Origin of the sequence: Streptomyces sp. CB01635, assembly GCF_002803065.1 — a bacterium.
In the GTDB taxonomy this organism is placed as follows: domain Bacteria; phylum Actinomycetota; class Actinomycetes; order Streptomycetales; family Streptomycetaceae; genus Streptomyces.
The window spans coordinates 1-87,713 of sequence record NZ_NNBL01000030.1 but is presented as its reverse complement, the minus strand read 5'-3'; the positions used below and the strand labels follow the sequence as shown (position 1 = coordinate 87,713).

The following is an 87,713-nucleotide window of genomic DNA, read 5'->3' as shown; positions in this document are numbered from 1 at the left end:
TCGAACAGGACCTCATGGAACGGCTCCTGCCCATCAGACGCCTGCGCAGCCAGCCCCGCGTAGTGAAACGCAAGATGTCCAACTACCACCTCAAGCGACCTGAACACCGGACCTGGCCGCAGCCGACCCGCACCGGACCTCAAGCCGTCCTCATCACAAGACCCCAACCCGCAAGCCCGCAACGCAACGGCATTGCTCTTAGGCCGTGTATCGAAAATGGATCCGGGATACTCCGGACGCTCGTGTGAGCGGGGCCCGGTGACGGCGCCTGTCGCGCGGTTCCCGGTGCGATCGGGTAATCAGGAACGGTGAACAAGGACGGGACCGACCCCTTCGTGCATGTCCGGGGCGCGAGTGAGAACAACCTGCGGAACATCGATGTCGACGTTCCGCGGGACGCGATGGTCGCCTTCACCGGCGTCTCCGGTTCGGGCAAGTCCTCGCTCGCGTTCGGCACGCTCTACGCGGAGGCCCAACGGCGCTACTTCGAGTCCGTAGCGCCGTACGCCCGAAGGCTGTTGCAACAGGTCGGCGCACCGCACGTGCAGGAAATCACCGGACTGCCACCCGCCGTGGCCCTGCAGCAGCGACGCGGGTCGCCCAGCTCGCGCTCGACGGTCGGCACCATCACCACGCTGTCCAATCTGCTGCGCATGCTGTACTCCCGCGCCGGCACCTATCCGCCCCGGGCCGCGCGGCTGGAGGCCGAGTCGTTCTCACCCAACACCGCGGCCGGCGCCTGCCCGGAGTGCCACGGACTGGGCGTCGTGCACGACGTCGCCGAGGACCTGCTCGTCCCGGACCCCTCGCTGAGCATCCGCGAGGGGGCGATCGCCGCCTGGCCGGGCGCCTGGCAGGGCGCCAACCTGCGCAGTGTCGTGAGCGGCCTGGGGATCGACATCGACCGACCGTGGCGCAGGCTCAGGAAGAAGGACCGGGACTGGCTGCTGTACACGGACGAGCAGCCCTCCGTGTACATCGAGCCGGAGGAGGACCGCGTCGACTACGGCTACCAGGGCAAGTTCTGGAGCGCCCGCAAGCACGTCATGCACGTCCTCGCCGACTCCAAGAGCGAGAAGATGCGCGAACGGGCGCTCCGGTTCGTCAGGAGTGTGCCCTGCCCCGAGTGTCACGGCAGCGGATTGCGGCCCGAGGCGCTCGCCGTGACCTTCGCCGGACGTTCCATCGCCGAGATCAACGCGATGCCGCTCACCGAGGTCGTGGCGCTGCTGCGGCCCGTCGCGGGGCGGTCCGAGGCCGACGCCACCACGTCGACCGCCCGATCCGGGGAGACGAGCGAGGCCGCGGTGCGGATCTGCGGCGATCTGGTCGCGCGGGTCGACGTACTGCTCGACCTGGGCCTCGGATATCTCAGCCTCGGGCGCCGCTCGACGACCCTGTCGCCCGGCGAGGCGCAGCGCCTGCGGATCGCCACCCAGCTGCGCTCGGGGCTGTTCGGCGTCGTCTACGTTCTCGACGAACCCTCCGCGGGCCTGCACCCGGCTGACGCGGAACCCCTGCTGGACGTGCTGGACCGCCTCAAGGCGGCGGGCAACTCGCTGTTCGTCGTGGAGCACGACATGGACGTCGTACGGCGGGCAGACTGGGTGGTCGACATCGGCCCCCGCGCTGGTGAGGGCGGCGGACGCGTGCTGTACAGCGGCCCGGTCGCCGGTCTTGAGCGGGTCGGGGAGTCGGCCACGAGCCAGTACCTGTTCGGGCGCGCCCAGCCGCTCGATCACCGCACGCGCACACCGCACGGCTGGCTGCACCTGAGCGGCGTCTCCCGCCACAATCTGCACGACGTGTCCGTCGACGTACCGCTCTGCGTACTGACGGCGGTGACGGGCGTGTCCGGTTCCGGAAAGTCGACGCTGGTGACGCAGGTGCTCGCCGAGGTCGTCCGCGGCCACCTCGGACTCGTACCCGAGGAGCCCGATGAGGCGCAGCTGGAGGTCGACGTCCAGGACGCGTCGGGGGTCGAGTCGTTCGACCGGCTGGTCCGGGTCGACCAACGGCCCATCGGCCGAACTCCCCGGTCCAACCTTGCCACGTACACGGGGATGTTCGACGCGGTGCGCAAGCTGTACGCGGCGACGGACGAGGCCAGGGCGCGCGGCTACTCGGCCGGGCGGTTCTCCTTCAACGTGCCCGAAGGGCGGTGCGAGACCTGCCAGGGCGAAGGATTCGTCGCGGTCGAACTGCTGTTCCTGCCCGGCACCTACGCGCCGTGCCCGACCTGCCAGGGCGCCCGGTACAACGCCGAAACGCTGGAAGTCACCTACCGCGGCAAGAACATCGCGGAAGTACTGGCGCTGTCCGTCGACGCCGCCGCCAAGTTCCTGTCCGCCGTCCCGGCCGCCTCCCGCAGTCTGGAGACGTTGCGCGAGGTGGGACTGGGGTACCTGCGGCTGGGCCAGCCCGCGACGGAACTCAGCGGTGGTGAGGCGCAACGCATCAAACTGGCCAGCGAACTGCAGCGAGCCCGCCGCGGGCACGCGCTCTACCTGCTCGACGAGCCGACGGCGGGGCTGCACCCTTCAGACATCGCGCTGCTGCTGCGACAGCTGCACCGGCTCGTCGACGCCGGCAACACGGTCGTCCTCGTCGAGCACGACCTGGACACGATCGCCACCGCCGACTGGGTCATCGACCTCGGGCCGGGCGGCGGCGACGCGGGTGGGCGGGTGGTCGCGGCGGGCCCGCCGGCCAAGGTGGCGAGGGCCCGCCGCAGCGTCACCGCGCCCTATCTCGCGGCCCGGCTAGCGCGCTCCTGACGACGGCGCGAGGGGCTGAGCACCGGTCAGCCGGGTTCGGGGCGCAGGGTTGCGCGCGTCGCCATGCTGCGTTCCAGCTTGTGGCGGAGATCGCTGGGGAGGTGTCCCGCCTGGGCCCACTACACGATGAGTTCGGCGATGTGGCGCATCTCGATGTCGGTGTGCTGGGAGATCTCCCGTAGGACGTCCCGGCCGTCCTCCGCGCGCAGGCCGGCCAGCGTGACGACGATGCCGATCGCCCTGATTGCGGGCCCCGGCCGCATGCTGGTGTGCGCGGCAGACCGTGGAGTCGACGCTCAGGTCCCACGTGATCGCACCCTTCGTCGGCCAGGGACTGGAGCCGGGTGGATCTGGTGCCAGGCGCCGTTCCGCTGCCATCGGCGGAGTGAAGTCGGCCGCCGACGAGGTGCCCGTGGCCCGGGTCCTTTTCCGACGGCCTCTTCCCGAACGGTGCGGGCCAGTTTCCCAGCACACCGCTCTCCAGCGATCTTTTCCGGGTGGATGAGGTCGCTCGTTCCGCGTGGATGTCCTCGTGGCAAGGCCGACAGACGGGCAGGGTCTTACGTCGTCTCATTGCCATCAACTTCACCCACACGGGGCGCTCGGCTCGGCCCTGTTGCTTGAGATCGGCGAATGTCCGGATGTGATGGACCGTAATCCGGCGCGTTGATCCGCATATCTCGCAGCAGTCCGCGAGGAGCCGCTTCACCAACTCGGTGGTGCTGATGTGGTTGGGTTTCAACGGCTCTCGGTCGGCGATTACCGCTGTGCGGAGGAGGGGCGAGCCGGCTGCGCCGAGAGCGCGGCGGGACCGGGTGCTCGATCGCGCAACGCGACGGCGACCGACACAACGGCGCCGCAGGAGAGGGCCGCCGCGAAGCCGATCATCGCGGTCTGCACGGCGAAATGCCGCAGGGCGATGCTGAACAGGACGGAGGGCAGGCCCATGCCCAGGTACGCGACGACGAAGAACACGGCAAGGACTCCCGCGCGTGAGGCGGGCTCGGCCACTGAAACGGCACGTTCGACGCCTCCCTTGAACAGCAGCCCGGAGCCGGCTCCCGACAGGGACACGGCGACCAGATAGAGCCAGAGCGCCGGGTGGTAGAGGGCGACGGCGCACAGGACCAGGCCGACCGGGAATACCACTGCCCCCACGGTCAGGACCCGGGGCAGTGGGAGGCGGCCCAGCACCAGCTGGGCGGCCGCCGCGGAACCGAACATGAGGAAGGCCGACAAGCCGACCACGAGGTGCGAGTCGGTGTGCAGGGTGCCATGGAGCACGCTCGCCCCGAGGGAGGAGATCAGGCCGAGGATCGCGAAGGCGAAGGCGCCCAGCGCGGCGGCCGCGCCGAACGTCCGCCCGCCGCCGGGGCGCAGGACGAACCTGCTGGGCGGTTCGGCCGCGGGCAGCTCCAGGTCCACGGTCTCCGGGGTGGACAGCACCAGCGCCAGGCACACTGCCATGGCGAGCGTGAAGATCGCCTGGGTGGTGATCAGGGGCGTGGGAAGCCATTCGGCGGCGGCACCGGCGACCAGGGGCCCTGAGGCCAGGCCGCCGAGGTTGGCGGCGGTGGCCACGATGCCGGGCAGCACCGAACCCGTCCGTTCCGGACGGGCCTCGTGGTGGAGGTCGTGCAGGTACGTCGTCGCGGTCGAGGCCATCAACCCCAGTCCGACACCGTTCAGGATCCTGCCCGCGATCAGCCCCGGCAGGTCCCGCCACGTGATCAGTACGACCGACGCGACGATGCCAACCAGCAGCGCCGGGACGATGACGCGCCGTCGGCCGAGCCGGTCCGACAGGTGTCCCAGTCCGAGGAAGGCGGCCGCAGCGCCCACGACCATCGAGGCGTACGCCACCGTGACCGTGGTCGCGCCGAAGTGGTCCCGGGCCTCGTACAGCGGCCACAGCGGGGTCGGCGCGGTACCGAAGGCCATAAGCACGGTGAAGGCCACCGCCACGAACCAAAAGCCGGTCGTGTGCGAGGCACGACGCCGGGCGGGGGCGCGGGGCGGCAGGTCGACGGCAGCGGGTGCTGGGATCGGATGGGTCGGGTCGTCGGGAGCGTCGGCTGTGGGACGGCTCAGCGGCGTCGGAACGGCAGGCAGGGGTACCCCTCCTCGGGCGGAAGTGGATGGCGCTTTCCATTCTCCTCACCAGCCAGGATCAGTGCCAACGAATGTTTTTGCTGGGCTCGAGCAATGCAAGTGATACTTCTCGTGTGGAGCTACGTCAGCTGGAGCACTTCATCGCGGTCGCCGAGGAGCTGAGTTTCACGCGTGCCGCCCGACGGCTGCACGTGGTGCAGTCCGGGGTGTCCGCCGCGATCCGCTCCCTGGAGCGCGAGCTCGGCTGCGCGCTGTTCGAGCGCACGTCGCAGCAGGTCCGACTCACCGGGGCGGGCGCGGCCCTGCTGCCGGAAGCTCGGGCCACCCTGCACGCCGCCCAGGCGGCCCAGGACGCCGCGCGCGCCGCACAGGACACGCTGCGCGGCACGGTGAATGTGGGCGCCATGGCCTCGGTCGAGGTGGTGGACCTACCTGCGCTCCTCGGGCAGCTGCACGCGCGGCATCCGGCGATCGACGTCCGGCTGCGGCTGGCGACGACCGGATCGGCGGGACTGGCGCACGCACTGCTCAGCGGGGACCTGGACGTGGCTTTCCTGTCGCTGCCCGAGCACAAACCCGCCGGGATCGACGCACGGGAGCTGGCCACCGTGCCGCTCGTCCTGGTGGTGAGCGCCGCCCATCCGCTCGCGCAGCGGGGGGAGGTGGCACTTGCGGACCTCGCGGGGGAGCCCTTCGTGGACTTCCCGCCGGGCTACGGCAACCGCGAGGTGGTCGACCAGGCGTTCGCGTTGGCGGGCGTCGTACGCCGGGTGGCACTGGAAGTGCCCGACATCGACATGGGGGCGGCACTGGTCCGGCACGGTCTGGGCGCCGCCTTCCTGCCCGCGTTCGCCGTTGCCCGCACCCCCGGCCTGCAAGTCCTGGACGTCCACGGCACCATGCTCCGCTGGAGCATGCATCTCGGCACGTCGTCGACCCGGCGGCCCAGCTCGGCCCTGCGGGCGCTGCTCGACCTGGTCGACCTCCACGTCATCGCCCTGTGACGCGCGGGCGCTTCCCGGCGGTGGTGTCCGGCCCTGTCCTTGCCGAAAATGTCATCCGTGCACGTCATGCGGCATGTTCGTACTCGTGGAGGATGCCGCCGAGAGGCTTGCGTCGTCGTATGTCGAGGCGGGTGATCTGCCCCGGATCGGTGATCGTTTGGGGGAGTGGGCGCATCGGGCGGGCATTGGCGATGCCCTGATGCGGCCTGTGCCCGTTGTGGAACTGTTCGAACTCCCGTAGGGCATAGGAGAGATGGCGTTGGTTCCAGATCAGCGTGCGGTCCAGGAGTTCGCGCCGGCAGGTCTGCACCCACCTCTCCACGATGGAGTTCATTCTCGGCATCTGAATGCCGCTGAGTACGACCTCGATGCCGGCGTCGTGGAGGATGGCGTCGAACAGGGCGGGGACTTCCCGTCACGGTCCCGGAGTAGGAACCGAGCCCGGCAGCCGGCGTCTTCGAGGTCCATGACGAGATTCTTCGCCGTCTGTGTCACCCAGGATGCCGTCGGGTGGGCGGCGGCTCCCAGGATCCGGGATACGCCGGTTGGCGTGCTCGATCATCGGGAACACGTACATCCGCGTCCCCGACAACGTGACGGTTTCCAAGAAGTCGCAGGCCAGCAGCGCGTCGGCCTGGGAGCGCAGGAAGTCCGGCCACGTGCTGGAGCCGCGCTCGGGTGCAGGGTCGATCCCGGCGTCCTTCAAGATCTCCTACACCGTGGACGCAGCTACTTTCACGGCCAGGACGAGCAGCTCGCCGTGAATCCTGCGATACCCCCAGCAGGGGTTCTCCCTCGCCAAGCGCACCACCAGCGCCCGAACGGAGTGGACCGTCCGTGGGCGCCCCGGGGGTTTCGGCCGGGAGGCGACAGCATGGCGGCGAGCGACCAGATCGCGGTGCCAGCGCAGCACCGTGTCCGGTCGTCCCAGCAGCCGCAGTCTGCGCAGCACGTCGAAGGGCAGACGGTGCAGCAGCGAAGCCAGGAACGCCCTGTCGCTCGCAGTGAACCGCGCTCTGTTGTTGCCGAGTTGACGTTCCAGCACAGTGATCTGATGGCGCAGGGCGAGGATCTCCGCGTCTTTGTCCCGAGCGCTCATCGGCAGCAGGCGCAGTACCGCGAACGCGTTCGTCACACCCAGGTAAGCCAGTCGAAGCAGCACGGTTGATCATCATGCCGCGGCGATCTCCAACTGCGCGAGAGTGCAGACTCGAGCAGCCGAGGTCGACATCGGCGAAACCGGGCACACTCGCTCTCACCAGGGCGGATGAGATATTCGGCAAGCGCAGGGCCGGGGATCTGCTGGTCCGAATCGGCGCGATCATGTTCCTAGCTGGCGCAGTGGCCACTCTCGCCACGGTGGCGCCGCTGTTCCTCGGGACCGAACCGCTGCCGTCCGTCTTCTACTGGGTGTGCACGCTGATGGGCCTCGGTTTTCTGATCGCCGCGGCCGGAGTGATCCGTTCCGCCACAGCTCAGCGCCGTCAGGTGGCGGCGCCGTCGCCCCCGTCCACCCCTTCCGCCACATAGCGCTCCAGCCAGGACGGAAACTCCGTCAGTTCCGCGAGCACCACCTCGGCACCGGCGTTGCGCAGCTCCGTGGCATCGCACGGGCCGGTGGCGACCGCGACGGACAGCGCGCCCGCGGTGTGCGCCCCGACGACGTCACCGATGTGGTCGCCGACGTAGACCTGCGCATGGTGCTTGCGCAGCGCCTCGGCCTTGCCCTCCGCCCACAGGGAGCCGAAGAGCGCGTCCACGTCGAGGCCGAGGTGTTCCAGGTGCAGCTTGGCGTTGGGCTCGTACTTCGCCGTCACCACGATCGCCCGGCCGCCCGCCGCGTGGATCGCGTCGATGGCCTCCCGGGCGCCGGGCAGGGCGGGCGTCGCCGCGACCGCGTATTGCGGATAGAGCTCGCGGAAGAGAGCGGCGGTGTCCGCCACCCGCTCCTCGGGGAACCAGTGGCGGATCTCCTCCTCCAGCGGGGGCCCCAGCCGGCTCGCCGCGAGGTCGGCGTCGATGAAGGTGCCGGTCCTGGCCGACAGCTCCTGATAGAGGGCCTTGATGCCCGGGCGCGAGTCGATCAGCGTCATGTCGAGGTCGAAGCCAACCGTCGGAGAGTGTGCAGCCATGCCTGCCATTGTGCCTGCGGCGGCATCCCCGGTCAGGGAGGCACGACCCCGGCCCCCTCAGCGGGGCACCCGCCGCATCCGCCACACCAGGAACAACGCCGAGGCGACCGCCGCGACCCGCACGATTCCCGGCAGCCCGTCGGCCATCTCCTGCCCCAGCCGTTCCTGGGCGCTGGGCTCGCCCCACCGCCCGTCGAGCCAGCCCCACAGCCACACCACCAGCCCGCCGACGACGATCCCCGGAACGGTCTCCCCCGGCCTGAACGGTGCCGGCTCCACCCGCCACCAGTCGGGCACGTCAGCGTCGTCGCCCAGTTCGTCCGCCCCGGGCAGATGCGGTGGCAGCCCGACGGACGGCGCGGAGTCCGCCGCCCCGTCGCGCGGGCCGGGCACCGTGCCGCGCCCTGAACCCCTGCCGTGCCCGGAGTTCTTGCCGTTCCCGGAGCCTTTCCCGTGCGGGGAGTCCTTGTCGTTCGCGGATGGTTTGCCCGCCCTCCGCCCCCTGACGGCAATCGGTGAGCGCCCCAACGTCAGTCGACCGTCGCATGCTGAGAGCATCCTGCCGATGCCATGCCGCGGCCGACTCGGCTGGGGTCAGCATGAGGGCCTCGGCACGACGTGGCCCGTTCTGGGGTCCCTGGCCGTCGAAGAGCAACTCGCCCGCTACGAGGTACACATCCTGGGCCGCTTCCCCAAGAATGAATGCGTCGACCCGGATGGGGCCCACCCCGCGGCTGACCTTCCACCAGGTTCCCGAGCTGAAGCGCAACATGTGGGTCAGGGGAGCTTTTGCGGGGCCTCCTGTCGTGTGCAGGTGTGGTCGAGTGCAAGCTGCTCCGGCAGGGTTCTCGCTGACCTGATGCCGACTTCCTGATGGCTCATCAGTTTGATCGCGTCGTCGTCGATGTGGCTGGCTGCTGGTGGTAGTCGGGTGGGGGAGGGGCGAGGGCTCCGGTGGTCGGAGCTGTGGCTATGGGGGCAGCGCCGAATGTTTCGAAGGCTCGCCTGGGAGGGCAACGGGAAGTCGCGTCGCTCGCCGCCGACACCCGCGCGGGGGTGAGCGGCGCAAGTCCCCTGCTCGCAGCCCAACAGGACCCGGGGGTAAGCCGCGCAATCCGGCGACGACCAGCGTGTCCGCCGTTTCTTCCCATGCACGGCGAAGGGGCCGGACGGTTTGTCCGGCCCCTTCGGTGCGTCTCGCCGCGGCGAGCAGGTCTACAGCTCCCCGGCCTGCGTCAGGGCGAGTTCGGCGTGTTCGCGATTGCTGGCGATGTACTCGCGGTGCCACTCGGCGCTGACCCGGTGTTCGTCGACGAGGGGCGGCTCGGCGCCGATCAGCTCGTCATAGACCTGTGCGGTGGCCGCCGCCGGTCAGCCGCCGGGACCATCACCCTGTCGAAAATGGGTCTCCGGCATCCGGTGGTCGTGATTCAACGGTTCCTTCGTTCCCAGGCGGGCCCAGACCAAGAACGTCCTCAGGCCTCCAGCCAGCAGACCGACCGGAACGAGTATCGCGAGAGTCCACTCGGACATGCCGCATCCCCCTTCCGCTGCCGGGCACGAGCCGAACGCGGGCTGCTACCTCTCCCTCGCTTGCTTCATCACGTCCGTGGGAACGCTGGGTGGCGCCCTCGGCGTCGGTCTGGAGGACTGACCGGGCGGTCCGCCAGGCCGCCTCCGGCGAGCGTCAGGACACCGACTGGCCCGGCACGGACCGAGGCTCGCTCACGCCGGACCCGCGGACGAGATTTCCTTCCTGAGCCCGGTGTTCATGGACGAGCCGAACGGCTATGGCGCCCTCCCCCGCGGCGGAGGCGACCCGCTTGACGGACCCGCTCCTGACGTCACCCGCGGCGAAGACACCCGGCATCGTGGTCTCCAGCATCAGTGGCCCGCGCCCGAGCGATTCCCAGATGTTCTCGTCGGCCGCTGCCCGGGCGTCGGCGCCGGTGAGCACGAACCCCCGTCGGTCCAGCGCGATCACGTTCTTCAGCCACTCGGTGTGCGGCCGGGCGCCGATGAACACGAACAGGGCGCGGGCCTGCAGTTCGCGACGGTCGCCGGAAGCGTTGTCCTCCACGGTCAACGACTGCAGGGTGCCCTCTCCGCTGACCTGGCGCACTTCGGTGTGGGTCAGCACCTCGACCTTCGGATGGCGTGTCACCTGGTCCACCAGATAGCGTGACATGTCTTTGCTGAGGTCGCCGTTGCGGACGATCAGATACACCTTGGGCGCGTATTCGGCGAGGAAGAGCACCGCCTGGCCTGCGGAGTTGCCCCCGCCGACCACCGCCACGGGGTCCGTCCGGCACAGGTTGGCTTCGTGGAGTGTGGCGGCGTAGTAGACGCTGGAGCCTCCCAGCCGGTCGATGCCGGGGACGTCGAGCCTGCGGTAGCGCACTCCCGAGGCCAGGACGATGGTGGCGGCCTGGATTTCGGAGCCGTCCGCGAAGGTGAGGGCGTACCGGCCGTCGCGCGGTTCGAGCGAGGTGACCTCGGCGGGGACGGTGAGCTGTGCGCCGAATTTGCGGGCCTGGAGCACCGAGCGTTCCATGAGTTCGCCACCCGAGATCCCGGACGGGAAGCCCAGATAGTTCTCGATGCGCGAGGAGGTGGCGGCCTGGCCTCCGGTGGCTATGGCGTCGACGGCTACGGTGACGAGGCCGTCGGATGAGCCGTAGACGGCGGCGGCGAGCCCGGCCGGGCCCGCGCCGATCACCACCAGGTCGTATTCACCGTCGCCGTGCGCAGAGGTGGGGAGTCCGATGAGGCGGGCGAGGTCCGCGATGCTGGGATTGCGCAGTACCTGCTCTCCCTTCCACAAGACGACCGGGGTCTCGTCCGGACGGATGCCGAACCGGCGCAGCAGCGCCTCGGCTTCCTTGTCCTTCTCCAGGTCGATCCATCGGTGTGGTAGCCGGTTGCGGGCGGCGAATTCACGCAGCCGCAGGGTGTTGGGGGAGTAGCACGAGCCCAGGATCCGGAAGCCGGCGCCTAGGCCGATGAGCAGGGACCGGCGGCCGAGGTAGGCGCGCAGAACCAGGTCCCCGAGGACCGGATCGCGTGCCACCAGGGCCCGCTGGCGCTCCACCGGGACCGCGAGGACCTGGCCGGGCTCGCGTACGACCGCGGTGTCGAACGCCGTCTGGCCTTCGAGCAGACCGAGTTCCCCCAGAAAGCGGCTGGGGCCGTGTACCGCCACGGTACGTTGGTCGGGACCGCCGTAGTCGTGAATGACCTCGACCATCCCGCTGACGATGGCAAGGAACTCCTCGCACGGTTCGCCCTCGCGGAACAGCACCTCGCCCCGCTGCGTGGGGCGGTACTCGCCGTACTGGGCCAGCGCATCGAGCTGTTCCAGCGTCAGCCGGGGGTAGGCGCCGTGCAGATCGGGGGTTTCGGTGGGTACCCCGTCCGGGCCCGCGGCAGTCATCAGACCACGGCCTCGTGGACGTAACACCAGCGCCAGTTCTCTCCCGGCTCGAGGGGCTGCACGATGGGGTGGCCGACGTTGGCGGCGTGCAGACGGGCGTGCTTGAGTGGCGAGGAATCACAGCATCCGACGTGTCCGCAGGTCAGGCACAGCCTGAGGTGCACCCAGGGAGAGCCGAGGCGCAGGCACTCCTCGCAGCCCTCGGGGGTGCGCGGCGTCACCGGGCGCACGAGCGACAGGTGCCAGTCGCTTTCGGTAGTCATGATGGTCGTCCTCCCTTGGCGGACGGGCTCAGCGGCGACCCGCGATGGTCTCCTCGACCCATTGGCGCAGCACGTTGGCGGGGGCGGCGCCAGCCTGTCGCGCGATCGCCTTTCCCTGGTCGAGAAGGAGCAGGGTCGGCACCGCCTGCACCTGGAATCGCTGGGACAGCCTGGGGGCCTGGTCGACATCGACCTTGACGAGCTTGATCTTTCCGGCGAGCTCGCGGGCGACCTGTTCCAGTGCGGGGCTGACCATGCGGCAGGGACCGCACCAGGTGGCCCAGAGGTCGACGAGGACGATGGGCGCCGCCTTTTCGGCGATCTCCGCGAAGTCGTCATCGCCAGCATCGACGATCCATGGCAACGGGGCACCGCAGTTTCCGCATTTGGGGCGCCCGGCCCCCGCTGCTGGCACCCGGTTCTTGCGGCCGCACGACTCACAGACGACCGTCTTGGTCCGGCTCGTTGCCACCGTGCTCACGCAGCCATTCCGTGGTTGGCCTGGGCCGGCCTGGCGTACGTCACGACCAGTTCACCGTTCTGGGCGTCCACCCGGATCGTCGAGCCGTCGTCGACGTCGCCGCGGATCAGGGCCCGCCCGACGAGCGTTTCGACCTCGTGCGAGATGAAGCGGCGCAGCGGCCGTGCCCCGTAGACGGGGTCGAAGCCCTGCTGGGCGATGAGCTCGCGGGCCTGATCGGTGAGCTCGACGCTGATCTGGCGTTCGGCCAGGCGCCGGCGCAGGTCGTTGAACTGCAGCTCGACGATGCGCTTGATCTGGTCCATGCCCAGCGGCTTGAACAGCACGACGTCGTCGACGCGGTTGAGGAACTCGGGGCGGAAGTGGCTTTGCAGTTCGCCCATGACCAGGGCCCGCGCATCGGGTTTGATCTCGCCCTCGGGGGTCACCCCGTCGAGCAGATGGGCGGATCCGATGTTGGAGGTCATGATGACGACGGTGTTGCGGAAGTCGACGGTGCGGCCCTGGGCGTCGGTGATTCGGCCGTCGTCGAGTACCTGCAGCAAGGTGTTGAAGACATCGGCGTGTGCCTTCTCGACCTCGTCGAACAGGACCACGGAGTAGGGTTTGCGGCGTACCGCCTCGGTGAGCTGACCGCCCTCCTCGTAGCCGATGTATCCGGGCGGCGCTCCGACCAGCCTACTGACGGTGTGCCGTTCCTGGTACTCGCTCATGTCGAGACGGACGATGCTCTCCTCAGTGTCGAACAGTGCCGCGGCGAGCGCCTTGGCCAGCTCGGTCTTTCCGACGCCGGTGGGGCCGAGGAAGATGAACGAGCCGATGGGCCGGCGCGGGTCGCGGATGCCGGAGCGGGCCCGGATGATGGCATCGGTCACCAGCTTGACGGCCTCGTCCTGGCCGATCACCCGCTCGGTGAGGATCTCGTCGAGCCGCAGCAGCTTCTCCCGTTCGCCTTCCTGCAGCCGGGTCACCGGGATACCGGTCCACGCGGCGACGATCTCGGAGATCTCGTCCTCCGTGACGACCTCGCGCAGGAGCCGGGTCTCCCCCTGCTTGGCGGCGAGTGCCTCCTCTTCGGCGGCCAGCCTGCGCTCCAGTTCGGTGAGCTTGCCGTAGCGCAGTTCGGCGGCGCGGTTGAGGTCGTAGTTCCGCTCGGCCTCCTCGGCTTCCTGACGGACCTGTTCCAGTTCCTGCCGCAGCTCCTGCACCCGCCGAATGGCCTGGCGTTCTGCCTCCCACTGGGCGTTCATGGCGTCGGCCTCGGCGCGCAGGTCGGACAGTTCGCGCCGGAGCTCTTCCAGCCGCTTTCGGCTGGCGGGGTCGGTCTCCTTCTCCAGGGCCGCTTCCTCGATCTCCAGGCGGGTCACCCGGCGGGTGATCTCGTCGAGTTCGGCCGGCATGGAGTCGATCTCGGTGCGCAGCCGGGCGCAGGCCTCGTCGACGAGGTCGATGGCCTTGTCCGGCAGGAACCGGTCGGAGATATAGCGGTGGCTGAGGGTGGCCGCGGCGACCAGCGCGGTGTCCTGGATCTTCACGCCGTGGAAGACCTCGAGACGTTCGCGCAGACCGCGGAGAATGGAGACGGTGTCCTCCACGCTCGGCTCGTCCACCATGACCTGCTGGAAGCGCCGTTCGAGGGCGGCGTCGGATTCGATGTGCTTGCGGTATTCATCCAGCGTGGTGGCGCCGATCATGTGCAGTTCGCCGCGGGCGAGCATCGGCTTGAGCATGTTCCCGGCGTCCATCGCGCCCTCGGCGCCGCCACCGGCTCCGACGACCGTGTGGAGTTCGTCGACGAAGAGCAGGATGCGCCCCTCGGCGGCCTTGACCTCGCTCAGCACGGCCTGCAGTCGTTCCTCGAACTCACCGCGGTACTTGGCGCCCGCCACCAGCGAGCTCATGTCGAGGGAGAAGATGGTCTTCTCGCGCAGCCCCTCGGGCACGTCACCGCGGACGATCCGCTGTGCCAGGCCTTCCACAATGGCGGTCTTGCCGACGCCCGGATCGCCGATCAGCACGGGGTTGTTCTTGGTCTTGCGGCTGAGGATCTGCATGACCCTGCGGATCTCTGCGTCCCGGCCGATCACCGGGTCCTTCTTGCCGCTTCGCGCCTCGGCGACCAGGTCTTGGCCGTACTTCTCCAGCGCCTCGTACGCGGCCTCGGGGGTCGCCGAGGTGACACGCTGGTTTCCGCGGATGCGGGTCAGCGCGGCGAGGAAGGCGTCCTTGGCGATGCCGTGTTCCTTGAGCAGGCGTCCCGCCGCTGTCCTGGATCCCTCGTCGGCCAGTGCCAGGACGAGGTGCTCCACGGACACATATTCGTCCTTGAGGCGCTTGGCCTCCTGCTCGGCGGTGTCCAGCAGCTTGGCCAGCCGCTGGGTGACATACACCTGGCCGGGGGTGGCGCCCGGTCCGGTCACCTTCGGTCTGCGCGACAGCTCGCTCATGAGCGAGGCGCGCAACGCCTTGGTGTCGGCCCCCGCTTGGTCGAAGAGCCGCGGCACCAGCCCGTCCGGCTGGTCGAGGAGAGCGAGCAGCAGATGCTCACCGTCGACCTCGGTCTGGTCCATCCGGCCGGCGATCGTCTGCGCTTCCTGAAGGGCTTCCTGGGACTTCTGGGTGAGCCGGTTCATATCCACGATTCATCACTCCTCGAGCCGGCGTTGCTGCGCCTCAACGCGGCCTCCAGCTCGCTGACCCGGTCGAGCAGGTCGAGCACCAGACCGAGGGAGGCGTAGTTGAGGGGGAGCCCGGCCCGTAGCCGTTGGATGCGGGCGAGAGTTGCGGGCGCGCCCGGGTCGAACCACAGCCGGCCGCTGTCGTCGCGGGTGGCGTCGACCAGGCCGAGGGTGACGAACCGCCGGACGAGATCGGGGTGGAGTCCGGAGCGCCGGGCCACGACGTCCAGGCTGAGTCTGTCGACGGGCACGATGGCGTAGTTGTGGACAACGACGTTCAGGGGCCGCTGCTTGTCCGGCGCCGTCGACCGGCGATGCCCGGCCTCCGGCGCGGCGGCAGCGCGCCGCGGATCATGGTTCATCCTGGCTTCCTCGGGTCGAAGGTGGACACGGCAGCCAGCTCCTCGAAGAGCTCACGCTCCCGGTCGCCGAGTTCGGGCGGCACCATGATCCGGACCTCCGCGTAGAGATCTCCGTTGGCGCCACGGGGGTTGGGCATGCCCTCGCCGCGCAGCCGCAGCCGGCGGCCGCTGGACGAGCCCTTGGGAACGGTGACTTTGGCGGTGCCGCCGGGCGTGGGTACCGGTACTCTCGCGCCGAGCGCCGCCTCCCAGGGCGTGACGGGAAGAGCGACGTGGATGTCCCGGCCCTCCAGGCGGAATTGCGTATCGGGCTTGATCCGTACGCGGAGGTACAGATCTCCCTGGGGACCGCCGTCGCTGCCCCTGCCGCCTTCCCCGGCCAGGCGGATGCGCTGTCCGTCGACCACACCACGCGGGATGTTGACGTCGTAGGTCCGCTGTCCGCCGGGCCCGGCGAGGGTGATGCTGCGATGGCCGCCGTGGTAGGCCTCCTGGACACTGAGCTGGATCTCGGCCTCTTGGTCGGCTCCGGGAACCGGGCCCCAGCGTCCGCCGCCTCCGCCGCGGCCGTACATCCCGCCGAACAAGTCCTCGAAGTTGATGCCGGAGCCGTCGAATCCCTCGCCGTAGTCGGTGAACCGGACCCGGCCGCCGCCGTCGCCGGTCGACCAGCCGCGGCCGCGGCTGCGGCCTTGGGCTCCCGCCCCGGCCCCCACGCCCGCGCCCACCCGTTCTTCCCAGTCCTCCGGGATCTGCCGGAAGTCCTCGCCGAAGCGGTCGTAGCGCTTGCGCGTCTTGGGGTCGGACAGCACGCTGTACGCCTCGTTGAGCTCCTTGAAGCGCTCCTCGGCCTGCGGGTCCTTGTTGATGTCGGGGTGGTGTTTGCGGGCCAGTTTGCGGAAGGCCTGCTGTATTTCGTCGGAGCTCGCGTTGCGCTGCACCCCGAGCACGTCGTAGTAGTCCCGTGCCATGGGGCGTCACTCCTGCCGCTTGCTGACCAGGACGGCCGCGGGGCGCAGCTGCCGGCTCCCCTCGCCGTAGCCGGGACGCACCACCTGCACGACGGTGTTCGGCTCGGCATCGGGGGCGTCGACGGTGCCGACGCCGTCGTGCCGGGTCGGGTCGAAGGGCACTCCGGTCTCCTCGTAGCGGGGATACCCGAGCCGGCGGAGCACGTCGACGGCTTGGTCGCGTACGGCCTTGACGCCTTCGACCACGGCGGACGGATCGGATCCGGCATGTGTGAGCGCCAGGTCCAGATTGTCGACCACCGGCAGCCAGGCCGCCGCGGTGCGGACGCGCTCCTCGTTCCGTACGGCGTCCAGTTCCTTGGCGTGGCGCTTGCGGAGGTTGTCGAGGTCCGCGAGGGCCCGGCGCCATCGGTCCTGGAGCTCGTCGAGGGCCGCGGCGTGGTCGTCCACCTCCGGCTGCTCCGGGGGCAGGGCCTGGCTCAGCTCGTCCTGGGGCGTCGTCGGCTCCTGTTCGGTGGACATCGCCGCACCTCAGCTCTTGTCGAATTCGGCGTCGACCACGTCGTCGTCGGATCCGGCGGAGCTGCCCGAAGCACCGTCTGCCCCGGCGTCCGCCGTGGCCCGCTCCTCCGAGGACGGGCCCGCGCCTGCCTGGTGGGAGGCCAGCGAGGCGTGGATCTGCTGGAGCTCGGAGGTCAGCGACCTGACCTTGTCGAGCGGCGCTTCTCCCTTGACGGCTTCCCTGGCGTCGGTGACGAGCATCTCGGCGCGGGCCTTCTCGTGCGCGGGTGCGGCGTCGCCCAGCTCGTTCAGCCGGCGTTCGACCTGGTAGGCCACGGCGTCCAGTTCGTTGCGGGCGTCCACCGCCGCGCGCAGCGCCTGGTCCTCGCCGCGGTGCGCTTCGGCCTCCTGGACCATCCGCTCGACCTCGCTCTGGTCGAGGTTGGAGCCCTCGCTGATGGTGATGCCCTGCTCGGCGCCGGTGTCCTTGTCGCGTGCGGTGACGTTCAGGATGCCGTTGGCGTCGATGTCGAAGGTGACCTCGACCTGCGGCTCGCCACGGGGCGCGGGGCGGATGTCCTTGAGCTGGAAGCGGCCCAGGACGCGGTTGTCGTTCGCGAGCTCGCGCTCTCCTTGCAGGACGACGATGTCGACGGCGCCTTGGTTGTCCTCGGCGGTGGAGAAGGTCTCCGTGCGCCGCACCGGGATGGTGGTGTTCCGCTCGATGATCTTGGTCATGACACCGCCGCGGGTCTCCACACCCAGCGACAGCGGGATGACGTCGAGCAGGAGCACGTCCTTGACGTCGCCCTTGAGTACTCCGGCCTGGATCGCGGCGCCCATGGCCACGACCTCGTCGGGGTTGACGCTCATATTCGGGTCCTTGCCGCCGGTCAGCCGACGGACCAGGTTCTGGACGGCGGGGATACGGGTGGAGCCGCCCACGAGGATGACCTCGTCGATATCGTTCTCGCTGATCTTGGCGTCGGCCATCGCCTGCTTGACCGGTTCCATGGTCCGCTCGACCAGGTCGGAGGTGATCTGGTCGAACGTGGACCGCATGACCGTCTCGGTCAGATGCTTCGGGCCCGCGGCGTCCGCGGTGATGAACGGCAGGCTGACCTGCGTCTGAGTGACCGAGCTGAGTTCGGTCTTGGCTTTCTCCGCGGCCTCGAAAAGCCTTTGCAGAGCCTGCGGGTCGCTGCGCAGATCGATGCCGTTGTCGCGTTGGAAGTTGTCCGCCAGGTAGTCCACGAGCCGTCGGTCGAAGTCGTCACCGCCCAGGTGGCTGTCGCCCGCGGTGGACCGAACCTCGACCACCCCGTCACCGACATCGAGGAGGCTGACGTCGAAGGTGCCGCCGCCCAGGTCGAAGACGAGCACGGTCTCGTGCCCCTTCTTGTCCAGCCCGTAGGCGAGCGCCGCCGCCGTGGGCTCGTTGATGATGCGCAGGACCTCCAGTCCCGCGATGCGCCCCGCGTCCTTTGTCGCGGTGCGCTGGGCGTCGTTGAAGTACGCGGGGACGGTGATGACGGCTTCCGTCACCTTCTCGCCCAGCTGCTTCGCGGCGTCGTCGGCAAGCTTGCGCAGGACCAGTGCGCTGATCTCCTCGGGCGCGTACAGCTTGCCGCGTACCTCGAAGCGCGCATTGCCATGGTCGTCGGCGACCACGTCGAAGCCGACGGCCTTCGCCTCGTCGGAGATCTCGTCGTAGCGGCGGCCGATGAATCGCTTGGCCGAGTAGATGGTTCCCTTGGGGTTGAGGATCGTCTGGCGGCGGGCCAACTGGCCGACGAGCCGCTCGCCCGTGTCGGTGAACGCGACGACCGACGGGGTCGTGCGGCTGCCCTCGGCGTTCGGGAGAACCGTCGCCTCACCGCCCTCCCATGCGGCGATCACCGAGTTGGTGGTTCCGAGGTCGATTCCGACTGCCTTAGCCATGGGGGTACTCCTTCATCGAAAGCCACGGAAGCGTTCGCGCGCCCTGTGCCGAGGGTTCTCACTTCTCGGTGGCGGCGGTGCCGGCCGCCGCGCTCCCGAGCCGGTTGAGGAGCTTGGCGGCCTGATCGGCCACCTCGGCGTCCGCCACGACCTCGTACCGGCTCGGCTGCATCGCTCTCACGGAAGCGAAGTCGCGGCGCCCGCGCTGCATGCTGTACAGAAGCAGCCCGAGCAGCGCGCCGATCACCGCGCCGAAGATCAGCCCGTAGAGGGCCAGCAACAGCGACGACAGCACCGGGTTGAGCCAATTGAGCAGGCCGAAAAGCCAGCCGATCAGAGCGCCAGGGAGAGCGCCGGACGCGGCCCCGCTCAGCGCCGCCCTCCCAAAGCCGACACGACCGACAACTTGTTCGACGAGTTGCAGGTCGTGGCCGATGATGGCGGTTCGTTCAACAGGGAACGCCTGGTCAGATAGGTAATTGACTGCGTGCTCCGCCTCCGCGTAGGTGGGGTAGGACGCGATGTTCCGACGATCCTGCTGGCTCATGTCCCCTCCTCCCGGCGACAGACCACTGCTACTGGTTCACGGCTGACCGCTTCAGTCTCGCCATCGCAGGCGCCCCGCGGCCTGCGCCTGCGAGGCCGAAATCCGTAGGCAATCTCGGTCTGCCAGGGTGAGCTGATCGAGATCGACATATCGGACGATATCTGCGTCATTGGGTAGTGTGGATCCCGGGCGAGTCCCTCAGAAAGGCCCGTGATCCACACCATGACCACGACCTCGGGCACGACGGGCCGGCCCCCCGGGAACAGATGGGGCCGCGAGCACCTGGCGAACTTGTACGGCCTTTTCGTGCTCTCGATGATCATGAATGACGCGCCGGACGAGAGCGACGTCCTGACGTGGGCCCTCACCGCCGTGGGCACCCTCGGCCCGTGCCGCGCCGAGGCCGCCTACCTCACGTTCGACAACGGCCCGACCCGCACACCCGCCGACTGGCCCCACGCCACCCCCCACCTTGATGCCCAGGTCCGGAGACTGGGCGGTCAGGGTGGGCCGGTCACGGTGCCGGACCGGGCATGGGGCTGGAGCTTCGCGCTGCAAGACAAGGCGGACAACATCGGCCACCTGCTGGTCAGCGCGCCTTCTCGGCCCACCGATGACGAGTTCTTCCTGTTGCGGGTTCTGGCCCAGCAGACCGCGGCGGGCCTTACACATGCCCTGGCCCGGCGCACGGAACGCGACCGTACGCAGCAGCTCCGGCGGGTCAACGACGACCACGCGGCCCTGAACGCCCGGCTCAGCACGTCCGTCTCCGAACTGGAGCGGCAGCGCTCCGTCCACGAGACGCTCAGCCAGGCCTCCGCGGACGACGGCGGGGTACAGGGCATCGCCGTGGTCCTCCACCAGCTCACCGGGTACCCGGTCGCCGTCGAGGACCGCTTCGGCAATCCGTGGGCCTGGGCGGGTCCGGGCCGTCCCGACCCGTACCCCAAGCCCGAGGCGGGCCGGCACGAAGAGCTGCTGCAGGAGGCGGCCCGCCGGCTGCGGCCGGTGCGGGTGGGGGAACGGGTGATCGCCCTGGCCCGGCACCGTGGCGAGATCCTCGGCACGGTGGCCCTGATCGACCCCGAGGCGAGCACCGGTGAGCAGGAGGAGTTCGCCCTCGACCACACCTGCACCGCGCTGACCCTGGAACTGGCCCATCTGCGCAACCTGGCCGAGGTGGAACTGCGGCTCCGCCGCGAGCTCGTGGACGACCTGATCACCGGCACCGATGACGAGAGCGCCTACGCACGGGCGGCCGCCGTCGGCCACGACCTGCATGGCCCGCATTACCTCGCCGCGGTGCAATGGGTCGGCCGGCCGGCCGACGACGCGTTCGTGCAGGCGGTCAGCAGGGCGGCGGCCGGCCTGCGGATGCGGTCGCTGCTGGCCAGACGCTCCGGGAAGGCTGTCCTCGTGCTGCAAGGGCGTCCGAAGGCGATGGCCCTGCACGAGGCCGTGGTCCGCGAACTGGGCTCGCCCACCGGTGCGATCGGCGTGGGCGGCCGCTGCGACACCCCGGGCGAGATCCCGCGCTCGTTCCAGGAGGCGCTGCGCGCACTGGAGGTCCGCCAGCGCTCACAGACCCCGCACGGCACCACGACCTTCGACGAGCTGGGCCTGTACCGCATCCTCGGGCCGGGCGGCAGCTACCGGGACGTCGAGCAGTTCGTCCGTGAGTGGCTCGGCCCGCTCCTGGACTACGACGCCGCACACCACGCGGACCTGGTCCGGACTCTCTCCCGGTACTTCGAGTGCGGCGGCAACTACGACGGCACGGCAGCCGCCCTCGGCATCCACCGCAGCACCCTGCGCTACCGGCTCCAGCGCATCCGCGAGGTCAGCGGCAGGGGCCTCGCAGACGTCGACAGTCGGCTGAATCTGCACGTCGCCACCCGGGTGTGGAAAGTCCTGGGCGGCTCATTCTGATCGGGAGAATAGCGTGGATCAACGGAGTGCCGACGCCCCCTTGGCTGCTGTCGCTCACCTGGGCGGAGTACCGCTGACTCCTGGCGACCACATCTGTGCCCTGTACCGGGGACGTGCCGAGCGGGACCGGCTCATGACCCCGTTCTTGGCGGACGGCCTGAGTGCAGGGCACAGCTGCCTCCTCATAGGCACCGAAGGCGAGGGCCGTACTTTCCGAGACATCCTGGCCTCTGCCGCCCCCGCGGTGGGCCGGGGCGGCAACAACTTCCAGATCAAGGGCCCGAACGAATATCTGCAGGACGGGACCTTCGACGGAGACCGCACCCTGGCCCGTATGTACGCATGGTCCGACGAAATATTCCCGTCCGACAAGCGCACCTGCGCCCGGCTTGCTGCCGATATGAGCTGGGCCCAGCCCTTGGTGCAGCCCGCCTTCGTCCAGGACCTGGTCCGGTACGAGATGCACGCGACCCGGTGGCTGCAGTCGCATCCCCAGGTGGGGATGTGCATGTACGACCTGGAGCTGTTCCACAGTGACCTGATCGTCCCACTGGTCAAGGCCCATCCGAAGGTCTGGCTGAACGGCATGATCATGGAAAATCCGTACTTCCTCGATCCCGATGAGGAGACCGGGCCACCGGCCTCCGGGGAGACCTGACACCGCTCACGGCTCCGGCCGTGCGCACATCCCGCCGTCCGGTTCCGGCACGAAACCCCGGCTTGCCGCACGGAACGCGGCGCTGCCTATCCGCCGTCCTTGGGTGGCGGAGTCGGGCCGTCACCGCGCCTCCGCCGGAGTTCCTGTTCCTCTTCCGCATCTGCCGCCTCGTCCTCCGGTGCCGTTCGCTCCTGCCGGTCCTCCCGCGCCTCCCGGACCGACTCGACATCCCGTTCCAGCGGTGTCGTGTCCAGCGCGGCCGTCAGCTCCTCCAGGGCCCCCAGCAAAAGTTCCGCGCCACGCCGCACCACCGGATCATCACCGCCGTCCGCGCCCTCCCAGGCGTCGAGCGCCGCCGCTACCCGCTCCCATCCCGGGGCCCGCCGCTCACGTACGTCCCGCGCCGCACGCGCGGTGTCCGCCCGCAGGGCCGCCGCGAACAGTGCGGCTTCCGGGACGGGCCGCACCCCTCGTCCCGGCAGATGGGCCTCCAGAAGCATCGCCGCCCGCCCTATCGACTTGAGCGCCTCATACGCGTCCTGGGCCGCACTGCGGGTCAGTCCACGATGCTTCACCGGCTCTTGCTTGGACCGCTCGAAAGCCTCGTCCCACGCGGCCTCCTTCTTACGGGCGGCAAGCAGTGCCTGCCGCACTTCCGCGCGATGCCCGCCGCCGGGATCCGCGTAGCTGCCGACCACCGCCGCCGCGTACCGCCCGTTCGCGGCGAGCCAGTCCGCGAGACGGTCCAGCAGCCGCGGGGTCTCCCAGGCCGGAAAGACCACATAGGCCAGCATCGCGAGCGCACCGCCGAGCAGGGTCAGAAGCACTCGGTCCCGCACCGTCTGGTGCCACTCCTCGCCCCCCATCCCGAGCAGGAAGACGACATATGCTGCGGCGAAGGACTGCGAGACCGCGTACCCGGTGCGCATCAGCAGGTACATCAACCCGGCCGAGAACACGGCCAGCCCGCCGGACAGATATGCGCCCGGGTGAGCCAACTGCACCACTCCGGTGGCCAGTCCGACGCCGACGAAGGTGCCGGCGAACCGGGCCACAGCACGGGAGTAGGTCTGGTGGAAGTCGGGCCGCAGCACCATGACGGAGGTGATCGGCACCCAGTAGCCGTGGCCCAGCGGAAGCGCATTGCCGAGCAGATAGCCGAGGCAAGCCACCCCGGCGAGGCGTACAGCGTGCCGGAGAACAGTCGAGTCCCGGGTGAGCTCGCGGCACATCGCACGCAGCACGACCGGCACCATCCGGAACATGGTCGGACGCACCAGTGCCGGGGCGTTCGCCGCGTGAGTGTCGCCGCTGTCCGCGATCTCCACGACCTCGCGCAGCAGATCGAACAGCCGCACCGCTGCCAGCCGCGCCGGCCCCCGCAGCACCTCCTCCTCCCCGCCCCCGAGGGCCTCCATGGCTTCGGAGGGCACCTGGACCGGGGTACCGCGGCGGATCGAGTGGGCAGTGGCGTCCAGCACCTCGCCGGCCGCCTTCAGGAGTTCCCGCGTCCGGTCGCGTTCCGGCCCCTCCGCCGGAGCGCCGACCCGGGGGTCGGCGAGTGAGGCGAGGACCGGGCGGATGCGCTCGGCCAGACCGCGGGGGCCGTTCAAGGCGGCGGGCCGCCGGCGCGCCTGCCACGGCGTGACCGCAGCGGCGTCGCGGGCCGTCATCATCGGTTCCGGGGCGAAGGGGGCCACCGGGTCGTGCCGCAGCCGCCGGGCGTAGTCGGCCACGGCGGCGAGGGCGTCGGCGAGCGCATCCCGGTGCGCTCCCCAGCGGCGGATCGGGAACAGCAGGATCAGCGTCGCTTGCACCACACCGCCGAAGGCGATCACCGCGGCGTGCTCCAGCGCCTGCACCACGGTGGTCGGCAGGGTGATGGTCACCAGCATGATGCCGATCGTGGTGGCCGCGACGATCCCGGCGGTCGAGCCCGCGGCCCAGGCCATTCCGGCGCCGAAGGACCACAGGGCGAGCAGCAGGAGGAACGGCACGGGGTGCGCCCCCACCAGATATCCCAGGAAGGTGCTGAGCGCCAGGCCCGCGCCGGCGGCCAGCGCAAGCACCTTGCGTGGGCGCCAACTTCGCTGGAACGTGGCGGCGCCGGCCGAGAAGGCTCCGAACGCGGCGGACGTGGCATAGGCCGGGGAGACAAGCCACAGCGCGAGCCCGATCACGGTTGCTACTCCGGCCGCGGCGCGCAGTGCGACCAGCGGCTCGAGCCGGGTCCTCTCAATCGTCAGCCCGGAGCGCACGATCAGCCCCAGAGCCCGCAGCCACGTCACGGCGCCGAGCTTAGGGCGAGGCCGGGGCCGTCCGCCGCCAGCCGCACCGTGCACCCGTCCACGCGAGCTACCACGCGGTGCCGCCCGGGAGCGAACCGAGGAGTCCGGCCGGAACGCCGGCCACCAGACGGGGCGGATCCAGGTGCCGCTGTCACGGGCGCCGGCCCCGCGGCATCCCGATGTGTGGCGGCTGCGCTCGGGTTCCGGGAGCCGGGCAGCCAGCTGAGTGTTCGCAGCGAGCCAGTGAGAGCAGCTACTTGGGATCTTCTCCATTCGGTCGTGTAATCGTCTTCATGAGGCGGGGCAGAGGGATGAAGCCGTCCGTCGTTCCGAGTTCTCGCGGGGTCGGGACGTAGAACGGGCAGCGTGCGCAGACCAGCCGGTGCGGACACTTGGCGAAGAAGTCGTAATTGCAGTAGCGCGCTCGCCCAGGCCAGTAGTACTTCCCGGGCTGTTCGCCGCCTGGTGGGTGGCTCCGGTGAGGATGCACTCGCGGTCGATGAGGACCTGGATGGTGCGGAAGTTGCGGTCGAAGTAGTCGGCCTTCTCGTGGGACGCGGTGAGGGTGCGTTGCAGGATCGCCGCGTAGTAGCGGGTGCCGGCAGGGTGCTTGTGTCCGATCCATTGCTGCAGGTCGTTGAGGGGGTAACGGCTCGCGGGCGTTGAGAAGGTGGGGGCGATGGTGGCGCGGGCCCGCTGGCTGGTGAGCACGTCGCGCGAATCGGACTGGGGACACTGATGCCCGGCTTCCGGTTCGGCGAGGCACGGTTGACTGCTCCCGAACTGCCGCCGGTGCCCGTGACACCGCGGGGCGGGTGCGTTGGCACAGGGCGGCGCGGGGACGGCAGGCGGGGCGTGAGTCTGGCTCAGGAAAGTTCTTCCAGCATTCCGTGCACATGAGCCACGGCAACCTCTATGTCGGTGTGCTTGTACTGCCCGGCGCGTGACTCCGCGGAGAGGACTCCGCGGCGGTGCACTTTCTCGAAGTCGCCATAGGGGAACTTGTACCGGCTTTTGTTTTCTTCGTTCTGTTCGAGGGGTTGTCGTCACGTCGGCGGCGACAACGCGATGCACTGCAACCGGTACACCGGCAGCAGCTGGACCGCCGCCAGCCTGATCCATACCAGGGCCTTCAAGACCTCGCCGCGCCGGCACTCGCCTTCCACGAAGGAGAGGTCCACCTCGCGGGCACCGACCGGCGGTTGTGGCACACCGCTTACTACAACGGAGTGCGGGGCCCCGCTACGGCCCTGACCTTCAAGTTCGGCGGGGCGAAGCGGCGCCATGCGTTGCAGGTTCGTGAATCAATGGCCCTCCGTGATGAAGGGACTTGATGGTGTGCCACTGGGGCGCCGTCACGTGAGTGACGGGGTCACAGGCCCAACTGGATTTTGAGCAGGCATACGACTACGTCGGTGCGGGAACTCAGCAGGCCGGCCATCAGAATGCCTCGTTGGTTCTGGAGAATCCGGTAGCGGCCGTGCAGGGGTTCCACCTGGGGGATGAGTACGGCGACCTGCCCGCCGTTGCGGGCGACCTGCTCGACGTAGCCGATGACTGGATGCACCAGGGAGTGCTGAGGGCTGTCGATGATGTCGAGCCGTGGGCCGGGGTCCCATCGCGCCCAGTCGGCGCGCATGGCGTCTGCTTTCGTCCGGTCGTCGAAGACGGCGACCACGACGACCTCATCGCCCAGTGAGGACGCGGCGTTTAGGGCGGCGACGGCGACCATGTCGACCCTGCCCAGGGGGACGATGACCAGACTGTGGGTTCGTGTGGGGCGTGGCGGGGTGCCGTCCAATCTGAGTTGGTCGCGAACGCGTGTGTAATAGCGCTCGATCCGGGAGAACAGCAGCATCAGCAGCGGCACGATGAGGACGACGATCCAGGCACCGGCGAGGAACTTGGTGGTGAGCAGGACGATTCCGGCGACGGCGGTCAGCACAGCCCCGACGCCGTTGACCAAGGCCCGGGGCAACCAGCCGTCGGGGCGTTGCGTGCTCCAGTGCCGGACGAGGCCGATCTGGCTGATGGTGAAGCCGACGAAGACGCCGATGGCAAAGAGCGGGATCAGGCGCTGGGTGTCGGCACTGGCGACGACCAGCGTGACGCCGGCCAGCACCGCCAGGGCCACGACGCCCCAGCGGTGGACGGGCCGCTCCGAGCGGAGGGCGAACAGATGAGGGAGACGGTCGTCCTTGGCGAGGACACTCATCAGGACCGGAAGGCCGCCGAAGCTGGTGTTCGCGGCGATGCCCAGTACGAGAGTGACGATGAGGCTGATGGCGTAGTAGGCCCAGCCGGTCCCGAAGGCACCGGCGGTCAGCTGGGCCAGCAGCGTCACACCGCCGCGTGGCACCACGTGATGGCGGCGAATCAGCAATGACAGCCCGATGAGCATGGCGCCCAGCAGCAACCCCAGCATCAGCTCGGTGTGTTGCGCCCGCTTGACGCGTGGTTGGCGGAACATCGGAACGGCGTTGGCGATGGCCTCCACCCCGGTCAGCGCCGAGCATCCCGCGGAGAACGCCTTGAGCACCAGGAGCACGCCCAGCGCCTCGACGGCAGGGAAGGACTGGGACGTTCCGACCGTGGCTGCGGGATGGGCCCGAAACAGCCCCACCACGATGACAGCGGTCACGCTGACGATGAACAGCACTGTGGGCAGCATCAGCACCCGCGCGCTGTCCGCGATGCCGCGCAGATTGACGACGGTGAGGGCGAACAGCGCGATCAGGCATACGGCCAGAAGGTGATCGGAAAGGACGGGAAACGCCGATGCGAGGCTCGCGGCGCCGGCGGCGAGACTGACGGCGACGGTGAGGACGTAGTCGATGATGAGGCTGGCCGCGGCCATCAGACTGACGGGTCTGCCCAAATCCTTCTTCGCCACCGCGTAGGCTCCACCGCCGTCCGGGTGCACGGCGATCACCTGGCGGTAGGAGACGACCAGGACGGCCAGCAACGCGGCGATGACCAGGGTGATCGGCAGCATCGCCGTGAGCGCGCCCGAACCGGCGGCCATCAGCACGACGACGATGGCCTCCGGGCCGTACGCGACCGAACTGAGGGCGTCCAGTGAAAGGGCGGCCAGCCCCTGGATCACGGTCAGGTGGGACTTTCCGCCCTCGCCGTGACGCCGTGGGACCTTGGGGTGAGGTTTCTTGGGCGCAAGCCCGAGCGTCACGTGAGACTCACTCGTTCATTTGGCGGGTGCGCCCACCCATGCTGGGCCGTGGCACAACGGCAATGCTCATGATGTCTCCATTTGGTGAGAGGTAACCGCCTGATCCAGCTTCGGGGAGTCTCCGGGGACCTGCACGCCCACCGCGCTGGACGGGTGTGACGTGGAGGACGCACCAGGCACAGGCTCTGGACCTGGCGGACATCCAGGGCCTGGTGCTGCGGCAACGGCCCTCGCTCTACACCGGCGCCTACTTCCTGCTACGCATCGACGACCGGCGGACGACCGCCGTATGCTGCGGCGCCTGGCACCCCAAGTGGCCACAGCGGCCAAACTGGTGGGACCCCGGAGAAGGCCTGGCTGAACGTGGCCCTGAGCTATTCCGGGCTGCGTGCCCTGGGCGTTCGCGAGTCATCACTCGAGAGCTTTCCGGCGGAGTTCCGCGAAGGGATGGCGCTCAAGGGGTTCGGCCGGGTGGCGATGCTCACGGAGAGCGACGTCCCTGCGGGCCGACAGTCGTTTCGTCCCCGATGCGGAGCGGTTCGCCGAGGCCTTGGAGGCGGACACCGCGCAAGGCGGCAGTCGACGTGCGCGAGCACAGGAATCCGGATTGGGGGCGAGTGGAGGAGGCGCTCCGGGCGTGGGACGGCGCCGCCGAAGGGGACCGGAGCCCGGTGGTGCGGCGCGGGGCGGAACTGCAGACGCGGGCCTTGGAAGACCTCGCGACGGCGGTGAGCCGCACACCCCTGGAACGGGACGTCGGCTCTGCACGCGAGGAGCGGCGGGTGCGGGCGGCCGTGGAGGCGGAAGGTGACGGATCAGGACCCGCGCACCGGGATGGGTGACGGCGCCGGCTACGGGGAGCGCCGCGCCTCCTCGAGCGGGAGGTAGTCTCCGGGCCGCGTCGAGCGCCGCCACACGTACACCGCTGTCGCCATCACGAGGATCAGCCCCGCCAGGATGAGCAGTTCGATCCCCTCAACGTTCCATCGGAAGGACTTCTCCGCCTCGGCTGTCACGATGAGCACCCTGCGGATGCCGGCAATCAGGCCAACGACGAGGAACGGCTCCGCGTCGAGGGTCTGGTTCCTGATGGTGAGGCGGACGGTGTGGAGCAGCTCGGCCACGATGAACAGCACAAGGCCGTTGTCCAGGGCGGAGAGAACGACCGTCTCCTCACGGTATGGCCCCTGGATCGACCTGATGACATCGTGGACGACCCCGACGGTCAGGAGCCCCGCGAGCAGTACAAGGAGCGCCGCGACGACGAGGTGGATGCCGTCCTCGATGAGCTGCAAGAGGCCCTGTACCCGGCCGCCCTCGAACTTCGGGAGAATGGGTCGCACACTCAGCATGCTAGGTGTTCTCCGGCCCGCAGGCGCGGCGTGATGCCGAACGGGTGGACGAGCGGACCGCCCTGTGATGACAGCCTGGGGGAAGCGTCGAGGCGCGACATCACCGGGGCCCACCCAGCGGCAGGACAAGGGTGTATGAGGCAGCCCGACGCGGACACGAACGGCAGGAACCTGCGGCTCGTCCTGGTCGCCTGTCCGAGCCTGCCCTCTGACTTGGCCCGGGACCTGGCCCCCGCCTGCCGGAGGAGTCTGCGCCGCCGCATCGCCAGGGGCGTCCGCTGGCAAGCGGACACCGTTGCCCGCCGTCATCCCTGGCCTGGTCGCTGATCGCTCGGTGCGGGCGCCGCGCATTTCGGGCTGCCGCCGGCCGGGCAGCCCGTCACATACACACCCGCCCCGCCCCCACCGCGTCCCAGCGTCCGGGGGCGGATCGAAGCCCTGGTCCCGGGTGGACCAGGGCTTCGATCGACGGCCACGAAGGGGAACGGGCATCTGCTGCTGCCCCGGCGCCCGCGGTAGGGGTCCCGTGGGGTCCTTGCAACCTGTCTATGCGTCACCGTGACCAACGCGCCCGCGCCGGATGGACACGGCCGCTCAGGCGGCGGGAATGAGTTCGGCGCGGCCGAACAGCAGCGCGAACCCGGAAGGGAGCTGGCGCAGGATGCGGGTGAGGAGGTCGGGGCCGGCCAGGGCCGCGACGGCGGCGAAGACGGCTCCGGTATTCCAGCGGGTGGTGGCCAGGGAGGCACCGGTGCGGTCGGCGAGGTCCTTGACGAAGGCCCAGCCGGTCAGGGGCGGGGTGTCGGGGATCTGAGTCGTGAGGACACGTGCGGCTTCGAAGGGGAGGCGGGCGGCGAGCTCGACGCGTTCGTCGCCCGTCAGCTGGCGTCCGAGTCCCTCGAGGACCAGATGGGTGGCCTCCTCGGCCCGCTCGCGGGTGGGGTAGGCGCCTTCGTAGCGGACCTTCTCCAGCATCTGCTCGTAGGTCATCGCGGGCAGCTGCTGCAGTGGTGTACGCAGGTCGGAGATCACTGCGGTGGTTGCCTTTCTGTCGCCGGGATAGTGGTGCCGGTGTGCGGGCACCAGGTGAGTGGGTGGGTGATCAGGCGGGCTGGGGGCGTCCGAAGAGGAGGTCGTAGCCCGCGGGGAGCTGGAACAGGATCTGCCCCAGCAGGTCGTCACCAGCCGCATCGGCGGCGGTACTGAGGACGGCGCTGACATCCCAGGCCGCGGTCTGCTCGGTGGCCCCCTCGATCCAGGCCGCCGTCGCCCGAACGAACCGCTCCGGTGGCAGCGGTTCGGCGCTCTGCAGCGGGTTGAGGAGGATCAGGGCGAAGTCTTCCGGCAGGCGCGCCGCGAGCTGGGCGCGCACCGCGCCGACCAGGTGCGCCCCCAGCAGGGCGAGCACCACACGGGCCGCGCGTTCTGCTTCCTGCAGGCTGTCGTACTCACCGCGTTCCTTCACCCGGTCGAGGAACGCCTCGCGTCGCAGGGTCACCGCCGCCACCTTCTTCGGTCGATGGGGTGCGGAGGACGGGAGAGGGGGAGATCAGTGACCCGTCCTCCGCCGCTGTTCGGCCCTTGTCGCCGTTGGGTCAGCCGGAGATCTCCTTACGGCCGCCGCCGATGGCGATCTTGCGGGGCTTGGCACGTTCGGCGATCGGGATCCGCAGGGTGAGCACGCCGGCGTCGTAGTCCGCCTCGATGTGCTCGGCGTCCAGCGTGTCGGCCAGCGCGATCTGGCGGGAGAAGACACCCAGCGGCCGCTCCGACAGTTCCATCTGCACGTCGTCGGCCTTCGCCACGGGCCGGCGCTCGGCCTTGACGGTCAGCATGTTCCGCTCGACGTCGATGTCGAGCGCGTCCGCGCTGACGCCGGGGATGTCGAAGGCCACCACATACCGGTCGCCCTCGCGGTAGGCGTCCATCGGCATCGTGGACGGCCGCGACCAGGTGCCCGGGCCCATCAGCTGCTGAGCCAGCCGGTCCAGTTCACGGAAGGGGTCAGTGCGCATCAACATCGTGAAAACACCTCCAGCAGGTTCGGGCAGTTGCTGCCAATGCGCTTCACTGAAATCGTTGTAACATGTCATCCAATGGATGACAAGCGCGGTGTCGTCCAGTCGATGACAAGACCGAGGGAGGTGCCCGTGACAGCAGCCGACCAGCCGGCCTCGTTCAGCGCCGACGACCGAAGCCCGGCTTCGTTCCTCGCCGCCGCGGCGGCCCTGCACGCCATAGACGACGCCCTGCACGCCGCCCAGCAGGGCGCCTCCGGCAACCCAGCCGCCGGCCCCGGCGCGGAGCAGGCCCTGGCCTCCCTGCTGCTGTTGCGGCAGGTCCGCGAGCAGCTCGCCGGATGGGAGACCGGCCTGATCGAAACGGCCCGGCACGCGGGAGCCACCTGGGCCGACCTCGCCCACCCCCTAGGCGTCGCCAGCCGCCAGGCCGCCGAACGCCGCTACCTGCGCAACCGGCCCGGCCCCGCCGGAACCACCGGCGAACAACGCGTCCAGGCCACCCGCGAACGCCGCGCCGCCGACCACACCCAAGCCGAATGGGCCCGCCGCAACGCCGCCGACCTGCGCCGCATCGCCGGCCAGATCACCGCCCTCACCGACCTCCCCGCCGCCGCCAGTCACCCGCTCGACCAACTCCACGCGGCCCTCGCCCACAACGACCCCGCCGACCTCATCCACCCGCTCAATGCCACCCGCCCCCACCTGACCACCGCCCACCCCGACCTCGCCGCCCGCCTCGACACCCTCACGCGTAACGCCACGGCCCTGCCCCCACCCGGCTGACCGAACACCCCCTGTCGGAGCAGGCGACCGTTCCGGCATCGGGTATCCCGTGTACTTCCTGGCGGGTCAATGGGGTCGGCCGCCCTGGCGGCGCGAGCTCCGGGGGACGTAGCTCGGCCGGTCCAACAAGATCCGGCACATCCGGACCACGCTGGCACAGCGATCAGTTCATCACCAGGCTGAGCTGAAGTGGCGCGCGCCCTGACTCTGCGTTCCGACCTCCGCAAGCGGTTCGGAGCCGCACTTTGCCACGTGGTTCGCGTCAGACGCGGGCGAAGTCGCGGGGGCGGAACTTCCCGCTCTTCAGGTGCCTCTCGATGTCTTCGAGGCTGTGCCCGGTGAGCTCCGGCATTCGCCGCCATACGAACAGCCACGCCGCGACGTTGAACATCCCGTAAATCCAGAACACCTGGCCCACACCGAAGATGCTGATCATCGTCAGGAGGGTCAGCGTGATCAGCAAGTTCGTGCTCCAGAGCGTGGCCGACTGCACGCTTGTGGCGGCGGCACGCACCGACAGCGGGTAGATCTCGGAGCCGGTCAGCCAGCCCATCAGCTGGAGCCCGCCAGCGTTGAAGAACATGAAGGCGAGCAGGCAGGCGACGATGGATGGCACGTAGTCACGGGTGGCGTGGCCGGTGATGAAGAAGGCTCCGAGGGCGAACAGGCTGACCGCCGCGCCGGGCACCATCACCAGGGTCAGCCGACGGCGCCCGACCTTGTCGACGATCACCAGGCCAACCACCATCATCACCAGGTAGGTCATGCCCAGCGCCACGCTGACCGATAGAGCGGTCGTTGTGGAGAAGCCGTTGTCGGTCAGGATGGTCGGGGCGTAGTAGATGATCATTTCGATGCCGGACAGCTGGGTGAAGACGGCGATGCCGCAGCCGACCACCAAAGCCGGGCGCACCCATGGCTGCCACAGCCCACTCCACCCGCGGTTGCCTCTGCTGGTCCGCTGCTGGCGTCCCTCCAAGGCGACGAACTCCTCGAGCTCGGAGGAGATGTCGTAGCCGTCGGGCCGTATGTCCTCAAGCACCCTTGCGGCCTCGTCCACGCCGACGCGGCCGTGTCTGAGGACCAACCACCGCGGGCTCTCGGGCAGGCGCAGCTGCAGGAGAAGCATCACCAGTGCCGGTACGGCGGCCGCGCCGATCGCCGCCCGCCACGACACAGCCTGGCTCGCGCCCACGAGCGTCGCGATGACGATGCCAACGCCGATGGCGAGCTGGAAGCAGAGTACGAGCCGTCCGCGGATCGCCTTGGGGGCCAGCTCGGCGATGTACATGGGCACGGTCTGGGTGGCGCCGCCGACGGCGAAGCCGAGCACCACCCGGGCCAGGGCCAGGCTGACTGCGGTGGGGGCGAGCGAGCTGCTCACGCTGCCGAGCATGAACACCACGCAGATGAGCAGGATCGTGCGATGCCGGCCGATGCGCGCGGACAGCAGGCTGCAGGCAAGGGCGCCGATCACGGCGCCGAGAAGGATCGCGGCGGCGATCACCTCCTTCATGTCGTTCCCGATGTGGAATTCCTTGGAGATCTGCAGCAGTCCGCCGGAGATGATGCCCGTGTCGTAGCCGTACAGCAGTCCGCTGACGGCAGATACCACGGCCGCCATCAGCATCCGCCCGTTCAGGACCTTGGTCGGTGGTGCCTTGTCTGCGATATGGGTCATGGTTCCTCCAGGGCGGTGAACGGACCCTCATCCATCCTCGAACCCGGGGGCTGGGCCCTCATCGCACGGCTGTCCTGCCGCGCCGAGGCACAGTACGTGACGGCCAGACGACGGTGACAGAAGGGTTCGGCATGCCCAAGGTCGGCATTCGCTATGTCCTCGGCAGCACCGAGACGACACAGAACCCAAACCTCTCGGTGACAGCCTGCGCGTAGCGGGTGACTGGCGACATGGCCCAGGGAGGCAAATTGGTCTCTTCGTCTCACCCCACGGGGCCTAGCCAGGCTTCCGCGCCGTCGCCACCCGCTACGAGAAACGCGCCTACATCTACCTCGACACCATCACCCTCGCGGCCCTCATCATCTGGCTCCGCACATGATCCAAGAAGCAGTGCCTCATGGGCGTCGAAGGGGCGGTCAGGGAGCTCTGATGCGGGCCAGTGGCCCTCGAGCCCCGTGACCAGACGGGGGGCGGCGTACAGGACCAGACGTCGCCACTACTCAGTGCTGTCCTGGTACAGGAGGCCGGTTCTTTGCGCGGGCCAGGCAAGTGTGGATGTGCCGGCAGTTGCCTTGGACAGCTACATGCCGAGCACCCGTCGGGTCTCGGCGGCGATCTGCTGTGTCTCGCCGGTTGCGACCACGAGGACCGGGACACCTCTCCCCGCCTGATCGATGCGTCGGAGGCCTTCCCGCATCAAATCGTCCAGTTCGGGGACGAGCAGCCCGCCTTGTACACCGAGAACAGTCAGGGCCGAGCAGATCTCCTCGCGCACCTCGGGTTGGTCTTCGCCGATCTCCCCGGTGAAGACCAGCGCGTCCAGCCGGTCCAGCGAGGCGGCCATCGACGCGATGCCCCTGCGGCAGCTGAGTGTGAACGTCGCCAGCGCCAACGCGGCCGCGGCATCACCCTCCGCGCGGGCGCGCACCAGGTCCCGGGTGTCTCCCGAGGTACCGGAGAGGCCGAGCAGACCGGAATGCCGGTGGAGTGCGTCATCCAATTCGTCCGTGCTCAGACCGTGCCGCCGCTGCAGCCACAGCAGCGCGCCGGGGTCGAGGCTGCCGCTGCGCCGGCTCATCACCAGGCCTTCCAGCGGAGTGAGGCCCATGGTGGTGTCCACGCTGCGTCCGTTCCGGACGGCGCAGGCCGAGCAGCCGCCGCCCAGGTGCACGAGCACGACCTGGAGGTTGTCGACGGGTCGGCCCAGGGCCTGCGCCGTCCTCTGCAGTGCCCACGAGTAGGAGAGCCCGTGGAAGCCGTACCGGCGCAGCCCGTATTCGGCTCGCCATCGCTCCGGCACGGCGTACGTGCGCGCCTGTGCCGGCAGATCCTTGTGAAAGACAGTGTCGAAGCAGGCGACATGAGGAACGTCGGGCAGGAGTTCTCGTGCGGCATCGACCACAGGCAGGGCCGGGGTCACGTGCAGCGGCGCGAGATCGGCGACGTCCGCCAGCAGAGCCCGTACGCGTGCGTCGATCAGCGTATGTCCAGTCAGGTGCGGACCGCCGTGGACGATGCGGTGACCAACCGCCACAGGAGCGGGCACCTCGCTGAGGAAGTTCCGCAGTTCCGCCGCCGCAGCAGGCCCCGGGGGCTCCGAGGCGTCTCGATCCGCCACCCGTTCACCGTCCGCAGCGAACAGAGCGATGTGAAGGCTCGAAGAGCCAGCATCGAGGACCAGTACGTGACCATCACGGCTCTCGTGGGAGCGGTCAGCACTCATCCCACACCTCCAGTGCACTCGCGTCCTCCGGTACGGTGCGCCCGCCACGCAGCAACGGGCCCAGTACAGGTTCCCCGCCATCGCTTCGCGCCACTCCGGCAACGCACGGTCTCCGCTGTTGCTCGCGGAACGGTAAGAACTCGGCAGGTTGCGGACGTCCAAGGACTCAGCGGTGACGACCTGCCAGGTCGTGCCGTTGATGAACCCGACCGCCGCGGTGGCGAAGACGCGCGTGCAGGGTCCCGGGGTACACCGCCCAGGGGCGGTTGGCGCGCACCATGCCCGGGACCAGTCGGACGTGCGCAGCCCTGGCACCGCGTAGCGCTCGTGTCTGGATTCCTCCCCGGGTGCCGGACGGCCGACGACGGGGGAACCAGAGGCTCTTCGTCCTGCGCGGTCTGTTGCCTGACGACGCCGGCCACCGCCTGCCGCAGACGTCGGGAGCCGAGGGCAGCCGTGAGACAGTGCGACCTTGTGCTCAGGGTCGGCCTCGGTGCGGACCGGGTTGTGCTCCGCCCGGCTCGGCAGGTCGGGAGTGCGACGACCATTATGCCGTCACATTCGCCGACGGCACCGAGATCACCGGACGGACCGTCGTCCTGGCGACAGGCGCCCGGTACCGCAGACTCGACGTCCCCGGTATCGACCGGCTGGAGGGGCCAAGCGTCTATTACGCGGCGACCTCCTACGAGGCGCAGCAGTGCCACGAAGCACCGGTCGCCGTGGTCGAAGGCGGCAACTCCGCAGGACAGGCCGTGCTCTTCCTCGCGAAGCGTGTGCCCCGAGTGTAATTGCTCGCCCGTGCCAAGGATCCGGGTGCGGGGATGTCGCGCTATCTCGTCGATCAGATCGAACGCCATCCTCGCGTGACGGTATTGCCGCACACCGAAGTGCGCGAGGTGACCGGCGGGCAAGTCCTGCGGTCGCTCGTCGTGGAGGACAAACACACCGGTGAGCGCCGCGAACTGGAGGCCCGTGCCTTGTTCGTCTTCATCGGCGCCCAGCCCTGTACCGCCTGGCTTTCCGGCAAACTCTCACTCGACCAGCGCGGCTTCGTCCTCACCGGCGCCGACACCCAGGCCCGTACGATCCGCGCCCTCTGGCAGGGCCAGGGCCGGAACTGCATGTCCCTCGAGACCGGACTGCCCGGGGTCTTCGCGGCGGGCGACGTCCGCAGCGGCTCCTGGAAGTGGGTCGCCTCTGCGGTCGGCGGGGGGCGATGGCCGTCCATCTCGTCCACGAACCCCTCGGCCATACCGCCACCGACTCGGCGATGGAGATGTGAACTATGACCGCAACCACGGAAACAGGCACCGTCACCACCCGCATGCCCGCCCGTCTCGACCGGCTGCCCTGGACACGGTTCCCAGCGCTTCGTGATCGGCCTCGACACCGTGTGGATCCTCGACGGACTCGAAGTCACGATCGTCGGCGCCATCGCCTCCCGGATGACCGAGCCGGGTGGCGGCATCGCCCTGACCGCATGGACCTTCTACCTGCTGGTGTCGGTGACCTTCTTCGTGGCCTCGGCAGGAGCGAGTTCGGCGTATCTAACAGGCAGCGAGGTGGTCCCCATGGAGACTCGCGCACTGTCCATCTCTCTGTTCTTCGCCGTCGGTACGGCCACCGGAGGCATCACCGGACCGCTGCTCTTCGGACGGTTCATTCACCGACGGCTGGCCACCACAGAACCACCCAAGCATCCGCCGGTAGGCGGGGCGCCGCGCCAACCAAGTGCCTGCAGCCCGTGGCCTGAGGCCCCTGCCTGCGCGGGTTTGGCGCTGCAGATGTGCGGCGCCATGCCTGCTGCTTCCCGGAGACTGAGCTGCGCGCGGCATCCACCGACGTCAGCGCCTGCGTCTTCGGAGTACCGGCGCCACGGCTGCACTCTCCGGCTCTTGCGGTCACGGATCAGGGGGCTGCCACTCGAACATCAAGATCGTGGCGTCGTCGCTGAGTTCGTTGTGCCGATGCTCGAGGACGGCATGGATGAGCAGGCGCAGCACTTCTGGGGCGCTCTGCCCCGCTGCGGTCGACCGGATGATGTAGTCGGTGAAGCGCTCCAGGCCGCTCTTCGCCTGCCTCGTCGCGTGACTCCACGACGCCGTCTGAGTAGAGCAGTATTCGGTCACCGGGTAGAGCAGTCGCAGAGCCACAACCGACGATCATGCCCGGCCCGAAGTAACCAGCGGTCCGTTCACACAAGGTTTGGGGCTGACGTTATGACGTTATGTCAGCCCCGCCTCGGCCATGTCTACGGTTGAACGCTGGTTCTGGCGGGTGCCGACTCTCTGCCCGCGTCGTCGACGTTGACGATGTAGTAGTTCGTGTATCCGAACAGGGGCTGGGGGTCGACCCAGGAGCCGGAGGAGGCGTAGGGGGTGCCGACGAGGGTCCAGGCCTGCTCGCCGGGGCTGCGGCGGTAGACGTGGTAGTAGTTCGTCATTTCCGAGTTGACGTCCCACCAGAGGTGGGCGGCGCCGTCGATGACCTGGCTTTCGACCAAGGCGGGCGTGGGGCCGACCGGCTCGGGCCGGGTCACGGTCACGGTTTCGGTGTACGCGGAGGCGTTCCCCGCGGCGTCGACGGCCCGGACGCGGTACGAGACGGAGACGCCCGTGGGGGCCGACAGGTCCGTGTGGGCCGTAAAGGACGTGGTGGTGGCCCCCTCGTCCGGGTACGGCCGTGTATCGGGATCCGACGAGATCTCGAAGTGGTCCCAGTCGCCCGGGGGAGCTGTCCACCGCAGGGTGTTCCCCGCGGTCGTGCCTTGCGCGGTGAGACTCGTCGGTGCTTCGGGCGCGGTCGCGTCGGCCGTGCTCACGTACACGGCTGCGCTGTCGGACGACTCATGGCCGGCCCGGTCGACGGCACGTACCCAATAGGCGTAGGTGGCGCCGTCGGCGGGCGGGTGATCCGTGAAGGAGGTCGCAGCCAGTGGTGCGTCACCGCTGATGACTTCGGCAGGGGGTGCCCCTTCGCCTGCCGGCCGGCGGAAGACGCGGTAACCGGCAACGTTTTTCCGGGCATTGCCGGACCAGGTGATCGTGGCAGTGAAGGAGTCCAGTTCGTACGTGACATCCGTGCCGGTGGGGGCCGAAGGGCCGGCAGCAACAGCGACGGAGCTGGGGGCCGCGTGGGCGTCAGCCGCGCCCGTCAGTCCGAGGCCCGGGGTGAGGGCGGCGGCGATGGCAGCGGTGACCGCGGCGATACGTAAGCGTCTGGGACGGCTTCGGCGGGGCGACGGAACAGCGGAATCGATCACGGCTGGCGGCCCTTTCCATGAGGACGGGGGGTGCAGGCGTGGGGGATGGGAGCGATGTGGAGCAACGGCAATGTAGCTGCAACTCGCCGCTGTGTCAGGGAAGTTAGGGGCCGATTCGACCTGTGGCGGGAGGGGGCCGGGAGATTGGCGGGTATCTGTCGCCCGGCCCGCGCGTCGTCCGGGTCCGGGGCTACGCCGGCCTAGCGCCCCAACGACTGCCACGCCGTGAGCGAGAGTGCTGTACGAGAGGGTCTCGGCGTCCTTGGCGCGGTCACTCGTCGGGAGCGGCCGCAGTGTGGCGCAGGCATTCGTCACGGGGGGCAGGAGTATGAGTGATCATCATCATGCCGTGCGGACTCGAAGAGGTCACGATGGGTGTTGACCTGGGTGGACGCAATTTTCGGCACGCGCAGTGGCGGCGGCGCAGCAGGTCACGGTGCCAACGCAGCAGCGTGTCGGGGGAGACGATCAACTGGAGTCGATGAAGTTGTACTCGGGGGAGGTGGTGCAGAAGCGCGGCGAGAAGCGCGCGGTCGGGCCAGGTGAGCTTCGGCTTGTCGATCTGCCGCTGCAGAACGGCCAGTTGATGGCGCACTGCCAGGATTTCGGCGTCCTTGTCGCGGTCGCCCATCGGCAGGAGCCGTATCAGGGTGAACATACTCGTCAGGGCCATGTACGGCAGTCGCAACCTCACCGCCACCCTGGAACGGCTCCGCGTCGACCGACAGCTCGAAGAGGCCTCACCCACGGCGCCGGCCCGCTCCACTTCGCGCTTGTCTTCGGCATCGACGAGAAGACCGCCATCAGCTACGGCGACGCCGCTCGGCAGCTTCTAGCATCAGAAGCCGAGGAATACCACGGGAGGTCACAGGCATGCGCATCTCAACCGACGACGGCCGGTTCGGGCTGATCTTGACCCCAGCAGGTGACCCCTGGGATGCGCGCTTCTTTCGTTTCCAACTCATCGTGGACTGGAAGACGCCGGCCTGTCCTACGTCGTCGCGGTGCCCAAGTCACAGCAGGTTCACGGCCCACACATCGACCACCTCAACGGCCAGGCGCCACCCGAGGCATGGCAACGCCTGTCCTGCGGCGACGGAGCCAAGGGACCGCGGCTCTACGACTGGGCCGCCGCCCGGCTGCCCGCCGTCTGGGAGTTCGACGGCGACGAACCCACCCGGCAACGCTGGATGCTCGCCCGCCGCAGCACCACCAGACCCGACGAGATCGCCTACTACCTGGCCAGTGCGCCGCTGGATGCCACCGTTGCCGACCTGGCCCGCATCGCGGGCTGCCGCTGGAAGATCGAGGAGTGCCTCCAGAGCGCGAAGAACGACTGCGGCCTGGACCAGTACGAAGTCCGCCGCTACGTCGGTTGGTACCGGCACATCACACTCGTCATGCTCGCGCACATCTTCCTTGCCGCGATGGCCGTCCAGGAGCGCGAAAAGGGGGTGATACGGCCGACACACCCGACCTCGTGGATCTCACCCCGGCAGAAATCCGCCGTCTGCTGGCAGTTGAACCCCACCGCCGCCCTCCACAGCGCGAGCACGCAGTGAGCTGGTCGCACTGGAGACGCCGCCACCAAGCACGCGCCCGACGCTGTCACTACATGCGGCGTGGGCACGCGTTCGCGGGACGGTCCGCCAAGACCGTCCCGCACCCTTCCCCACCCCGCTACACTCCCCACACTCAAGCCGTTGACCAGCAGTAATGGAGAAGTCCGGCTGGAGTACCAGTACTGCAGCCGTAGATCGTTACGGTCGTGGCGTCAGGTGGCCAAGCCGCATAGCCAGGCCTGTCCTATCCGGGTGTGATGGTCCTGCCCAGCCACGGCCTCAGGCTCCGCTGCGCGACCCTCAGTACCTCATCCGGGGGCAGTTCATCGGCTCGTTCGATCACAACAAGACCCCAGTCCTTCCGGCCGACTGCGCCGAGTGTCACCGCACGCTCGCGCAGCAGGTACTTCACCGCCGACGCGACGTCAGCCACTGGAGGGCTCACCTCGTAGGCGGCGAGTTTTCCGACGTACCATTCCAGCCACTGCGCTCCTTCTCTCCTCGCAGCTCGGGATAGTGCGGTCTTGGCATTCCCATCGAGAAAGATCATGACCGGGCAGACTGGCACGAGCACCTCTGTGAGGTCAGCCATGAACGCGCCGATCGTGTCTTCGCCGTGCCCCATGGCCAGCAGTGAGGGCACGAACGGCACCAGTGCGTCCGCGATCACCACATCATCACCACTCGCCAGAACCGAATCAACGAACTGCGCAGTGGCCGAGATCAACGTCCCCAGCTCGACCGTGCCTGCCGCCTTGAAATCCTCAGCCACCGCAGCGAACTGCGGCCGGGTCAAGATCTCCTCCTCACGGAAGTGGTCCACCTGCAGCCCCGCATTCGGCCAGCCACTGCGACAGTCCAGCACATAGCGTCGACTTGCCCACTCCGGGAGATGCTCCCCACACCGTGATCAGAACCGCCATGGCTGCCGAGCCTAGGATCAGCTGCCGTCACTGCCAACCCCGCCGCACCTGCGCCCGTCCTTGCCGCAGAACGTGGCCTTCATGCCGGAACGGCTCGGAGCCGGTGGTGGCCGGCCCGGGATCGGGCCTTGTGGCGGCGTCGCCAGTCCGACCAACCGAGCCGATGGGCGGCGCCGAGGGCTGGTCGGACGACGAGCGTGATGAACAGGCGCTGGATCTCGTTGCAGGTCAGCGGTATGAGGCCGTCCAGTGCGGCGCTGCGGCCGTGTTCGTCCGCGCGGACGACGGCCACTCTCTGGACCCGCCAGCGGCTCAACTACAACGACTGAGTGGAGCTCCGAAACCAAGGGCAGCTCTGCGCCGACCGGCCGCTCACCTCGCTGCGCCGCCCACTGCACTGCGAAGCCAAGACGACTGCCGTACGTCACGGCCCGGCCGCGCCGCCCGGCTTCCCGCCGGGCTGGCTGCTGTTCCTCTGCCCCAAACACGCCGACGACCTGCCCGGCTGGCCAGGCTCCCTGGTCGACGCCGAGGATCCGCTCACGCTGTCCTGCGGCGCCGTGCTCGACTTCCGCTCCACCGAAGAGGTTCTGCAGTCGCACGCCGACCTGTGGCTCACGCCGTTGACCGGGGTGGACACGTCGATGTGCATCGCGACCGAGGCCTGGCCCGACGTCCTGGACCAGGCGCACCGCGTCCTGGGCGACCGGCAGCAGAAGGCAGGCGGCGAGAGCCAGCCGCTGGGCAGCCTCACCGGGATGCTTGGCATGCCGGCCGAGTACGCGAAAGGCGGCGGCCTCTACCAGGCCACTGTGCCGCTCGGGTGCTGCGAGACGGTCGCCCGCAAGCTGTTGTAGCACTTCTACGGATTCACGCCGCGCCGCCCTGAAGTCGAGATCCGGGAAGCACTCACTGCGCGGAGTGGACGACAGTGAGAGCCCACGACAGTTCCCGGAGAACTTGCAGTCTCGCGGCAGCAACAGGCCTCCTGCCAGCATTTTTTGGTGCTGACAGGAGGCCTGTTGTTCTTCTGGATCCTGCTGATGGAGGTGCAGGCTTGGTCGTGGACCCGAGCCTGGACGGCCGCGAGGGCGACGGGTGGGGTCGTCGCGGGCGGGATGACGATGCGCGCGGCTTGAGCAACCGCCTGTTCTTCAAGAGCGTGCGATGCATGGCGGTGCGGCTGCTCGCGAACAGAACGGCGAGGGGTTCCGCGGCCAGGGCGCCTCGCAGCCGGAGTCCGCACCGCCCTGGAGGCCGCCCGAGACCGCAGCCGTGAACTGGCCTCCGGAAACAACGACCCACTGCCCGACGCCCCTCCACCGCCCCACGCCGCCCGCGCCCGAGTGCTGCGCGGGCGGCGTCGTGAGAAGGACGGGCGATGCGAGAGCAGCCCTCACACGGTGCTGCGGTCCATCAGTGAGAAGAACGCGTCACCGCGGACGACCTCGAAGGGGTCCTCCAGCAGTGCGGCGAGGTCCGCGATGTCGCTCGGGGTCCAGTCCCAGGCGTTGATCGCGGCGGCAATGAACATCGGCTTCGACGTGTCCCGCCCCTCGATGTGCCGGAGAAGCGCGTCGCGGAACTCCTTGCCCTTCCCCTGCGGGTAGAAGTTGCCGATCACGGGGATCCCGGCCGGCCGTACCTGCAGGTCACCGGTCTCCCAGGACTGGATGATCCCACGCACCGGAGTGTTCTTGCGGTAGGACGCCATGATCCGCTCGTCGAACGGGACCCAGCCGTCGCCCGCGGTGTTGCGGGGGTTGTAGGCGTAGGCCAGATCCATGCCGGTGCGGCGCAGGAAACGGCCGCTGAGCGCCGTGTACGCGTCCAGCGCCTCCTCGGGCCAGGACCCGGGGTAGGTGTAACCCGCCCCGGACGGACCGGAGATGAGCAGGTCGTTGGCGGTCGCGGTCCGCTGGTAGTACGCGAGGAGCGCCGGTCCGATGTCGGCGAGCAGCGGGCTCACCGTCCAGTTGACGGGGACGGTGCCGCGCTTCGGGTCGTCCCAGATGTCCCGCATCCGGCGCTGGCAGTACTGGACGTTGTCGCCCTCGCCGACCGTCAGCGTCACGTACACGCGGTTGTGGAGCTCGGCCTTCGGGCGGGGCCGTACCCGGTCGGAGATCTTCGCCGGGGTGCCGGCGTGCACGGTGCCGTTCATGTAGAAGTCGGCGGGCACGACCTGGATGCCGTGCTGCGAGGCGCGGTCGACGCCGCCCCACTCGCCGGCCACGTCGTTGGAGAACCAGCCGGTGTACGGGGTGGTCGGCTTCGCCTTGCTGAAGGTCTCGTCGAGGAGCTTGCCGGTGTCGCCCGACGGAGGCAGCCACAGCACCATGGCCTTGCTCGCCACCACGTAGTCCCGGAAGTACGGGAAGGGCTCGACGCGGGTGGGCGCGGTGTTGGTGGTGGTGACCAGGTACTGGTTCCACAGGTCGACGTCGACCGTCAGTTCCTTGGCACCGGCGGGCGCGGTGAAGTGGTAGACGAAGTAGCCGCCGCCATCGCTGAACCGGTTCGACTTGTCACCGATGGAGGAGTTGAGGCCGTCGAACAGGTACGGCTTCTCGGCGTCGGTGCCCGGCGTGAACGAGGCGATGTCCTTGCCGTCCGCCTTCACGGTGACCGAGGCGACCGACGCACCCCAGCCGTCGTCCCCGAAGGAGTCCTGGAACCGGAGGTAGACATCGTTGTCGCCACCGAGTTCCGGGCTGAGGTCGAGTGTGCGCACCTTGCGGTTGGAGATGTCGCGGATCCGCTCGGTCTCCCGTGCGACCTCGCGCCACTTGACCCCGTCCACGCCGACGGTCCGGCTCGGTGGCAGGCCGGCCAGCAGGGCGTGGCTGCAGTGCGGGAAGAGGTGGTCGAGCTGCCAGCGGTAGGTGGCCAGGACGTCGTCGGCGTCGAAGCGGCCGCGCAGGTCGGTGACGGTCTTCAGGCCGTGGGCCTTCGCCTGTTCGGCGGTGGCGGCGACGGCGCCGTGGAGCCCGGCGAGCGTGGTGGCGACGTTGACCGAGTCGGGCACGTCGGGGTCGATGAGGACGGCGCCGCGCACCTCGTCGCGGTAGCGGCCGACCAGGTCCAGGGCGTCGGCGTGGTGGGTGGCCTTCGCGCCGGTGCCGGCGAGCCAGCGCAGGTCGACCTGGCCGCTGTCGAAGTTGAAGTAGAGCCGTGGACTGCGCCGGTTGACGACTCCCTGAAGGGTCGTCAGCAGCAGTTGGTCGTTGCCGTTCAACTTGCTGACGTCGGCGACGTCGAGCCGGGCGGCCCGGCCGAAGGACGGCAGAAGGCGGGCCGCGGAGCCGCGCTCGGCAGCCCCTGCCTGTTGCGGCAGGGAGATCCCGAGGCTTCCGGCTGCCAGGACCGCGCCGCCCGCCTGCAGGAGATTTCTTCGTGACACCATCGACGATCACTGCTCCTCGAAAGCCTGACATCGTTGTAAACAGTCGGCGAAAGTAAGCCGGTCGAGGGCATGTTGTCCATGGGTACGCGCAAATTTCCGCCGCGGTGGACCAACTTCGTTGCTACTGACGGGCAATGACGTCCCAAGTGTTGACGGCCCTGCGTCAACCGATCTACGGTGCGCCGCACTTGGCTTTCCATCGTTGTAACTCGTTTACCGGGAGCATGAGTTGAACAGACGCACCCTCCTTGCCGCCTCCCTCGCCGCCGCGGCCACCGCCGCAGTCTCGGGCTGCGGCAGCGGGTCCGGCCGTAAGCCGGGTGAGCTCGAGGTCCTCTACCGCGTGGAGAAGACCTGGCCACACCTGGAGAAGATGCTGAAGGAGGCCAAGAAGGAGTACGAGGCCGCGCACAAGGGTGTCACCGTCAAGCTGACACCGGTCCAGGGCAGCAGCGAGGACTACTACACCAAGCTCGCCCTCCTGAACCGCTCGCCCGGCTCCGCCCCCGACGTCTACTTCCACGACACGTTCCAGGTCAACGCCGACGTCGCGGCCAAGAAGCTGGCCCCGCTGGACTCCTACCTCGCCAAGTGGCCCGACTGGGAGAAGCAGTTCCCCGAGTCGCTGCGCCAGGCGGCCCGAGGCCTGGACGGCAACACGTACGGCGTTCCGATCTCCACCGACAACCGCGGCCTCTGGTACAACAAGGACGTCTTCAAGTCCGCGGGACTGCCCGAGAACTGGGCCCCCAAGACCTGGGACGACATCCTCGACGCGGCCCGCACCATCAAGCGCAAGGTGCGCGGCGTCACCCCGTTCTGCATGTACTCCGCGAAGATCCACGGCGAGGGCGCCACCATGCAGGGCTTCGAGATGCTCCTGTACGGCACCCCCGGCGGCACCCTCTTCGACAACGACAAGTGGGTGGCGCGGAGCAAGGGACTGACCGACTCGCTGAAGTTCATCGACACGATCTACCGCGAGGACCTCGGCCCGAAGAAGGCCGACGCCCTCAACGCCAAGCTCGCCGACAAGGCGCTGTTCGAGTGGTTCCCCGAGGGCAAGCTCGGCATCAGCCTGGACGGCGGCTGGATCTCCGGCTCCTGGAAGCCGGCTGGACCGCACCCGTGGCCGGAGTGGACCAAGAAGATGGGCTGGGTTCCGATGCCCACGCAGGGCGGCGAGGCACCGGGCGCGGTGAGCATGTCGGGCGGCTGGGTCATGGCGGTCAGCTCGTACAGCAAGCTCAAGCAGAAGGGCTTCGACTTCATCACGGTGGCGCTGAACAAGAAGAACGCCGCCATGTACTCCGAGGGCTCCGGCGACCTCGCCGTCCGCAAGGACGTGGCGTCCGACCCGGCGTACCTCAAGAGCGACCCCTCGATCGCGTTCTGGACCGGCCTCGCGAAGGTGACCCACTACCGGCCCGCCTATGAGCAGTACCCGAAGGTCTCCGCGCAGATCCAGGAGGCGATGGAGGCGGTCACCACCGGAAGCAGGTCCCCGGCGGACGCGGCGAAGCGGTACGCCCAGGAAGTGAGCCGGATCGTCGGTGCGGACAACGTTGTCTCGACGTCATGACGCTGACCGCCTCCGCCCCGGCGACGCGCGCCCCTGCGAAGACGCCGTCGCCGGGCCGCCGCTCGCTGCGTTGGCTCCTGCCGCTCGCGCCGGCCCTGGTCCTGATCGCGATCTTCCTGGTGGGGCCGATCCTGTGGAGCGTCTGGATCGCCTTCACCAATGAGACCCTCACCGGGTCGGCCTCCGTGAACTCGCACTTCGTCGGCCTGGACAACTTCACCAGGCTCTTCGGCGACGACGCGTTCACCGGCTCGCTGGTGCGCACCCTGGTCTTCGTCCTGTTCTCGGCCGTGCTCGGCCAGAACGTGCTCGGTCTGCTGATCGCCCTGGTGCTTCGCGGCAAGAACCGGGTCGTCAGAGGCGTGGTGAACGGCGTCGTCATCGCGGCCTGGGTGGTCCCTGAAGTCGTCGCCGCCGCCTGCTGGTTCTCGTTCCTCGACGAGAAGGGCACGCTCAACTCGGTGCTCGGCGTGCACCAGGAGTGGCTGGTCTCCGCGCCGATGCTCGCCGTGATCCTCGCCAACACCTGGCGGGGCACCGCGTTCTCCATGCTCGTCTACTCGGCGGCCCTGTCCGAGGTGCCCCGTGACGTGATGGAGGCCGCGAAGGTCGACGGCGCCTCCACCGGCCGCACCTTCTTCAGCGTCACCCTGCCGCTGATCCAGCGCTCCGTGCTCTCCAACCTGATGCTGACCACGCTGCAGACCCTCGCGAGTTTCGGCCTGATCTACGCGCTGACCGGCGGCGGCCCCGGCGAGGAGAGCCAGACGACACCGCTGTACATGTACGAGCAGGCGTTCAAGTACTTCGAGGTCGGCTACGGCAGCGCCATCGCCCTGGTGATGCTCCTGTTCGGCGGCCTGTTGTCGCTGGTGTACCTGCGGCTGATCAAGGTGGAGGACTGATGACCCGCTGGGGCGCGCGCACCGCGTCGCACGCCGTGATCGTGCTGATCACGCTCTGCTTCCTCGGCCCGTTCGTGTGGGTGTTGCTCTCCTCTGTGCAGCCCGGCTCCTCACCGGCCGCCGAACTGTCCTTCTCCTTCTCGCTCACCAACTTCCGGGCCGTCCTGAACTGGGACACGGTGTACGGGCCGCTGCTCAACTCCGTGGTCATCTCCGGCTCCACGGCCCTGCTCACGGTCGTCGTCTCCGGACTCGCCGCCTACCCGCTCTCCCGCTACCGGCTGCGCTACAAACGGCACTTCATGCTCACGCTGCTGTTCTCCACGGGCCTGCCGCTCTCCGCGATCATGGTCCCGGTCTACGCGATGTTCTTCCGCTTCCAGCTGTACGGATCCGTGGCGGCGATGGTGCTGTTCCTGACGGCCAGCGCGCTGCCGTTCGCCATCTGGATGATGAAGAACTTCATGGACGGCGTGCCGATCAGCCTGGAGGAGGCCGCCTGGGTGGACGGCGCCGGCTGGTTCCAGTCACTGCGCCGGGTGGTGGCACCGCTGATGGCGCCGGGCGTCGCCGTCGTCGCGATCTTCGTGTTCGTCGGCCAGTGGGGCAACTTCTTCGTCCCGTTCGTGCTGCTCGACACCCCGGAGAAGCAGCCGGCCGCGGTCACCATCTACTCGTTCTTCTCTCAGTACGGCCAGGTGGCGTACGGGCAGCTGGCGGCGTTCTCCGTCATCTACACCACGCCGGCCGTCCTGCTCTACGTCCTCGTCAACAAGTACCTCTCCGGCTCCTTCAACATGGCCGGATCTGTGAAGGGATAGCACGGTGCGCATCATCGGTGTCGAGCCGACCGACCTGTTCGTCGGTCCCGCGGACAACCCCCTGCAAGTCGTCCGCGTGGCACTCGACGAGCCCGCCCCGGTCGTCGTCACCGGCCCCGGCGCGCACGGCGAGACCACGGCGGGGGAGCCGGGCAGGCCCGTGGAGATCGGGGTGCGCTGCGACGCCGCACCCGGCGCAGTGGTCCCCCTCACGGTGACCGCCGGCGATCAGGTGGCGCACGCCGAGCTGACCGTGGCTGAGCCCGGCTGGACGGTGTGGATGGTGCCGCACTTCCACTACGACCCGGTGTGGTGGAACACCCAGGCGGCGTACACCACCACCTGGGACGACGCGGGCGACACGGCGCAGCAGTTCCGGATCGGCTGGCAGTACACCGGCTTCGAACTGATGCGGCTGCACCTGCGGACGGCCCGCCGCGACCCCGACTACAAGTTCGTGCTTGCCGAGGTCGACTACCTCAAGCCGTACTGGGACGCCCACCCCGAGGACCGCGCCCTGCTGCGCCGGCTGCTCGCGGAAGGCCGCGTCGAGCTGATGGGCGGCACCTACAACGAGCCCAACACCAACCTCACCTCCGCCGAGTCGACCGTCCGCAACCTCGTGTACGGCATCGGCTTCCAGCGCGGCGTCATGGGCGGCGACCCGCAGACCGCCTGGCAGCTGGACGTGTTCGGGCACGACCCGCAGTTCCCCGGCCTCGCCGCCGACGCCGGGCTCACCTCGTCGTCCTGGGCACGTGGCCCGCACCACCAGTGGGGCCCGATGCTCACCGACCGCGACCGGGAGCAGGACGGCTGGGGCGACCCGTCCACGATGCAGTTCCCCGCCGAGTTCGAGTGGCTCTCGCCCAGCGGCCGCGGCGTCCTCACCCACTACATGCCGGCGCACTACAGCGCCGGCTGGTGGATGGACTCCGCCACGAGTCTCGCCGATGCCGAGGACGCGGTCCTGGAGCTGTACCGGCTGATGAGGAACGTCGCCGCGACCCGCAACCTGCTCCTCCCGGTCGGCACCGACTACACCCCGCCCAATCGCTGGGTCACCGAGATCCACCGGGACTTCGCCGCTCGCTACACCTGGCCGCGCCTGAAGTGCGCTCTGCCGAGCGAGTTCTTCGCCGCCGTACGCGGCGAGCTGACCGAACCCTCGCCGCAGACCAGGGACATGAACCCCGTCTACACCGGCAAGGACGTGTCGTTCATCGACACCAAGCAGGCGCAGCGCGCCGCCGAGTCGCTGCTCACCGAGGCCGAGACGTTCGCCACCCTCGCCTCCGTCGAGACGGGTGCCGACTACCCGCACGCCCGCATCGACAAGGCGTGGCGGCAGCTCGCGTACGGCGCCCACCACGACGCGATCACCGGCTCCGAGTCCGACCAGGTCTACCTGGACCTGCTCACCAGCTGGCGGGAGGCCTACGACACCGGGCGCGACGTCCTGGATGTCTCGCTGCGCCGCCTCGGCCCCGCGGCCGAGGACACGGTGACCGTGTTCAACCCGTCGGCCTGGCCGCGCACCGACCTCGTCCGCATCCGCCTCACCCACCCCGAAACCGGCTTCCATGGCTGGGAGTTGACGGACGGCACCCCCCTCGTCCTGGAACACGCGAGCCACCACGAGGACGGCTCGCTCGCCGAGGCCGACGTCGTCTTCCTCGCCGCAGACGTGCCGTCGCTCGGCTACCGCGCCTTCCGCCTCCGCCCCTCCCGTACGGCTTCGAACTGGACGCCGTCCGACGGAGCGACCCGCATCGCGAACTCGACGCACATCCTCGAAGTGGACCCGCAACGCGGCGGCTGCGTCTCCCGGCTGACCGTCGAAGGCCGCGAACTGCTCCAGGCCGGCCGCGTCGGCAACGAACTCCTGGTCTACGAGGAGTACCCGGCGCACCCCCGCTACCACGAGGGCCCCTGGCACCTGGTGCCGAACGGGACCGTGACCGGCTCGGCGTCCGCGCCCGCCGCATCCGTGCGGACCGAGACGAGCGCCCTCGGCGAGCGGATCACGGTCACCGGCACGGTCGGCCCGGTGCGCTACACGCAGACCCTCACCCTCTGGCACGGCGTCGACCGTCTCGACGGCGTCACGCACGTCGACGCGTTCGACGGCGCCGACCGGCTGCTGCGGCTGCGCTGGCCGGTCCGGGTGCCCGGCGCCCTGCCGGTCAGCGAGGTCGCGAACGCCGTCATCGGGCGCGGGTTCGGCCTGATCGACGTCGACTCGGCGGAGCATCCCTGGACCCTCGACAACCCGGCGAACAACTGGTTCGCCCTGTCGTCCACCGCACGCGTCCGGCTCGCCGAGGGGGACCGCGCCCTCGGCATCGCCGAGATCGTCACGCCCGACGGCGCCGGCGCCAAGGACCTCGCCGTCGCCCTGGTGCAGGCGGGCGTGACCAGCACCTGCTCGGCCGCGCCCGGCGCCCGCTACGGCGACCTCGCCGTGGACTCCAACCTCCCCGACGTACGCATCGCGATCGGTGGCCCGGACGAAAACCCGTTCACCGCCGAGGTGCTGACGGGGGAGTACGCCGACGCGTTCGCCGCGCAGCTCGCGGCGACCGGCCGGGCCCGCCTGTGGGTCCCGGCCGACAGCCCGCTGGAGAAGGTGTGGGTGCCGGGCGCAGACCTGCGCGCCGCACACGCGCTGCCGGTGCTCGTCGTGGCCGGTGAGGGCGCGGTGGACGACCTGGTCGCTGACCTGGACGACGCGACGATCGAGGTCGCGGACAGCGGCCCGCTCACCGAACCACCGCTCGACGACTACACGGTCGCCCTCGTCAACCAGGGCGTTCCTGGCTTCGCGGTGGACTCCGGCGGCGCCCTGCACCTGTCGCTGATGCGCTCCTGCACCGGCTGGCCGTCCGGCGTGTGGATCGACCCGCCGCGGCGCACGCACCCGGACGGCTCCACGTTCCAGCAGCAGCACTGGACCCACTCCTTCGACTACACGCTCACGGCCGGACCGGGCGACTGGCGCGCGCAGAACGTGGTCCCGCGCGCCCACGACGTCAACCACCCGCTGCGCGCGGTACGCGGCGAGCGCGCGGGCCAACCGGAGACGCGGTCGTTCCTCGCGGTGGAACCGGCGGGCCAGGTCGTCCTCAGCGCGCTCAAGCCGACGGGGAACCCCCTGTCGGAGGGTGAACTGCCGGGCCTCGTACCGGGGTTGACGATGCGCCTTTACGAGGCGACCGGACGGCAGGTCCAGGCCCGACTCGTCACGGACCTGCCGCTCACCGGGGCCCGCCGCGCCACTCTGTTGGAGCGCCCGGAGGCACCCCTCGCCGCACTCACCGTCGACCTCGGCGGCATGGACATCGCGACGGTCGTCGCCCCGCTCGCCGAGGGGCGTGGCGGGGTGGAGCCGGGCCGCGAGCCCGACCAGCCGGTGTTCACCCGCTACTGGCTGCACAACACCGGACCGGCGCCGACCGGCAACCTTCCGGTGGCTGTCCACCTGCACCCGCAGGTGCTGCGCGGAGCCGGCGACCTCACGGTCACGGTGGCCTCCGGTCTCACCGGGGCGTCCATCGGGGGAGAGGTCCAGGTCCTGCTCCCGGAAGGCTGGTCGGCGGATACGGTCACGGTGCCGTACGCCCTCGAACCGGGCGGCCACCTCGCCCACGAGCTGCGCATCACGCCGCCGCCGTCCGCCGAGCCGGGAACGTACTGGCTGCGAGCGCGCACGACGTACGACGGGCAGACCTTCGAGGACGTGACCCGCGTCCAGATCGGCGAGGCGCCGCCCGCCGAGCCGGTGGCGACCCTCCGGACGACGGCCCTGCGCCTGGCCCCGGGAGAGGCCGGCACGCTCGACGTCCACCTGGCATCGGACGCCCGCACGCCGGTCCACGTCCAGGCCCAGCTCATCAGCCCCTGGCAGACGTTCGACCTGTTCCCGGGGTGGAACACGGGCGCGGAGGTCCCGGCGCGGGGTGAGTACACGCTGAGCTTCCCGGTGTCCGTCCCCGCCGGCACCCGGCCCGGCCGCTGGTGGGCGGTCGTCAAACTGGCCGCCGCGGGCCATCTGCACTACACCGAGGCGGTCGAGATCGAGGTCACCCCGTGACGCACACCCACGTCGCCGCCGTCGTCGGTGACCGGACCCTCACCGAGGCCGAGGTGGAGGCCAGGGTGGCCGCGCTCCGAAGCGGCCCCCTCGCCCCCCGCCTGCCCCGCCCCGGCACCGCGGACGCGCGCAACCTGCGCCGCTGGGTGGTCCAGGTCATGACGTACGAGGCAGTCGTCGAACAGGAAGCGGCAACACTGGACCTGCCACCTCAACCGCCGGACACCCACGTCGAGTTGCGCCTGACGGACGCCCTGAGGATGGGCGGCGTGACGGCGGCAGTCCTGACGTCGCTGCCGGTGGCCCCCGCGGTACGCGCCCGGGTCACCGCCGACATCGCCGTTCCGGAGCCCGCCGTCCGCGACTACTACGCCCGCAACCGCGACCTGCACCCCGGCCCGTACGAAGCGGAGCGCCCCGCCATCGAGCACGAACTCCACCAGGCAGCCGCCGACCGCCACTTCACACTGTGGCTGGAACGCCGCCACGCGGAATCGGTGACCCTGATGCCCGGCTACGAACACCCGGCGGACCCCCGCCACGCGGACGCCACGCATCGTCACTAGCCGCCGATGAAGGAGGTGCCTGTGGCCGAACTTGACGAGCTGCTGCAGCGAGCACGACGGATCCACGATCTGTACGACCGGGTGAACCTGCACGAACGAGGGCGGGTGTGGACCCGGGAGGAGTTCATGCTCGGCTTCATGGGCGACGTCGGTGACCTTGCCAAGCTGGTGATGGCCGAGGAGGGCGCCCGGGAGATGCCCGGCGGGCGGCAGGCACTCGAGCACGAACTGGCCGACTGCCTGTGGTCCGTACTGATTCTGGCGCACCGCCACGACGTGGATCTGCGGGCCGCCTTCGGCCGCACGATGACGGAGCTGGAGCAGGCCATCAGCGCGCGGCTTCCCGAGGAAGGGTGAGCCGGATGAAACGGGAGGCCATGGACCTCGACGCGTACGTCGCCCGCACGCGCACCAGCCCCTGCTACATCTGCGCCTACCTCGCGGGGGACCCGGAGCACCGGCACGAGACGGTTTACGAGGACGACGCGCACGTGGCCTACCTGGACAAGTACCCGACCCTGCCGGGCAAGGTGCTGGTGGCGCCGAAGGCGCACATCGAGCACGTCGTCAGGGATCTGGACGAGGCGGCGTACGGCAGGCTGATGCTCGTGGTGCGCAGGGTGGCGCTCGCGGTGGAGGCGGTGTTTGCGCCGGAGCGGACGTATCTGCTGTCTCTGGGCAGCGCGCAGGGCAACAGCCACGTGCCCTGGCACATCGCCGGGCTGCCGCAGGGTGTGCCCTACGAGCAGCAGCAGTACCGCGCCCTGATGACGGAGAACGGGGTGCTCGCACACACCGCGGAGGAGAGCGCCGGCATCGCGGACAGGCTGCGCCGGGCGATCGGCTGAGAGCCAGGGACATGAAACCGCCCGGTCGGACCGGCAAGGCTGCCGGTCCGACCGGGCGGTTCGCGTGGTGCGGCATCTACTGGCCGCCGAGCCCTGTAGTGGCGACGGACTTCACGATCTGGCGCTGCGCCAGCATGAACACGACGACGAGCGGAATCGACGCCAGCATCGCAGAAGCGGCCAACTGCGCGTACTGCAGGCCGTAGGCGTCCTTAACCGTCGCGAGACCGACCGGCAGCGTCATCAGCGACTGCTTGCTTGTGCTGATGTACGGCCAGAGGAAGTTGTTCCACGTGCCGATGAACACGAAGATCGACACGGCTGCGAGCACCGGCCGCGACAGCGGCAGCACAATGCTCAGGAAGACACGGATACTGCTCGCGCCGTCGATCCGGGCCGCGTCCTCGAGTTCACGCGGGATGCCGTCGAAGAACTTCTTCAGGATGTAGACCATCGGCGCCGCCACCACCTGGGGAAGGATCATCCCCGCGTAGGTGTCCAGGAGGTTGAACGCGACCATCTCGCGGAACAGCGGGACGATCATGATCTGCGGCGGAATCATGATCGAGGCGATCGTCACGGCGAACAGCAGCTTGCGGCCGCGGAAGAGCGTACGGGAGAAGCCGTAGGCAGCCAGCGCCGAGACAGCCACGGTGATCACGGTCACCGCCACCGCCACCACCAGGCTGTTCAGCGCCCACATCGGGATCTTCCCCGCGGCGAAGATCTTGCGGTAGGCCTCGCCAGTGAAGCCGTTCGCGGGTATCCAGCCGTCGCCGACCGTGGCCGCGTCAGGCTCGGACTTGAGCGAGACGGCGAGGGCCCAGGCGATCGGCGCCAGCCACATCACCGTCATCAGGATCAGTGCCGTCACGGCGGCCGCCCTGGCGCCCCGGCCGGAGCCCAGCACCTGCTGCGGTGCGGTGGAGCGGCGGGCCCGGCGGACCGTTCCCGGCGCTGCGGAGGGTGTGGTGCGCGGGCGGGTGAGGGTGTCCGTGGTCATCGTCATGCCTCCCTGCGCGAGAAGAACTTCAGCTGGCCGATGGAGAGAACGAGCAACAGGGCGAAGAAGATGTACGACATAGCCGAGGCGTAGCCGAGGCGGTAGCCGGTGAAGCCGGTCTCGAAGATGTACTCCAGGACGGGGCGGGTGGAGCCGTTCGGGCCGCCCCTGGTCAGCAGGAAGATCTGGTCGAAGACCTTCAGCGAGCCGAGGATCTGCAGGACCGCGATGAGTGCGGTGGTGCGGTGGAGCTGGGGCAGGGTGATCGACCACAGGCGTCGCCACGCGCCGGCGCCGTCGATGGCGGCCGCCTCGTAGAGCTGGTCGGGGACGGTCTGGAGGGCCGCCAGGTACAGCAGGAAGTTGAAGCCGACGGTCCACCAGACGGTGATCAGCACCATCGACCACATCGCGTACTTCTCCTCAAGGAGCCAACCGATGCCGTCCAGGCCGACCGCCTTGAGCACGGTGTTGAGCATGCCGATGTCCGGCTGGAACAGCATCAGCCCGACCTGCCACACCACCGCGCTGGTCAGCAGGTACGGGGTGAAGAACGCGAGCCGCCACAGCCACTGGCCGGGCAGTCCGGTGTGCACGAGCAGTGCCATCCCCAGCGCGAACATCACCAGGGGGACCGTCGACAGCAGGGTGAACACCACGGTGTTGCCCATGGTGTCCCACATCACCGGATCGGTCAGGGCCTCGGCGTAGTTGTTCAGACCGGAGAACGTGGAATCGCCGCTTCCGGTGAGGCTGGCGTCGGTGAAGCTCATCCACAGACCCCAGGCGAACGGCACCACCAGGAAGATCACGAAGAGCAGCATGAACGGGGTGACGAAGAGCGGGCCGGCGCTGCGCCGCCGGGGCCTGCCGACAGGGGAGGGTCGGAAGGGGCGGAAGGAAGGTGCACTCATGACATCGTTGTCCTCTGAGCGGGTTCGGGCCGGATCGGGTTCGGGCCGGTTCGGGATCAGGCCAAGTTCGGGATCAGGCCGGGTTCGGCTTGCCGAGAGAGAAGTTGATCGCGCTGACCATGTCGTCGACGGCCTGCGCGGCCGTTCCCGTACCGATGAGCGCCGGCTGCATCGCCTGGCACATCTGGCCCTGCGCGTCGCTGCCCGCTCCCATGAACCAGGCCGACGGTTCGAGCGCGGTCGCCTCCGCCGCCGCGGCGTAGTCGGCCTGCGGTTCGAGGCTGCGGTACTTCCGTGACTCGACGACCGGCAGATAGGCCGGGATGTGCCCCGCACCGGCCCAGGTGAGGCTGGCCTTCAGCAGCTCCGCCACCAGCCGGTGCGTGGTGCGCCGCCGCTGCGGATCGGGATCGTTCTGATGCGGCAGGACGAACGCGTGGCTGTCCGCCCAGGAGGCGGGGCGGTCGTAGAGCTGAGGGAAGGGCGCGGCGCCGAGGTCGATTCCCTTGATCTGGCTGAAGGCGAGGACGTCCCACTCACCGGAGAAGATCATCGGGGCGGAGCGGCTGGAGAAGGAGCCGACGGCGATGCCGACGTCCATGTGCTTGCAGTCCGGAGCCGTGAGCTTCTGCATGAAGCCCACGATCTCGACAGCAGTGTCCCGGTCGATCCTGATCCGCCGGCCGGTGAGGTCGAACTCGGCACCGGTCTGCCGGTAGAGCGACCAGAACATCCGCCAGCTCTGGGCCATGTCGCCGACGTGGCCGAAGACCGGACCCATCCCGCCCTTGGTGACGTCGCGAAGGCGCTCGGCGGCGTCCAGGTAGCCCTCCGGGGACTTGAGCGGCACGAGGTGGCCGTCGCTGCCGACGAGGTCGGCCTTGGCCATGACCTCCCGGTCGAAGAACACCACGAACGGGTGGGTGTCGAGCGGGATCGCGTACGGCACTCCGTCGTGGTGGCCGCGCCGGAACACATCCGTGTTGAGCTGGTCGGCCGTGACACCGAACTCTGCAAGGGTGTCCATGTCCCAGGGGTCGAGCAGCCCGCCCGGCGCGTAACCCGCCAGGCGCGACATGTGCATGATGGCCAGATCCGGGGCGCGGCCGCCGGCCGACGACATGGCCAGCTTGGTGTAGTACGACGAGCCGCCCTCCAGGACGATGCTCTGGGCGTCCAGGCCCGACACACGCCGCTCGACCTGCGCCACCATCGTCTTCATCAGGCCGCCGTCGCCGCCCGTGAACGGATTCCAGTACTGGATGCCGCCGGCCGACGACGAGGCTTCGGCGATCGATCCGCACGCGGACAGCGCCGGAGCCAGCGCGGCGGCCGAGGCCCCGTACAGGCCGCCGCGCAGCAGGTTCCTCCGGGAGAGGGCCACTACTTCATCCTCTCGGCAGCCGACTCGCAAGCGGCCGGACGCTGCTGCGCCGCGCGCACCCGCGTCACGTCGAGCTTGACGGATCGGTCGAACCGGTAGATGCCGTTCTCCTCCTGGAACACGTCGGTGAGCTGGGTGTAGCAGTAGCCGAACATGTCCGGGTCGTCGAGGAGCACGCCGGTCAGCCCGGCGAAGCGCTGGTGGAACTCCTCCTCGTCGCGGGGTCGTTCGCCGTATCCCCAGGAGCTGTTCCGGCTGCCGTCGTCGGGAGCAGCCTCGTCAGGATTCCACCAGATGCCGCCGAACTCGCTGCAAAAGTACGGCTGTCCGCGGTACGCCACCGACCACTCGGTGTCGCCCGGCTCGTCCTGCGGGTTGATAAACGGCTCGTTCTTGTCCAGGCCCGCCATCAACTGCCGGAAGGCGTCGGGGTCCTGTTCGTAGCAGTGCGAGTCGTAGATGTCCGTCTCGGGGACGCGGTGGGAGTAGCCGGAGGTGTCCAGCACGGGACGTGAGGTGTCGGCGGCCTTCGTGGCGAGGAACAGGGCGCGGGTGGCGTCGTCGAGCGTGGTGCGGCGGTCGTGCAGTTCCTGCCGGGTCTCGTTGAGGGGGCACCAGCCGATGATCGAGGGGTGGGAGTGGTCCCGCTCGACCGCCTCCAGCCACTGGGCGGCGAAGCCGATGGTCTGCTGGTGGGTGTCGCCGCTCGATGCCCCGGTGCCTGCCCCCCAGTCACCGAACTCGGCCCACACCAGATAGCCCAGGCGGTCCGCGTGGTGGAGGAAGCGCTCCTCGAAGACCTTCTGGTGCAGGCGGGCCCCGTTGAAACCGGCGGCGAGCGACAGCTTGATGTCGCGGACCAGCGCGGCGTCGCTGGGAGCCGTCATCAGGCCGTCGGGGTACCAGCCCTGGTCGAGGACGAGGCGCTGGAAGACCGGATGGCCGTTGAGCAGTACCTGCTTTCCCTCGATCGTGACCGACCGCAGGCCCGCGGTGCACCGGGCGCTGTCCACCACCGCGGCGTCGCCGTCCACCACCTCCAGGTGAATCTCGTACAGATGCGGATCCTCGGGCGACCAGCACCTGCGCCGCTCCTCGGGGACGGCGAGGACCAGGCGTGGTGCGAGATCGAGGTGGGCCGCGACCGAGCCCTCGGCCACGGTGCCCTGCTCGTCGGTCAGCCGGGCGCGGATGTGATGGCCCTTGCGGTTGCCGGACAGGGGCAGTTCGAGGTGGAAGCAGCCGGCGGCGAGGTCGGGGGTGATGCGGGGCCGCCCGAGGTGGGTGTCGGCCACCGGCTCCAGCCAGACCGTCTGCCAGATGCCGGTGGCGCGTGTGTACAGGCAGGTGTAGTTGTCGTACCGGTCGGACTGCTTGCCGCGGGCCTGTGGTCCCTGCCGGGTGTCCCTGGCGCGTACGACGATCACGGCGTCCTCGCCCGCGCGCGCCACGCCAGCAAGGTCGGCGCTGAAGGAGGTGAACCCGCCGCTGTGTCGGGCCACTTCGCGGCCGTTGACCCAGACCGTGGCGTCGTGATCGACGGCTCCGAAGTGCAGCACGGGGCGCCGGCCCTGCCAGCCCTCGGGGATCCGCACCGTGCGGCGGTACCAGACGGCGGCGTGGAAGTCGGTGTCGCCGATCCCGGACAGCTCCGACTCCGGGCAGAACGGAACGGTGATCGTGCCGGGCAGCTCGGCATCGACGAGCCCGCGCTCCAGGCCGCTGTCGCCGGGGTCGAAGGCGAACTGCCAGGTGCCGTTGAGATTCAGCCACTCGTCGCGGACGAAGCTGGGGCGAGGGTATTCGGGGCGGGGGACGCCGGCGTTCTGGGGATCGGGATGGGGGCGCTCTTCAGACAGAGTTGACATCGTTGTCTCCTGGGACGGCCTCAGCGATGGCGCTCATCACAGCACAGGACTTACATCGTTAAAAAGACTTGCGGGCCAGGTAGTTGAACAAACTCGCCGAGCGGCCCCGCCTGCATGGCCCGCTGCCGCACGCTCCACGGCCGTCGGAGCGGCGCCGCTGCAGCTCAGGAGAGCGGGACACGCCGCCATGACCGCAAGGTCGTGCCACCACGCCCATATTCAGGTGACGATGGGTGCCGTCACGACCAGTGATGATTGCCAGTGGCAGATGGCCCCGCTGCTGTACCGCGGTAACTCCAGGCATTTGGCGCTCTGGTAGTCAGCACGCCTGATTCCGGTGCTGGTTGGTGCTGATTTCCTCCCTCTGAGACCGGAAAACCGCAGGGCCTAGCTCTGATCGGATGAGTAGTCGTACTTAATTACGCGATGTCTGGCCCTCGTGTGCACGGACACTGGGTCGTGACTCCGTCGAAAGGAGCCCCGTGGAATCGAGTGGGCGACCACCAGGCCCGGCGAAGTCAGCAGGCCGGCCAGATCCGAGCCGGTGGCGGGCCTTGTGGGTCACGCTGGTGGCGGGCTTCATGATCCTGCTCGATGTGACGATCGTCGCGGTCGCGCTGCCCTCGATGCAAAGGGAACTGGGCGCCTCACCGGCCGCAGTGCAATGGGTGGTGTCCGGGTATGCGCTGACGTTCGCGCTTGCGCTGGTGCCGGCCGGACGTCTTGGCGATGCGATCGGCCGACGCCGGATCTTCCTCGGAGCGCTCGCGGCCTTTGTCTTGTGCAGCGTCGCAGCGGGGGCGGCCCCGACGATCACCCTGCTCGTCATCGCCCGCATGGCGCAAGGAATCGCCGCCGGCTGCCTTGCTCCGCAGAATTCTGCGCTGATCCAACAGATGTTCACCGGAGCCGAGCGTGCTCGTGCCTTCGGGTTGTTCGGCGCCACTGTCGGCATCTCCAGTGCGGTCGGTCCGATCACCGGAGGCGTCATCCTCGCCTTGGCCACCGGACCTCAGGGCTGGCGCTGGATCTTCTTCGTCAACGTCCCCGTGGGTGCCGTGGCACTCGTACTCGGCCACCGGCTGCTGCCCCGCGTCGCCCCGGGCAAGAGGGGACACCTCGATCTGTCGGGCGTTGCCCTGATCGGTTGCGGTGTCCTGGCGGTCCTGCTGCCGTTGGTCCAAGCCGACTCCGGCGGCGTGCGCCGTCTGTGGTGGCTCTTCCCGGTAGGGGCACTGCTGCTGGTCGGCTTCGGGCGGTGGGAGCGCCGAGTCGCAGCCCAAGGCGGCGAACCGCTGCTGCATCCAAGGTTGATTGCCGAAACCCGTGGCTATGCGACCGGTGCCGGCCTGGCGACGCTCTACTTCATGGGATTCAGCGGTGTGTGGATCGTGTTCGCGCTGTTCTTCCAGAACGGCCTGGGTTTTTCGCCGCTGCAGTCCGGACTGGCCGTGACACCGTTCGCCGTGGGCTCCGCGGGAGCGGCCGTCGTGGCCGGACGGCTTGTGGAGCGGATGGGCAGGCTACTGACCGTGCTCGGCCTGGTCGGCGTCGTTGTCGGGCTCGCCGCAGCGGCGCTGCTGCTCAGGTTCGCCCCGCCATCGGTCGCCGTCTGGGCCGCTGTCCCCGCCCTCCTCGTGGGCGGTATCGGCAGTGGCTTCGTCATCTCCCCGAATGTGACGATGACGCTGCGGGATGTTCCGGTGCGGATGGCGGGCGCCGCCGGCGGTGCGCTGCAGACCGGACAGCGCCTGGGCGGGGCAGTGGGGACGGCCGCACTGCCCGGCACGTACTACTTGGTACTGGCCTCAAGCGGGGACGACTACCGGCTGGCCGTGGCAGCGTCTGTCGGCGTCGGCATCGCCGCCATCTTGGCGGCGTTGGGCATCGCGCTGATCGAGTGGCGTACCGACCGTGGGGCAACAACAGCGGCGCCGTGCCCGCCCGAAGTCGTCCACGGGCACTGTCATGCCGCCCAAAGCTGAGACTGGTCGGGCTCCGACCCGGACAGCGGTCCTCGGCTCAGGCTGGAGCAGACAGCGCCGATCGCGCGTCTTCCACCGCACGGTCACCCTCGCCGCGATTCGGCTGTGACTCCGTCAGCGGCTCCGTTCCGAAGCCTTGCACCTGCCGAAATCCTCATCCGTGCATCTCAGGCGGTACGTCGGTACTCGTGGATCACTCCGCCGAGGCGGTCGTGCCGAGGTATGTCGAGGAGGGCGATCCGGCCTGGATCGGCAATCGGTTCGGGGAGGGCGCGTAGGGGTGCTGCCTGTTTCATGGCCTGGTGAGCGCGGTGCGAGTTGTAGTACGGCTCGTATTCGTGCAGGGCGTGGCGCAGGTGGGTTTCGTTCCGGGTGAGGGCGTGGTCAAGGAGTTCGTGGCGGCAGGACTGTGCCCAGCGTTCCGTGATCGAGTTCATGCGTGGTGTCCGGATGCTCGTGGGAACGGTTCGGATGCCGGGGTCGGCGAGGACCTCGTCGATGAGGGCGGGGTGCTTCGTGTCGCGGTCGGGGTGACGAACTTGGGCTTGGTGCGGGTGTCTTCCAGGTGCCTGGCCATGTTCTTGATCGTCTGGGTGACCCGGGCCGCGGTCCAGTGCGGGGCGGTGCCCGGGATGCGGGCGCGGCGGGTGGCGTGCTCGGTGGTGGTGAGTACGTACGGGCGCTGCCCGGTCAATGTGATGGTCTCGAGGAAGTCCGTCGCCAGGAGGGCGTCGGCCTGGGAGTGCAGGAAGTCGGCACCGCGTCGATCCAGGCAGGGAGTATGGCGCCGCGCCGGCCCTGTCTGTCGTCATCGGCGGGTCGTTCGACGTGCGGCTGCGTGACGACGGCGCGGAGAATGGAGGAAAGGGTCCGGTGGCGGGAGGACCGCCATGCCCCGGGGCAGTGGCGGTGGTCTCCTCACGAAGGTGGTGACGATGCCGACGTGGCGATTGCGGGATTTCCGCGACGACGATCTGGACCGTGCCATCCAGATCTGGGACCAGAATCAGCAGGCGGACGGGGCACCTGCTGTTTTCCCCGTATCGGAGGTCGTGACCGCGGCCCGGGCCGACGGGCCGACCGTCGTGGCGGTGGTCGGTGACGAGCTGGTGGGCATCGCTGTGGCGCAGACTCACGGCGAACGGGGCTGGATCACCCTGGTGGCCCTGGGCGTCGGGTGGCGTAACCGCGGGATCGGAAGCGCCTTGATCGCCGAGATCGAGCGGCGCCTGCGGTCACAGGGGGTCCGCCGGATCGGTGCGCTCCTTGTACCGGGGGCGACCGGATCCGCTGCTTTGGAGCACTCCGGTTATCGGTCCCGCGGTGGGCTCGTCTTCTACGAGAAGGTCGAGCACCTCGGCGCGAGCGACGCGGGACTTCTCGCGGAACTCGGGGGAAGGATGGTGCCTGGGGGACTGTGGGACAGCCTCGCGGGAATGGAACGGGTGAAGGAGACGATCGAGCGGCGGATCGTGCTGCCGCTGGCCCAGCCCGCGCTCGCCGAGCAGTACGGAGTGGTGCCGCCGAAGGCGGTCATCCTCTTCGGGCCGCCGGGCACTGGCAAGACCAGTTTTGCCAAAGGGGTCGCCTCCCGGCTGGAGTGGCCCTTCGTGGAGCTCTTCCCCTCCCGGCTCGCATCATCGGGGGAGGGAGGACTGGCGACCTCGCTTCGCGAGGCGTTCACCGATTTGGCCGAGCTGGAGACGGTGATCCTCTTCATCGACGAGGTCGAGGAGATCGCCTCCGTCCGGTCCGGCATGGCCGGCGACCCCGGTCACGGAGTCACCAACGAACTCCTCAAGCTGATACCCGGCTTCCGCGACCACGATGATCGGCTCCTGATCTGTGCCACGAACTCCGTCCGCTCCCTCGACCCAGCGTTCCTACGGCCGGGCCGCTTCGACTACGTCATCCCCGTCGGCCCTCCGGATCCGGTGGCCCGGACGGCGGTCTGGCAGCGCTATCTCCGCCCTGCCGCGGCCGATGTCGACCTGCAACGCCTGGTGGAAGCCAGCGAGATGTTCACACCGGCCGACATCGAGTTCGCAGCACGCAAGGGCGCGCAGACCGCCTTCGAACGCGAAGTCGCTCACGGGAAAGGCACACCGCCCAGCACGGAGGACTACCTCCAGGCTATTGCGCAGACCCGCCCCACACTGACTGACCAAGCGCTGAAAGACTTCGCGGAGGACACCGAGCAGTACGTGCGCATGTGACCTCGAGACGTCAGCCCCATACATGATGAGGAACTCCTCGCGCACGGCACTGAGCACGGAGTCCGCCTGTTCATCACCCTCGGGCAGGGCCCGGGCGATGGTCACCGCGCCCACGATGGAACTCACCACCTTCGACCCGTCCCGGTCACGGGGCACGGCAATCTCGACGGGCCCGACTTCGGGCATCACCGTTCTGGAGCGGGTTCCATTACGGGTGTTGCCGCCGTTCTTGCCCGCCGGATCATGCCGGTCATAGCCGAGATGATCGGTGACCTCGCCCTCCAGAGCCGACTCCAGAAGTCGTTTCGTCAGCTGTTGCAGCAGACCTCCCTCGCGGTCAGCTGCAGCCCTTCGGCTTGAGCGCGGCCCACCAACTCCTCGATCAGCTGGTCATCCACCGCTTTCGCCGACTGCGGGGCCGCCACCTTTGAACTTTCGTTCTCAGGCGCGCTGTTACTGGTCATCAGTGCATCCTCCATGATCAGGAGTTACACCGTTCCTCTTACAGTCCCGCTTCTAATGCCGTTTGGGCATTTCGGTGAAGAAGTCGATGAAGGTCCGCTCGCCTTGGGGCTGGGTGAGTTCCCAGCCTCCGAAGCGGTAGATCTCGTAGCCGGCCAGACGAAGCCGCCGATCCTCGGCGACCATCTCCGAGTACAGCTGGGGCGAGGCGGTGTAGGTGCCCCGTCCCTTTTCGTCGGGCGGGTTCTCGCGGCCGTAGTTCTAGACACCGTCGACTTCGATGACGACCTGCCGTCGGCATGCTCCCGCGGGTCGAGTTCGACGTGGTGACGATGCAGCTGGTGTTTGCGTTCATGCGGGGCAAGGAGACGGCCGCCGGGCGGTACGTCGTCTGCTGGCGCCGGGTGTGAGTGGTGACGACGTTGCTCGCCGACCGCCTGTCGGCGCGGCCGCATATCGAGATCGCCGGCGAGGAGATGGCCGGCCTGTTGGCGGGGTGGGGGAGCGGGGCCTGGTACGACCTGGCGCTGGGTGGGGTGCGGTGTTTCGTGCTGCGCCGGTGATCCGGTTCGTGGGTGGTGACGGAGTTTCAAGGCAGCGCCCCCATAGCGGGGATGGCGGCCCTAGGCTGAGTCCGTGACAGACGAGACCCGACGATTCGGCGCGGAGATCAGTCCCTTTCCGCCCTTCCTGAAGATCACCACGAATGATGTGGGTGCTGTCTTCAAACGGCGGCGGCGCAGCATTACACAGACCGGCCCCTTCCTGATCATCTCCGTGGATTCCGGCCTCGCATTGGACACGGCACTCCACAACGAGGACGGCCAGCATCCGAACCTGTGGACAGCACACGGCCAAGCTCATCAGCTGTGGCGGCTCGTCCCCGCGGGGCGTGACGGCGAAGTCGGCATCGTCTCGCACAACAACAACCTGTTCCTCGACGGCCACGGCAGTCACAACGGGGACCTTGTACAGATGCGGGCTGAGGCCCGTGAGCCGCGGCAGCGTTGGCGGCTCAGGCCGGCCCCCGGCGGTCGCGCCCACTATCTGGAGAGCGCTGCCACCGGTCTGGTGCTCGACCGGCCGCACGGTGCGGAGCGCGGTATCGTGCCTCACCTGTGGAGCAGGCATTCCGGGGTGAACCAGCACTGGCTGTTGGTGATGCCTTTCGCGGCGCCGCCGGACCATGCCGACTGATACGGCGTCCGGCGCGAGCCAGACCGCCTGCCAGAGCGAGCAGTCGTCGATCCGGTTCGCGACGGACAGGCCGCACGTCTCGCAGGCCTCTTCGAGACGGATCCGCAGGTGGATACCGTCGGAGGTAGGGCCGGACGCCTGCTTCGGTCAAGCCCCGCAGCTGGCGCCAGGCCGTCACTCCCGGAGCAGCCCACTCTCTCCGCGGGAACGTCCCGCCAGGCCAAACCGGTTCGCAGCACATACATCACGTCGGCCGGCGCTGCCCGGTCGGGAACGCGCAACCGTCCCGGATGGAGTCGGCGCCGCTCGGGAGCGGGTGACACCAGTGGGACAACCCCGCGAGGGACGTGCTCCACGGCACGAGGCCGTGGGGCGCGCCGACGCGGTCCTCAAGACGTGACGTCGGTGACCTTCCACCGTTGATTGGAACCGGAGTTGGGCTGCCAGGTCCCCACGGGCGCGCCCTCGTGCGTGGCCTGTCCGCCGACCTCGAGGAGGCGGCCCGTACCGGCGTTGACGAGCGTGTACGTGCCGTCGCCCGTCGTCGACAGGATCCACTGGGCGGCCGCGTCCCGCTCGTCCCTATCGGGTTCGACGACGGGTGCACCGTCGCGGACGGCCAGCCGCCTGCCGTCGGCGGCGCTGGTGAAGACGTGCCGCCTGCGGTTCGCCGGTCCTTCCCCGCTGATCTGCGCGAGCCGCCACCGCTGACCGGCCGCGCCCGTCCCCGACTTGATGACGAGTGTGCTGCCGCCGTCGGCGACGGAGAGGTCCTTGCCGCTCTGCACGCCGGTCAGCTCGTACGTTCGTCCCTTGCGCAGCGTCGCGGCGTCCTTCGTGACCCCGGACACGCCCTTGATCACGAACGTGGTCACCGACTGCGCGGGCACCGTGAAGGTGGCCGTACGGCCCGTCACCGCGACCGGCGTCTGCTCGGCCAGCTTGCCGTCCGTGCTGGTCACGACCGGGGTGACGGTCGCGCCCTGGCGTACGGTCCCGAACTTCGACAGGTCGAGCGTCACCGTGCGGGAGGACGTGGTGCTGTTGACGTGGACGACGGTGGCGCCGTTGCCGCCACGGGTGACGGCCGCGGTGCTGCTCGTGTCGTCGGTCTTGATGAGGTGGTCGCCGGGGCGGATGTAGTGGGTGAAGTTGCGGGCGGTGTCGAATTTCGTGTTCGTGTGGACCGGGCAGGTCTCCAAGGTGTCGTCGGGGCCGGCGCTGAAGGAGACCTGGATCTCGCCCCAGTTGCCTCCCTCGGCGGATTCCCCGCCGGGCTTCATGTTGTCCCAGTCCTCGACGGGCTGCCAGAACACCCAGGCGCTGGGCTCCAGTTCGCGCAGGTCGTCGACGATGTGCTGGGCGAGCCCGAGTCCGGGCCGCATGTCGGTGAAGGACTGGCCGTCGCCCCAGTCGCCCTCGACCTCGCTCATCCACAGCGGCTTGCCGTCGGCCTTGGCGAGGTCGCGGACGGAGGTCCGGCCGCCGGTGCCGTACGTGTGGACGTTCATCTGGGTGACGTGGCTCTTCACGTCGGCCGGGTAGCTGGTCCAGTTCGTGGTGAAGGTCGTCGGGTTGGTCTCGTCCATTGCTGAGACGACTGCCGTCGTCCGCGCCTTCTTGAGCGCGGCGTGCAGCGCGGGCACGATCTTCTGCTGGAGGGCGGGGCCGATGTGACAGCCCTCCTGACGGCCACCGGTCGGATTCCCGTCGGCGCCCAACTTCGTACCCCAGTAGCTGGTGTTGGGCTCGTTGCACGGGTCGACGGTCTTCACCTTGATGCCGTGTGCCTTCTCCAGGCGCCGCGTCGCTCCGGCCAGGTAGGTGGCGAAGTCGTCGACGGACGCCTCCTTCAACTGGTCTTTCGACGCGTCGAAGCCGCCGGAGACGTAGCCGCTGACCGTCATGAAGTACGGCGGCGAGTTGGAGAACGTCTCCCAGTGGGTGATGTCCTTCTTGATCCGGTCCACCCACCAGCGCTGGGTGGCGTCGGCGTCCCCGTTCCAGTGGTCACCGTTGTCGGGGTCCCACCAGTCGGTGTCGGTGCGGGTGGTGCCCTCGGGCGCCTTCCACCAGCCCTCGACGGCGCCGCCCGGCCTCAAGTAGGCCGGAACGTCGGGGGCGTTGCCGCCGCCGATGTTGTAGCGGGCGATGTTCAGGGCGAGGCCGTCACGGCCGAAGGCGAGGTCGGCTATCCGCTCGCGGATCTCGTCCGGGTAGTGTCCGGTCGCGTTGGCGAACCAGACCAGGCTGGTGCCCCACCCCTCGAACCGCTCCTGCCGGTACGAGGGGTCGGGGGTGACCGTGACCGCCGCGGCGGCCGCCGCGGCGAGCGGTGCGGCTGAGAGCTGGGTTCCTGCGGCCGCGGCCGTGGCCGCGGCGATGCCGATGAACCGTCTGCGGGTCAAGCGCGCCAACGTGTGCTCCTAATGTCGTGGTGTGGGTGGAGTGTCGGTGGTGCGAGAGCGGGTGGATTCAGGAGGCGGACTGCCGCAGGACGGCGACCTGGCGCGGCGCCAGGACGAGGCCGTCGCCCTCGGTGCGCGGCGCGACGAGCACGTCACCGGTCAGACCAGGCAGCGCCACCTGCTCGTCGCTCCGGTTGACCAGGAACAGATAGCGGTGCTCGGCGTCGCGCCGCACGGCGTGCTCCACCAACCCCCGTGCGTGTTCCGGGAGTTCGCTGGTCACCCCGGCGGGCGCGAGCAGCTCGGGCAGCAGCACGGTCAGCCCGTCGGCGCCGAGCCGGGTGGACACGTACGTGGCCGAGCCGCGGCCCGTGCCGCGCCGGGTGACGGCAGGGCGCGACGCGTACGTGCCGGTGCGGTAGCCCGCCAGGACCTCGACGTCCGTGCCGGTGACGGAGATCCGGTCCGTCCACAGGCTGCCGGTGGTGCCGTTGTCCAGGTCGACGGTGTCGCCGTCGAGCAGCGGCCCGAACTCCTCGATGCGGATGCCGAGGACGTCGCGCAGCGCGCCAGGGTAGCCACCGAGCCAGACGTGGTCGTTCTCGTCGACGATCGCGGAGAAGTACGTGGTGACGAGGTGGCCGCCGCCCTCGACGTACCGGGTGAGTTCCTTGGCGAGCGGCTGTGGCACCACGTGCAGGACGGGCGCGATGACGACGTCGTACGCGGACAGGTCGGTGCGGTGCGCGGGCACCACGTCGGCGCGGTGGCCGAGACGAAGCAGCGCCGAGTACCAGTCGAGGGCCTCGTGGTGGTAGTCGAGGCGGGAGGTGGGGTGGGAGTCCTGCTCGCCGGCCCACCAGGAGTCCCAGTCGAAGAGGATCGCCACACGGGCGGGTTCGCGCTCGCTGCCCGCGATGGGGGCGAGTGCGTCGAGGGTGCGGCCCAGCTCGACGACGGAGCGGAAGAGTTCACTGTCGGCTCCGGCGTGCGGGACCATCGCCGAGTGGTATTTCTCGGCTCCGGCCGCCGACTGGCGCCACTGGAAGAAGCAGACGGCGTCGGCGCCGTGCGCGACGTGCAGCAGCGAGTCGCGGGCCAGCTCTCCCGGGGTCTTCGGTGGGTTGACGGGTTGCCAGTTCACGGCGCTGGTGGAGTGCTCCATCAGGAACCAGGGGCGGTGTCCCGCGATGCCGCTGCTGAGGTTGGCGGAGAAGGAGAGTTCGTCGCGGTCCTGCGCTCCGGGGGTGACGTAGTGGTCGTTGGCTACGAAGTCGACCTCGTCCGCCCAGTCCGCGTAGTCCATGCCCTTGGTGCCCGGCATCACCATGAAGTTGGTGGTGACCGGCGTGTCCGGGCTGAGCTCGCGCAGGATCTCCCGCTCGGCGATCAGGTGGTCCTTGAGAGCGTCCGACGAGAACCGCTTGAAGTCGAGCTGCTGGGTCGGGTTCGGGTGCGAGGCGGCGAGCCGCGGCGGCAGCAGCTGCTCCCAGTCGCTGTAGCGCTGGGACCAGAAGGCCGTCCCCCAGGCGTTGTTGAGGGCGTCGAGCGTGGTGTAGCGGCGGCGCAGCCAGGCCCGGAAGGCGCGGGCGGCGTCGTCGGAGTAGTCGTAGACGTTGTGGCAGCCCAGCTCGTTGTTGACGTGCCAGGCGACCAGGGCCGGGTGGTCGGCGTAGCGGGACGCGAGGCGGCGGACGAGGTTCAGGGCGTGCTCGCGGAAGACGGGCGAGGTGGGCCGCCAGTGCTGCCGGGCGCCCGGCCACAGTGTCTCGCCCCGCGCGGTCACCGGCAGGATCTCCGGGTGCGCGGTGGTGAGCCACGGCGGCGGCGACGCGGTGGCGGTGGCCAGGTCGACGCCGATGCCGCCCGAGTGCAGCAGGTCCATGATCTCGTCGAGCCAGCCGAAGTCCCAGGTGTCGGCTGTGGGTTGGAGCCGCGCCCAGGAGAAGATGGCGAGGGAGACGATGTTCACCCCGGCCTCACGCATGAGCCGGATGTCGTCCGCCCACACCTCCCGTGACCACTGCTCGGGGTTGTAGTCGGCTCCGTAGCCGAGGCGCCGGGTGCCGTCCGAGCCCTTCGCGTACGGGAAACGGGAGGTGAGGGGGGCGGTCATGCGCGTCCTTTCGGGGAGCGGTCTTCCACAGGTGCGGTCGCGGGAGGCGGCGGGCTACTTCTCGACGGTGAAGCCCTGCTCGGTGCCGTACTTGACGGACGCGTCCTGCCAGGACTTCAGCCCGGCCGTGAGCTTGGTCGAGGAGACGTACGCCTTGCCGACGGTGTCGTTGAAGATCGAGTTGGAGTACACCTGGTACGGCAGGTACTTCCAGTCGGTGGGCACACTCTTCGCGGACTCGGCGAAGACCTTGTTGGCCTTCTGGCCGCCGAAGTACGGGAACTCGGTGTTCTGGAACGACGAGGAGTTCAGGTCCTTCGTCGTCGCGGGGAACGCGCCGTTCTTGATGCGGGTCTGCACGCCCGCGCCGGAGTTGGCGTACTCGACGAACGCGTAGGCGAGTTCCTTGTTCTTGCCGAGCTCGGGCAGCGCGAGCGAGCTGCCGCCGTTCTCGGAGCTGGCGTGCGCGCCCTTCTCCCACTGCGGCATGGGGGCGACGCGCCAGTCGCCGGAGGCGCCCTTCACGCCGGAGGCGAAGTTGGCGGGCATCCAGGCGCCGGTGGGCAGCGTGGCGATGGTTCCGTCGCCGAGGCCCTTGTACCAGTCATCGGTCCAGCCGGTGACGGGCGCGACGAGCTTCTCGTCGATCAGCTTCTGCCAGGTGTCGGTGTACTTCTTCGCGCCCGCGTCGGTGAAGTCGATGCCGACCTTGGTGCCGTCGACCTTGTACGGGTGCGAACCGGCCTGCCACAGCAGGCTGGTGGTCAGGCCCGCGTCGCCGGCGTCGCTGGTGATGTACGCCTTCGGGTCGGCCTTGTGCAGCTTGCGGGCGGCCTCGACGTACTCGTCCCAGGTCGTCGGGACGGCGATCTTGTACTTGTCGAAGACCTTCTTGTTGTAGAAGAGCGCCATCGGGCCGGAGTCCATGGGCAGGCCGTAGACGCCGGCGCCGGACTTCACCGAGTTCCACGGCCCCGGCGAGTACGAGTCCGCCAGCTTCTCGGCACCGTACGCCTTGAGGTCGGTGATCTGCTTCGTCAGGGCGTACTGGCCGAGCGCGTAGTACTCGATCTGCGCGACGTCCGGAACACCCTTCTTCGCCGAGATCGCGTTCGACAGAGCCTTGTACTGGTCGTTGTTGGTGCCCGCGTTGACCAGCTTGATGTCGACCTTCGGGTACTTCTTCTCGAAGTCGGCGGCGACCTGCTTCAGCGTGGGCTCCCACGCCCACACCGTGACGGTGCCGCCCTTCTTCAGCGCCGACTGGATGTCGGCCGAACTGACCTGCTTGTCACTCGAGCTGTCGTTGTCGGAGCCGCCGCAGGCGGTGGCCCCGAGGGCGACGGCGCAGAGGAGACCTATGCCGCGCAGCAGGCGGCGGGAGTTCTTGGGCATGGGCATGGCTTCCACTTCTTCGTGGTCCTACAGAGGGTGTGCGGGGCGTGAACTGCGGTGCTGTGTCTACTCCTTGACGCTTCCGGCGGAGAGCCCGGACTGCCAGTACTTCTGGAGCAGCAGGAAGGCGGCGATCAGCGGCACGATGGTGAGCAGTGAGCCGGTGAGCACCAGGTGGGGTATGGCCTCGCCGCCGGCCGTCTGCGCCTGCTTGTTCCAGGAGTCCAGACCGAGCGTGAGCGGATACCAGTCGGGGTCCTTCAGCATGATCAACGGCAGGAAGTAGTTGTTCCAGGTCGCGACCGTGGTGAAGAGCAGGACGGTGACCGTGCCGGGCGCGAGCAGCGGCAGAGCGACCTGGAAGAAGGTGCGCAGCTCGCTCGCGCCGTCGATGCGGGCGGCCTCCATCAGCTCGGTGGGGATCGCCTCGGTGGCGAACACCCACATCAGATACAGGCCGAACGGCGAGATCAGCGACGGGATGATGACGGCCCACGGGGTGTCGGTGAGCCCCATCTTGCTGAACATCAGGAACGTGGGGACGGCAAGGGCCGTGCCCGGCACCGCGACCGCCCCGATGACGACGGCGAACACGGCGCGCTTGCCGGGGAAGGCGAACTTGGCGAGCGCGTATCCGCCGAGGACCGCGAGGAAGGTGGCGCCACCCGCGCCCACCACCACGTACAGGAGGGTGTTGAGGAGCCAGCGGCCGAAGACACCGTCCTGGTACGTGAAGGTCTCGCCGATGTTGTGCCAGAGGTCGAAGTTCCCGTCGAACCACAGGCCGAACGAACGGGCCAGGCCCTGCTGGGACTTGGTGGCACTGATCAGGAGCCACACCAGCGGCAGCAGACTGTAGACGAGGACGACGCCGGTGAGCACGGTCAGCAGGACGCTGCGCCGGGGGCGGCCGGGCATCCGGCGGCGCGGCGAACGCAGGCGCGGGGCGTCGGACTTGAGCGGCGCCGTCGGCCGCACGGAGCCGGTGGTGGTGGTCATCGCGCTCACGCTCCCTTGCGCATGCCGCGCAGCTGGACCACGTAGGCGACGATCATCGTGATCACGCCCATGACGATGGCGACCGTCGCGGAGTAGTTCTGCTGCTGGCCCGAGAAGGACAGCGAGTACGTGTAGAAGTTCGGGGTGTAGTCGGTGGTGATCGCGTTCGGCGCGAGCTTCTGGAGGATGGCGGGCTCGTTGAAGAGCTGGAAGCTGCCGATGATCGAGAAGATCGTGGCGATGACGAGGGCGCCGCGGATCGCGGGAAGCTTGATGGCCGTGATGACGCGCCACTGTCCGGCGCCGTCGATCTCGGCCGCCTCGTACAGCGAGTGCGGTACGACGCGCAGCGCGGCGAAGAAGATCAGCATGTTGTAGCCGACGAACTCCCAGGTAACGATGTTGCCGATGGACGCGAGGACCAGGTCGGCGGACAGTGGGTCGGGCAGCTTCACGCCGAACGCGTCGTTGACGTCGCCGACCAAGCCGTAGCGGGTGCCGTACATGAAGCCCCACATGAGGGTCGCGACGACGGCGGGTACCGCGTAGGGGAGGAAGACGGTGATCCGGAAGAAGTCCTTGCCGTAGAGGCGGCCGCTGTCGATCGCGAGGGCGACGAGCAAGGCGATGCCGAGCATGATCGGCACCTGGATCAGCAGAAACAGTCCGACGCGGACGACTCCGTCCCAGAACTGGCCGTCTTGCAAGGCCTGTTGGTAGTTGTCCAGGCCCACGAAGGTGGTGCCGCCGATGAGTTGTGTGCGGAACAGGCTCAGATAGACCGAGTACGCGAGCGGCGCCAGGAAGACCAGGGCGAAGACGAGCACGAAGGGGCCGATGAACCCCCACCCCGTCCACGAGCGGCGCGCCCTGCGTACCGGTGGCCCGGTCGGTCGCGGCCTTGCGGCGGCCGGCGGCTGAAGCGTCGTCATCTCGCGTCCCTCGCTCGTACGTGTCTCGCGGATGTGCTCGGATGTTTGCGTAAACATTCCGGCGCGCAAGCGACCGCCAGGTGTTATGTTTGCGTAAACATTCGGTGGCGGCATGTCTACACTGCCTCGCAGAGGACGGTCAAGAGTCGCCCGTGAACGATCAACTCGACTGGTGAGGCCAACGGTGGGAGCAACGGACAGCGCCCCGGAGCGCGGCAGGACCCACGCCCGGCGCCGCACACACAACGCGTCCATGGCCGACGTCGCCCGGGTCGCCGGTGTCTCGTCCCAGACGGTCTCCCGCGTCTCGAACGGCTTTCCCGGCGTCAACGAGGAGACGCGCGAGCGGGTCCTCGCCGCCATGAAAGACCTCGGCTACCGCCCCAACAGCGCGGCGCGGGCGCTGAAGCGGGGCGACTTCCGCACCATCGGCGTGATCACGTTCACGCTCTCCACGACAGGCAACATGCGCACGCTCGAGGCCATCGCGACCTCGGCCGCACAGGAGGGCTACGCGGTCACGCTCCTCCCCGTCGCGGTGCCCACCCAGGACGAGGTGCGCGGCGCGTTCTCACGCCTCGGCGAGCTGGCCGTGGACGCGGTCATCGTCATCATGGAGGTCCATCTGCTCGACTCGGCGAGCCTCACGCTGCCGCCACACGTGAAGGTCGTGGTCGCGGACTCGGACGCCGATGACCGCTACGCGGTGGTGGACACGGACCAGGCGGGCGGCACCCGCGACGCGGTACGCCACCTCCTCGACCTCGGCCACCGCACGGTCTGGCATCTGGCAGGCCCCTCCGAGTCGTTCGCCGCGCAGCGCCGAACGGACGCGTGGCGCAGGGCACTTGAGGCCGCGGGCCGCGCGGTCCCACCGCTGGTGCGCGGCGACTGGTCGGCCGGTTCGGGCTACCGCGCGGGCCTGCGCCTGGCCGAACAGGGCGACTGCACCGCGGTGTTCGCGGCGAACGACCAGATGGCGCTCGGCCTACTGCGGGCCCTGGAAGAGCGGGGCCGCAGGGTCCCCGAGGACGTCTCGGTCATCGGCTTCGACGACATTCCCGACTCTGGCTCGTTCCAGCCGCCGCTCACCACGGTCCACCAGGATTTCGCCGAGGTCGGCCGCCGCTGCGTGGAGAGCGCGCTGCGTCAGGTCCGTCAGGGCGAGGCGGAACCCGGTACCACGCTGGTGCCGACACGGCTGGTCGTGCGGGAGAGCACGGGACAACCGCCGTCGCGAGAAGGCGGGCGAGGCTAGGCAGTTCCGTTTGGAAGAGCTGGTCGTTGGTCCAGGTGTGCCGTTAACCTGCGCGTTTCACTTGGGCTTTGGTCCGGATCGCGAGCGGTAACGCAAAAGTGCCTTCTGAGCTGGGACGATGAACCTTGTCGAGGGGTTCTGTCGGTCCTAGCGGAAGGCACTTTCTGCGTGCAGGGTATCGGTTCTCGTCCCAGGCTTCATGCTCGTGCGCCGCGAACGACCGCACCACGGCGCCCGCCTCTCACTGTTCGACCAGGACGAGGGCCTGCGACACCAGATGTTCCTCACCGACACCCCCTACTCCGGCCAGCCCGCTGTGCAACGTCCGCATGGCGAAGGTCGAGGCCGGGCGCGTCAAGCCCGTCGGCTGAGCGCGCAGCGCCTGCCCGACGTCGGGGCAGGCCTCGCTTCAGTCGGTAACCGGTTGTCGGTCCCACAAGTGCACTGTCGCCCCGGTGCGTAGCGGGGCAACCTTGCGGCTTTATCCACGACTCTCGTGACTCTCGACAGCAGATGTTCAGCTCGATGGGAGTCGCTCGTTTTGGTTCGGGGGCGATGTTCACGAGATCGGCGGACAGCACTCGGCAGCCGCTCCCGGTTGATCGTTCCCATTTTTCTAGCCCGCTGAGGGATAGCAGCGGGCGGCTCATCGCGTCGTGATGGCTGCCAGAAGGGGAGGGCCGATGGAGGGCTCAAGTCACGACGAGTTCCGGGAGTTCGTAGCGATGCGCTCCACCGCGCTGCTGCGGCTCGCGGTGCTGCTCACCGGAGGGGACCGGCATGCCGCGGAGGATCTGCTGCAGATCGCGCTGATGAAGGCCTACGGGCGCTGGGCGCGTATCGAGCAGCCCGAGGCGTATGTCCGCCAGGTCCTGTACCGCCAGCAGGTCAACCGCTGGCGGCTGCGCAGGCACCGCGCGGAGACGACGGTGCCCGTACTGCCCGAGCCCGGCACGGACGCCGACGTCGGGTCGGAATCCCGAGCTGCGGATCGCCCTGTGGGCGGCGCTCGGTCGTCTGACGATGCGGCAGCGCGCCGTAGTCGTGCTGCGCTACTTCGAGGATCTGCCGGAGGCCGAGGTGGCGGCGCTGCTGGGGTGCCCGGTCGGCACGGTGCGCAGTACGGCGTACCGGTCGCTCGCCAAGCTCCGGTCGCTCGTACCGGAGCTCGGGCCCGAAGGGCCCACGGAACAGGAGAAGCCGCTCGGCTATCAGGCGAAGGGGATCCAGGGATGACGACGGAGCGGGTGGAGGAGAAGATCCGGGAGACGCTGCACGCGGTCGCCCTGGATGGGGTGCGGGCGCCTGGGGACCTGGTCGAGAAGGTGGTGCGGCGACGCGGCCGGCGCCGTCTCTCGCAGGCCGCGGGGGCGGCGGTGACCGTCGCCGCGATCACCGTGGGGGCGGTGTTCGGCATTGAGGGCGGCGATGCGGCCGAGCGGGACCGGCCTGTCAGGACGGCGGCGTCGCCGGAGGGCTGGAAGCCGTGGAAGAGCGATGCCCCGGGCACCGGCGAGCGGGGCTGCCTGGTCAACGGTTCCGCGCTGTACTGCAGCGGGTCCAAGTACGACGTCGCGAAGTTCGACGCCAACACCGGCGAACGACTGTGGACCGTCAGGGTCAATCGCGAAGGCGACGGGATCGACCACCCGTTCGCCGTGCGCGACGGCGTGGTCTATGCATACCGCAACCACACCGCGAAGAAGCTGCCGAACGGGGACTACATGGGCGGTACCGATCTGATGGCGGTGGACGCCGGCACCGGCGACGTGCTGTGGGCGGTCGAGATGCCGCAGGACGACCGCAGCGGCCAGGCCGCCATGCTCATCGACGGCGCCGTCCTTGCGAACACCCCGTCGCTCCGCACGATGTCGGCCCTCGATCCGCTGACCGGCAAGGAGAAGTGGCGCCACACCTGGAACAAGGGCGTTGTGTGCCAACGAGCGGTGCTGAGCGGCGTGCCCTATCTCCTGTGCACGCGGGACACCGAGGAACCGCACGACACCGACGTCTTCCGTCTCGACCCCGCCACCGGAACCGCCAAGAAGGTCACGACCGTCCCCGGCAGGCAGCAGCTCACCGGGACCTCGGGGGACCGGATGATCCTGGGCGAGATGAAGGATGTGGCCGGCAAGGACCGGCAGTTGACCTTCGTCAGCAGCTCCGGGCAGCAGACCTCGCACCCCTATCGGATCGAGGGGTCGCCGGCCCGCGCGGATGTCGTCGGTGATCTTCTGATCTCCGTGTCTTGGCAGGGCAAGGCCTCGGCCTATTCGCTGACCAAGGGAAAGACCCTATGGACGGGCCCGGTCGGCGTCAAGATGCCCGGCAAGAACACGATGTTGGGCATCGCGCCTCCCGTGGTGTCGGCGGGGCAGGGGGTCGTTTATTTCTTCGGCCCGACCGGAGATCTGTCCGGCCTCGATCTGCGCACGGGTGAGCGGGTCTGGCGCGGTCATGTCGACATCCCCCGGCCGGGGCCAGGGCCGGACATCAGGAACCCGCCCCAACTCCTGCTCTACAAGGACGTGCTGATCGCCCGGAACGGCGGCAGCAAGCTCGTCTCCCTGCTGCCGAGGATCGGCGACTGATCCGAAGAGCCATCGGCCGGATGGTGCTCCCGCCCGGCCGATGGCCCACCGGGCCCTAGCCTCACTCTTCACCTGGGGTGAGGACGGTCACGGTGCCGTGAACGCGAAAGTGCCTTCTGGGTAGGGACGATGAGACTTGTCGAGGGACTCGGTCGTCGCTACTGGAAGGCATTTTCTGCGTGCAGGCTATCCGTTCACGTCCTCGGGTTCATGTCTCCACCGACGGTTCGGGGGCGGTGGGGCATGCCGGGGCCCGGCTGCTGGCGGATCTCGCCGACGCGACCGGGCTGACGTCCGCGTACGCGGATGTGCTCCAGCCGCTGCGGCCACGCGCGACCGGTCACGATCCGGGCCGGATCGCCGTGGACCTTGCGGTGATGATCGCCGACGGCGGAGAGACGATCACCGATCTCGCGGTGCTGAGCTGTTCGTCGCGGGGCGCACCCCGGCGGAACGCGACGCCGGCCGCCGCGTCTTCGTCGCCGGCCAGCGCTCGCCCTCGGAGGCCGTCCCCTCATGAGCACCCCGCCTCCGGTGGCCCCGTCCGTACCTGCTGCTGGATGGTGGTGGCACGGTTGCCGATCAGACCGCTTGCGGTGCTGCGGCGTGGCGGCTTCGATGGATCGGGCCGTGCTCAGTGGGGCGGTGCGCATCGCTGGGGGAGCGTGACGATTCCGGGGCGGTGCTCGAAGGTGTCCATGACCAGCCATTCGTCCAGCTCGGGGTCGTAGAGGTTCTGGACGCCGAACTGCAGTACCTGCCAGAAGGTGCCCCGGTTGTTCTCGTCGACATAGATGTCGCCCAGAGCGAGCGGCAGGCGCGGGTGGTTCCCGGGAGGGAGCTCGGGCAGGACCACGCCCACCCGCCAGTGGTTCACGTACCGCGGCGTGGTGCGCCTGAGGGTCTCCCGCCCGACGAACCGGGCTTTCTCGAACCCCTGGTTCAGTGCCTTCAGGTTGAAGCCCGGGATGCGTGAGCAGGGGTGCTCGTACAGGCCCGGCCATTTGTACGTGAGCGTGTAGAGCGTGTCGTGGTAGATCAGGTTGGTGAACCAGATTGGGTACTGCGGGCCCCCGGCGGTCATTTGGCTGTTGCCGTCCCGCCCCTCCCAGGTGAAGGGCACCGTGATGTCCAGGTCCCGGACGATCCACTTGCCCTTGCCGCGGAAGTCGCGGGGGAGGCGGGGTGGAGCTGGAGTCGGGGAGGGGGCCTGCGGTGCGGCCACCGTCCCGAACGAGAGCGCGGTCCCGGTCCGGTGATCGGCGCCGGCCGCGGACTGAGCGGCCGGCACGAGCGCGAGCGCTCCGGCAAGAGCGGCCGACACGGCCATCAGACGAGTGCCATTCTGGCCCATATTCTTCCTCAGCTGTCGCCTCGGCGCCGTCAGGACGCGTGGAGAATAGAGCTGATACTGCCCCATTCTCTCCTAACCTGCACTTTCCGACACCGACTTTATCGAGAGCGCGGCTGAGGTGTCGTCAGTGTCTCGCTGGCCGAACCGCCCCACCGCAGAGGACCCGTGCCGACAGCCCGCCATTCCCGGTACGGGGGCGAGTGCAACCGGCGCATGACGATCACGATGCGGGCCGTGAGTGCGCCTGCCGCGCCCTACCGGTCGTAATCCCCTCTCCGGGCCCCTTACTTCGTGCGGTAAGTCCGAAGTCCAGCGGTCGTGCCGTTTGTTCGTTGACCTGATGAAATGCCTGTCGCAGGATTTCATCCGTCTCCGCGAAACGGCGGTGCACAAGATGCCGAAACTGCCAATGGGGGCGAGGTCGCCCAGCCTTGTCCCCTGACCGGACTTGACAATGTCGTCGGTTTTATTCGTCCTGATGTGGGGCAACGCCGTGTCCCAGGACTGCACTGGCAGAGCATCAGATAATGCGGCCTGAAACTTGGGGGGAGGGCAGCTGACAGCCGCCATGATGGAATTTCCCACGCTATTGCGGCGATCGGTCACATGGGGCCAAGGCGGGGAGATGGCGCATCATTAGCAGTTCACCAAGACCACTGGAGTTCCGGTCTTCTTCTGCGACCCTGCCAGCCCTTGGCGGCGAGGCGCCAATGAGAACACTAACGGCCTTCTGAGGCAGTGCTTTCCGAAGAGCACCGACCTATCCGTCTTCACTCGCATCGACCTCGACCTCGTAGGTGTCCGCCAGTTCGTGCAGTACCTCTGCCATGCGAGCCGAGGCGAGCAGCTCCGTGGGGTGGGGGGGCACGGCGCCGCTGGCGGCCACGCCTGAGATCGGCGTGGCCCGGTGTCGTGGAGGCTGTCCGTGTTTTTGCCGCCCGGAACGCCCGGGGGCCGGCATGACAGGCAGAGGCCTCGCCACCGCGGCAGCAACCGCCGTGAGCGCCGACGCCGTCGGCTCTCGTGGAGCACAAGCGGTCAGCGGCGGTAGCAGTACGAATCCGAGGAGGCGTCGCCGCCTTCCAGGCGCGTTTGGTGCACGCGCAAGCCCAGGAAGTCCGGGCCGTGTGGGAAGAAGCGGCTGTCGATGGAGAGCCCGCCGTGCAAGGTGTCGGCGTCGAGTTTGACCATCCACGGGTCGATGCCCGCGGGATAGATCTGCGCGTCCCAGGCGGCGTACAAGGAGTTCGTCAGGTACACGCGCCGCCCGTCGCGGCTGAGCTCGACCATCTGCGCTCCGCCGGTCAGCGGAGTTTCCGGCTCGGCGGGATGCGGCTGTCGGCCGGTGATGCCGCCAAGACGCACGGACGCGGTCTGCCTCGGATGGAACGGGTCGCTCACGTCGTACTGGAGCAGCTCGCCGGTTCCCCATGCGGATACGTACAGCCACTGGTCGTCCACCGACAGGTCGATGTCGGTGATCAACGGGGGCACCGCGCCGAACGGCTGCAGCGCCGGGGGCAGGTCCTGCGTTTGCGCGGACTCGGCAGGGACGGTGATCACCTTGCGGACCACGAAGTCCTCGCCCTCCCGGTTCCACAGCCACACCGACGCCGACAGGTCCTCCACGTTGACCACGGTGTCTGTGAACCCCCACGTTGCCTCGGGGTCGTGCGCGGGACGCAGCTCCAGCACCATCTGGTTCTCATTCCCCAGATCGACGCGCTGCAGGTGCCGGCCGGAGTCCAGCTCCCAGAAGTGCAGCGAGTGGCCGTACTGGCGACCCAGCAGCAGTTCGGGGACGAGGCCGTCCTCGATCATCGAGGGGCTCCCCCACTCGCTGGTCACGGCGATGTTCTGGCGCAGATGCCACCAGACGTCGTAGGCGAGCTGTTGCGGTCCGCGATCGCTCTCCCAGGCGCGCAGCACTTCGAAGCTTTCGTGGTCCAGCAGCGCGACGCCGCCAGGCCCGTCCGCACCGTCCGCGCTACCCAGGCAGGACAGGAACATTCCGTCTGGGCCGCAGTGAAGCGTGTGCGGACGCGAATATCCGGCCTTGGCGGCCAACTCCTCGGGCTCGATCACCTTGACCAGGCGCGGGCGGGCGGGATCGGGGCTGGTGTCGAAGACGTGCAGCCGGGAGGAGCGCAGTCCCGGGACGATGAGGTAGCGCCGCGCAGCGTGATGATGACCGGCATGCGCCAGCGCGCTCGAGCAGGCGTTCCAGCCGAAGTGGTGCAGTTCGTTGCCCAGGTCGAGCAGCTCGGCGTGGGAGGTCACGCGGCCGTATGCGGGGGATTCGGGGTCGGTGCCGACGGTGAACAACGCGTCCGCGCGCTGTGCGGTGGGGTCGAAACCGACGACGTAGGCGAGTTTCTCCGGGGGCGCGGCGACGGCGTCCGCCGGAGTGCGGTACAAGGTGGGGTCACTGTGGTCGTCGCGGTCGTGAGCATGCTCGGTCGTCGTCATGGCTGTTCCTTACTCCCGAACGGGAGCGTGGATCTGGGGGACTCCCGACAGGCAGCCGGGCTCACCCGTTCGAGATCGGTGTGCAGGCGCGGGACAGATATGCCATAAAGCGAGCGTTTCACGGCCTCGGCGCCCTGCCAAGGCGGCAGCGCGGGGGGCGCGGACCGCCGCAGCGTGCGGCTCGGCTCTGGCACGCCCGAGATCGCGGGCGCGGAGTGGACACAGGGCCTTCCGGCAGGCCGTCGCCCGTTGGCGGGAGCTTCTTCCGGCGCTCGGGCCAAGTGGAGTCAAAGCCTTGCAGACCGTCCCCTACGACACGTTGTACTTGCGCTCAACCTCCCGCATCTTCATGCCGCCATGATGATCACGCCGGATCGCCGCGTCAACCTTCGACATCTGCGGCATGAGCAGGACCTTCCGCCAGGAGCATTCTTCGAGGCGGACGGCCAGGTCGTCTGGGACCGCGCCTGCGGCGTCGACCGGCTCGACGAGACCCTCGTCGAGCCGGTCGGTCCCGTAGCTTGGCCACAGCGTGAGACGGCCTCAGCACTCGAAGGTGGACAACCATCTCCCGGGATGATGCTCTCGAGTCAGATACAGCGAGTCCGCAACCATGTCCCGGACATGTTCGCCATGTTCCTGCCCAGGTCACAGCCGCTCGCTCTCGGCCGGAAGAACACGCCAGACCCCGACCCGGGCGCCGCGGCCCGCGCTCGACCACGGCCTGTGCCAGCGCCCTGATCTGTCTGCGCCCGCACCGGCGACGGCGCGGAACTCATCCACCCGTCGACTCACCACGCTCGCCCACAACGGCCTGAAAAGCCGCAGATTGGCGTCGCTCGCTTCCAGCGACAGTGTTTATCGATGCGTGGCGGCTCTGGCCCAACTTCTGTGACGAGGTGACGGTGAGTGTGGTCGGCGCGGCCACCAGCAGCGCGTGGACAGTGGCGTGCTGGGCGCGGGTGCGGTCGGCGAAGCGATGCCCGGTGGGTGTGAGGAGAGTTCTGCAGCCGTCACCTTCGAGGGCTTCGTCCTGCTCCATCGTCGGTCTCCGGTCCTCCGGCTCGGCGAAGGCACTCTGACCCCTGGGATGGCCTTCCTCTGCTGCGCAATTTCTGCGGTCCGCTCGAGTGGGCCGCTGCCCGCTCTGGAGGGAACCCTCCTGCGCGGCACGAGTGATCCTTCGATGTGACGTCGAGAGTCTGAAGCGCTGTGTTTCGCAGGCTTGCATGGCGTGGGGCTCATCCGGAGCCTGGAAGCTGTCACAGGACTTCCCCTTCCTGGTGCCAGGAGGCCGGCAGCTGTGAACCTGCCAGTTGATCGAGCAGGTCGGTCAGTTGTTGGGGAGTCGGTCCGCACAGGTGTATGAGGAGGTCCAGGTCGGCGCTGGTGGTGCCGTCGGGGCGGGTGTGTGCGGCCACGGTGAGCGCGGCGAGCTGAACAGCGCCGGGCAGCATCGCAGGGGCGAACCGGGGGAGCGGGTGCGAGGCCCAGTGCGCGGCCCGTGAGGGCGGCGGGGGCCGTCGAGGTAAGCCAAGTTGAGGTCAGTCGGCTTGGGCGGAGTCGAGGTGGAGGGTGTCACCGAGGCTGACGACTTGGCGGTTGTGGAAGACGTCGTCCTCGTGCAGCGTGGTGATGCTGCCCGAGGGCGCCCGGAATCCGGGGTAGCCGGCCGACTCAATCGGCATCTTGATCCAGGACGCCACGACGAACGTCAGGGAGCCTCCGTGCGTCACGATGATCTCGTGTGCGCACCAGCTCTGCAGGATCTCGTCCATGGCTGCGTAGAGGCGCTGCGCCCACGCGGCTTTGGTCTCGGAACCCTCCACGTTCTCGTCGTGGTCCATTCGCTCTCCGGCAGCCGCGGTGGGACGAAGTGCCGGTCCAGCCATTCCTGCGGCTTTCCCTCTGCCTCACCGTAGGACTTCTCTCGCAGTCTGCGATCCAGGATCGGCTTCACGCCGAACAGTTCGGCTACTTCCTCGGCGGTCCGCGAGGTGGGCTGCAGATCAGAGGAGAACACTTCCACCCCGGCGCCGTCCGGGATCCGGGCCCGCAGCACCTGGGCGATGGAGACCGCCGCACGGATGCCGACGGGCGTCAGCTGCGAGTCGTGCCATCCGCCGACGACGCCCTCGAGGTGGTGCGTCGCCTCGGGATGGGCGACGACGTAAAGAGTGCGCATGAGCGCGTGCCCTCCATCGTCAGGTACGCAGGTGGGACGCGCCGTTGAGGTCCACGATGGTCCCCGATGCCCACGTCGCCGCGGGCGAGGCCAGGAAGTGCACGGTGGCGGCGACCTCGTCCGGTGTGCCGACCCTGCCGAACGGGCTCTCCGCGCGCAGGCGCTCGCCCTCCGGCCCCGCCAGTTTGGCGGCCTGGCGCTCGGTAGCCACGAACCCCGGAGCGACGGAGGTGACCGCGATGCCGTGCGGTGCCAGGGCAACAGCCAGTGACTGGCCGAGTGCGTGCAGGGCGGCCTTGGTCGTCCCGTAAGCCGGGAAGTCAGGCTCCCCCCGAAACGCGCCGCGGGAGCCGACGTTGACGATGGCGCCCCCTGCTCCACGGCCGATCAGGTGCCGGGCAACGGACCAGCACAGGTCGGCCGGGGCGAGCAGGTTCACGTCGACCATGCGCCGCCACACGCGCTGCCAGTCAGCGATCGGGGTGTCGGCGACCGGGTGGCGGTTGGCCTCCGTCGGCGCCACACCGGCATTGTTGACCAGCACGTCAACCGATCCCAGGGCGGCAACCGCCTGAGAGACGAGCTGTTCGGCGGCGTCCGGCTCGCCGAGGTCTGCCTGCAGCAACACGTGTCCCTCGCCGGGCAGTTGCCGCAGTGTCTCCTCGGCGTCCGCGCGGTTGCCCGCGTACTGCACCGCAACCCGGTCACCGCCATGAGCGAACGCCAGCGCGACGGCCCGGCCGATGCCCCGCGATCCGCCGGTCACCAGGACGGCCCTCATCGGGCGACCGCCGTGCACGCGCCACGGAGAGGCGCTGCGGGCCCGTTGGCTTTGAAGCCGGACAGCGGACTCGCGGTTCGCGGTCGGCGTGCGAGGCCGTGGCTGCGCTGCTCGTGAGGCGGCATACGGCGACAGATCGGCGCCGCCGATGGGGCAACGGGACGGTGCGGCATGGGGAATCTCCTGGTCGGCGAATCTGAATCCATGGACAGCTGCTCCTCTGCGACGAATCTTTCCATCAGGGCAATCGGGTCACCGCGTGCGCCCTGCCCGCGTACAGCTTGCTCCCTGACCTGCGCATCCATGGCAACTGAGTTTGGGCAAGGACAGCAGGTACCAGTGTCCCGGAGCCCTGGATCCGAGCCTGGAGACCGGGGAGTATCCGGAACCGACCTCGTTCGCAGCGGGCGAACGTGCCGTCAATCGGTTCCGGCCGTGGCCGGTGCCCAGGGGCGCACTCGTCCATCCAGGGTTCGGGGCGGGCCTGCGTGCGGCTGTGCATCCCGTCGTGGGATGCGCTCGACACCCGGCACTGGACCCATGCCGCCCAGCTGCCGCCCGCCGAACCCGCACGGCTCCTGGGTACGTACGCGTCCCGGGTGATGACGCCGCACGGTTCCACCGCGGTGACCGGCCTGGAGCTGATGACCGCGCTGTACCCGTCGACCCGTGCCGGCGCGCCGGACGAGAACGGCAAGCGCACCTCGGAGCACAACCCCGGCTCGCTGGGGAAGGACCCCATCGACTTGATTCTGATGCACTCATCGATAAGTTGCTGCCACGGGAGCGGCCGATGGCGTGGTCGTCCGGTTCGCCGACGGGCCCAGGCCGGCACGTCGCTGGCATCGTCTTGTGGTCAGCCAGGTGACTTGGAACCACTCCTGAGGGATTCGCCACTGAAACGGCACTGGGGCCAGCCAACTCACGGAAGGAGGGCTCCATCACCCCAGCAAGATGCGCGTTCTGCTTGCGCATCTCCTGGTAGAAACAGCGCGCGGCGCCCGCCAACGCTCGGCGCAAGGCCAGCGGGCTCAGCTCACGGCTGCGGTGATCGCCTCATGGCCGCTAGCCTCGTGTGAGGGCCTTGACCTCAGGAGGCAGGCTGCCACCGGGTTGGACGGCGAGGAGCATGACCTCGTCCGAGGTGTACCGCATCGCGATGGCGATACGTGGATTCAAGCCGTCGACGGCATAGACGGTAGTCGGTTTGGGCCCTGCGGCATCGTCGTTGTGGCCCGGTGTGTCATCGCAGGGCGGGAACTCGGCGGGGCCGAGTGCTTTGCCTACGGTGAAGTCGACGTTGGCCACCTGCGTATAGGTGCGGCCCCCGTACGTGGCAGCGATCGCGCATGCCCCTTCGGCCTCCCCGCCACCGCCCTGCGCTGAACAGGCGGTCGTCAGCGCGGCCACGACCATGATCATGCCCGAGTACAACGGCAGCCGCCGCGACCGCGTCGACATGTCGGCGTCGCGTCGGCGTGGAATTCTGATTCGCATCAGTGGGCTCCTTCTGGAGCGTGCGCGCTCCGTCTCACCGGGTGCCGCGTAACCCATGGGGAGTTCGGACCCCGGGTGTGTCTCCCGATCAATTCATGAACATGACGGAGCTCGGGGCGAACTGGTTCGTTCCGCTTTCGGTGACTCGCCCTTCTCACATGATTCAAACGAGAGACCCTAGTCCGTCAGCCGGCTCCAGCACCCGCCGACCCCGTGGGACGAACCGCGCACTCCCCGAGGAGCCTTGAGCAGGAGGCCTTCCATCCGCAGGACCTTCGACGCAGCGCTGCGCTGACAAGGCGGCGTCGATTCGCCCCTCTCAGGACGGCAGCAACGACACCTGCATCACCCTGCTTCAGAAGGAATTCGCACGAGGCCACTGCTTCAGGTGCAGCGTCCCGTTCAACGCCACCCCTGCCAGGCATGCGGAGGGTTCCGCTCCATCACATCCTGTGAGTAAACCTCTTTCATCCTGTGTGGCAGGGGTGAAATGGCCCGGTGGGCGGAGGTCTGACAGGACAGGGCCCTTCGTCGTTGGCGTGGTGATCACGCCCATCACACCGGCGACCGAGTGGCCCTGATGGTTCCGTATCCTTCTATGCTCGATGACCCGTACGAGCTCGTCGAGCATGTCTCCTGGCTCATCTACGCTCGAAGGCGTGAACTCCGATCACCTTGGCGGAAGTTGAGCTGCTTCAACCAGCCCTGCTCGTTGCCGTCCAAGCGGATGTGTCCAGGTGATCAAGCTGCGTAGAGAACAGTCATGATCACCCACGGCCGCGGGCTTCCTGTGTCCAGGACCCGACTCACCCTCCTCCCACTATCTGTGACGGTGTGACAGGTCGACTACAGCCAGACCCGCTCAAGCTCCAAGACTCGCCATCGGGGGCCCTTCGCGCAGCCGGAGTGAAGACATCACGGCCGGCCTGCGCCGCAACGCCTGCAACCCCCGCATCCCCTCGCACTCCTCGGCTTCGAATGGGCGCGAACCGGACATCATGCGACTACGTCGAAGCCCTGGCTCCCGGAACAGCGATGACAGGGACCACGGCTGCGGTGTCAGTCTGCTGAAGTATCCTTCCCGCCACCGCACACCGACTGGGAGGACCAAGAGAATTGACTGGCCTGTCTGCTTTCCCGCTGCCCTTTCATGCCTCCCGTTCCATATCGTTCGCGACACCCCGAACGCTGCGGGAACTTGAGATGATGCAGTGCAGCTCACTCATCCGGGCGAAGCCGGGGTGGTTCGACAAGATGAACGATGCCGACATCGTCGCCAGGTGGACGCAAGAAGCGGTCGCCCAGGGCCTCACCGAGGCGCAGGTTCGTTACGTGCTTGCCGAACTCCTGCATTACGCCGCGCTGCGGGACGGACGAACCGGCGTCGAGGCGTCCGCCGTCGATGGGGTGTGGCAGTCGGACACACTGGTCGACGACAAGCTCAGATCCCGGCTGCGCGAAGCGGTTCGGGTTCTGGAGCAGGTCCCCGAAGCAGAACAGGACTGGCATCCCGGATCCGACGGCCAGGTACTGGATCTGGTTCATCCCTCACTGTTCTGCCTGGTGAGGGAGGTGAGCGGTGCGCCCGAGAGGGCTTGGCAGAACCCGACGGACCGCTACTCGAGGTACGAATTCTCGGAGAAATTCCAGTGGCTACCCACGGACGTCGATGTCAGTGACGACGGCGATGTCGCCTTCCGTTCGTACGTCAACAACGTCCACCCCGAGACTCATCGCGAACTAGCCTCCGTCCTGCCAGAATTGTTCGCGCGCTTGCGCCCGCTGCTGGAGAACGTGCTCACCGATTTGCGCCATCCGCGGCCCCTGCGAATCGAGGCCGATCCTTACGGGTGGTACGAATCGGAGCCGGAGTATCCGCCCAAATCCTCCTACAGTGATGACGGGGATTACGCAGAAGCCCTCCGTGCATGGGAAGAGGCCCAGGACGACTGGTGGGAAAACCGCCGCCCGGCCATCCCGGATGCCCCGGCCTTCACCCCGCCCGAGTTGCCCCATGAATCCGCCCGAGTCGACCTGCGCGGCCGCCGTCTCCAGGTCATCGTCAAGCTCGCCACCATTCATCTCACCCCGGACAAGCCCGAATACCCCGGCGGTTCCTGGCATGTCGAGGGGATGATGAACGAGCGGATCGTCTCGACCGGCATCTACTACTGGGACAGCGAAAACATCACCGAAAGCCAGCTGAGTTTCCGGGCGGCACTCGACGACCCAAACTACGAACAGAACGACGACAACGGCCTGCGTGAGGTCTACGGCCTGGAGAACGAAGACGCACTGAACCAGATGCTGGGATCGACGTCGACCCCAGCGGGCCGCTGCCTGGCGTTCCCGAACATCCTGCAACACCGCGTCGGCTCATTCCGCCTCACGGACCCCACCCGCCCGGGATATCGCAAAATTCTCGCGTTCTTCCTGGTCGACCCGTCGGAAAAGATCGTCTCGACATCCGATGTGCCACCGCAACAACCATGGTCCGACACCTCGACCATGACGCTTGAACAGGCCAAGAACTACCGCGAACAACTCATGCAGGAACGCAAGTTCTTCGTCGACGAACACAACGAGCAGCTCTACGAACGAGAATTCTCCCTCTGCGAGCACTGAACCTCTTCTAGCCTGAATACATGCAGGTCAGGAGGGTGTGGACGATGGTGCCGATGCGGCGGGTGGAGCATCTGGCCCGTCGGAGCAGTCGCCAGGTTTTCAGCTGCGCGAAGGCACGTTCTCCAGGAGCCCGCAGCCGTGCGTGATCACCGTTGAAGTCCTGGTAGTGCTTGGGCTGTTCGCGGTGGTGGTAGGGGGTGTGAACGGTGGCGCCAGCTCCCTGATAGGCCGGGCACTGGCGCGCGAGGCGTCGTAGCGGGCACGCACCCGGAACGCGGTCAGGAACGTGTCGGCCGTGACGTCGTCCGCCGCGTGGTCGCCGAGGCGCCGGGCCGCGTACCGGTGGATGTCGGGTGCGTACCGGTCGTAGAGCCGGGCGAACAGCTCCGGATGATCCAGGGACTGCGCGATGACATGGCCGTCGCGCTCGTCGCCGGGGTCGAGCGCCGGTGGTCGGGTCACGGGTCCTCCGTCAGCGGGTGGGGTCGAGCGTGTCACCCGTTGTTCCCCGCTGCCCCGCGAAGAGTTCACGTCCGCACAGGATTTTCTCAGGGAGCGGGCGCGACCCTACGGGATCAGCCGCGCCGGCATCTCCCGTGCGTACCCGGCGTCGTACACCCCGCCCGTGAGCAGCACCAGCAGCGAGATCCCATCCATGAGCGCGACCAGGGCCCGTGCCGTGACGGGATCGATGCGCTCGGCGAGGGCGTCGGACAGCTCCTGGCACCACTCGGCGGCGACGAGGCGCAGCGCGGGCTTGCGCAGCGCGGGATTGCGCAGCGCGGCGAGGTACAGCTCGTACTCCAGCTCCACGCCGACCCGGTGGCGTACGGTGGCGTGTCGTGGATCAGCGTGACCGGCTGGTCGGGGGAGGACGCTATGGCGGTGAACGGTACGGAGTAGCGGACGTGGAAGAACCTGGCGCTGCGTGACGACGTGCCGCCGGCCGCATTTCCGGCACTCGTGGCGGGGCTGATCCCCTCGTAAGAGGACGGGCCGCTGGAGGCAACGGACTGGCAGCATGCGGTGTTCCAACAGGTCCTGCCGCATCTGTTGGCGCGGATCGACGACCAGGGCCTGCGGGACCAGCTGCTTGCTGCCGCAGGCAGTACTTACGTGACCGAGGCGCTGCGCAACGGTGCATTAGGGCGCCGCAGGTGGGTGATCGAGCGGACGATGTCGTGGCTGACGGGCTACCGCAGACTCAGCCCTCGTTACGAGCGCCAACCCGCCAACTACCTGGCCTAATCCGGAGTTAAGAGCGGCCGGCAGGCCAGAT

69 protein-coding genes and 20 pseudogenes are annotated in these 87,713 nt (G+C 68.8%); 33 read left to right on the top strand and 56 right to left on the bottom strand.

Features of this window, described 5'->3' with window-relative positions; translation table 11 throughout:
* The first annotated feature begins 308 nt into the window (after window positions 1–308).
* Complete coding sequence (gene uvrA, locus CG723_RS39575; RefSeq protein ID WP_100598382.1) at window positions 309–2,777, top strand: excinuclease ABC subunit UvrA; 2,469 nt, start codon at window positions 309–311, stop codon at window positions 2,775–2,777.
* Between the two features lie 119 nt (window positions 2,778–2,896).
* Here the strand turns inward: uvrA and CG723_RS45950 are convergent, their stop codons facing one another.
* The 3 genes and pseudogenes from CG723_RS45950 to CG723_RS39560 all read right to left on the bottom strand — a co-directional run bounded on the left by CG723_RS45950 (window position 2,897) and on the right by CG723_RS39560 (window position 4,724).
* Complete coding sequence (locus tag CG723_RS45950) at window positions 2,897–3,040, bottom strand: ANTAR domain-containing protein (RefSeq protein WP_107489222.1); 144 nt, start codon at window positions 3,038–3,040, stop codon at window positions 2,897–2,899.
* A 281-nt stretch (window positions 3,041–3,321) separates the two neighbouring features.
* A pseudogene (locus CG723_RS49405) lies at window positions 3,322–3,486 on the bottom strand (HNH endonuclease); the annotation flags it as partial.
* Between the two features lie 50 nt (window positions 3,487–3,536).
* Entirely contained in the window at window positions 3,537–4,724 is a 1,188-nt protein-coding gene (locus CG723_RS39560; protein WP_442802630.1) for an MFS transporter, read from the bottom strand.
* 278 nt (window positions 4,725–5,002) lie between these two features.
* Between CG723_RS39560 and CG723_RS39555 the strand changes: the two genes are divergently transcribed.
* Window positions 5,003–5,893: a LysR family transcriptional regulator gene (locus tag CG723_RS39555; RefSeq protein WP_100598380.1), complete on the top strand. Its 891-nt coding sequence runs from the start codon at window positions 5,003–5,005 to the stop codon at window positions 5,891–5,893.
* A gap of 64 nt (window positions 5,894–5,957) precedes the next feature.
* Here CG723_RS39555 and CG723_RS47150 read toward each other — a convergent pair.
* The 3 genes and pseudogenes from CG723_RS47150 to CG723_RS39530 all read right to left on the bottom strand — a co-directional run bounded on the left by CG723_RS47150 (window position 5,958) and on the right by CG723_RS39530 (window position 8,418).
* Window positions 5,958–7,055, bottom strand: a pseudogene (locus CG723_RS47150) (integrase core domain-containing protein).
* A 322-nt stretch (window positions 7,056–7,377) separates the two neighbouring features.
* On the bottom strand, window positions 7,378–8,025 hold the full coding sequence (locus CG723_RS39535) for an HAD family hydrolase (protein WP_100598378.1): 648 nt from the start codon (window positions 8,023–8,025) through the stop codon (window positions 7,378–7,380).
* A 57-nt stretch (window positions 8,026–8,082) separates the two neighbouring features.
* Window positions 8,083–8,418, bottom strand: a complete 336-nt coding sequence (locus tag CG723_RS39530) for a hypothetical protein (RefSeq protein WP_234374759.1) — start codon at window positions 8,416–8,418, stop codon at window positions 8,083–8,085.
* Between the two features lie 1,138 nt (window positions 8,419–9,556).
* Here CG723_RS39530 and CG723_RS48800 point away from each other — a divergent pair.
* Window positions 9,557–9,679, top strand: a complete 123-nt coding sequence (locus tag CG723_RS48800; RefSeq protein WP_267893765.1) for a hypothetical protein — start codon at window positions 9,557–9,559, stop codon at window positions 9,677–9,679.
* Window positions 9,680–9,712: 33 nt separating this feature from the next.
* Here CG723_RS48800 and CG723_RS39525 read toward each other — a convergent pair whose 3' ends face one another.
* Genes CG723_RS39525 through CG723_RS39485 form a run of 9 tightly spaced genes read right to left on the bottom strand, consistent with a single transcriptional unit; the run spans window position 9,713 to window position 19,202 of the window.
* Window positions 9,713–11,458, bottom strand: a complete 1,746-nt coding sequence (locus tag CG723_RS39525) for an FAD-dependent oxidoreductase (protein ID WP_100598377.1) — start codon at window positions 11,456–11,458, stop codon at window positions 9,713–9,715.
* Window positions 11,458–11,721, bottom strand: coding sequence for a UBP-type zinc finger domain-containing protein (locus CG723_RS39520; RefSeq protein WP_030082447.1), 264 nt, complete (start codon window positions 11,719–11,721; stop codon window positions 11,458–11,460). The genes CG723_RS39525 and CG723_RS39520 overlap by 1 nt, the downstream gene beginning before the upstream one ends.
* Window positions 11,722–11,749: 28 nt before the next feature.
* Window positions 11,750–12,193 carry a thioredoxin gene (trxA, locus tag CG723_RS39515; protein WP_100598388.1) on the bottom strand — a complete coding sequence of 148 codons (444 nt, stop codon included), beginning with the start codon at window positions 12,191–12,193 and terminating at the stop codon, window positions 11,750–11,752.
* A gap of 5 nt (window positions 12,194–12,198) precedes the next feature.
* Window positions 12,199–14,841 (bottom strand): ATP-dependent chaperone ClpB, encoded by a 2,643-nt coding sequence (gene clpB / locus CG723_RS39510; protein ID WP_100598376.1) that lies wholly within the window; start codon window positions 14,839–14,841, stop codon window positions 12,199–12,201.
* On the bottom strand, window positions 14,832–15,242 hold the full coding sequence (locus tag CG723_RS39505; protein WP_100598375.1) for a chaperone modulator CbpM: 411 nt from the start codon (window positions 15,240–15,242) through the stop codon (window positions 14,832–14,834). Before CG723_RS39505 ends, clpB begins: the two co-directional genes overlap by 10 nt.
* Window positions 15,239–16,213, bottom strand: coding sequence for a DnaJ C-terminal domain-containing protein (locus CG723_RS39500; RefSeq protein WP_100598374.1), 975 nt, complete (start codon window positions 16,211–16,213; stop codon window positions 15,239–15,241). Before CG723_RS39500 ends, CG723_RS39505 begins: the two co-directional genes overlap by 4 nt.
* 6 nt (window positions 16,214–16,219) lie before the next feature.
* The gene (locus tag CG723_RS39495) at window positions 16,220–16,735 is read right to left on the bottom strand and encodes a nucleotide exchange factor GrpE (protein ID WP_100598373.1); all 516 of its coding nucleotides are present in this window, start codon (window positions 16,733–16,735) and stop codon (window positions 16,220–16,222) included.
* A gap of 9 nt (window positions 16,736–16,744) precedes the next feature.
* Window positions 16,745–18,655, bottom strand: a complete 1,911-nt coding sequence (gene dnaK, locus CG723_RS39490) for a molecular chaperone DnaK (protein ID WP_100598372.1) — start codon at window positions 18,653–18,655, stop codon at window positions 16,745–16,747.
* Between the two features lie 58 nt (window positions 18,656–18,713).
* On the bottom strand, window positions 18,714–19,202 hold the full coding sequence (locus CG723_RS39485; RefSeq protein WP_100598371.1) for a general stress protein: 489 nt from the start codon (window positions 19,200–19,202) through the stop codon (window positions 18,714–18,716).
* A gap of 222 nt (window positions 19,203–19,424) precedes the next feature.
* Between CG723_RS39485 and CG723_RS39480 the strand changes: the two genes are divergently transcribed.
* Both CG723_RS39480 and CG723_RS39475 read left to right on the top strand, forming a co-directional pair.
* On the top strand, window positions 19,425–21,131 hold the full coding sequence (locus CG723_RS39480; protein WP_100598387.1) for a PucR family transcriptional regulator: 1,707 nt from the start codon (window positions 19,425–19,427) through the stop codon (window positions 21,129–21,131).
* Window positions 21,132–21,144: 13 nt separating this feature from the next.
* Window positions 21,145–21,789, top strand: a complete 645-nt coding sequence (locus CG723_RS39475; protein WP_159032637.1) for an MEDS domain-containing protein — start codon at window positions 21,145–21,147, stop codon at window positions 21,787–21,789.
* A gap of 86 nt (window positions 21,790–21,875) precedes the next feature.
* Here CG723_RS39475 and CG723_RS39470 read toward each other — a convergent pair whose 3' ends face one another.
* Both CG723_RS39470 and CG723_RS46590 read right to left on the bottom strand, forming a co-directional pair.
* Window positions 21,876–24,077: an FUSC family protein gene (locus CG723_RS39470; protein ID WP_100598369.1), complete on the bottom strand. Its 2,202-nt coding sequence runs from the start codon at window positions 24,075–24,077 to the stop codon at window positions 21,876–21,878.
* A 291-nt stretch (window positions 24,078–24,368) separates the two neighbouring features.
* Window positions 24,369–24,788 carry a hypothetical protein gene (locus CG723_RS46590; protein WP_159032636.1) on the bottom strand — a complete coding sequence of 140 codons (420 nt, stop codon included), beginning with the start codon at window positions 24,786–24,788 and terminating at the stop codon, window positions 24,369–24,371.
* Between the two features lie 260 nt (window positions 24,789–25,048).
* Here CG723_RS46590 and CG723_RS46585 point away from each other — a divergent pair, with 260 nt between their 5' ends.
* Entirely contained in the window at window positions 25,049–25,411 is a 363-nt protein-coding gene (locus CG723_RS46585; protein ID WP_159032635.1) for a hypothetical protein, read from the top strand.
* Between the two features lie 38 nt (window positions 25,412–25,449).
* Here the strand turns inward: CG723_RS46585 and CG723_RS39465 are convergent, their stop codons facing one another.
* Window positions 25,450–27,264: an APC family permease gene (locus CG723_RS39465; RefSeq protein ID WP_100598368.1), complete on the bottom strand. Its 1,815-nt coding sequence runs from the start codon at window positions 27,262–27,264 to the stop codon at window positions 25,450–25,452.
* A gap of 450 nt (window positions 27,265–27,714) precedes the next feature.
* Here CG723_RS39465 and CG723_RS48255 point away from each other — a divergent pair.
* Window positions 27,715–28,106 (top strand): annotated as a pseudogene (locus tag CG723_RS48255) (FUSC family protein); the annotation flags it as partial.
* 9 nt (window positions 28,107–28,115) lie between these two features.
* Here the strand turns inward: CG723_RS48255 and CG723_RS39455 are convergent.
* The 4 genes from CG723_RS39455 to CG723_RS39440 form a co-directional block, all read right to left on the bottom strand.
* Window positions 28,116–28,616: a phosphate-starvation-inducible PsiE family protein gene (locus CG723_RS39455; RefSeq protein ID WP_100598367.1), complete on the bottom strand. Its 501-nt coding sequence runs from the start codon at window positions 28,614–28,616 to the stop codon at window positions 28,116–28,118.
* Between the two features lie 594 nt (window positions 28,617–29,210).
* Window positions 29,211–29,648 (bottom strand): DUF2267 domain-containing protein, encoded by a 438-nt coding sequence (locus CG723_RS39450; protein WP_100598366.1) that lies wholly within the window; start codon window positions 29,646–29,648, stop codon window positions 29,211–29,213.
* A 70-nt stretch (window positions 29,649–29,718) separates the two neighbouring features.
* A complete protein-coding gene (locus CG723_RS39445) occupies window positions 29,719–30,114 on the bottom strand; it encodes a DUF2267 domain-containing protein (RefSeq protein ID WP_100598365.1) in 396 nt (131 codons plus the stop codon).
* A 97-nt stretch (window positions 30,115–30,211) separates the two neighbouring features.
* Window positions 30,212–30,637 carry an Hsp20/alpha crystallin family protein gene (locus CG723_RS39440; RefSeq protein WP_100598364.1) on the bottom strand — a complete coding sequence of 142 codons (426 nt, stop codon included), beginning with the start codon at window positions 30,635–30,637 and terminating at the stop codon, window positions 30,212–30,214.
* Window positions 30,638–30,766: 129 nt separating this feature from the next.
* Here CG723_RS39440 and CG723_RS39435 point away from each other — a divergent pair, with 129 nt between their 5' ends.
* Complete coding sequence (locus tag CG723_RS39435; protein ID WP_100598363.1) at window positions 30,767–31,420, top strand: type III effector protein; 654 nt, start codon at window positions 30,767–30,769, stop codon at window positions 31,418–31,420.
* 262 nt (window positions 31,421–31,682) lie between these two features.
* On the opposite strand, the gene CG723_RS39430 is transcribed toward CG723_RS39435, so the two are convergent.
* Window positions 31,683–33,050, bottom strand: coding sequence for a sugar porter family MFS transporter (locus CG723_RS39430; protein WP_234374757.1), 1,368 nt, complete (start codon window positions 33,048–33,050; stop codon window positions 31,683–31,685).
* Window positions 33,051–33,384: 334 nt separating this feature from the next.
* Between CG723_RS39430 and CG723_RS48250 the strand changes: the two are divergent.
* A pseudogene (locus CG723_RS48250) lies at window positions 33,385–33,480 on the top strand (IS5/IS1182 family transposase); the annotation flags it as partial.
* A gap of 201 nt (window positions 33,481–33,681) precedes the next feature.
* On the opposite strand, the gene CG723_RS39425 reads toward CG723_RS48250, so the two are convergent.
* The gene (locus tag CG723_RS39425) at window positions 33,682–34,719 is read right to left on the bottom strand and encodes an acetate/propionate family kinase (RefSeq protein WP_234374756.1); all 1,038 of its coding nucleotides are present in this window, start codon (window positions 34,717–34,719) and stop codon (window positions 33,682–33,684) included.
* 644 nt (window positions 34,720–35,363) lie between these two features.
* Here CG723_RS39425 and CG723_RS39420 point away from each other — a divergent pair.
* The 3 pseudogenes from CG723_RS39420 to CG723_RS49400 form a co-directional block, all read left to right on the top strand.
* Window positions 35,364–36,109: pseudogene (locus CG723_RS39420) on the top strand (NAD(P)/FAD-dependent oxidoreductase); the annotation flags it as partial.
* 3 nt (window positions 36,110–36,112) lie between these two features.
* Window positions 36,113–36,308 (top strand): annotated as a pseudogene (locus tag CG723_RS48245) (MFS transporter); the annotation flags it as partial.
* Window positions 36,297–36,494: pseudogene (locus CG723_RS49400) on the top strand (MFS transporter); the annotation flags it as partial. The pseudogenes CG723_RS48245 and CG723_RS49400, both read left to right, overlap by 12 nt.
* A gap of 234 nt (window positions 36,495–36,728) precedes the next feature.
* Here the strand turns inward: CG723_RS49400 and CG723_RS39405 are convergent.
* The 3 genes and pseudogenes from CG723_RS39405 to CG723_RS39395 all read right to left on the bottom strand — a co-directional run.
* A pseudogene (locus CG723_RS39405) lies at window positions 36,729–36,969 on the bottom strand (SpoIIE family protein phosphatase); the annotation flags it as partial.
* Between the two features lie 109 nt (window positions 36,970–37,078).
* Window positions 37,079–38,089, bottom strand: coding sequence for a hypothetical protein (locus tag CG723_RS39400; RefSeq protein WP_100598360.1), 1,011 nt, complete (start codon window positions 38,087–38,089; stop codon window positions 37,079–37,081).
* Window positions 38,090–38,360: 271 nt separating this feature from the next.
* Complete coding sequence (locus CG723_RS39395; protein ID WP_199842076.1) at window positions 38,361–38,762, bottom strand: hypothetical protein; 402 nt, start codon at window positions 38,760–38,762, stop codon at window positions 38,361–38,363.
* Between the two features lie 292 nt (window positions 38,763–39,054).
* Between CG723_RS39395 and CG723_RS39390 the strand changes: the two are divergent.
* Window positions 39,055–39,651, top strand: a pseudogene (locus CG723_RS39390) (IS701 family transposase); the annotation flags it as partial.
* Between the two features lie 244 nt (window positions 39,652–39,895).
* On the opposite strand, the gene CG723_RS39385 reads toward CG723_RS39390, so the two are convergent.
* Together CG723_RS39385 and CG723_RS39380 are read right to left on the bottom strand one after the other, a co-directional pair.
* Complete coding sequence (locus tag CG723_RS39385; RefSeq protein WP_234374754.1) at window positions 39,896–40,447, bottom strand: hypothetical protein; 552 nt, start codon at window positions 40,445–40,447, stop codon at window positions 39,896–39,898.
* A 206-nt stretch (window positions 40,448–40,653) separates the two neighbouring features.
* A pseudogene (locus CG723_RS39380) lies at window positions 40,654–40,866 on the bottom strand (IS701 family transposase); the annotation flags it as partial.
* Window positions 40,867–40,903: 37 nt separating this feature from the next.
* Between CG723_RS39380 and CG723_RS39375 the strand changes: the two are divergent.
* Complete coding sequence (locus CG723_RS39375) at window positions 40,904–41,431, top strand: hypothetical protein (RefSeq protein WP_100598359.1); 528 nt, start codon at window positions 40,904–40,906, stop codon at window positions 41,429–41,431.
* 200 nt (window positions 41,432–41,631) lie between these two features.
* On the opposite strand, the pseudogene CG723_RS39370 reads toward CG723_RS39375, so the two are convergent.
* Window positions 41,632–41,813, bottom strand: a pseudogene (locus tag CG723_RS39370) (ISAzo13 family transposase); the annotation flags it as partial.
* 157 nt (window positions 41,814–41,970) lie between these two features.
* Window positions 41,971–43,980: a GxGYxYP domain-containing protein gene (locus CG723_RS39365; protein ID WP_100598358.1), complete on the bottom strand. Its 2,010-nt coding sequence runs from the start codon at window positions 43,978–43,980 to the stop codon at window positions 41,971–41,973.
* Between the two features lie 229 nt (window positions 43,981–44,209).
* Here CG723_RS39365 and CG723_RS39360 point away from each other — a divergent pair, with 229 nt between their 5' ends.
* From CG723_RS39360 to CG723_RS39330, 7 genes are read left to right on the top strand one after another with little or no spacing between them, the layout of a single operon-like run.
* Window positions 44,210–45,562 (top strand): extracellular solute-binding protein, encoded by a 1,353-nt coding sequence (locus tag CG723_RS39360; RefSeq protein ID WP_100598357.1) that lies wholly within the window; start codon window positions 44,210–44,212, stop codon window positions 45,560–45,562.
* On the top strand, window positions 45,559–46,467 hold the full coding sequence (locus CG723_RS39355) for a carbohydrate ABC transporter permease (RefSeq protein WP_100598356.1): 909 nt from the start codon (window positions 45,559–45,561) through the stop codon (window positions 46,465–46,467). The genes CG723_RS39360 and CG723_RS39355 overlap by 4 nt, the downstream gene beginning before the upstream one ends.
* The gene (locus tag CG723_RS39350; protein ID WP_100598355.1) at window positions 46,467–47,288 is read left to right on the top strand and encodes a carbohydrate ABC transporter permease; all 822 of its coding nucleotides are present in this window, start codon (window positions 46,467–46,469) and stop codon (window positions 47,286–47,288) included. Before CG723_RS39355 ends, CG723_RS39350 begins: the two co-directional genes overlap by 1 nt.
* Before the next feature lie 4 nt (window positions 47,289–47,292).
* Complete coding sequence (locus tag CG723_RS39345) at window positions 47,293–51,381, top strand: NEW3 domain-containing protein (RefSeq protein WP_100598354.1); 4,089 nt, start codon at window positions 47,293–47,295, stop codon at window positions 51,379–51,381.
* A complete protein-coding gene (locus tag CG723_RS39340; protein ID WP_100598353.1) occupies window positions 51,378–51,947 on the top strand; it encodes a DUF7158 domain-containing protein in 570 nt (189 codons plus the stop codon). Before CG723_RS39345 ends, CG723_RS39340 begins: the two co-directional genes overlap by 4 nt.
* Window positions 51,948–51,968: 21 nt before the next feature.
* Complete coding sequence (locus CG723_RS39335; RefSeq protein WP_234374753.1) at window positions 51,969–52,304, top strand: MazG nucleotide pyrophosphohydrolase domain-containing protein; 336 nt, start codon at window positions 51,969–51,971, stop codon at window positions 52,302–52,304.
* A gap of 5 nt (window positions 52,305–52,309) precedes the next feature.
* Complete coding sequence (locus CG723_RS39330) at window positions 52,310–52,795, top strand: HIT family protein (RefSeq protein ID WP_234374752.1); 486 nt, start codon at window positions 52,310–52,312, stop codon at window positions 52,793–52,795.
* Window positions 52,796–52,871: 76 nt separating this feature from the next.
* On the opposite strand, the gene CG723_RS39325 is transcribed toward CG723_RS39330, so the two are convergent.
* The 4 genes from CG723_RS39325 to CG723_RS39310 form a co-directional block, all read right to left on the bottom strand.
* Window positions 52,872–53,798 carry a carbohydrate ABC transporter permease gene (locus CG723_RS39325; RefSeq protein ID WP_234374751.1) on the bottom strand — a complete coding sequence of 309 codons (927 nt, stop codon included), beginning with the start codon at window positions 53,796–53,798 and terminating at the stop codon, window positions 52,872–52,874.
* A gap of 2 nt (window positions 53,799–53,800) precedes the next feature.
* Window positions 53,801–54,712 (bottom strand): carbohydrate ABC transporter permease, encoded by a 912-nt coding sequence (locus CG723_RS39320; protein ID WP_100598350.1) that lies wholly within the window; start codon window positions 54,710–54,712, stop codon window positions 53,801–53,803.
* A 73-nt stretch (window positions 54,713–54,785) separates the two neighbouring features.
* Window positions 54,786–56,096: an extracellular solute-binding protein gene (locus CG723_RS39315; RefSeq protein ID WP_100598349.1), complete on the bottom strand. Its 1,311-nt coding sequence runs from the start codon at window positions 56,094–56,096 to the stop codon at window positions 54,786–54,788.
* The gene (locus CG723_RS39310; protein WP_100598348.1) at window positions 56,096–57,964 is read right to left on the bottom strand and encodes a glycoside hydrolase family 2 protein; all 1,869 of its coding nucleotides are present in this window, start codon (window positions 57,962–57,964) and stop codon (window positions 56,096–56,098) included. Before CG723_RS39310 ends, CG723_RS39315 begins: the two co-directional genes overlap by 1 nt.
* 482 nt (window positions 57,965–58,446) lie before the next feature.
* Between CG723_RS39310 and CG723_RS39305 the strand changes: the two genes are divergently transcribed.
* Window positions 58,447–59,949, top strand: coding sequence for an MFS transporter (locus tag CG723_RS39305; protein ID WP_234374750.1), 1,503 nt, complete (start codon window positions 58,447–58,449; stop codon window positions 59,947–59,949).
* A gap of 167 nt (window positions 59,950–60,116) precedes the next feature.
* On the opposite strand, the gene CG723_RS48240 is transcribed toward CG723_RS39305, so the two are convergent.
* Both CG723_RS48240 and CG723_RS48235 read right to left on the bottom strand, forming a co-directional pair.
* Window positions 60,117–60,386 (bottom strand): integrase core domain-containing protein, encoded by a 270-nt coding sequence (locus CG723_RS48240; protein ID WP_234374749.1) that lies wholly within the window; start codon window positions 60,384–60,386, stop codon window positions 60,117–60,119.
* A complete protein-coding gene (locus tag CG723_RS48235) occupies window positions 60,383–60,643 on the bottom strand; it encodes a hypothetical protein (RefSeq protein WP_234374748.1) in 261 nt (86 codons plus the stop codon). The genes CG723_RS48240 and CG723_RS48235 overlap by 4 nt, the downstream gene beginning before the upstream one ends.
* Window positions 60,644–60,839: 196 nt before the next feature.
* Here CG723_RS48235 and CG723_RS39295 point away from each other — a divergent pair, with 196 nt between their 5' ends.
* The gene (locus tag CG723_RS39295; RefSeq protein ID WP_234374747.1) at window positions 60,840–62,165 is read left to right on the top strand and encodes an ATP-binding protein; all 1,326 of its coding nucleotides are present in this window, start codon (window positions 60,840–60,842) and stop codon (window positions 62,163–62,165) included.
* Window positions 62,166–62,297: 132 nt separating this feature from the next.
* Here the strand turns inward: CG723_RS39295 and CG723_RS39290 are convergent.
* Both CG723_RS39290 and CG723_RS48795 read right to left on the bottom strand, forming a co-directional pair.
* Window positions 62,298–62,629 (bottom strand): annotated as a pseudogene (locus CG723_RS39290) (transposase); the annotation flags it as partial.
* Between the two features lie 52 nt (window positions 62,630–62,681).
* A complete protein-coding gene (locus CG723_RS48795) occupies window positions 62,682–62,813 on the bottom strand; it encodes a hypothetical protein (protein ID WP_267893764.1) in 132 nt (43 codons plus the stop codon).
* Window positions 62,814–63,040: 227 nt separating this feature from the next.
* On the opposite strand from CG723_RS48795, the gene CG723_RS46580 reads away from it, so the two are divergent.
* Window positions 63,041–63,190, top strand: a complete 150-nt coding sequence (locus CG723_RS46580; protein ID WP_159032634.1) for a hypothetical protein — start codon at window positions 63,041–63,043, stop codon at window positions 63,188–63,190.
* A 73-nt stretch (window positions 63,191–63,263) separates the two neighbouring features.
* A complete protein-coding gene (locus tag CG723_RS39280) occupies window positions 63,264–63,824 on the top strand; it encodes an RICIN domain-containing protein (RefSeq protein WP_100598347.1) in 561 nt (186 codons plus the stop codon).
* 389 nt (window positions 63,825–64,213) lie between these two features.
* Here the strand turns inward: CG723_RS39280 and CG723_RS39270 are convergent, their stop codons facing one another.
* The 5 genes from CG723_RS39270 to CG723_RS39250 all read right to left on the bottom strand — a co-directional run bounded on the left by CG723_RS39270 (window position 64,214) and on the right by CG723_RS39250 (window position 71,674).
* Window positions 64,214–66,241, bottom strand: a complete 2,028-nt coding sequence (locus CG723_RS39270; protein ID WP_100598345.1) for an RICIN domain-containing protein — start codon at window positions 66,239–66,241, stop codon at window positions 64,214–64,216.
* Window positions 66,242–66,299: 58 nt separating this feature from the next.
* Window positions 66,300–68,348: a beta-galactosidase gene (locus tag CG723_RS39265; RefSeq protein WP_100598344.1), complete on the bottom strand. Its 2,049-nt coding sequence runs from the start codon at window positions 68,346–68,348 to the stop codon at window positions 66,300–66,302.
* A gap of 54 nt (window positions 68,349–68,402) precedes the next feature.
* Complete coding sequence (locus CG723_RS39260; RefSeq protein WP_199842077.1) at window positions 68,403–69,743, bottom strand: ABC transporter substrate-binding protein; 1,341 nt, start codon at window positions 69,741–69,743, stop codon at window positions 68,403–68,405.
* Window positions 69,744–69,809: 66 nt separating this feature from the next.
* Window positions 69,810–70,742 carry a carbohydrate ABC transporter permease gene (locus CG723_RS39255; protein ID WP_100598342.1) on the bottom strand — a complete coding sequence of 311 codons (933 nt, stop codon included), beginning with the start codon at window positions 70,740–70,742 and terminating at the stop codon, window positions 69,810–69,812.
* 5 nt (window positions 70,743–70,747) lie between these two features.
* Window positions 70,748–71,674, bottom strand: coding sequence for a carbohydrate ABC transporter permease (locus CG723_RS39250; RefSeq protein WP_100598341.1), 927 nt, complete (start codon window positions 71,672–71,674; stop codon window positions 70,748–70,750).
* Between the two features lie 253 nt (window positions 71,675–71,927).
* Here CG723_RS39250 and CG723_RS39245 point away from each other — a divergent pair, with 253 nt between their 5' ends.
* The 4 genes and pseudogenes from CG723_RS39245 to CG723_RS39225 all read left to right on the top strand — a co-directional run.
* On the top strand, window positions 71,928–72,932 hold the full coding sequence (locus tag CG723_RS39245) for a LacI family DNA-binding transcriptional regulator (RefSeq protein ID WP_100598340.1): 1,005 nt from the start codon (window positions 71,928–71,930) through the stop codon (window positions 72,930–72,932).
* 740 nt (window positions 72,933–73,672) lie between these two features.
* Window positions 73,673–74,168: pseudogene (locus tag CG723_RS39235) on the top strand (SigE family RNA polymerase sigma factor).
* Window positions 74,165–75,523 carry an outer membrane protein assembly factor BamB family protein gene (locus CG723_RS39230; RefSeq protein WP_100598338.1) on the top strand — a complete coding sequence of 453 codons (1,359 nt, stop codon included), beginning with the start codon at window positions 74,165–74,167 and terminating at the stop codon, window positions 75,521–75,523. The pseudogene CG723_RS39235 and the gene CG723_RS39230 overlap by 4 nt, the downstream one beginning before the upstream one ends.
* 161 nt (window positions 75,524–75,684) lie before the next feature.
* Window positions 75,685–75,945, top strand: a pseudogene (locus CG723_RS39225) (IS1380 family transposase); the annotation flags it as partial.
* Window positions 75,946–76,157: 212 nt separating this feature from the next.
* Here the strand turns inward: CG723_RS39225 and CG723_RS39220 are convergent.
* A complete protein-coding gene (locus tag CG723_RS39220; RefSeq protein ID WP_159032633.1) occupies window positions 76,158–76,877 on the bottom strand; it encodes a hypothetical protein in 720 nt (239 codons plus the stop codon).
* 580 nt (window positions 76,878–77,457) lie between these two features.
* On the opposite strand from CG723_RS39220, the pseudogene CG723_RS39215 reads away from it, so the two are divergent.
* Window positions 77,458–77,673: pseudogene (locus CG723_RS39215) on the top strand (IS30 family transposase); the annotation flags it as partial.
* Here CG723_RS39215 and CG723_RS48790 read toward each other — a convergent pair.
* From CG723_RS48790 to CG723_RS39190, 7 genes are all read right to left on the bottom strand, one after another.
* The gene (locus tag CG723_RS48790) at window positions 77,638–77,763 is read right to left on the bottom strand and encodes a hypothetical protein (protein ID WP_267893767.1); all 126 of its coding nucleotides are present in this window, start codon (window positions 77,761–77,763) and stop codon (window positions 77,638–77,640) included. The pseudogene CG723_RS39215 and the gene CG723_RS48790 overlap by 36 nt on opposite strands.
* Window positions 77,764–77,915: 152 nt before the next feature.
* Window positions 77,916–79,346 (bottom strand): selenium-binding protein SBP56-related protein, encoded by a 1,431-nt coding sequence (locus CG723_RS39210; protein WP_100598336.1) that lies wholly within the window; start codon window positions 79,344–79,346, stop codon window positions 77,916–77,918.
* Between the two features lie 775 nt (window positions 79,347–80,121).
* Entirely contained in the window at window positions 80,122–80,388 is a 267-nt protein-coding gene (locus tag CG723_RS46575) for a hypothetical protein (RefSeq protein ID WP_159032632.1), read from the bottom strand.
* A 220-nt stretch (window positions 80,389–80,608) separates the two neighbouring features.
* Window positions 80,609–80,803 carry a hypothetical protein gene (locus CG723_RS39200; protein ID WP_100598335.1) on the bottom strand — a complete coding sequence of 65 codons (195 nt, stop codon included), beginning with the start codon at window positions 80,801–80,803 and terminating at the stop codon, window positions 80,609–80,611.
* A gap of 87 nt (window positions 80,804–80,890) precedes the next feature.
* Entirely contained in the window at window positions 80,891–81,193 is a 303-nt protein-coding gene (locus tag CG723_RS48785) for a histidine phosphatase family protein (RefSeq protein ID WP_267893763.1), read from the bottom strand.
* Entirely contained in the window at window positions 81,079–81,531 is a 453-nt protein-coding gene (locus tag CG723_RS39195; protein WP_267893762.1) for a histidine phosphatase family protein, read from the bottom strand. The genes CG723_RS48785 and CG723_RS39195 overlap by 115 nt, the downstream gene beginning before the upstream one ends.
* A 19-nt stretch (window positions 81,532–81,550) precedes the next feature.
* The gene (locus tag CG723_RS39190; RefSeq protein ID WP_100598334.1) at window positions 81,551–82,312 is read right to left on the bottom strand and encodes an SDR family NAD(P)-dependent oxidoreductase; all 762 of its coding nucleotides are present in this window, start codon (window positions 82,310–82,312) and stop codon (window positions 81,551–81,553) included.
* 470 nt (window positions 82,313–82,782) lie between these two features.
* Here CG723_RS39190 and CG723_RS48225 point away from each other — a divergent pair.
* A pseudogene (locus CG723_RS48225) lies at window positions 82,783–83,058 on the top strand (telomere-associated protein Tap); the annotation flags it as partial.
* 319 nt (window positions 83,059–83,377) lie between these two features.
* Here CG723_RS48225 and CG723_RS39180 read toward each other — a convergent pair.
* Window positions 83,378–83,809: a DUF6281 family protein gene (locus tag CG723_RS39180; protein WP_100598333.1), complete on the bottom strand. Its 432-nt coding sequence runs from the start codon at window positions 83,807–83,809 to the stop codon at window positions 83,378–83,380.
* Between the two features lie 1,116 nt (window positions 83,810–84,925).
* Here CG723_RS39180 and CG723_RS39175 point away from each other — a divergent pair.
* Window positions 84,926–86,434 (top strand): DUF4246 domain-containing protein, encoded by a 1,509-nt coding sequence (locus CG723_RS39175; RefSeq protein ID WP_100598332.1) that lies wholly within the window; start codon window positions 84,926–84,928, stop codon window positions 86,432–86,434.
* Between the two features lie 7 nt (window positions 86,435–86,441).
* On the opposite strand, the pseudogene CG723_RS39170 reads toward CG723_RS39175, so the two are convergent.
* The 3 pseudogenes from CG723_RS39170 to CG723_RS39160 all read right to left on the bottom strand — a co-directional run.
* A pseudogene (locus CG723_RS39170) lies at window positions 86,442–86,663 on the bottom strand (IS5/IS1182 family transposase); the annotation flags it as partial.
* Window positions 86,660–86,896: pseudogene (locus CG723_RS39165) on the bottom strand (RNA polymerase sigma factor); the annotation flags it as partial. The pseudogenes CG723_RS39170 and CG723_RS39165, both read right to left, overlap by 4 nt.
* Before the next feature lie 105 nt (window positions 86,897–87,001).
* Window positions 87,002–87,256, bottom strand: a pseudogene (locus CG723_RS39160) (TetR family transcriptional regulator); the annotation flags it as partial.
* Between the two features lie 321 nt (window positions 87,257–87,577).
* Here CG723_RS39160 and CG723_RS39155 point away from each other — a divergent pair.
* A pseudogene (locus CG723_RS39155) lies at window positions 87,578–87,682 on the top strand (transposase); the annotation flags it as partial.
* Between the last annotated feature and the right edge of the window lie 31 nt (window positions 87,683–87,713).

Coding starts and splice junctions, on each gene's coding strand:
- CG723_RS39220 (WP_159032633.1), bottom strand. CDS start 76,877: ATGGGCCAGAATGGCACTCGTCTGATGGCCGTGTCGGCCGCTCTTGCC.
- CG723_RS39310 (WP_100598348.1), bottom strand. CDS start 57,964: ATGTCAACTCTGTCTGAAGAGCGCCCCCATCCCGATCCCCAGAACGCC.
- CG723_RS39430 (WP_234374757.1), bottom strand. CDS start 33,050: ATGCTGATGGCGGCCGTGGTATCTGCCGTCAGCGGACTGCTGTACGGC.
- CG723_RS39180 (WP_100598333.1), bottom strand. CDS start 83,809: ATGCGAATCAGAATTCCACGCCGACGCGACGCCGACATGTCGACGCGG.
- CG723_RS39455 (WP_100598367.1), bottom strand. CDS start 28,616: ATGCTGAGTGTGCGACCCATTCTCCCGAAGTTCGAGGGCGGCCGGGTA.
- CG723_RS39520 (WP_030082447.1), bottom strand. CDS start 11,721: ATGACTACCGAAAGCGACTGGCACCTGTCGCTCGTGCGCCCGGTGACG.
- CG723_RS46575 (WP_159032632.1), bottom strand. CDS start 80,388: ATGGAGCAGGACGAAGCCCTCGAAGGTGACGGCTGCAGAACTCTCCTC.
- CG723_RS45950 (WP_107489222.1), bottom strand. CDS start 3,040: ATGCGGCCGGGGCCCGCAATCAGGGCGATCGGCATCGTCGTCACGCTG.
- CG723_RS48795 (WP_267893764.1), bottom strand. CDS start 62,813: ATGGTCGCCGAGGATCGGCGGCTTCGTCTGGCCGGCTACGAGATCTAC.
- CG723_RS39265 (WP_100598344.1), bottom strand. CDS start 68,348: ATGACCGCCCCCCTCACCTCCCGTTTCCCGTACGCGAAGGGCTCGGAC.
- CG723_RS39395 (WP_199842076.1), bottom strand. CDS start 38,762: ATGGCCCTGACGAGTATGTTCACCCTGATACGGCTCCTGCCGATGGGC.
- CG723_RS39230 (WP_100598338.1), top strand. CDS start 74,165: ATGACGACGGAGCGGGTGGAGGAGAAGATCCGGGAGACGCTGCACGCG.
- CG723_RS39320 (WP_100598350.1), bottom strand. CDS start 54,712: ATGAGTGCACCTTCCTTCCGCCCCTTCCGACCCTCCCCTGTCGGCAGG.
- CG723_RS39260 (WP_199842077.1), bottom strand. CDS start 69,743: ATGCCCAAGAACTCCCGCCGCCTGCTGCGCGGCATAGGTCTCCTCTGC.
- CG723_RS39500 (WP_100598374.1), bottom strand. CDS start 16,213: ATGGCACGGGACTACTACGACGTGCTCGGGGTGCAGCGCAACGCGAGC.
- CG723_RS39190 (WP_100598334.1), bottom strand. CDS start 82,312: ATGAGGGCCGTCCTGGTGACCGGCGGATCGCGGGGCATCGGCCGGGCC.
- CG723_RS48800 (WP_267893765.1), top strand. CDS start 9,557: ATGCCGCATCCCCCTTCCGCTGCCGGGCACGAGCCGAACGCGGGCTGC.
- CG723_RS39330 (WP_234374752.1), top strand. CDS start 52,310: ATGAAACGGGAGGCCATGGACCTCGACGCGTACGTCGCCCGCACGCGC.
- CG723_RS48785 (WP_267893763.1), bottom strand. CDS start 81,193: ATGGACCACGACGAGAACGTGGAGGGTTCCGAGACCAAAGCCGCGTGG.
- CG723_RS39495 (WP_100598373.1), bottom strand. CDS start 16,735: ATGTCCACCGAACAGGAGCCGACGACGCCCCAGGACGAGCTGAGCCAG.
- CG723_RS39355 (WP_100598356.1), top strand. CDS start 45,559: ATGACGCTGACCGCCTCCGCCCCGGCGACGCGCGCCCCTGCGAAGACG.
- CG723_RS39250 (WP_100598341.1), bottom strand. CDS start 71,674: ATGACGACGCTTCAGCCGCCGGCCGCCGCAAGGCCGCGACCGACCGGG.
- CG723_RS39525 (WP_100598377.1), bottom strand. CDS start 11,458: ATGACTGCCGCGGGCCCGGACGGGGTACCCACCGAAACCCCCGATCTG.
- dnaK (WP_100598372.1), bottom strand. CDS start 18,655: ATGGCTAAGGCAGTCGGAATCGACCTCGGAACCACCAACTCGGTGATC.
- CG723_RS39210 (WP_100598336.1), bottom strand. CDS start 79,346: ATGACGACGACCGAGCATGCTCACGACCGCGACGACCACAGTGACCCC.
- CG723_RS39325 (WP_234374751.1), bottom strand. CDS start 53,798: ATGACCACGGACACCCTCACCCGCCCGCGCACCACACCCTCCGCAGCG.
- CG723_RS39350 (WP_100598355.1), top strand. CDS start 46,467: ATGACCCGCTGGGGCGCGCGCACCGCGTCGCACGCCGTGATCGTGCTG.
- CG723_RS39440 (WP_100598364.1), bottom strand. CDS start 30,637: ATGTTGATGCGCACTGACCCCTTCCGTGAACTGGACCGGCTGGCTCAG.
- CG723_RS39295 (WP_234374747.1), top strand. CDS start 60,840: ATGCCCCGGGGCAGTGGCGGTGGTCTCCTCACGAAGGTGGTGACGATG.
- CG723_RS39535 (WP_100598378.1), bottom strand. CDS start 8,025: ATGGCTGCACACTCTCCGACGGTTGGCTTCGACCTCGACATGACGCTG.
- CG723_RS39480 (WP_100598387.1), top strand. CDS start 19,425: ATGACCACGACCTCGGGCACGACGGGCCGGCCCCCCGGGAACAGATGG.
- CG723_RS39505 (WP_100598375.1), bottom strand. CDS start 15,242: ATGAACCATGATCCGCGGCGCGCTGCCGCCGCGCCGGAGGCCGGGCAT.
- CG723_RS39245 (WP_100598340.1), top strand. CDS start 71,928: ATGGCCGACGTCGCCCGGGTCGCCGGTGTCTCGTCCCAGACGGTCTCC.
- CG723_RS39485 (WP_100598371.1), bottom strand. CDS start 19,202: ATGAGCCAGCAGGATCGTCGGAACATCGCGTCCTACCCCACCTACGCG.
- CG723_RS39195 (WP_267893762.1), bottom strand. CDS start 81,531: ATGCGCACTCTTTACGTCGTCGCCCATCCCGAGGCGACGCACCACCTC.
- CG723_RS39200 (WP_100598335.1), bottom strand. CDS start 80,803: ATGCTGCCCGGCGCTGTTCAGCTCGCCGCGCTCACCGTGGCCGCACAC.
- CG723_RS48240 (WP_234374749.1), bottom strand. CDS start 60,386: ATGAACTCGATCACGGAACGCTGGGCACAGTCCTGCCGCCACGAACTC.
- CG723_RS39365 (WP_100598358.1), bottom strand. CDS start 43,980: ATGGTGTCACGAAGAAATCTCCTGCAGGCGGGCGGCGCGGTCCTGGCA.
- CG723_RS39255 (WP_100598342.1), bottom strand. CDS start 70,742: ATGACCACCACCACCGGCTCCGTGCGGCCGACGGCGCCGCTCAAGTCC.